Origin of the sequence: Vibrio nitrifigilis (assembly GCF_015686695.1) — a bacterium.
Classification (GTDB): Bacteria; Pseudomonadota; Gammaproteobacteria; order Enterobacterales; family Vibrionaceae; genus Vibrio; species Vibrio nitrifigilis.
The window spans coordinates 57,672-173,014 of record NZ_JADPMR010000003.1 but is presented as its reverse complement, the minus strand read 5'-3'; the positions used below and the strand labels follow the sequence as shown (position 1 = coordinate 173,014).

The 115,343-nt window shown below is 43.3% G+C and carries 112 protein-coding genes, 4 tRNA genes, 4 rRNA genes and 1 other RNA gene (1 of these 121 only partly in view); 70 read left to right on the top strand and 51 right to left on the bottom strand.

Annotation, left to right across the window (positions count from 1 at the left end; translation table 11 throughout):
- The first annotated feature begins 64 nt into the window (after positions 1-64).
- From rplN to rplQ, 17 genes are all read left to right on the top strand, one after another.
- Entirely contained in the window at positions 65-436 is a 372-nt protein-coding gene (gene rplN / locus I1A42_RS14725) for a 50S ribosomal protein L14 (RefSeq protein ID WP_123016978.1), read from the top strand.
- Between the two features lie 13 nt (positions 437-449).
- Positions 450-764, top strand: a complete 315-nt coding sequence (rplX, locus tag I1A42_RS14720) for a 50S ribosomal protein L24 (RefSeq protein WP_161153647.1) — start codon at positions 450-452, stop codon at positions 762-764.
- Positions 765-778: 14 nt separating this feature from the next.
- Entirely contained in the window at positions 779-1,318 is a 540-nt protein-coding gene (rplE, locus tag I1A42_RS14715; protein ID WP_161153648.1) for a 50S ribosomal protein L5, read from the top strand.
- Between the two features lie 17 nt (positions 1,319-1,335).
- Positions 1,336-1,641 carry a 30S ribosomal protein S14 gene (gene rpsN / locus I1A42_RS14710; protein WP_161153649.1) on the top strand — a complete coding sequence of 102 codons (306 nt, stop codon included), beginning with the start codon at positions 1,336-1,338 and terminating at the stop codon, positions 1,639-1,641.
- Positions 1,642-1,670: 29 nt separating this feature from the next.
- The gene (gene rpsH, locus I1A42_RS14705; protein ID WP_161153650.1) at positions 1,671-2,063 is read left to right on the top strand and encodes a 30S ribosomal protein S8; all 393 of its coding nucleotides are present in this window, start codon (positions 1,671-1,673) and stop codon (positions 2,061-2,063) included.
- A 15-nt stretch (positions 2,064-2,078) separates the two neighbouring features.
- Entirely contained in the window at positions 2,079-2,612 is a 534-nt protein-coding gene (gene rplF / locus I1A42_RS14700; RefSeq protein ID WP_161153651.1) for a 50S ribosomal protein L6, read from the top strand.
- 9 nt (positions 2,613-2,621) lie between these two features.
- Positions 2,622-2,975 (top strand): 50S ribosomal protein L18, encoded by a 354-nt coding sequence (gene rplR / locus I1A42_RS14695; RefSeq protein ID WP_161153652.1) that lies wholly within the window; start codon positions 2,622-2,624, stop codon positions 2,973-2,975.
- A 14-nt stretch (positions 2,976-2,989) separates the two neighbouring features.
- Positions 2,990-3,490, top strand: a complete 501-nt coding sequence (gene rpsE / locus I1A42_RS14690; protein WP_161153653.1) for a 30S ribosomal protein S5 — start codon at positions 2,990-2,992, stop codon at positions 3,488-3,490.
- A gap of 7 nt (positions 3,491-3,497) precedes the next feature.
- Entirely contained in the window at positions 3,498-3,674 is a 177-nt protein-coding gene (gene rpmD, locus I1A42_RS14685) for a 50S ribosomal protein L30 (protein WP_161153654.1), read from the top strand.
- A gap of 5 nt (positions 3,675-3,679) precedes the next feature.
- The gene (rplO, locus tag I1A42_RS14680; protein ID WP_161153655.1) at positions 3,680-4,114 is read left to right on the top strand and encodes a 50S ribosomal protein L15; all 435 of its coding nucleotides are present in this window, start codon (positions 3,680-3,682) and stop codon (positions 4,112-4,114) included.
- 20 nt (positions 4,115-4,134) lie between these two features.
- Positions 4,135-5,466 (top strand): preprotein translocase subunit SecY, encoded by a 1,332-nt coding sequence (secY, locus tag I1A42_RS14675; RefSeq protein ID WP_161153656.1) that lies wholly within the window; start codon positions 4,135-4,137, stop codon positions 5,464-5,466.
- A gap of 42 nt (positions 5,467-5,508) precedes the next feature.
- The gene (gene rpmJ / locus I1A42_RS14670) at positions 5,509-5,622 is read left to right on the top strand and encodes a 50S ribosomal protein L36 (protein ID WP_039969906.1); all 114 of its coding nucleotides are present in this window, start codon (positions 5,509-5,511) and stop codon (positions 5,620-5,622) included.
- 148 nt (positions 5,623-5,770) lie between these two features.
- Entirely contained in the window at positions 5,771-6,127 is a 357-nt protein-coding gene (gene rpsM / locus I1A42_RS14665) for a 30S ribosomal protein S13 (RefSeq protein WP_161153657.1), read from the top strand.
- Positions 6,128-6,146: 19 nt separating this feature from the next.
- Entirely contained in the window at positions 6,147-6,536 is a 390-nt protein-coding gene (gene rpsK, locus I1A42_RS14660; protein WP_161153658.1) for a 30S ribosomal protein S11, read from the top strand.
- Positions 6,537-6,563: 27 nt separating this feature from the next.
- Entirely contained in the window at positions 6,564-7,184 is a 621-nt protein-coding gene (gene rpsD / locus I1A42_RS14655) for a 30S ribosomal protein S4 (protein ID WP_161153659.1), read from the top strand.
- A 24-nt stretch (positions 7,185-7,208) separates the two neighbouring features.
- Complete coding sequence (locus tag I1A42_RS14650) at positions 7,209-8,201, top strand: DNA-directed RNA polymerase subunit alpha (RefSeq protein WP_161153660.1); 993 nt, start codon at positions 7,209-7,211, stop codon at positions 8,199-8,201.
- A gap of 26 nt (positions 8,202-8,227) precedes the next feature.
- The gene (gene rplQ / locus I1A42_RS14645) at positions 8,228-8,608 is read left to right on the top strand and encodes a 50S ribosomal protein L17 (RefSeq protein ID WP_068715278.1); all 381 of its coding nucleotides are present in this window, start codon (positions 8,228-8,230) and stop codon (positions 8,606-8,608) included.
- Positions 8,609-8,755: 147 nt separating this feature from the next.
- On the opposite strand, the gene I1A42_RS14640 is transcribed toward rplQ, so the two are convergent.
- Positions 8,756-9,782 (bottom strand): IS630 family transposase gene (locus I1A42_RS14640; protein ID WP_196122387.1). Its coding sequence is split into 2 segments (ribosomal slippage): positions 8,756-9,331 and positions 9,333-9,782, totalling 1,026 coding nucleotides; the frame shifts between segments, so codons are not numbered across the junction.
- Between the two features lie 181 nt (positions 9,783-9,963).
- Entirely contained in the window at positions 9,964-10,584 is a 621-nt protein-coding gene (locus I1A42_RS14635; protein ID WP_161153661.1) for an FKBP-type peptidyl-prolyl cis-trans isomerase, read from the bottom strand.
- Between the two features lie 329 nt (positions 10,585-10,913).
- Here I1A42_RS14635 and I1A42_RS14630 point away from each other — a divergent pair, with 329 nt between their 5' ends.
- Positions 10,914-11,474, top strand: a complete 561-nt coding sequence (locus I1A42_RS14630) for a LysM-like peptidoglycan-binding domain-containing protein (protein WP_196123911.1) — start codon at positions 10,914-10,916, stop codon at positions 11,472-11,474.
- 67 nt (positions 11,475-11,541) lie between these two features.
- On the opposite strand, the gene I1A42_RS14625 is transcribed toward I1A42_RS14630, so the two are convergent.
- Complete coding sequence (locus I1A42_RS14625; protein ID WP_196123910.1) at positions 11,542-11,997, bottom strand: GNAT family N-acetyltransferase; 456 nt, start codon at positions 11,995-11,997, stop codon at positions 11,542-11,544.
- A gap of 19 nt (positions 11,998-12,016) precedes the next feature.
- On the bottom strand, positions 12,017-12,601 hold the full coding sequence (locus tag I1A42_RS14620; RefSeq protein WP_161153664.1) for a Crp/Fnr family transcriptional regulator: 585 nt from the start codon (positions 12,599-12,601) through the stop codon (positions 12,017-12,019).
- Positions 12,602-12,991: 390 nt separating this feature from the next.
- Here I1A42_RS14620 and cobA point away from each other — a divergent pair, with 390 nt between their 5' ends.
- The 5 genes from cobA to cysC all read left to right on the top strand — a co-directional run bounded on the left by cobA (position 12,992) and on the right by cysC (position 18,693).
- Positions 12,992-13,819: a uroporphyrinogen-III C-methyltransferase gene (cobA, locus tag I1A42_RS14615; RefSeq protein ID WP_408063537.1), complete on the top strand. Its 828-nt coding sequence runs from the start codon at positions 12,992-12,994 to the stop codon at positions 13,817-13,819.
- Positions 13,820-13,898: 79 nt separating this feature from the next.
- The gene (gene cysD, locus I1A42_RS14610; protein ID WP_196123908.1) at positions 13,899-14,804 is read left to right on the top strand and encodes a sulfate adenylyltransferase subunit CysD; all 906 of its coding nucleotides are present in this window, start codon (positions 13,899-13,901) and stop codon (positions 14,802-14,804) included.
- Positions 14,805-14,821: 17 nt separating this feature from the next.
- Entirely contained in the window at positions 14,822-16,249 is a 1,428-nt protein-coding gene (cysN, locus tag I1A42_RS14605) for a sulfate adenylyltransferase subunit CysN (protein ID WP_161153667.1), read from the top strand.
- A 44-nt stretch (positions 16,250-16,293) separates the two neighbouring features.
- Entirely contained in the window at positions 16,294-18,021 is a 1,728-nt protein-coding gene (locus tag I1A42_RS14600; RefSeq protein WP_161153668.1) for an SLC13 family permease, read from the top strand.
- 54 nt (positions 18,022-18,075) lie between these two features.
- Entirely contained in the window at positions 18,076-18,693 is a 618-nt protein-coding gene (gene cysC / locus I1A42_RS14595; RefSeq protein WP_161153669.1) for an adenylyl-sulfate kinase, read from the top strand.
- Between the two features lie 54 nt (positions 18,694-18,747).
- Here cysC and I1A42_RS14590 read toward each other — a convergent pair whose 3' ends face one another.
- The 8 genes from I1A42_RS14590 to msrA all read right to left on the bottom strand — a co-directional run bounded on the left by I1A42_RS14590 (position 18,748) and on the right by msrA (position 25,039).
- Positions 18,748-19,650: a TIGR03899 family protein gene (locus I1A42_RS14590; protein WP_196123907.1), complete on the bottom strand. Its 903-nt coding sequence runs from the start codon at positions 19,648-19,650 to the stop codon at positions 18,748-18,750.
- Positions 19,651-20,017: 367 nt separating this feature from the next.
- Positions 20,018-20,536: a DUF3299 domain-containing protein gene (locus tag I1A42_RS14585; RefSeq protein ID WP_196123906.1), complete on the bottom strand. Its 519-nt coding sequence runs from the start codon at positions 20,534-20,536 to the stop codon at positions 20,018-20,020.
- Between the two features lie 8 nt (positions 20,537-20,544).
- The gene (locus I1A42_RS14580) at positions 20,545-21,804 is read right to left on the bottom strand and encodes an ABC transporter permease (RefSeq protein ID WP_196123905.1); all 1,260 of its coding nucleotides are present in this window, start codon (positions 21,802-21,804) and stop codon (positions 20,545-20,547) included.
- Entirely contained in the window at positions 21,801-22,517 is a 717-nt protein-coding gene (locus I1A42_RS14575) for an ABC transporter ATP-binding protein (protein ID WP_196124075.1), read from the bottom strand. Before I1A42_RS14575 ends, I1A42_RS14580 begins: the two co-directional genes overlap by 4 nt.
- Positions 22,518-22,570: 53 nt before the next feature.
- Complete coding sequence (zrgA, locus tag I1A42_RS14570; RefSeq protein WP_196123904.1) at positions 22,571-23,212, bottom strand: zinc uptake protein ZrgA; 642 nt, start codon at positions 23,210-23,212, stop codon at positions 22,571-22,573.
- 33 nt (positions 23,213-23,245) lie between these two features.
- On the bottom strand, positions 23,246-23,551 hold the full coding sequence (locus I1A42_RS14565; RefSeq protein WP_161153674.1) for a DUF2607 family protein: 306 nt from the start codon (positions 23,549-23,551) through the stop codon (positions 23,246-23,248).
- 96 nt (positions 23,552-23,647) lie between these two features.
- Entirely contained in the window at positions 23,648-24,205 is a 558-nt protein-coding gene (locus tag I1A42_RS14560; protein ID WP_161153675.1) for a YtfJ family protein, read from the bottom strand.
- A 195-nt stretch (positions 24,206-24,400) separates the two neighbouring features.
- Positions 24,401-25,039 carry a peptide-methionine (S)-S-oxide reductase MsrA gene (gene msrA / locus I1A42_RS14555; protein ID WP_196123903.1) on the bottom strand — a complete coding sequence of 213 codons (639 nt, stop codon included), beginning with the start codon at positions 25,037-25,039 and terminating at the stop codon, positions 24,401-24,403.
- 152 nt (positions 25,040-25,191) lie between these two features.
- On the opposite strand from msrA, the gene tamA reads away from it, so the two are divergent.
- From tamA to I1A42_RS14535, 4 genes are all read left to right on the top strand, one after another.
- A complete protein-coding gene (gene tamA / locus I1A42_RS14550; RefSeq protein WP_196123902.1) occupies positions 25,192-26,904 on the top strand; it encodes an autotransporter assembly complex protein TamA in 1,713 nt (570 codons plus the stop codon).
- Entirely contained in the window at positions 26,901-30,671 is a 3,771-nt protein-coding gene (gene tamB / locus I1A42_RS14545; RefSeq protein ID WP_196123901.1) for an autotransporter assembly complex protein TamB, read from the top strand. Before tamA ends, tamB begins: the two co-directional genes overlap by 4 nt.
- A gap of 10 nt (positions 30,672-30,681) precedes the next feature.
- Positions 30,682-31,029: a gamma-glutamylcyclotransferase family protein gene (locus I1A42_RS14540; protein ID WP_161153679.1), complete on the top strand. Its 348-nt coding sequence runs from the start codon at positions 30,682-30,684 to the stop codon at positions 31,027-31,029.
- An 88-nt stretch (positions 31,030-31,117) separates the two neighbouring features.
- Positions 31,118-31,471 (top strand): DUF2799 domain-containing protein, encoded by a 354-nt coding sequence (locus tag I1A42_RS14535; RefSeq protein WP_161153680.1) that lies wholly within the window; start codon positions 31,118-31,120, stop codon positions 31,469-31,471.
- 73 nt (positions 31,472-31,544) lie between these two features.
- On the opposite strand, the gene fbp is transcribed toward I1A42_RS14535, so the two are convergent.
- Positions 31,545-32,564 (bottom strand): class 1 fructose-bisphosphatase, encoded by a 1,020-nt coding sequence (gene fbp, locus I1A42_RS14530; RefSeq protein ID WP_161153681.1) that lies wholly within the window; start codon positions 32,562-32,564, stop codon positions 31,545-31,547.
- A 271-nt stretch (positions 32,565-32,835) separates the two neighbouring features.
- Here fbp and mpl point away from each other — a divergent pair, with 271 nt between their 5' ends.
- From mpl to thiQ, 4 genes are all read left to right on the top strand, one after another.
- Positions 32,836-34,188 carry a UDP-N-acetylmuramate:L-alanyl-gamma-D-glutamyl-meso-diaminopimelate ligase gene (gene mpl / locus I1A42_RS14525; protein WP_161153682.1) on the top strand — a complete coding sequence of 451 codons (1,353 nt, stop codon included), beginning with the start codon at positions 32,836-32,838 and terminating at the stop codon, positions 34,186-34,188.
- Positions 34,189-34,583: 395 nt separating this feature from the next.
- Complete coding sequence (thiB, locus tag I1A42_RS14520; RefSeq protein ID WP_161153732.1) at positions 34,584-35,540, top strand: thiamine ABC transporter substrate binding subunit; 957 nt, start codon at positions 34,584-34,586, stop codon at positions 35,538-35,540.
- A gap of 9 nt (positions 35,541-35,549) precedes the next feature.
- Positions 35,550-37,136 (top strand): thiamine/thiamine pyrophosphate ABC transporter permease ThiP, encoded by a 1,587-nt coding sequence (gene thiP, locus I1A42_RS14515; protein WP_196123900.1) that lies wholly within the window; start codon positions 35,550-35,552, stop codon positions 37,134-37,136.
- Positions 37,130-37,834: a thiamine ABC transporter ATP-binding protein gene (thiQ, locus tag I1A42_RS14510; RefSeq protein WP_161153684.1), complete on the top strand. Its 705-nt coding sequence runs from the start codon at positions 37,130-37,132 to the stop codon at positions 37,832-37,834. Before thiP ends, thiQ begins: the two co-directional genes overlap by 7 nt.
- 50 nt (positions 37,835-37,884) lie before the next feature.
- Here thiQ and yjgA read toward each other — a convergent pair whose 3' ends face one another.
- On the bottom strand, positions 37,885-38,412 hold the full coding sequence (yjgA, locus tag I1A42_RS14505; protein ID WP_161153685.1) for a ribosome biogenesis factor YjgA: 528 nt from the start codon (positions 38,410-38,412) through the stop codon (positions 37,885-37,887).
- 109 nt (positions 38,413-38,521) lie between these two features.
- Between yjgA and pmbA the strand changes: the two genes are divergently transcribed.
- Positions 38,522-39,865 (top strand): metalloprotease PmbA, encoded by a 1,344-nt coding sequence (gene pmbA, locus I1A42_RS14500; protein WP_161153686.1) that lies wholly within the window; start codon positions 38,522-38,524, stop codon positions 39,863-39,865.
- Between the two features lie 75 nt (positions 39,866-39,940).
- Here pmbA and mgtE read toward each other — a convergent pair whose 3' ends face one another.
- The 12 genes from mgtE to I1A42_RS14440 all read right to left on the bottom strand — a co-directional run bounded on the left by mgtE (position 39,941) and on the right by I1A42_RS14440 (position 49,249).
- Entirely contained in the window at positions 39,941-41,299 is a 1,359-nt protein-coding gene (mgtE, locus tag I1A42_RS14495) for a magnesium transporter (RefSeq protein WP_161153687.1), read from the bottom strand.
- 162 nt (positions 41,300-41,461) lie between these two features.
- Positions 41,462-41,740 carry an HPr family phosphocarrier protein gene (locus tag I1A42_RS14490; RefSeq protein ID WP_161153688.1) on the bottom strand — a complete coding sequence of 93 codons (279 nt, stop codon included), beginning with the start codon at positions 41,738-41,740 and terminating at the stop codon, positions 41,462-41,464.
- 15 nt (positions 41,741-41,755) lie between these two features.
- Positions 41,756-42,616: an RNase adapter RapZ gene (gene rapZ / locus I1A42_RS14485; protein WP_161153689.1), complete on the bottom strand. Its 861-nt coding sequence runs from the start codon at positions 42,614-42,616 to the stop codon at positions 41,756-41,758.
- A gap of 17 nt (positions 42,617-42,633) precedes the next feature.
- Positions 42,634-43,086 carry a PTS IIA-like nitrogen regulatory protein PtsN gene (ptsN, locus tag I1A42_RS14480; protein ID WP_196123899.1) on the bottom strand — a complete coding sequence of 151 codons (453 nt, stop codon included), beginning with the start codon at positions 43,084-43,086 and terminating at the stop codon, positions 42,634-42,636.
- Between the two features lie 2 nt (positions 43,087-43,088).
- Positions 43,089-43,376: a ribosome hibernation promoting factor gene (gene hpf, locus I1A42_RS14475; RefSeq protein WP_161153691.1), complete on the bottom strand. Its 288-nt coding sequence runs from the start codon at positions 43,374-43,376 to the stop codon at positions 43,089-43,091.
- A 23-nt stretch (positions 43,377-43,399) separates the two neighbouring features.
- On the bottom strand, positions 43,400-44,878 hold the full coding sequence (locus I1A42_RS14470) for an RNA polymerase factor sigma-54 (protein WP_196123898.1): 1,479 nt from the start codon (positions 44,876-44,878) through the stop codon (positions 43,400-43,402).
- A gap of 51 nt (positions 44,879-44,929) precedes the next feature.
- Positions 44,930-45,655 (bottom strand): LPS export ABC transporter ATP-binding protein, encoded by a 726-nt coding sequence (gene lptB, locus I1A42_RS14465; protein ID WP_196123897.1) that lies wholly within the window; start codon positions 45,653-45,655, stop codon positions 44,930-44,932.
- Positions 45,656-45,662: 7 nt separating this feature from the next.
- Positions 45,663-46,178, bottom strand: a complete 516-nt coding sequence (gene lptA / locus I1A42_RS14460) for a lipopolysaccharide transport periplasmic protein LptA (protein ID WP_161153694.1) — start codon at positions 46,176-46,178, stop codon at positions 45,663-45,665.
- The gene (gene lptC, locus I1A42_RS14455) at positions 46,159-46,722 is read right to left on the bottom strand and encodes an LPS export ABC transporter periplasmic protein LptC (RefSeq protein WP_161153695.1); all 564 of its coding nucleotides are present in this window, start codon (positions 46,720-46,722) and stop codon (positions 46,159-46,161) included. Before lptC ends, lptA begins: the two co-directional genes overlap by 20 nt.
- Positions 46,719-47,276 (bottom strand): 3-deoxy-manno-octulosonate-8-phosphatase KdsC, encoded by a 558-nt coding sequence (kdsC, locus tag I1A42_RS14450; RefSeq protein ID WP_161153696.1) that lies wholly within the window; start codon positions 47,274-47,276, stop codon positions 46,719-46,721. Before kdsC ends, lptC begins: the two co-directional genes overlap by 4 nt.
- The gene (gene kdsD / locus I1A42_RS14445; RefSeq protein WP_196123896.1) at positions 47,276-48,250 is read right to left on the bottom strand and encodes an arabinose-5-phosphate isomerase KdsD; all 975 of its coding nucleotides are present in this window, start codon (positions 48,248-48,250) and stop codon (positions 47,276-47,278) included. Before kdsD ends, kdsC begins: the two co-directional genes overlap by 1 nt.
- Before the next feature lie 33 nt (positions 48,251-48,283).
- The gene (locus tag I1A42_RS14440) at positions 48,284-49,249 is read right to left on the bottom strand and encodes a calcium/sodium antiporter (RefSeq protein WP_161153698.1); all 966 of its coding nucleotides are present in this window, start codon (positions 49,247-49,249) and stop codon (positions 48,284-48,286) included.
- Between the two features lie 336 nt (positions 49,250-49,585).
- Between I1A42_RS14440 and mlaF the strand changes: the two genes are divergently transcribed.
- From mlaF to I1A42_RS14400, 8 genes are all read left to right on the top strand, one after another.
- Positions 49,586-50,395, top strand: a complete 810-nt coding sequence (mlaF, locus tag I1A42_RS14435) for a phospholipid ABC transporter ATP-binding protein MlaF (protein ID WP_161153699.1) — start codon at positions 49,586-49,588, stop codon at positions 50,393-50,395.
- On the top strand, positions 50,379-51,167 hold the full coding sequence (mlaE, locus tag I1A42_RS14430; protein ID WP_196123895.1) for a lipid asymmetry maintenance ABC transporter permease subunit MlaE: 789 nt from the start codon (positions 50,379-50,381) through the stop codon (positions 51,165-51,167). The genes mlaF and mlaE overlap by 17 nt, the downstream gene beginning before the upstream one ends.
- A 2-nt stretch (positions 51,168-51,169) precedes the next feature.
- Positions 51,170-51,664, top strand: a complete 495-nt coding sequence (mlaD, locus tag I1A42_RS14425; RefSeq protein WP_161153701.1) for an outer membrane lipid asymmetry maintenance protein MlaD — start codon at positions 51,170-51,172, stop codon at positions 51,662-51,664.
- Positions 51,664-52,302: a phospholipid-binding protein MlaC gene (gene mlaC, locus I1A42_RS14420; protein WP_161153702.1), complete on the top strand. Its 639-nt coding sequence runs from the start codon at positions 51,664-51,666 to the stop codon at positions 52,300-52,302. The genes mlaD and mlaC overlap by 1 nt, the downstream gene beginning before the upstream one ends.
- Positions 52,299-52,628, top strand: a complete 330-nt coding sequence (locus tag I1A42_RS14415; RefSeq protein WP_196123894.1) for an STAS domain-containing protein — start codon at positions 52,299-52,301, stop codon at positions 52,626-52,628. Before mlaC ends, I1A42_RS14415 begins: the two co-directional genes overlap by 4 nt.
- Positions 52,621-52,875: a BolA family iron metabolism protein IbaG gene (ibaG, locus tag I1A42_RS14410; protein ID WP_161153704.1), complete on the top strand. Its 255-nt coding sequence runs from the start codon at positions 52,621-52,623 to the stop codon at positions 52,873-52,875. Before I1A42_RS14415 ends, ibaG begins: the two co-directional genes overlap by 8 nt.
- A 9-nt stretch (positions 52,876-52,884) precedes the next feature.
- Positions 52,885-54,150: a UDP-N-acetylglucosamine 1-carboxyvinyltransferase gene (gene murA, locus I1A42_RS14405; RefSeq protein ID WP_196123893.1), complete on the top strand. Its 1,266-nt coding sequence runs from the start codon at positions 52,885-52,887 to the stop codon at positions 54,148-54,150.
- A 69-nt stretch (positions 54,151-54,219) separates the two neighbouring features.
- Positions 54,220-54,945, top strand: a complete 726-nt coding sequence (locus I1A42_RS14400) for a 1-acylglycerol-3-phosphate O-acyltransferase (RefSeq protein ID WP_161153706.1) — start codon at positions 54,220-54,222, stop codon at positions 54,943-54,945.
- A 351-nt stretch (positions 54,946-55,296) separates the two neighbouring features.
- Here I1A42_RS14400 and I1A42_RS14395 read toward each other — a convergent pair whose 3' ends face one another.
- The 5 genes from I1A42_RS14395 to I1A42_RS14375 all read right to left on the bottom strand — a co-directional run bounded on the left by I1A42_RS14395 (position 55,297) and on the right by I1A42_RS14375 (position 59,959).
- Entirely contained in the window at positions 55,297-55,686 is a 390-nt protein-coding gene (locus tag I1A42_RS14395) for a RidA family protein (RefSeq protein ID WP_161153707.1), read from the bottom strand.
- An 87-nt stretch (positions 55,687-55,773) separates the two neighbouring features.
- Positions 55,774-56,235: an aspartate carbamoyltransferase regulatory subunit gene (pyrI, locus tag I1A42_RS14390; protein ID WP_161153708.1), complete on the bottom strand. Its 462-nt coding sequence runs from the start codon at positions 56,233-56,235 to the stop codon at positions 55,774-55,776.
- 14 nt (positions 56,236-56,249) lie between these two features.
- Positions 56,250-57,179 (bottom strand): aspartate carbamoyltransferase, encoded by a 930-nt coding sequence (pyrB, locus tag I1A42_RS14385; protein ID WP_161153709.1) that lies wholly within the window; start codon positions 57,177-57,179, stop codon positions 56,250-56,252.
- Between the two features lie 266 nt (positions 57,180-57,445).
- On the bottom strand, positions 57,446-58,450 hold the full coding sequence (gene argF, locus I1A42_RS14380; RefSeq protein ID WP_196123892.1) for an ornithine carbamoyltransferase: 1,005 nt from the start codon (positions 58,448-58,450) through the stop codon (positions 57,446-57,448).
- Between the two features lie 132 nt (positions 58,451-58,582).
- Positions 58,583-59,959, bottom strand: a complete 1,377-nt coding sequence (locus I1A42_RS14375; RefSeq protein ID WP_196123891.1) for a PhoH family protein — start codon at positions 59,957-59,959, stop codon at positions 58,583-58,585.
- Between the two features lie 534 nt (positions 59,960-60,493).
- Here I1A42_RS14375 and rapA point away from each other — a divergent pair.
- Positions 60,494-63,403: an RNA polymerase-associated protein RapA gene (gene rapA / locus I1A42_RS14370; protein ID WP_196123890.1), complete on the top strand. Its 2,910-nt coding sequence runs from the start codon at positions 60,494-60,496 to the stop codon at positions 63,401-63,403.
- A gap of 76 nt (positions 63,404-63,479) precedes the next feature.
- On the opposite strand, the gene I1A42_RS14365 is transcribed toward rapA, so the two are convergent.
- Positions 63,480-64,751: an NRAMP family divalent metal transporter gene (locus I1A42_RS14365; protein ID WP_161153713.1), complete on the bottom strand. Its 1,272-nt coding sequence runs from the start codon at positions 64,749-64,751 to the stop codon at positions 63,480-63,482.
- Positions 64,752-65,190: 439 nt separating this feature from the next.
- On the opposite strand from I1A42_RS14365, the gene rluA reads away from it, so the two are divergent.
- Positions 65,191-65,928 (top strand): bifunctional tRNA pseudouridine(32) synthase/23S rRNA pseudouridine(746) synthase RluA, encoded by a 738-nt coding sequence (gene rluA / locus I1A42_RS14360; RefSeq protein WP_196123889.1) that lies wholly within the window; start codon positions 65,191-65,193, stop codon positions 65,926-65,928.
- A 42-nt stretch (positions 65,929-65,970) separates the two neighbouring features.
- Positions 65,971-66,933 (top strand): D-2-hydroxyacid dehydrogenase, encoded by a 963-nt coding sequence (locus I1A42_RS14355; protein WP_196123888.1) that lies wholly within the window; start codon positions 65,971-65,973, stop codon positions 66,931-66,933.
- 81 nt (positions 66,934-67,014) lie between these two features.
- Here the strand turns inward: I1A42_RS14355 and I1A42_RS14350 are convergent, their stop codons facing one another.
- The 3 genes from I1A42_RS14350 to pepA all read right to left on the bottom strand — a co-directional run bounded on the left by I1A42_RS14350 (position 67,015) and on the right by pepA (position 71,985).
- Positions 67,015-69,876 (bottom strand): valine--tRNA ligase, encoded by a 2,862-nt coding sequence (locus I1A42_RS14350; RefSeq protein ID WP_196123887.1) that lies wholly within the window; start codon positions 69,874-69,876, stop codon positions 67,015-67,017.
- Between the two features lie 91 nt (positions 69,877-69,967).
- Positions 69,968-70,417, bottom strand: a complete 450-nt coding sequence (locus I1A42_RS14345) for a DNA polymerase III subunit chi (RefSeq protein WP_161153717.1) — start codon at positions 70,415-70,417, stop codon at positions 69,968-69,970.
- Between the two features lie 59 nt (positions 70,418-70,476).
- Positions 70,477-71,985, bottom strand: a complete 1,509-nt coding sequence (pepA, locus tag I1A42_RS14340; protein WP_161153718.1) for a leucyl aminopeptidase — start codon at positions 71,983-71,985, stop codon at positions 70,477-70,479.
- A gap of 191 nt (positions 71,986-72,176) precedes the next feature.
- Here pepA and lptF point away from each other — a divergent pair, with 191 nt between their 5' ends.
- The 3 genes from lptF (at position 72,177) to I1A42_RS14325 (ending at position 75,757) form a co-directional block, all read left to right on the top strand.
- Positions 72,177-73,280, top strand: coding sequence for an LPS export ABC transporter permease LptF (gene lptF, locus I1A42_RS14335; RefSeq protein ID WP_161153719.1), 1,104 nt, complete (start codon positions 72,177-72,179; stop codon positions 73,278-73,280).
- Between the two features lie 3 nt (positions 73,281-73,283).
- Entirely contained in the window at positions 73,284-74,354 is a 1,071-nt protein-coding gene (lptG, locus tag I1A42_RS14330) for an LPS export ABC transporter permease LptG (protein WP_161153720.1), read from the top strand.
- Between the two features lie 290 nt (positions 74,355-74,644).
- Positions 74,645-75,757, top strand: coding sequence for a glycerol dehydrogenase (locus I1A42_RS14325; protein WP_196123886.1), 1,113 nt, complete (start codon positions 74,645-74,647; stop codon positions 75,755-75,757).
- Between the two features lie 71 nt (positions 75,758-75,828).
- Here the strand turns inward: I1A42_RS14325 and I1A42_RS14320 are convergent, their stop codons facing one another.
- From I1A42_RS14320 to I1A42_RS14310, 3 genes are read right to left on the bottom strand one after another with little or no spacing between them, the layout of a single operon-like run.
- Positions 75,829-77,550 carry an ArnT family glycosyltransferase gene (locus I1A42_RS14320; protein WP_196123885.1) on the bottom strand — a complete coding sequence of 574 codons (1,722 nt, stop codon included), beginning with the start codon at positions 77,548-77,550 and terminating at the stop codon, positions 75,829-75,831.
- The gene (locus tag I1A42_RS14315; protein ID WP_196123884.1) at positions 77,543-78,217 is read right to left on the bottom strand and encodes a TVP38/TMEM64 family protein; all 675 of its coding nucleotides are present in this window, start codon (positions 78,215-78,217) and stop codon (positions 77,543-77,545) included. The genes I1A42_RS14320 and I1A42_RS14315 overlap by 8 nt, the downstream gene beginning before the upstream one ends.
- Positions 78,204-78,959, bottom strand: a complete 756-nt coding sequence (locus I1A42_RS14310) for a glycosyltransferase family 2 protein (protein ID WP_196123883.1) — start codon at positions 78,957-78,959, stop codon at positions 78,204-78,206. Before I1A42_RS14310 ends, I1A42_RS14315 begins: the two co-directional genes overlap by 14 nt.
- A 319-nt stretch (positions 78,960-79,278) precedes the next feature.
- Between I1A42_RS14310 and I1A42_RS14305 the strand changes: the two genes are divergently transcribed.
- The 9 genes from I1A42_RS14305 to rrf (I1A42_RS14265) all read left to right on the top strand — a co-directional run bounded on the left by I1A42_RS14305 (position 79,279) and on the right by rrf (I1A42_RS14265) (position 87,529).
- Positions 79,279-79,363 (top strand) — tRNA-Leu (locus tag I1A42_RS14305).
- An 817-nt stretch (positions 79,364-80,180) separates the two neighbouring features.
- Positions 80,181-81,446 carry an HD-GYP domain-containing protein gene (locus I1A42_RS14300; RefSeq protein ID WP_161153725.1) on the top strand — a complete coding sequence of 422 codons (1,266 nt, stop codon included), beginning with the start codon at positions 80,181-80,183 and terminating at the stop codon, positions 81,444-81,446.
- A 497-nt stretch (positions 81,447-81,943) separates the two neighbouring features.
- A 16S ribosomal RNA gene (locus tag I1A42_RS14295) occupies positions 81,944-83,496 on the top strand.
- A gap of 61 nt (positions 83,497-83,557) precedes the next feature.
- Positions 83,558-83,634, top strand: a tRNA-Ile gene (locus I1A42_RS14290).
- Between the two features lie 90 nt (positions 83,635-83,724).
- Positions 83,725-83,800 (top strand) — tRNA-Ala (locus I1A42_RS14285).
- Positions 83,801-84,108: 308 nt separating this feature from the next.
- A 23S ribosomal RNA gene (locus I1A42_RS14280) occupies positions 84,109-86,999 on the top strand.
- Positions 87,000-87,114: 115 nt separating this feature from the next.
- Positions 87,115-87,230: ribosomal RNA gene (gene rrf, locus I1A42_RS14275) — 5S ribosomal RNA — on the top strand.
- Positions 87,231-87,286: 56 nt separating this feature from the next.
- A tRNA-Thr gene (locus I1A42_RS14270) sits at positions 87,287-87,362 on the top strand.
- Positions 87,363-87,413: 51 nt separating this feature from the next.
- Positions 87,414-87,529: ribosomal RNA gene (gene rrf, locus I1A42_RS14265) — 5S ribosomal RNA — on the top strand.
- The 16S, 23S and 5S rRNA genes sit together here with 3 tRNA genes alongside, the layout of an rRNA operon.
- Before the next feature lie 150 nt (positions 87,530-87,679).
- On the opposite strand, the gene leuD is transcribed toward rrf (I1A42_RS14265), so the two are convergent.
- From leuD to leuA, 4 genes are read right to left on the bottom strand one after another with little or no spacing between them, the layout of a single operon-like run.
- Positions 87,680-88,282 carry a 3-isopropylmalate dehydratase small subunit gene (gene leuD, locus I1A42_RS14260; protein WP_196123882.1) on the bottom strand — a complete coding sequence of 201 codons (603 nt, stop codon included), beginning with the start codon at positions 88,280-88,282 and terminating at the stop codon, positions 87,680-87,682.
- Between the two features lie 17 nt (positions 88,283-88,299).
- Positions 88,300-89,706 carry a 3-isopropylmalate dehydratase large subunit gene (gene leuC, locus I1A42_RS14255; protein WP_196123881.1) on the bottom strand — a complete coding sequence of 469 codons (1,407 nt, stop codon included), beginning with the start codon at positions 89,704-89,706 and terminating at the stop codon, positions 88,300-88,302.
- Positions 89,707-89,765: 59 nt separating this feature from the next.
- Positions 89,766-90,857: a 3-isopropylmalate dehydrogenase gene (gene leuB / locus I1A42_RS14250; RefSeq protein ID WP_161153783.1), complete on the bottom strand. Its 1,092-nt coding sequence runs from the start codon at positions 90,855-90,857 to the stop codon at positions 89,766-89,768.
- Between the two features lie 51 nt (positions 90,858-90,908).
- Positions 90,909-92,459 carry a 2-isopropylmalate synthase gene (leuA, locus tag I1A42_RS14245; protein ID WP_161153784.1) on the bottom strand — a complete coding sequence of 517 codons (1,551 nt, stop codon included), beginning with the start codon at positions 92,457-92,459 and terminating at the stop codon, positions 90,909-90,911.
- A 483-nt stretch (positions 92,460-92,942) separates the two neighbouring features.
- Here leuA and I1A42_RS14240 point away from each other — a divergent pair, with 483 nt between their 5' ends.
- The 5 genes from I1A42_RS14240 (at position 92,943) to ilvN (ending at position 99,494) form a co-directional block, all read left to right on the top strand.
- A complete protein-coding gene (locus tag I1A42_RS14240) occupies positions 92,943-93,476 on the top strand; it encodes a phosphatase PAP2 family protein (protein WP_161153785.1) in 534 nt (177 codons plus the stop codon).
- A 489-nt stretch (positions 93,477-93,965) separates the two neighbouring features.
- A complete protein-coding gene (gene leuO / locus I1A42_RS14235) occupies positions 93,966-94,934 on the top strand; it encodes a transcriptional regulator LeuO (protein WP_161153786.1) in 969 nt (322 codons plus the stop codon).
- 185 nt (positions 94,935-95,119) lie between these two features.
- Positions 95,120-96,889, top strand: coding sequence for an AMP-dependent synthetase/ligase (locus I1A42_RS14230; RefSeq protein ID WP_196123880.1), 1,770 nt, complete (start codon positions 95,120-95,122; stop codon positions 96,887-96,889).
- A 387-nt stretch (positions 96,890-97,276) separates the two neighbouring features.
- Positions 97,277-98,998, top strand: a complete 1,722-nt coding sequence (locus I1A42_RS14225) for an acetolactate synthase 3 large subunit (protein WP_196123879.1) — start codon at positions 97,277-97,279, stop codon at positions 98,996-98,998.
- A gap of 1 nt (position 98,999) precedes the next feature.
- Positions 99,000-99,494: an acetolactate synthase small subunit gene (ilvN, locus tag I1A42_RS14220; protein WP_161153789.1), complete on the top strand. Its 495-nt coding sequence runs from the start codon at positions 99,000-99,002 to the stop codon at positions 99,492-99,494.
- A 73-nt stretch (positions 99,495-99,567) separates the two neighbouring features.
- On the opposite strand, the gene serA is transcribed toward ilvN, so the two are convergent.
- The 5 genes from serA to zapA form a co-directional block, all read right to left on the bottom strand.
- Positions 99,568-100,797: a phosphoglycerate dehydrogenase gene (gene serA / locus I1A42_RS14215; protein ID WP_161153790.1), complete on the bottom strand. Its 1,230-nt coding sequence runs from the start codon at positions 100,795-100,797 to the stop codon at positions 99,568-99,570.
- Between the two features lie 283 nt (positions 100,798-101,080).
- Positions 101,081-101,737: a ribose-5-phosphate isomerase RpiA gene (gene rpiA, locus I1A42_RS14210; protein WP_196123878.1), complete on the bottom strand. Its 657-nt coding sequence runs from the start codon at positions 101,735-101,737 to the stop codon at positions 101,081-101,083.
- Positions 101,738-101,851: 114 nt separating this feature from the next.
- Entirely contained in the window at positions 101,852-102,436 is a 585-nt protein-coding gene (locus tag I1A42_RS14205) for a 5-formyltetrahydrofolate cyclo-ligase (protein WP_196123877.1), read from the bottom strand.
- Positions 102,437-102,440: 4 nt separating this feature from the next.
- Positions 102,441-102,626, bottom strand: a non-coding RNA gene (ssrS, locus tag I1A42_RS14200) — 6S RNA.
- A gap of 12 nt (positions 102,627-102,638) precedes the next feature.
- The gene (zapA, locus tag I1A42_RS14195) at positions 102,639-102,950 is read right to left on the bottom strand and encodes a cell division protein ZapA (RefSeq protein ID WP_161153793.1); all 312 of its coding nucleotides are present in this window, start codon (positions 102,948-102,950) and stop codon (positions 102,639-102,641) included.
- 241 nt (positions 102,951-103,191) lie between these two features.
- Here zapA and I1A42_RS14190 point away from each other — a divergent pair, with 241 nt between their 5' ends.
- Genes I1A42_RS14190 through I1A42_RS14180 form a run of 3 tightly spaced genes read left to right on the top strand, consistent with a single transcriptional unit; the run spans position 103,192 to position 106,204 of the window.
- The gene (locus I1A42_RS14190; protein WP_196123876.1) at positions 103,192-103,767 is read left to right on the top strand and encodes a YecA/YgfB family protein; all 576 of its coding nucleotides are present in this window, start codon (positions 103,192-103,194) and stop codon (positions 103,765-103,767) included.
- 18 nt (positions 103,768-103,785) lie between these two features.
- The gene (gene ubiH / locus I1A42_RS14185) at positions 103,786-104,961 is read left to right on the top strand and encodes a 2-octaprenyl-6-methoxyphenyl hydroxylase (RefSeq protein WP_196123875.1); all 1,176 of its coding nucleotides are present in this window, start codon (positions 103,786-103,788) and stop codon (positions 104,959-104,961) included.
- Between the two features lie 13 nt (positions 104,962-104,974).
- Positions 104,975-106,204 (top strand): FAD-dependent 2-octaprenylphenol hydroxylase, encoded by a 1,230-nt coding sequence (locus I1A42_RS14180; protein ID WP_196123874.1) that lies wholly within the window; start codon positions 104,975-104,977, stop codon positions 106,202-106,204.
- A gap of 60 nt (positions 106,205-106,264) precedes the next feature.
- On the opposite strand, the gene I1A42_RS14175 is transcribed toward I1A42_RS14180, so the two are convergent.
- The 3 genes from I1A42_RS14175 to ygfZ all read right to left on the bottom strand — a co-directional run bounded on the left by I1A42_RS14175 (position 106,265) and on the right by ygfZ (position 108,489).
- Positions 106,265-106,471 carry a DUF1107 domain-containing protein gene (locus I1A42_RS14175; RefSeq protein WP_161153797.1) on the bottom strand — a complete coding sequence of 69 codons (207 nt, stop codon included), beginning with the start codon at positions 106,469-106,471 and terminating at the stop codon, positions 106,265-106,267.
- Positions 106,472-107,030: 559 nt separating this feature from the next.
- Positions 107,031-107,525 (bottom strand): aminoacyl-tRNA deacylase, encoded by a 495-nt coding sequence (locus I1A42_RS14170; RefSeq protein ID WP_161153908.1) that lies wholly within the window; start codon positions 107,523-107,525, stop codon positions 107,031-107,033.
- Positions 107,518-108,489, bottom strand: coding sequence for a tRNA-modifying protein YgfZ (gene ygfZ, locus I1A42_RS14165; protein WP_196123873.1), 972 nt, complete (start codon positions 108,487-108,489; stop codon positions 107,518-107,520). Before ygfZ ends, I1A42_RS14170 begins: the two co-directional genes overlap by 8 nt.
- A 150-nt stretch (positions 108,490-108,639) precedes the next feature.
- Between ygfZ and I1A42_RS14160 the strand changes: the two genes are divergently transcribed.
- Together I1A42_RS14160 and I1A42_RS14155 are read left to right on the top strand one after the other, a co-directional pair.
- The gene (locus I1A42_RS14160) at positions 108,640-108,900 is read left to right on the top strand and encodes an FAD assembly factor SdhE (RefSeq protein WP_161153799.1); all 261 of its coding nucleotides are present in this window, start codon (positions 108,640-108,642) and stop codon (positions 108,898-108,900) included.
- Between the two features lie 46 nt (positions 108,901-108,946).
- Entirely contained in the window at positions 108,947-109,267 is a 321-nt protein-coding gene (locus I1A42_RS14155) for a hypothetical protein (RefSeq protein ID WP_196123872.1), read from the top strand.
- A gap of 14 nt (positions 109,268-109,281) precedes the next feature.
- Here the strand turns inward: I1A42_RS14155 and nadB are convergent, their stop codons facing one another.
- Positions 109,282-110,895 (bottom strand): L-aspartate oxidase, encoded by a 1,614-nt coding sequence (nadB, locus tag I1A42_RS14150; RefSeq protein WP_161153801.1) that lies wholly within the window; start codon positions 110,893-110,895, stop codon positions 109,282-109,284.
- Between the two features lie 499 nt (positions 110,896-111,394).
- Between nadB and rpoE the strand changes: the two genes are divergently transcribed.
- The 5 genes from rpoE to lepA all read left to right on the top strand — a co-directional run.
- Positions 111,395-111,967, top strand: a complete 573-nt coding sequence (rpoE, locus tag I1A42_RS14145) for an RNA polymerase sigma factor RpoE (protein ID WP_161153802.1) — start codon at positions 111,395-111,397, stop codon at positions 111,965-111,967.
- 32 nt (positions 111,968-111,999) lie between these two features.
- Entirely contained in the window at positions 112,000-112,623 is a 624-nt protein-coding gene (locus I1A42_RS14140; protein WP_196123871.1) for a sigma-E factor negative regulatory protein, read from the top strand.
- Positions 112,624-112,634: 11 nt separating this feature from the next.
- Positions 112,635-113,597: a sigma-E factor regulatory protein RseB gene (rseB, locus tag I1A42_RS14135; RefSeq protein WP_196123870.1), complete on the top strand. Its 963-nt coding sequence runs from the start codon at positions 112,635-112,637 to the stop codon at positions 113,595-113,597.
- 2 nt (positions 113,598-113,599) lie between these two features.
- Positions 113,600-114,070 carry a SoxR reducing system RseC family protein gene (locus I1A42_RS14130; protein ID WP_161153805.1) on the top strand — a complete coding sequence of 157 codons (471 nt, stop codon included), beginning with the start codon at positions 113,600-113,602 and terminating at the stop codon, positions 114,068-114,070.
- 130 nt (positions 114,071-114,200) lie between these two features.
- Positions 114,201-115,343 carry the 5' portion of a translation elongation factor 4 gene (lepA, locus tag I1A42_RS14125; RefSeq protein ID WP_161153909.1) on the top strand. The gene runs 651 nt beyond the window's last position, so only the first 1,143 of its 1,794 coding nucleotides appear in the window; its start codon is at positions 114,201-114,203; the stop codon falls past the right edge of the window.

Sequence of the window (115,343 nt, the reverse complement as noted above, 5' to 3'; positions counted from 1 at the left end):
CCCTTTTAAAGAGGCAGCCCGACCCGAGAGGGTCTAGTTTTTTTATATTTAGCGGAGCACTAACATGATCCAAATGCAAAGTATGCTGGACGCAGCTGATAACTCAGGCGCTCGCAGCGTAATGTGTATTAAGGTTCTGGGTGGCTCTCACCGCCGTTACGCTCATGTGGGCGACATCATTAAAGTTACTGTTAAGGAAGCAATTCCTCGCGGTAAAGTTAAAAAAGGTGATGTAATGAAGGCGGTTGTAGTGCGCACCCGTAAAGGCGTACGTCGTCAGGACGGTTCTGTCATTCGCTTCGACCGTAATGCTTGCGTATTGTTGAATAACAACACTGAGCAACCAATCGGTACACGTATCTTTGGTCCAGTGACTCGTGAACTTCGTAATGCGAAATTCATGAAGATTGTATCACTGGCTCCAGAAGTTCTGTAAGGAGCGGCAAACAATGGCAGCTAAAATCCGTCGTAACGACGAAGTAATCGTTCTTGCTGGTAAAGACAAAGGCAAGAAAGGTAAAGTAACTAAGGTCCTAACAACTGGTAAAGTTATCGTTGAAGGTATCAACCTAGTTAAGAAACATCAAAAACCTGTTCCAGCTCTTGGTACTCAAGGTGGTATCGTTGAGCAAGAAGCAGCGATTGATGCATCTAACGTGGCTATCTTTAACGCAGCTACTGGTAAAGCGGACCGTATCGGTTTCCGTTTTGAAGAAGGCAAAAAAGTGCGTTTCTTCAAGTCAAACGGCGAAACAATTAAGTAATTTGGAGTTCTACTATGGCGAAACTGCATGATTACTACAAGTCGTCTGTAGTCGCTGATCTGACCAAACAGTTCAGCTACACAAGCGTCATGCAAGTCCCTAGAATTGAGAAAATCACCCTCAATATGGGCGTTGGTGAAGCAATCAACGATAAGAAACTATTAGAAAACGCAGCAGCTGATATGGCTACGATCTCTGGTCAAAAACCACTGATCACTAAAGCTCGTAAATCTGTTGCAGGTTTCAAAATTCGTGAAGGCTACCCAATTGGTTGTAAAGTAACCTTGCGTGGCGAACGCATGTGGGATTTCTTCGAGCGTTTAATCTCGATTGCACTTCCACGTGTACGTGACTTCCGCGGTGTTAGCGCAAAATCTTTTGATGGACGCGGTAACTACAGCATGGGCGTTCGCGAGCAAATCATCTTCCCGGAAATCGACTACGATAAAGTCGATCGCGTGCGCGGTCTTGATATCACTATCACGACTACTGCAAGCACCGATGAGGAAGGCCGTGCTCTGCTGGCTGCCTTTAACTTCCCATTCCGTAAGTAAGGTGAAGGGTTACTGTTATGGCTAAACAATCAATGAAGGCACGTGAAGATAAACGTGCGAAGCTAGTAGCTAAGTATGCTGAAAAGCGTGCAGCGCTAAAAGCAACAATCAGCGATGTAAACGCATCTGAAGAAGAACGTTGGGCAGCAGTTCTTAAACTGCAAGCTCTTCCACGTGATTCAAGTGCATCACGTCAGCGCAACCGTTGTAACCAAACTGGTCGTCCACACGGTTACCTACGTAAATTCGGTCTGAGCCGTATCAAAGTTCGTGAAGCTTGCATGAAAGGCGAGATTCCTGGACTTCGTAAGGCTAGCTGGTAATTGCCACTTAATCATTTGGAGTAAAGTTTATGAGCATGCAAGATCCGATTTCGGATATGCTGACCCGTATTCGTAACGGTCAGGCAGCAAACAAAGTTGCTGTTAAAATGCCTTCTTCAAAGCTTAAAGTTGCAATTGCTGCACTACTTAAAGCTGAAGGTTACATCGTTGACTTCGCTGTAAACAGCGAAGCAAAACCTGAGCTAGAAGTTACTCTTAAGTACTTCCAAGCGAAACCAGTAATCGAGCAAATCCAACGTGTTTCACGTCCTGGTCTGCGCGTCTACAAGAAAAAAGACGAGCTACCATCAGTGATGGGCGGTCTGGGTGTTGCTGTTGTTTCCACTTCCAAGGGTCTGATGTCAGACCGTGCAGCTCGCAAAGCGGGTCTTGGCGGTGAAATCATTTGCTACGTAGCTTAATTTAAGGAGTAGGATATGTCTCGTGTTGCTAAAGCACCTGTCGCTATTCCAGCTGGCGTAGAGGTGAAATTAAACGGCCAAGAGATCACTGTAAAAGGTGCTAAAGGTGAATTGACTCGTGCATTCAACAACGCTGTTGTTATTGCTCAAGAAGAAAACCACCTAACTTTCGGTCCACGCGAAGGTGTTGCAAACGCTTGGGCACAAGCAGGTACTGCTCGTGCACTAGTTAACAACATGGTTATCGGCGTTACTGAAGGCTTCTCTAAGAAATTAGTTCTTAAAGGTGTTGGTTACCGTGCTGCTGTTAAAGGCAACGCTGTAGCTCTAACTCTAGGCTTCTCGCACCCTGTTGAGCATGAATTGCCAGCAGGTATTAAGGCTGAGTGTCCAACTCAAACTGACATCGTAATTTCTGGTTGTTCTAAGGAATTAGTTGGTCAAGTTGCTTCGGATATTCGTTCTTACCGTGAACCTGAACCTTATAAAGGTAAAGGTGTTCGTTACGCAGATGAAAATGTGCGTACTAAAGAAGCTAAGAAGAAGTAAGGTAACGCTATGGATAAGAAAGCATCTCGCATCCGTCGTGCCACTCGCGCACGTCGTAAGATTGCAGAACTGGGTGCAACTCGCCTAGTAGTACACCGTACTCCTCGTCACGTGTACGCACAGGTGATTGCAGCTAATGGCTCTGAGGTTATCGCAGCAGCTTCTACTGTAGAAAAAGCGATCCGTGAGCAGGTTAAAAACACCGGTAACATCGATGCTGCTAAAGCAGTAGGTAAAGCTATTGCTGAGCGTGCGCTTGAAAAAGGCGTAACTGCAGTTGCATTTGATCGTTCTGGTTTCCAATACCACGGTCGAGTAGCGGCGCTAGCAGATACTGCTCGCGAAGCTGGTCTGAAATTCTAAGGTAGGGTTGGAAGATGGCTAAAGAACAACAACAAGCTAATGATTTGCAAGAAAAGCTAATCGCAGTTAACCGTGTTTCTAAGACGGTTAAAGGTGGTCGAATCATGAGCTTCACTGCACTAACAGTAGTTGGTGACGGTAACGGTCGTGTAGGTTTCGGTTACGGCAAAGCTCGTGAAGTACCTGCAGCGATTCAAAAAGCAATGGAAAAAGCGCGTCGTAACATGACTACTATCGCGCTTAACGAAGGCACTCTTCACCACGCAGTGAAAGGTCGCCATTCGGGCTCTAAAGTTTACATGCAGCCAGCATCAGAAGGTACAGGTGTTATCGCAGGTGGTGCGATGCGTGCAGTACTAGAAGTTGCCGGTGTACACAACGTACTATCTAAAGCATACGGTTCTACGAACCCTATCAACATCGTTCGTGCTACGATCGATGCACTAGGTAGCATGAAGTCACCAGAAATGGTTGCTGCTAAACGTGGTCTAACTGTTGAATCTATTTCGGAGTAAGAACACCATGGCAACTATTAAAGTAACTCAAACTAAAAGCTCAATTGGTCGCCTACCTAAGCATAAAGCTACTTTGCGTGGTCTAGGCCTTCGTCGCATCAACCATACAGTTGAACTTGAAGATACACCGTGTGTACGCGGTATGATCAACAAGGTTAACTACATGGTTAAAGTTGAGGAGTAATCAGAATGCGTTTGAATACTCTATCACCGGCTGCGGGTTCTAAACCTTCTAAGAAGCGTTTAGGTCGTGGTATCGGTTCTGGCCTTGGTAAAACAGGTGGCCGTGGTCACAAAGGTCAAAAGTCACGTTCTGGCGGTAAAGTTCGTCCAGGTTTCGAAGGCGGTCAAATGCCATTGAAACAACGTCTACCTAAATTCGGTTTCACTTCTCGTAAGAGCTTAGTGTCTGCTGAAGTTCGTCTAGGTGAGCTAGCGAAAGTGACTGGTGACGTAGTTGATCTAAACAGCCTTAAAGCAGCTAACGTTGTTGCTAAGAACATCGAAAATGTTAAAGTTGTTCTATCTGGCGAGATCAGCAAAGCTGTGACTGTTAAAGGTCTACGCGTGACTAAAGGCGCTAAAGCTGCAATCGAAGCTGCAGGCGGTAAAATCGAGGAATAATCTCGAGGATTGAGGTACAGATGGCTAAGAAACCAGGACAAGATTTTCGTAGTGCTCAGGGCGGCTTAAGTGAGCTGAAGTCGCGCTTATTATTCGTAGTGGGTGCACTTTTAGTATTCCGAGCTGGCTCTTTTGTGCCGATTCCTGGTATTGATGCTGCTGTACTCGCCGATTTGTTCGAACAGCAAAAAGGCACCATCATTGAGATGTTTAACATGTTCTCTGGTGGTGCACTTTCGCGTGCATCTATATTCGCATTGGGCATCATGCCGTATATTTCGGCGTCAATTGTTGTCCAATTGTTGACTGTAGTTCATCCAGCGTTAGCGGAACTCAAAAAAGAGGGTGAAGCAGGCCGTCGGAAGATCAGCCAATATACGCGTTACGGCACGCTTGTACTTGCAATTTTCCAAGCTATTGGTATCGCAACTGGCCTACCAAATATGGTCTCTAATCTGGTCGTTATCGACCAAACCATGTTTACGCTAATTGCCACCGTAAGTTTAGTAACTGGTACCATGTTCTTAATGTGGTTAGGTGAACAAATTACAGAGCGAGGAATAGGTAATGGTATTTCATTGCTTATTTTTGCAGGTATTGTTGCTGGGTTGCCTAAGGCAATCGGACAAACTATCGAGCAAGCGCGTCAAGGTGAACTGCATGTACTTCTTCTACTGCTAATTGCAGTAATTGCTTTTGCAGTTATTTACTTCGTTGTTTTCATGGAACGTGGTCAACGTCGAATCGTCGTTAACTATGCGAAACGTCAGCAAGGTCGTAAGGTTTTTGCAGCGCAGAGCACACACTTGCCATTAAAAGTAAATATGGCCGGTGTAATCCCTGCGATTTTTGCATCAAGTATTATCCTTTTCCCTGGGACTTTGGCTCAGTGGTTTGGTAAAAGCGGTAATCCGGCATTTAGCTGGTTAACAGATGTGTCTTTGGCGTTAAGCCCTGGCCAACCGCTTTATGTAATACTTTATGCAGTAGCAATTATTTTCTTCTGTTTCTTCTATACTGCGTTGGTGTTTAACCCACGTGAAACAGCGGATAACTTGAAGAAGTCCGGTGCGTTCGTACCCGGTATCCGCCCTGGTGAGCAGACAGCGAAATATATCGATAAAGTGATGACGCGCCTAACATTAGCTGGTGCACTGTACATTACCTTTATCTGTCTGATCCCTCAGTTCATGATGTCAGCGTGGAACGTACGTTTCTACTTTGGCGGTACGTCGCTACTTATCGTAGTGGTTGTGATCATGGACTTTATGGCACAGGTACAGACACATATGATGTCTCATCAATATGAGTCTGTGTTGAAAAAAGCTAATCTGAAAGGCTACGGTCGTTAATCGACTTTATTGCCCCCCAGATTACATTTACGGAGTTTAGCAATGAAAGTTCGTGCTTCCGTTAAAAAAATCTGCCGTAACTGTAAAATCATCAAGCGCAACGGTGTTGTGCGAGTAATTTGCAGTGAGCCTAAGCACAAGCAGCGCCAAGGCTAATTAGCAGAAATTTTTACTTGAAAAATAAGGTAGTGTCGAGTATAGTCCTCGGCCTACCTTTTGCGTGCAAAAGAAGTAGTATACCGCAGCGTATCCTCAACGGGCTCTGCTGCGGGTAATTCTTTATATAGAGTACTAGGAGTGAATAGTGGCCCGTATAGCAGGCATTAACATTCCTGATCAAAAACATGCTGTGATTGCATTAACTTCAATCTACGGCATCGGTAAGACTCGCTCTCAAGCTATCCTAGCTGAAGTGGGTGTTGCTGAAAATGTTAAGATCAGTGAACTAACTGAAGAGCAGATCAATCTACTGCGTGATGGTGTAGCTAAGTACACTGTAGAGGGTGATCTACGTCGTGAAGTTTCCATGAACATCAAGCGTCTTATGGACCTTGGCTGTTACCGTGGTCTTCGTCATCGTCGCAGTCTACCACTACGTGGACAGCGTACTAAAACCAACGCACGTACTCGTAAGGGTCCGCGCAAGCCGATCAAGAAATAGTCGGGAAGGGTAGAGTACAATGGCAAAACAACCAACTCGCGCACGTAAACGCGTTCGCAAGCAAATTGCTGATGGCGTAGCGCATATCCACGCATCTTTCAACAACACAATCGTAACCATTTCTGACCGTCAAGGTAACGCTCTTGCATGGGCAACTGCAGGTGGTTCAGGTTTCCGCGGTTCTCGTAAATCAACTCCGTTCGCTGCACAGGTTGCTGCAGAACGTTGTGCTGAAATGGCTAAAGAATACGGCCTGAAGAACTTGGAAGTTATGGTTAAGGGTCCTGGTCCAGGTCGTGAATCTACTGTTCGCGCACTGAACGCAGCTGGTTTCCGTATCACTAACATTGTTGATGCGACTCCAATCCCTCATAACGGTTGTCGTCCACCTAAGAAACGTCGCGTATAACGTTTTTTAGAATACTGGAGAAAGATCATGGCAAGATATTTGGGTCCTAAGCTTAAGCTTAGCCGTCGTGAAGGTACTGACTTGTTCCTTAAGTCAGGTATTCGCGCGGTAGATACCAAGTGTAAAATTGATAACGCACCAGGTGTACACGGCGCTCGTCGCGGTCGTCTATCTGAGTATGGCGTTCAGCTTCGTGAGAAGCAAAAAGTTCGTCGTATGTACGGCGTTCTGGAAAAACAATTCCGTAACTACTACAAAGAAGCAGCTCGCCTTAAAGGTAACACTGGTGAGAACCTACTTCAGCTTCTAGAAGGTCGTCTAGATAACGTAGTTTACCGCATGGGTTTTGGCGCAACTCGCGCAGAAGCTCGTCAGCTAGTTAGCCACAAAGCTATCCTAGTTAACGGTAAAGTTGTAAACGTTCCTTCTTTCAAAGTTGCGGCTAGCGACGTTGTTGCAATTCGCGAGAAAGCTCAAAAGCAAACTCGTATTAAAGCAGCTCTAGAAGTTGCAGAACAACGCGAAAAACCAACTTGGATTGAAGTAGATGCTGGCAAGATGGAAGGTACATTCAAGCGTTTGCCTGAACGTTCAGATCTATCAGCTGACATCAACGAACAATTGATCGTCGAGCTTTACTCTAAGTAAGGTTTAAACTAAAGAGAGGACACAATGCAGGGTTCTGTAACAGAATTTCTTAAGCCACGTCTTGTTGATATCGAACAGATCAGCACGACACACGCAAAAGTAACTCTTGAGCCGTTAGAGCGTGGTTTCGGCCATACTCTGGGTAATGCACTTCGCCGTATTCTTCTATCTTCTATGCCTGGCTGTGCAGTCACGGAAGTAGAGATTGAAGGCGTACTTCACGAATACAGCACCAAAGAGGGTGTACAAGAAGATATCCTTGAGATTCTTCTTAACCTGAAAGGCTTAGCAGTTCGCGTTGCTGACGGCAAAGATGAAGTGTTCATTACACTAAACAAATCAGGCTCGGGCCCTGTGGTTGCAGGTGACATCACCCATGACGGTGATGTGGAGATCGTAAACCCTGAGCACGTTATTTGTCATCTAACCGATGATAACGCTGAGATCGCTATGCGCATCAAAGTTCAACGTGGTCGCGGTTATGTTCCGGCATCCGCTCGTATCCATACTGAAGAAGATGAGCGTCCTATCGGTCGCCTGCTTGTAGATGCAATCTACAGCCCAGTAGACAAAATTGCCTACTCTGTGGCTGCAGCTCGTGTTGAGCAGCGTACTGACTTGGATAAGCTTGTTATCGATATGGAAACGAATGGTACTTTAGAACCAGAGGAAGCTATCCGTCGTGCAGCAACTATTCTTGCTGAACAATTGGATGCGTTCGTAGATCTTCGTGATGTACGTGTACCTGAGGAGAAAGAAGAGAAGCCTGAATTCGATCCTATCCTACTGCGTCCTGTAGACGATCTTGAACTAACAGTTCGCTCTGCTAACTGTCTAAAAGCAGAAGCGATTCACTACATCGGTGATCTTGTGCAACGTACCGAAGTTGAGCTTCTGAAAACGCCAAACTTAGGTAAAAAATCTCTTACCGAGATTAAAGACGTTCTTGCATCACGCGGTCTGTCTCTAGGCATGCGCCTAGAAAACTGGCCACCAGCGTCAATTGCAGAAGATTAATCGATACTAGTTAGAAGGATTAGGTCATGCGCCATCGTAAGAGTGGTCGTCAACTCAACCGCAACAGCTCACATCGTAAAGCGATGTTTAGCAACATGGCTAGCTCTCTGGTACGTCATGAAGTTATCAAGACAACTTTACCAAAAGCAAAAGAGCTACGTCGCGTCGTTGAGCCTTTGATTACACTAGCTAAGACTGACAGCGTTGCAAACCGTCGTCTAGCATTTGCTCGCACTCGTGATAACGAAGTTGTAGCAAAACTATTTAACGAACTAGGTCCACGTTTCGCAGCACGTCAAGGTGGCTACACTCGTATTCTTAAGTGTGGTTTCCGTGCAGGTGATAAAGCTCCAATGGCATACATTGAGCTTGTAGACCGCCCAGAAGCAGAAGCTGCTGCTGAGTAATATCAGTTCGTAGTTAAAAGAAGAGCCGAGCATTTATGCTCGGCTTTTTTATACCTAAAAACATTATTCCCTCCCAGTTATCTCTACAAATCTTTCTCTCTCATTTCTTCTTCTTTCTTTCTTTCTTTCTAATACCAATCACACTAATTAACTGGTCAATATGGTCCAATCTCTAAAGCAGAGCGAAATGACTCTGCTTTTGTCTGCACAAAAACGATTCCAAGCACTACACAGCTTGTCGACAATATCGTCGTAACATTCAAAACACCTATTGGCTATTTCTTTCTGACGCAACCAACTCCATACCTGCTCTATTGAGTTGAGTTCGGGTGAATAAGGAGGTAGATGAATGACAGTCAAGTTCTTGAATGAATCCGCTAGATAGCTTTGATGCCAACTGGCTTGATCCATGATGACGACAGCATGTTTGCCTGTGGGGGTTGATTGAGAAATGAGTCTGAGTTGTTCCTTCATTGCTTCCATGTTGCTCATAGGAACAACAATAGCTTCAGTTTCTCCGGTATTAACGCACACCGCTCCAAATAAGTACGCATACTCAAATTGCTGTTGTTGTACCGCCCTAGGACGAGTCCCTTTTTTTGCCCAGATTCGGGTTGTTGTGTTGCGCTGGCCAAATCTGGCTTCATCTTGAAACCAGATTTGAACATCTTTTAAAGCAACATGCCCAGGGATCTTAAGGATCGTTTCTATTGGGAATTTTTTTAAAAGCTTCTTGCGCTTCTACAGATTGCTTTGGGTGCTTTGAACGAGTGGTTATCCAAACTAAATTAAGCTTTCTCAATATCTTATAGATGCCTGATAAGCTGTAAGATAGGCCAAATTCCTCATGGATGAATTCAATAATATCAGTCCCTTGTAGTCTTCCACCTTCAGGTTTAATCGCATTGGAAGTGATGTACAGCTTTAACAGAGATAGCTGATCTTCAGTCAGTCGTGGAGGACGGCCTGTATGCTGCTTTTCTACTAAACCTTCAACACCATTCTTTAAATAAGTCGCAACCCAGTTATTGACACTGGTACGGCTGACTTTTAAATATTTGGCGATCTCAGTGCGGCTTTTTCCATCCACGAAATGAGATATAGCAAGAAGTCTCGTACGCATCCTCGCATCGGATGTTTCACGAATAAGTTTTGGGAAGTCAGGGGGGTTCATATCAGCTCCTATCGAAGCTGATATTAGATCATAAAATTAGTGCGATTGGTATAATTTCTCTACTTAGTCTCATATCAATTATTTCGCGTTTTACCTCCTGCTTATCGAAAAATAAAAAAACGGCACTCAAAGAGCGCCGTTGCTATTAATTGACTGTGTTCTTTATGAACAAGAAGTAGAATTACAGGATATCTAGTAGTTCAACTTCGAATACAAGTGCTGCAAATGGAGGGATTGCTGCACCAGCACCGCGCTCGCCGTAAGCAAGATCGTGTGGTACGTACAGTTTCCATTTAGAGCCTACAGGCATTTTTTGTAGAGCTTCAACCCAGCCTTTGATTACGCCAGTTACAGGGAACTCAGCTGGTTGACCGCGACGTACTGAGCTATCGAATACAGTACCGTCAACGAGTTCACCGTGGTAGTGAACACGTACAGATTTGTCTGAAGTTGGGATTTCGCCATTGCCTTCAGTTAGTACTTCATATTGAAGACCAGACTCAAGAACGGTCACTTCTGGACGTAGTGCGTTGTCTTTAAGGAAAGTTTCGCCTTCAGATGCTGCTACTTTAGCGGCTTCTTGACGAACTTCTTCTGCACGTTGGTGCATTGCTTGTAGCGCTTGGTTGATTTCATCGATTTCAACAGCTGGTACGTCACCTGCAAGTGCAGTTGCGATACCGGCAGCGATTGCGTCAACGTTTAGGCCTTCTAGACCACTACCTGCAAGTTGTTGGCCCATTTGGATACCAATACCGTAGCTTGCTTTTTGCTCTACAGTTTCAAATTTCACTTCAGACATACAAGTCACTCTTTGTCTTGATGGATAAAGGCGAAAGCATAACAGGTTAACTGGTTGGATTAAACGGTTGGAGACAAAAGAGCATAGAAACCATCAAAGGTGTGACTTGCTTCCTGATCTGAATGTTTAAAAATACAAGATTTTGTCAAGGTTCAGAAGAAACCCTTCTTAGCTCTATACTCTCGCTGAATGAGTTTTTATACTTATAGCGCAAGCCTCTGATATTTCATTAATGTTATTTTAGGCTTCCACCAAGGACTCGGGCATTTTGCTAGACAAGTTTGTAAAGTCCCTTGGATTACACTTACTTGATCAACAGGCGGAACACCATGAATCGTCGTAAGAAGAAAAAGCAGGAAACTGATTACGTTGCATTTGTCTCTAAATGGGTTGGTAGCATTCAGTGGCGTAATTTTCCCGCAGCTGGTAAGGCGTGTTGGATGTCATTGCCCAAGCGCCATCGATTGTGGCTTAAAATACTTATTCCAGTCGTGCTCGTTATTGCTTTTATTCCGCTACCTAAACTTAACTCTACGCAGCAACCGTCTCAAGAACAGCGAATCAGTATTGATGTGAATACGGTGGGCTTAAGTGAGCAACTGAGTAGTGAGAATAGCGCGCCGAAATCTAAGCAATGGCATCAATATATCGTGCAAAAAGGAGATACACTAGCCGCTGTGTTCCGTAATAACGATCTCTCGATGGCGGATCTTGGCGCATTGGTTAAGATTGAAGGAAGCGATAAGCCACTTAGCCACATTAAACGTGGTCAGTTAGTCAGATATAAATTGAATAAGCAGGGCGAACTCGACATCTTACAGTTGGAAAAAAATGATAAATCTGTGATGTTTTTCCGCATGTCGAATGGCAGCTTTGGCCGGAGCAAATAATAGGGTATCGCATAGCTGTAAATAGTTAACCCAAAGGAATCGCTTATCAATTCCTTTGGTTGTTTCTTTAGTTGGCTCTTTGCATTTCGATGTGGGGAATGCCATCGAGCATAAATGGTTCTGAATGTTTAACGAAGCCATGGTGCTCATAATATTTTTGTAAATGGGCCTGTGCTTCGATTTCTATGATTTGATTAGGCCAGTATTGGTTGCAGTGGTTAATTGCTTGCTCAAGTAGTTGGTTACCAAGGCCAGAACCTCTGGCGCTCTGCTTAGTGATGACGCGTCCTATGCTTAAGTGTTGAAGACTAACGCCAGCAGGCAGTAGTCGCGAGTATGCAACCAGTTCATCATTCAGGTAGCCTAGGAGATGTTTAACGCCTGGCTGATGGTCTTTATTATCCAATTCTTCATAGGGGCAATTTTGTTCCACGACAAAGACGTCGACACGCAGTTTTATGATTTCGTAGAGTTGGCGTGTTGATAGTTCATCAAAGCTGACACATTGCCAATTAATATCCATTTTTGCCTCTATTTAATTTTTATGATTTACGGTGAGAATCGTCAAGAAAAGCTTGTTTCATCTCTAATAGTGCTTGTTCATTTGTTCCTAAATAATCTGCCAGCCTTTTATTGCTGATCTGTTCTAGCAAATGAGGGAACTGTTGCTGGAATAGCTGATAGCGCTCTTGCGCACTATAAAAGAGTTGGAATCGTTCTTTCTGTTCTTTCAACAGCCATTCCATCTCCAATAAGCGCATGTATAGCGGGTTTGTTTGCTCACGCCACTCTTGTAGTAAGTCGAGAGGAATCTGTACTACGCTAACATCGGTTAATGACTCAAGCAAATAAGGATTAGGTGCCTGAGTAATAAGGCTTTCAAAGCCTATAATCCAATCTTCTTCCCAAAAGAAACTTTTTCCAATTTCTTCCCCTGCTGCAGTCAGATAGCTGGCATGACATAAACCCGATTGTAAAAAGTAAGCGTATTGCGGATTTTGTCCCTGATGGATAAAAACGTGACTAGTGGGCAACTCGATAAGAGAAGCATGTTCACACAGTAAGGCAATATCATTGGCTGAAAACTGGTGTTGGCTTAAATAGTTTTTGAAGATGTTCAGGGACATACAATCTCCTTACTGGCTCTCGTTGTTTGCAGATTTACGCATAGGTTTACAACTTTTCATAGCAAATCAACATCACTATTTTCGTCAATCTAAGGTAAAAATAATTTTATTGACTAGGTAACCTGAGAAAAGTGCGGCTGTTTATCATACCCACATTTTATGTCGTGTTTGCTTGTAACCCTTGTGTAACAAAGTATTGACTGTATTTTTGATTAATCAATGCTTCAATCATGCCAATGCTATATCAATTTTTCGAATAAAAAATGAAATTTTAGAATTTCAGGTAATAACTTCCTCTGCTCATAATGCAACCCATGAATTGAGTAAAGGATGACAAAGATGGCAGACGTGATAGACGTATCCTCAATAGCTCGTAAATCCCCAAATTTAATGTCAGTTGAAAAACAGGCACTGACTAATGCTGTGACTCAGCTTTCTCGCAGCCAATTGCCTGCTGGTGAAGTGGCATTAATTGGTGCTGGTCCTGGTGACCCAGAGCTGTTAACTGTGAAAGCGTTAAACTTTCTGCAGCAAGCAGATGTTGTGCTTTACGACTATCTCGTATCAGAAGAAATCATGGCTTTGGTTCCAAGTGATGTCATCTTAGTTTGCGTAGGTAAACGTGCTGGTCATCACAGTGTTCCTCAAGAAAAAACTAACCAACTGCTCGTTGATTTTGCCAAACAAGGTCATCGTGTCGTACGCATTAAAGGTGGCGATCCCTTTATGTTTGGTCGTGGTGGTGAAGAGCTAGAAATATTGTTCGATGAAGGGATTCGCTTTCATGTCGTCCCTGGAATTACTGCCGCTGCGGGTGCTACTGCATATGCAGGTATCCCCCTCACTCATCGTGATTTTGCTCAGTCAGCGTTGTTTGTGACCGGACACCGAAAACAAGATGCTGATGATCTGGATTGGTCAACGCTGGCTAGAGGTCATCAAACACTGGTTATTTATATGGGGTTGATGAAATCCCAATTTATTGCTCAACAGCTTATTTCCCATGGTCGTCAAGCATCAACACCGATTGCCATTATTGAACGCGGTACTCAGGCAACACAGAAAGTATTCCGTGGTCAGTTAAACCAGTTAGCTGAGTTGGCAAAAGAGGCGCAATCACCGGCATTGATTGTCGTAGGTGAAGTGGTCTCATTGGCCGATAAGCTGCAATGGTTTGGCAGTGAGCAACAACCACATACTCAATTCCAATACGCTTAATATTCATATTGCAGAGTCACAAAGCTCAGTTTGAGAGAAAGCAAGCTAGCTTGTCGGCAAACTAAAAGGAAGCAATAAGATGGATCAACAACGCTTAACTCATTTGAAAAAACTTGAGGCTGAAAGCATCCATATCATCCGTGAAGTGGCGGCTGAATTTTCCAATCCTGTCATGATGTATTCGATTGGTAAAGATTCATCGGTCATGCTGCACTTAGCGCGTAAAGCGTTTTATCCGGGCAAAATTCCTTTCCCGTTGCTGCATGTCGATACCAATTGGAAGTTTAAAGAGATGATCAAGTTTCGTGATGATACCGCGAAAAAATTCGATCTCGATTTAATCGTGCATAAGAACCCAGAAGGTTTAGCGATGAATATCAGTCCTTTTGAAAATAGTTCAAAACATACTGATGTGATGAAAACTCAGGCACTGAAACAGGCACTGAACAAATATGGTTTTGATGCCGCCTTTGGTGGCGCTCGTCGCGATGAAGAAAAATCACGTGCGAAAGAGCGTGTTTACTCATTCCGTGACAAAAACCATACTTGGGATCCTAAGAACCAACGTCCAGAGCTTTGGCATACCTATAACGGCCAAATCAACAAAGGCGAGAGTATTCGTGTGTTCCCGCTATCTAACTGGACTGAGCTAGATATCTGGCAATACATCTACCTAGAAGGGATTGAAATCGTTCCTCTTTACTACTCAGCGGTGCGCCCAGTGGTTGAGCGTGATGGCATGATCATTATGAAAGATGATGATCGTCTGGAACTGCTTCCTGGTGAAGAGCTGCAGCATAAAAGTATTCGATTCCGTACGTTAGGTTGTTACCCATTAACTGGTGCAGTGGAGTCTGAAGCGCAAACTCTGCCAGAAATCATCGAAGAGATGCTGGTGACGACCTCAAGTGAACGTCAAGGCCGTGCGATCGACCACGATCAGTCCGGATCGATGGAAATGAAAAAACGTCAAGGTTACTTCTAAGGATCTAAGGAAAGAGTATGAATAATGCAGTTCAAGCTCAACTTGCTGAGCTAGGTATTGAAGGTTACCTCAATCAACACCAACACAAATCACTACTGCGCTTCCTTACTTGTGGATCCGTAGATGATGGTAAAAGTACCTTAATCGGCCGTTTGCTACACGATTCAAAACAAATTTATGAAGATCAACTGGCGGCTGTTCGTTCTGATAGTCAACGTGTTGGTACTACTGGTGAACGCCCAGACTTGGCTTTGCTTGTGGATGGTCTTCAAGCAGAACGTGAACAAGGCATCACCATTGATGTTGCTTACCGTTATTTCTCAACCAAGAAACGTAAGTTCATCATTGCTGATACTCCAGGACATGAGCAATACACTCGTAATATGGCAACTGGTGCATCAACTTGTGAAGTGGCAGTAATCTTGGTCGATGGTCGTAAAGGTGTATTGGATCAAACACGTCGTCACTCGTTTATTTCGAATCTACTGGGTATTAAACACTTTGTCGTTGCCGTAAATAAAATGGACTTGGTCGATTACTCACAAGATCGTTTTGAAGAAATTAAACAGCAGTATTTAGATTTCTCAGAACACTTACGTGGGGAAACAGATATTAAGATCATTCCGATCTCGGCTTTAGAAGGCGATAACGTGGTAGATCAAAGTCTGAATATGACTTGGTATCAAGGTCCAACCCTGCTGGAACTTCTTGAAGACGTAGATATAGATGCACCAAAAGGTAATGAAGATTTTCGTTTCCCTGTGCAGTATGTTAACCGTCCGAACCTCGATTTCCGTGGTTTTGCGGGCACTATCTCTGCTGGCACAGTCCACGTTGGCGATAAAATTAAGGCGCTACCGTCAGGTAAAGAATCAACGATTGAACGTATTGTTACCTTCGATGGAGACTTGCAATCGGCTCAAGCTGGTCTAGCTGTCACATTGACGCTAACGGATGAGATTGATATCAGTCGTGGCGACCTGATTGTGCCACAAAGCTCTGATGTTGCGCATACCAACCACTTGTTAGCCGATGTCGTTTGGATGACTGATCAACCGTTGGAAGCCAATCGTGATTACGACATTAAGATCGCTGGCAAGAAAACAGTAGGGCATGTAGAGAGTATTCGTCATCAATACGACATCAATACCCTTGAAACATCACCAACTCAGCAACTGCCTCTCAATGGCATTGGTTTATGTGAATGGTCTTTCAATGAATCAGTTGCTCTTGATAAATACCAAGACTGTGCCGATACCGGTGGTTTTATCATTATTGACCGTCTGAGCAATGTGACCGTTGGTGCTGGGATGATTCGTGAAAGTCTACATAATGTGGCTGTTCAAGCAGATCAATTCAGCGCGTTTGAATTAGAACTTAATGCATTGGTTCGTAAGCATTTCCCTCATTGGGGTGCGAAAGATTTAAGCCAATTACTTAAGTAATCGTGTGAGGGAGGGAAGCTCTCCCTCCCTATTTAGGGATGATTATGTGGGAACAGGGGCTGGTATTAGCAATATTGCTTGCTGTTATAACGTGTTTATTGGTTACTCGACTCAAGCCTAGTATTGTGTTCGCTGGCGCTACTGTCATCGCCTATTTCTCCGGATTAATGGATGTTTCAGACTTAGCTGTCAATTTTACTAACTCGTCATTAGTCACGTTAGTGTTACTGATCTTAGTGTCTGCAGCACTAGAAAAAACGCGACTGATTAGTTGGGTAAGTCGGAACATTTCCACCGGACACCTAGGTACTGTCATTGCCAAACTGGGCCTTTCTACGGCCTTTTTGTCTTCATTTACCAATAATACTGCGGTCGTTGTGTCATTGATTGGGGCTATTAAGCGCAATCAACAGCATGCGCCTTCTAAGTTGCTGATTCCATTATCATATGCAGCAATATTTGGTGGCACATTAACGCTAATAGGCACCTCAACTAATCTGATTATTAATAGCTTTGTTGAGGATGCAGGATTACCTGCATTAACGTTTTTTGCGCCTACCACTATTGGCTTAGCGGTAATGATAGTTGGCGTATTAATTCTTATCCCTTTGAGTTATTTATTGCCCAATACAGATGAACAAACTCAAGGTGGAGATTTACCTTACTTTTTAGAAGCGATTGTAGAAGATGATTCACCACTCATCGGTAAAAGCATTGCGCAAAATAATCTTCGTGAATTGCGTAAGTTGTATCTAGCTGAAGTGATTCGATCAGGGCACAGTTTACCTTCTGTCACCCCAGATTTTGTTCTCGAAGCCAATGATCACTTACTATTTTGTGGCGATGTTGAAAGTGTTTCTACTTTACAAGAGATTTCCGGTTTAACCCTGTTTGGGCAGAAAGAACTTAATGGGCAAAACTTTGTTGAAGTTGTTGTGAGTTCTTCAGCCAGTGTTTGTAATAAGACATTAAAATCGTCTCGATTTAGGGAACGTTTTGATGCGGTTGTTGTTGCCATTCGTCGCGGGCATGAGCGTCTGGATGGTGGGCTAGGCAATATCGTTTTAACTGCTGGCGATACGTTAGTACTGGTGCCGGGTAAGCAATTTGAATCACAACGTGATGAGCACAGTCGTGAATTTGTATTGATTAACGATTTGGATACTAGCGCCAAACTGGATAGTCAGAAATCTTGGTTAGTATTGTTGGGATTTATAGCGGTGATTGCTGGTGCGTTACTTCATTTATGTCCAATAATTAAAGGCTTGGCGGGATACCTTATCCTGTTATTAGCCACAGGAATCTTGACGATTAGTGATTTGCGTCGCCGGTTTCCTGTCGACATTATTATGATTGTTGGTTCTGCACTCTCTATCGCTCAATTGATGATAAGTACTGGCTTGTCGCAAAAAATGGGGGCGATGTTTATCCATGCGTTTAATGGATGGGGGGCATTTGGAGCCATGGTCGCAACCTATTTGGTCACGTTAGTGCTCACCGAATTAGTTACCAATAATGCCGCCGCAGCACTGGCTTTTCCCATTGGATATAGCATGGCTGTCGGGTATGGGGTGGATCCCATGCCATTTATTATGGCTGTGCTGTTTGGGGCGAGCGCCAGTTTTATATCTCCTTATGGTTATCAAACTAATTTATTGGTCTATAACGTAGGGAATTACAAACTACGTGATTATGTACGCATTGGTATTCCGATTTCTTTGGTTTATTCGACCTTAGTTATCACATTAATTCCGGTATTTTTTCCATTTTAAGTTAATGAGCCAATGGTGTGGCTCATTAACAATAATCTGTAGAAGGATGAGACTATGAGCTCAGCACCTAAAGTGAAAGATGACAATATCGTGTGGCATCAACATGCGGTGGATAAGCACTTACGAGCCGAGTTAAAACAGCAAAAGCCTGCCGTACTGTGGTTTACTGGCCTATCCGGTGCAGGAAAATCGACGATTGCTGGCGCGTTAGAAACCCGTTTAGCTCAGTTAGGTTTTCACACCTATTTACTTGATGGCGATAACGTTCGCCATGGTTTATGCAGTGATTTGGGATTTTCTGAACAAGACCGCCGAGAAAACATTCGTCGTATTGGTGAGTTAGCAAAATTAATGGCAGATGCCGGGTTAATTGTTTTAACCGCTTTTATCTCACCGCATCGAGCTGAGCGTCAAATGGTTCGTGATCTATTGCCCGAAGGTGAGTTTATCGAAGTCTTTGTTAATACGTCACTTGATGTGTGTGAATCACGCGATCCAAAAGGTTTATACAAAAAGGCTCGTGCAGGTGAAATTGCTAATTTCACCGGAATCGATTCTACTTATGAAGCACCAGAGAGCCCTGAGATTGACTTACCCGCGGGTGAAGCATCCATTAATGAGCTAGTGGATTTGTGTCTTGAAGCGTTAAGGCAGAGAACAATTATCACCTAATCATAATATGTTACTGTTGTTGCAAAAATCAGGTAATCACCTGATTTTTGTTTTTTAGACTTCATGATGGAAAGTGCTGGTCACTTCACTCTGAATGGTAAATTTTTGACTAAGTAAAGCGACTAACTGGTCGTAATACGACATGTTCGGTTTATTACCTAATAGTCGACAAAGCTCATTCCCTGTAGGACTGAAACGATAATAAAGCAAGCGTATACCTTTTCCCGATGGCTGCAATGCGAGGTTCTTTCCTTGATAAGCCAAACTCAATGGGGGATCCATTTCTATTTCCCCTGATTCTAATTCTGTGGCGTGCAGTAGACCTAGTTCAATCAGGACCAATAGGCTTGAGTAAGGGATATTGAAGTTACCAATATTGACGGTTACGGTCGAATCCCGTTTACCTAACCGGAATATACTGCCATTTTGCGCTCGTACACCAAAAAGAAGTTTAAGGCTATGATCGCTGCCAAAACTACACGAAAGTGCTGCAGCGCGCTGAAGGATCTGTGCTTCTTTCGGCGTCATGTCCTGTAATATTTTCAGTGCCTTCATTGAAGTAAAGCCCGGATTAGTCACTTCTCGTTTCAATACCTGAGCCCACAGTCGTTGCATTGAGGAGTTGTGAATATCTTGGGCCATGTCAAAAAAGCGATGCAACCAATCTTGATCAGGATCGCCAGCCGTTTCGTTGTGACAAGAGACATGTGCCAATTTAATGATCTTTTCTAAATTACGCTGCCTTTCTTCACGGCGTTTTCTTTCCCGTTTTATCGCTCTTTCATAAGGCGTGTGTTTAGGCTTTTCGTCTTGTAATAGCGCGTCTAAGCCTTGCTGATGCGCAATATTCAGAATACGGCTTGCACTGTCTTTCACATAGGTACTTTTCTTTTCATTACCTGAGTGATTGGCGCTTTCCTCATGTTCGATAACGACTGGATTTTTCGGCGTTGACATGGTGTTCCTGAAACGGTGAAAAAAGGTTCATAGAGTAAAATGTACCCGTTTATTGCTAGATGAGCTAGTAAAAGTCTGGAGTAGAGTGCACAAATTTGCGCTACCTAATATGCTAATAATTTGTTAAAATTGTTGCCTATCTCAGAGGTGTGTAAATGAAAAACCAGAAAACATTGAGATTTAAGAGGCACCTAGTCATTGGCGTAATCATCGCAGCTTATGTTGCTCTTTTAATTTACTTATCCAGCTATCTCGATTAATACCAATCTTTTTTCTCCAGTAATTGCGCAATATTGGTTCACTAGTTTCACAGTCATTTTTACTGCGCTGATTGGTATTAATCGTAGGTTAAATCAAAATGCTAACTCTAGTTAATCGAGGTTTCTTCTTCGCCATCTTCATAAATAGAGATTGTTGTTCCTTCCAATGTATAACCTGTCTGGCCAAGTTCTAAGTCAGTCGATTCTGTTTTGAGTTTTCCCGTCACATAAACGACATCCCACAACTCTTGAACTGCTGCTCCTTGCGGAAATTTTACATAAATAATTTGGTTGGGCGGTGGTGGTGGCACATGGATACAAGCACCAAAGTAAGGCACCAGCAAAAACTCGGTAATTTGATTTTCATCTCCCTCTAACGGAATGACAAATCCGGGGATTTTCACCACGCTGCCATTTAATTCTTTGCGAACTCCGCCCAATTTAGATTGAGCCGCAGGCGCATTTCCGTTGTGGTTTGTTACTGGCATACCTTGTTTATCGAAGAGTGCTCGCTCACTTTGAGGAATTAAATCTATCCAATCTAGAGTAAGCGCATCTTCGGCATACGCACAGCTCGGAAGCCATATAAGGCAAAGTAAGGCGCGTATAAAAAGCGATTTGGTCATTCTGTTTCCTATAATCTGATGGTCATGCCATCACTGAGAGATTGACGATAAGCTCGCAGAGCTGGAATAACACCAATGATGATTCCTGCGAGTTGAATATAAGCGATAAGGTGCCACTCGTAGTTGCTGATGCCTGTAAAATCGATCACGATGCCGTAGCTTTGTTCTATGAGCGGACTGACGATGGTTAACAGTGCATAGAGGAGTAATAATCCCAGCAGAATTCCGGTAAAAGTGAGCAGGCTTGCTTCACTGATTAGCAGGGCAAAAATATGTTTTGGCCTTGCTCCCATCGCTCGCAGTATTGCCATCTCACGTCGTCTTTCTTGCAAGCTCGTCAGCAAGCTACTTAACATTCCGAGTAAGCCCGCAATAACGACAAAGGCGGATATTGTTGTTAGGGCTTGTTCTGCAACAGACATCATGCTCCATAGTTCGTGTAACGCAACGCCGGGCATGATTGCACTCAATGGTTCTTGTCGATAATTATTAACGGTTCTCTGTAAAGCGAAGGTCTGAATTTTTGATTTCAAACCGATTAGCATGGCTGTGATTTGTTGTGGTGCGAAACTATGCTGTTTGAGGGTATTTGCACTCGGTGTTGCGCCAATATGCGCTCCTGATTCCCACCCCACATGAATGGCTTCAATAGCAGGTAATGACACATGGACGGTTTTATCTACCGGAGTTCCGGTTGGCTTCAATATCCCGACCACAGTAAAAGGTAAGTTGTCGTGACGGCTAAAACCCACATCACTTATGCCATGCGCGATAATAATTTTACTGCCTATTTGATAGCCGAGCTTTTTAGCAACGTCTGAGCCGATAACTGTGTCAAATAGCCCTTTAAACGGTTTACCTGCTTGAAAAGTTAGTGGTTGCTTACGTCCATAGCGATAATACGCAAAATAATCTTGATTGGTTCCCATTACTCGGAAGCCTCGGTGAGAATCGCCCAAAGAGATAGGAATAGCCCAGCTTACCGCTTTGTGGTGAGCAAATTTTTGGAAGCTTTGCCAATCAATGTTATTGGTCGCATTACCGATACGAAAGACGGAGTAGAGCAGTAGATTGACCTGGCCTGAGCGAGCGCCGATGATAAGGTCTGTGCCTGAAATCGTATTTGCAAAACTCGCTTTAGCTTGAGTTCGTATTCGTTCTACTCCCAGCAATAAGACGACAGATATTGCGACCGTTAGAACAACAAGTAGTGCCGTCGTTTTGCGGTTTAAGACACTCTTCCACGCTAAATTAAAGATAACTTTCATTGTGTTCCTCCTGCTCGATTTAAATCAGGTAAGTACACACTTCGGTTAAATCGCTTTTCTAAAGTAGGATCATGACTGACAAAAATAAGTGTTGAGTTTACGCGGTCAGATTCATCTAGCAGGAGGTCAATAAAAGTACTGCGCGTATCGAAATCAAGAGCCGATGTCGGTTCATCAGCAATAATTAAACTAGGTTCTCCAATCAAGGCTCGCGCGGCAGCAACCCGTTGTTGTTGACCGATACTGAGCTCAATCACCGGTTTGTTTAATAATGATTCAGGTATTTTCAATCTAGAGAGTAGTTGGTATGCACTACGCTCTGGGGATTCTTTTAATCTGGCTTTGCGCTGTGATGACAATTGGCAAGGTAAGGTGACATTTTCGATCACGGAAAGATAAGGAAGTAAGTTAAATTGCTGAAAAATATACCCGATGTTATCGGCTCGAAATTTATCTCGTTGGCTGGCTCGTAGCTGTGTTAATTCCTGTTGTAACACGTTTACTGTTCCCTGAGTCGCTTGAGTAATTCCGGTCAGCAACCCAAGTAACGTTGATTTACCACAACCACTTGGCCCTTTTATAAATAAGTGCTCACCAGCTGCTACTGACAAAGTCTCAATCTCTAATGTATTACGGGAGGCTTTTGGCCATTGAAAATGAACGCTGTTAAGTTCAATTACTGCCGATGAGTTTACAGTTTGGTCGACGCTCATCATAAATCCTTCTATCCATAGGAGGTAAGTGGGCACTTACCTCCTAAAGTCACTTATAGAGATATAATGTGACGTTCTGGTGTGAGTTCTAGTGAGGTTTGGCGTTTGTCCGTGAACACGTTGACGTCCAACTCTTGAGTGTTGGAAAAGTGCTTAAACCAATGTGTTTCGAGTGTATTCAATTGTTCAATGTGGTCACAACGGAACTGATATTGTGCATTGAAAGCCCCATGTTCATGATGTTCTTCTTCGTGCTCATGGTGCTGGCTATGCTCTTCATGCTCATGCTCATGCTCATGCTCATGCTCATGCTCATGCTCATGCTCATGCTCATGCTCATGCTCATGCTCGTCATGGTCGTGATCTTCATCGCCAACACTGGTCGTGACCAATACGTCGATACTTTTACATCCGGCGGCATGGCTTAAGGAAAACAACTGCCCAGAGTCGTTTAATAGCGCTAGCGCTTGTTCAATCTTTTTATGTTGTTCTGCATTAGTCGGCTCATGTTCAAAGCCAACGACATCGACGCCAGGGGCATCGATTTCGATTAATAGGTCTTGACCATCCTGAGCAATATTTAATTCGACATGCCCATGTACATGCGCTTCATGTTGGGTAAATTCTTCATTTGCCATAGCGGTAGAGGCTAGGGCTGCAGATAGCGTTAAGCTTAATAGTGATTTGGTAAACATCGACAACTCCAAATAATAAAAATAGTAGTGAATTTAAATTGGAGAGTTGTAAGGTGGTGACCGAGCCTGACGAGTAATGGCGATAAAACGCAAGGGTAAGTCACGCTCTAAAGGTGAGTTTATCGTGTGAGGTTGCCAAATCGGCAGAGCTGGAACGTGGGGAAGTAGCGCAGTATTTACATGGTGGTAATGTTGACACATATGATGGTGATGTGACACATCATAATCTGTTTCATGGGCTACGAAAGCCACGCTCATCCATAGAACACAAATCGCCATTGCCAACGATGCTAATGACTTCAGACTTATTGTGGTGAATGGTGCAACAGTTAGCCTCATTGGTTACCAAAATTTAAACACTGCGAGTAAATATGTTATAGCATAACAAAGTGGCAATAAGGCTAGCTAAGATTAATTGATACTATTAATAAATTGTTACGAATGAAGCTCAACTTGGACTAAATGAAGAACATGCTCTATTTCATCTTGAGAGAGTTTGCCTTCGTGTGTGTATAAAATTTTGCCATTCTTATCTTGAACAATAATGGCAGAACTTTCGGGCTTTAAGTGCCATCGAGCGGCGACTTGACCATTTTCATCAAGCACGATTGATGACCATGGGTACTCTTTCTTCGCACTAATCGCTGAAGATTTTACAAAAGAGCCTGTTCCCCAAATCGAATCATCTTGATTAACGATCGTAGTCGTTTGATAACGGTTGGAGTCGAATTCTGCTTTAGTAATGGCCTGCATCAGTCGGGCATTCATTGCTTTGGCACTACTTCGCCCAGCAATTGCTTGGATGATACGAACTTTTCCTACCATTTGACTGCTCGACCAAGGTGCAAAGGTGATTTTATTATGATGCCAAAAAATCTCGCCTTGATGTTGCACTTTCACTGCAGGTACAGAGTGACCGATTTTTAAATTGTGTGCTTGCGAGGTAAAAGTAATCACGCTCAATAATAGAGCAATAGGAACAAATAGCTTCATAGCAATCCTTACATTTTAAGTCATTAGCGTGTTGCTAAATGGCGACGTTTAGCTGAGGCCGTTGATCAAACTGAGTACGGTGAAAGCGGTGCACCCTAACATATTTTTGGCATGAATGATCAAACTGAAAAATGGGATAGCCATAGTTGGAGTAGAGCCTGCTGGAGATCAATCTCCAGCAGGGAAAACGCGCGTTTAGCCTTGTAGACTAGGAGGGAAGCAAACACCTGTACCGCCTAATCCGCAGTAACCTTCTGGGTTCTTGGCGAGGTATTGTTGGTGGTAAGTTTCTGCATAGTAGTAAGGTTGTGCTGGTTCGATAATCGTGGTGATGTTGTTCATCTCATTATCAGACAGCAGTGCTTGATAAGCCTGTTTTGTTTCTTCAGCAGCCGCTTTTTGCTCTTCTGTGAAATAGTAAATAGCAGAACGGTATTGCGTACCTAAATCACCGCCTTGACGCATGCCTTGAGTAGGATCGTGTTTTTCCCAAAAGTAGGTCAATAGCTCTTTTATTGGTAGGGCGGCTTTGTCGTAAATAACGCGAACGACTTCGGCATGGCCGGTTTTACCGGTGCAGACTTCTTCATAGGTTGGATTTGGTGTAAAGCCACCTGAGTAACCTACTGAAGTAGAAATAACGCCATCAAGTTGCCAGAACAGACGTTCGACTCCCCAGAAGCAACCCATACCAATCAGAATTTGTTCCTGACCTTCCGTTGGTTCTGCCGTCATGCTGGTTTGATTGACGTAGTGAGTGCCTTCGATTGCCATTGGGGTTGAACGACCTGGTAATGCGGTTTCCGCAGTGATCATTTCTTGTTTATTGAGCATAGTGATTCCTTTGTTGTTGGCGCTGACCGAGACTCTCTTTTAGAGACTTATTCGATATTTGACTGTTTCCGTACAGACGAGGTTATCGTTTCACTGTATGATTATTAGCTAACGACATAGAACCTGCTGAACATGATTTCCCTTAATTAAGCATGAGACGAACATCTTTTCCAGCGTTTATCAGCGCAATGCTATTTTCTGCTTCTTCTTTCGCCAATGTCGATTTAGACATCCAGGGAATCGATGGTTCCCTTGAGAAGAATGTACAGGCGTATTTATCTTCTATTCCTAAAGAAGACTATTCCACTAAATTACGTTTTCAGTCTCAAGTTAAGCAAGACATCATTGAGGCCTTGAATGCACTTGGTTACTACCATCCTGCGGTCAGTTTTGAGGTGGAAGGTGACGATAAATTAATTGCGACGGTGAGTCCGGGCGTTGTCACTAAGATCGCCAAAGTGGATGTTGAAATCACGGGTGAAGCAGACAGCGATAAAGATTTTCAAAATCTTATTCGCCAGTCTGGATTGAAGGTGGGCGATCCTTTAGATCACAGCAAATACGACAAGCTAAAAAGTAATATCAGTAACTTAGCGTTACGCAAAGGTTACTTTAATGGCAAATTCACCAAAAATCAGTTAGGTGTTTCTCCCGAATTAAATCAAGCATTTATACAACTGCATTTTGCCAGTGGTATTCGTTATCAATTTGGCTCGACGACCATCACTGGTAACCAAATTGAAACGGACCGTGTCGCTTCGCTACAGCCATACAAAGAGGGTGACCCATACGATGTATCGAAAGTTGGGCAATTTAATCAGGCGCTTTCAACAACAGAATGGTTCTCATCGGTATTAGTTGAGCCGGACTTATCAAACCTAGATAAAAGCCGAAAATTACCAATGAATGTTTCTTTGGCTCCGCAGGCGCGTAATCAACTCGAAACTGGGATAGGTTATTCAACTGATGTCGGAGTGAAAGGGACGTTGACATGGAAAAAGCCTTGGGTAAACAAATACGGCCACAGTTTTAATAGTAGTTTTTCTATTTCAGAGCCTGAGCAGGTCATCACACTAAGTTATAAGATTCCTCTCGAAGATGTCTTACATCAGTACTATCGTATTGCATATGGTATGAAGCATGTCGATAGTCTCGACACCAAAAGCTTAGAATCTAATTTAGCTATAGAACGTCACTGGTTAATGGATGATGGCTGGCATCGAACTGTTTTTGCTCGTTATTTGGTTGAAAACTATGAACAGGGTGAATTAGATGATATTGGTCGCTTCGTGCTGCCAGGGGTGACTTATACTCGAACCCGAACGCGAATTAAAAACTCAGTCATTATGTGGGGTGATAAAGAATCGATCACTTTAGAATATGGCGATCCTTCTTTGTTCTCTGAGACCCAAGTTTTTCGAGTGCAGGCTGGAACCTCTTGGATTCGTAGTTATGGGCAAAACCATCGTGGGATCATTCGTCTTGATGGTGGAGCTAACCTTGCTCAAGATTTTGATAAAATTTCCCCTTCTTTACGTTTCTTTGCTGGTGGTGATAACAGCATTCGTGGTTACGAATATGAATCCATTTCTCCTGAAGACTCTAGTGGGTCACTAGCGGGAGCCAAATATCTAGCCACCGGATCGTTAGAGTATCAATATCGAATTACGGGAAATTGGTGGGGCGCTTTATTTGTTGATGGTGGTGATGCTTTTGACACCCTGCCAAATTGGAAAACAGGTACGGGATTTGGTGTTCGTTGGATCTCACCTGTTGGACCTTTACGTCTCGATTTTGCGTGGGGGCTTAATAAAGATCCTGGCGATCAATTCCGTATTCACTTTACGCTAGGCCCTGAATTATGATCCATATTGCGTTGAAATGGACCAAGTTGGTCTCGCTGTTTTTAACTGCATTACTGCTAATTACTGCCGTTTTTGTTGGTTCTTTACTGTTTAGTCATTCAGGCTTGAAAACGATTCTTGTTGCTGTTCAGAGCTGGGTTCCTCAATTAACAATTAAGGGCTCATCTGGCGCCTTATACCCCAGTTTTACCTTAAAAGGTGTGCGCTATAACAATCCTGATTTGGGGATAGATGTTACAGCTGATTCATTGAGTTTAGGCATCAAAGGCCACTGCTTACTTGAGCCCGCAATTTGCTTGCGTACAGTAAAAACGACTGGATTACATCTTACTCTTCGTTCGACAGAGCCATCAGCAGAGGATACTTCCGCTGATTCTGGTTCTGTCACTGGCATTGCTACGCCAATCCCTCTGTATATTCCGTTATTGATCGCAGATGATACCGAACTTGATATTCATGGAACCAAACTGAATTGGCAGCATCTTGAAACACGAGCTTCGATGCGAGGTAATCGAATTGAGTTGGGGAAAACATTGTGGCAGAGCGTGCAATTACAATTGGCTAAATCTGAGGCTAAGCCGCAAGGACAGGCTCCGAAAAAAGCGCAATCAAACAAGCAGGTTTCGCCAATCACATTGCCCGAGATAACCATACCGGTGGATATCGATGTTGAACAATTTGATGTGCATGATTTTACCTTGGTGCAAGATTCCCCCGTTATTGTTCGTCATCTTGGTTTAAAAGGTTCTGCGTATAACCATGATGTGACGATTAAGCAGTTGAATGTCAATATGCCGCAAGGCAAAGCCAATCTGTATGGGCAGGCGACATTAAGTGGTGGTTATCCTCTTAATTTAAACTTAGACACGACGCTTAATTTGAAAGAGTTTGCTGGGCAACGCATTCAATTAACAGCTAACGGCAGCGTGGCGAATCTAACCATGCAAGCTCAGTTGTCTGGACAAGCGAAAGCTCGATTACAGGGGCAGTTAAAAACCTTAGAGCCTAATATGCCATTTGCTCTTCATGTCACTCAGGTGGATGCACAATGGCCGCTTCGGGGAGAGGCAGACTACCAACTTAAGTCTCCTGATTTGGTTGCGCAAGGAAATCTGCAGCAATATCGTATTGCTCTGCAAGGGTCAGCTTCAGGCAAGGCGATCCCTACGACGCACTTTAATCTTCAAGGGAAAGGCTCATTGCATGATATCCAGCTTTCTTCCTTGGCTTTAGATACATTGGGCGGTCATATATCAGGTACTGCTGCGGCTAACTGGCAAGGTCTGGTGAATTGGCAAGCGAATGTCGATATGCAAGATATCCAGCCAGGCAAGCAATGGCCACAAGCCCAAGGAAATATCAGTGGTCATGTTGAAACTTCAGGGTCTTTAACTGAGCAAGGTGGTTGGCAAATTCAGTTACCGAAGTTAAGTGTTGATGGGGAAGTTCGAGATTATCCATTACACGTTGCTGGGCAGCTAACGGCCAGTGATGCTAGCGCGAGTAGTCAGGTTAAAGTTAAGACACAAGGCATAACACTTGCCCACGGGCTAAATAAAATTACAGCTCATGGCACGCTTGATGATGTGTGGAATTTGGATGTGGCCGTTCATGTTCCCGACTTAAGTAAATCTTTGCCCGATGCACAAGGCAATATTGAAGGAACGCTGCAATTTCGTGGTCAAGCAAAACAACCTGATATTCAATTATCGGTTGCTGGTAAGCAAATCCACTGGCAAAAGTTAGTCGATATTGATCAGGTTTCTCTTACAGGTTCTGTATCACCTTTGGTTGAGCCCACCTTAGATTTGGTGGTTCAAGGCGAGAATATTCGTTATCAACAAGAAAAAATCAGCCGAGTGACCATAAAAGCGCAAGGTTCAGAGCTCAAACATCATGTATCGCTAGATCTGACTGCACCTGACCCTAAATTGAGTACTCACTTGGCTGTCTCTGGTAAGTTGACGCAAAAACCAACCATTAAATGGCAAGGGCAAATTGACCAATGGAGTATCACTTCTCCGCAAGGGCGTTGGGCTATTAACAAAGCAACGGCGTTAAGCTTAGACGTCGCGCAGCAAACGGCACACATTGCAGCGCATTGCTGGCAGCAGGGAGACGCTTCGATTTGTCTTGATAAGGATGCGTCACTTGGAAAAAGCGGTGCTGTGAATGTATCGATTCATCAGCTTAACTTTGCTCAAATTGATGGTTTTTTACCCCAAGAGACTCGTGTTAAAGGTGTTGCCGATATGTCGGTCACCGCTAAATGGTCCAAAGATCACCCACCACAAGTGAAGGCAACTGCTACAGTAAGCAAAGGCCAATTGACTCAGGAGTTAACGAATCCACTTGTTATTCATTGGGATAAGGTCTCAGTGAATAGTGAATTACGTGGCAATAAATTAACTGCAGATTGGTCTATCGATGTGACGAATAATGGTGATCTGACTGGGAATATTATGATTCCAGATGTCACCCAAGCACAGAGACAGATGCAGGGACATCTTAAACTCACTCCGCTTAATATCGATTTCCTCGCGAATCAATTTGGTGACTACAGTAAAGTTGCCGCTCATATTGATACGGATTTATCCTTTAAAGGTGAAATGTTGCATCCTCAAGTTCAGGGGCAACTGAATGTGAAACAAATAGGCGTGAGTGGGGATGTGACGCCCGTTGAAGTAAAATCTGGCGATATTCAAATTGGTTTCTCAGGTTATCAAGCTCAATTGCGTTCAGATATAGAAACGCAGGATGGCAAGCTGCAATTAACCGGAAATGCGGATTGGGCCGATATGGACAAATGGGCAGTCAATGCCCACGTTGGTGCTCAATCTCTATTAGTTGATATGCCACCAATGGTTGAAGCGAAAGTCGTTCCAGATTTATCTTTATCTCTCAAACCCAAATTGGCCTCAATAACGGGGAATATAAAACTACCTTGGGGGCGTGTAACCGTTGAAGAATTACCACCAAGTGCTGTCAGTGTGTCGAAAGATCAAGTCATACTGAATAAAGATCTGAAACCGGTAGATAAGACCAATCGATTCCCATTTGAAATACAAACGGCAGTCTCAATTGATATTGGTGACGATTTTCTTTTGGATGCGTTTGGTTTGAAAGCCGGATTAATTGGTCACCTAAATGTCTCGCAAAAGGACAAAGGCCCGTTTGTGACCGGTGAAGTTAATTTAGAAGACGGTACTTACACCTCTTTTGGTCAAGATTTGATTATTAAAGAAGGTAAGATCTTGATGAATGGGCCGGTTGATCAGCCTTATTTATCGATCAATGCGATCCGTAATCCAGATAATACTGAAGATGATGTGACGGCGGGAATAAAAGTGACGGGTCCAGTCGATGAACCAAAAGTTAGCGTCTATTCTGATCCTAGTATGCCTCAAGCAAATGCCTTGTCTTATCTCTTAAGAGGTCAAGATATCGATGGAGAAGGTGGAGGAAACTCCATGACTACGACATTGATCGGTTTAAGTCTTGCACAAAGTGGTAAGCTGGTGGGTGAGCTTGGTGAAGCTGTAGGCGTTCAAGATTTGCAGCTCGATACGTCAGGATCGGGCGATGATTCTCAAGTGACCGTCAGTGGTTATATTTTACCTGGTCTACAGGTGAAATATGGTGTGGGAATCTTTAACTCTGTGGGCGAGTTTACAGTACGTTATCGGTTAATGAAGGATTTGTATGTCGAAGCGGTATCAGGGTTAACCAGCGCGGTTGATATTCTGTATCAGTTCGAATTTGACTAAGGAGAGCGCTGTGCAACATCTTGTTTTTGTTTATGGCACCCTACGCCAAGGGGAGTGTAATCACTCGTATTTGGTTAATAGCCAATTGCTTGGGCATTTTGAAACCAAAGCAGAGTTCGCCTTATACGATTTGGGTCCATATCCTGGGTTAGTCGAGGGACATCACACCATAAGAGGTGAAGTTTATATGGTTGATGATGCGACACTAGCTAAGCTAGATGAGCTGGAAGATGTTCCCGTAGAGTATCGACGTGAACTTATTGCGACCACGTTTGGTGATGCTTGGATTTATATCTATCAAGATAGTGATCATCTTGATACGTTAATTGAATCTGGTGATTGGTGTCAGCGCGTGTAAATTATCTGTAATTAATTGTGTCGTTAGTAAGAGTGATCTTGATTCCACTTCTATACTGAAGGCGGCGATTCAGGATAGGAGAACGCACGTGAAATACTACTTACTACTTGCAGGATTGTTGGCAGGATGTAGCTCGCAGGCACCAATGTCTGATGATTCAAACGCTTGGCAAAATTATGGGTTTGAACAAGGTAAGACGGGTCAAATCGAACTGACCATAGCAGAGTTAAAAGAGCAGAGTGAACATGCGATAACAGATACCTTATATACCTCATACCGAGATGGGTATGTTGCTGGTGTCCAACAATATTGTAGCCAAGACCCTTATGAGCTTGGTATTCGTCATCGTCCGTATCGTGGCGTTTGTGATGATATGAATCCTAATTTTGGTGACCGCTATCGTCAAGGTGATGCTTGGGATGACGGTATAATGATGGATTAACTCAGGTATTTAACAAGAAAAGCCAGCATCAGCTGGCTTTTTTATATTTGAGCGTGTGGTTCTCAAATCTGGATTAATAATCTGAATCTGGATATTTTTCTAAGAACTCATGAACCGTATTCATCATGTTGGTTGAGCCAATGAATAATGGTACACGTTGGTGTAGCTCAGTCGGTTTTAGATCTAAGATACGGGTTTTTCCATCGGTAGCTTGGCCGCCAGCTTGTTCGATCAAAAATGCCATTGGATTACATTCATACAACAAGCGGAGTTTACCTTGAGGATGGCTTTGTGTACTAGGGTAAAGATAGACGCCACCTTTGAGTAGGTTACGGTGGAAATCTGCTACAAGAGAACCAATATAACGTGAAGTGTATGGACGATTATCTTCTGGAACATTTTCTTGGCAATACTTGATGTATTTCTTCACACCTTGCGGGAAACGAATGTAGTTTCCTTCATTGATCGAATAAATCTTGCCATCTTTTGGAATCGTCATGTTTTCATGGGATAAACAGAACGTACCAATGGATGGATCATACGTAAAGCCATTGACACCGTTACCCGTGGTGTAGACCAGCATGGTTGAAGAACCATAGACAACATAGCCAGCAGCAACCTGTTTATTACCAGGTTGTAGGAAATCTTCCTGAGTAGGAGGTGAGCCAACTGGAGAAACACGGCGATAAATGGTAAATATGGTACCAACAGAGACATTGACATCAATGTTGCTTGAGCCATCGAGAGGATCCATTAACACAACGTATTTAGCATTACGGTTGAGTTCTTTGCTAAATACAATCGCTTCATCTTCTTCTTCACTACACACGCCGCAGACTTGGTCTCGCGCTTCTAGAGCCGCTTTAAATTTTTCATTCGCAAAAGCGTCGAGCTTTTGCTGCTCTTCACCTTGGACATTATCAACGCCTGTTGAACCTGTGATATCCACCAAACCGGCTTTGTTAATTTCACGGTTAACAATTTTTGCCGCGAGACGGATGGAGGCTAACAGTGAAGACAATTCTCCACTTGCGTGAGGAAAGTCATGTTGCTTTTCAACAATGAATTCCCCGAGTGTACGCAATTCAGACATGTCTTTTCCTTATTTTGTCTTTTTAGAGTTTTCCATGCTTGATTTAGTGACTGACAACTTAATAACACAAGCACTTACTGCGATTTTAGAGTGCTTTACTTATTACGAGTACTGAAGTAATTGCTTTAGGTCTCAAATTAGCAATGGTAACGAGGAAAATGACATTGTCCTGATAAAGCTTGACTCGCTTTTACGGATTGAATGAGGATAATGGGCGAGCAAGACGTTACCTCTTAATAAACAACATACTCTTTTTGTAAGGCACATATCTATGCATATTCATATCTTGGGCATCTGCGGCACCTTTATGGGAGGGATGGCAATGTTAGCGCGCCAGTCAGGACATAAGGTGACGGGTAGTGATGCCAATGTATATCCGCCGATGAGTACGATGCTTGAATCTCAAGGTATTGAAATAATAGAAGGTTTCGATCCAAAACAATTAGAGCCACAACCTGATTTGGTAGTAATTGGTAATGCAATGAGTCGTGGTAATCCCTGCGTTGAATATGTACTGAATCACAATCTACGTTATACCTCTGGACCGCAATGGTTACAGGAACACTTACTGTATGACCGTTGGGTATTAGCTGTGGCTGGTACACATGGTAAAACAACGACTTCTAGCATGTTAGCTTGGATTCTCGAAGATTGTGGTTATCAGCCAGGATTTTTGGTTGGAGGTGTGCTGGGGAACTTTGGTGTCTCGGCTCGTATGGGTGAAAGCATGTTTTTTGTGGTTGAAGCCGACGAATATGACAGTGCTTTTTTCGATAAGCGTTCTAAGTTTGTCCACTATCATCCTCGCACATTGGTCATGAATAATCTTGAGTTTGATCATGCCGATATTTTTGATGATCTGGAAGCGATCAAGCGCCAATTTCACCATTTAGTCCGTACTGTTCCTGGCAATGGTCGTATTTTTACACCACGCCAAGATGAAGCATTACATGATGTATTAGAGCGTGGTTGTTGGAGTGAAACGGAGTTTCTGGGTGATAACGATCAGTGGAATGGCGTAAAACAGACCGCGGATGCCAGTCAGTTCGATGTTCTATTCGAAGGCCAAGTTGTCGGGCATGTGAAATGGGATTTGGTCGGCGATCATAATATGCATAACGCGCTAATGGCGATAGCGGCAGCGCGGCATGTGGGAGTGACTCCTGACTTAGCGTGTGAGTCTTTGGCTAAATTTGTAAATACCAAACGTCGCTTAGAGCTAAAAGGCGAGGTTAGAGGTATCACTGTTTATGATGATTTTGCTCATCACCCAACTGCGATAGCGCTGACTTTAGGCGGTTTACGTAACAAAGTTGGCCAACAGCGTATTTTGGCTGTACTTGAGCCCCGTTCTGCGACCATGAAGTTAGGTGTTCATAAAGAAACTTTAGCTCGTTCGTTATCGGTCGCTGATGAAGTGTTTTTATTCCAACCCAATAACATTCCTTGGTCGGTGCAAGACGTTGCCGATCACTGTGATCAAAAAGCGATCGTAAAAGACGATATTGATAGTTTAGTTGCGGCGATCGTACAAGAAGCTCAACCGGGTGACCAGATTTTGGTGATGAGTAATGGTGGTTTTGGTGGTATTCACGACAAGCTACTTAAGGCATTAGCTAAGTAACTCTTTCACTGGATGTTGATGGTGATTCATCGCCATGGTCAACCCCACAAAAATCGCGTTTATCATTCACAACATTGTAGCTTCTTTAGCTAATTCGCTTTACAATTTGCGGCACTCATCGGGGAGCCAACCGCGTTAGCGGCGCTGAGATCGGAAGATATCCGGGACCCGTTAATCACATCTTAGTGATTAAACACCTGAACCAGATAATGCTGGCGTAGGAATTGAGTGCGGCTGTCAAAATCGAACTTCTGATTCTTCTCATCCACCTCAAGCCTGTGCCGCTCATCATACTAGGAGAGCGAGCCTTGAAATTACTATCTAAAACAAAACGACTAAACCCACCTTCTGTTTCTTTATCTCACTTACTGTCTCTGACCGTTTTAAGTTCCGCAATGCTGTCTAGCTCTGTATGGGCAAAAACAGAGACACTCACTGTATATACCTATGATTCATTTACATCAGAGTGGGGGCCAGGCCCAGCGATGAAAAAAGGGTTTGAGAGTCAATGTGGGTGTGAGCTGAAATTTGTCCCCTTAGAAGATGGCGTCTCGATTCTTAACCGATTGCGTCTAGAAGGCTCACATAGCAAAGCCGATGTGGTTTTAGGATTGGATAATAATCTGATTACTGAAGCACAAAAAACCGGCTTATTTACTTCATCTAACGTTGATGTAACCAAATTGCAAGTGCCCAACGGATGGACAAATACCACTTTCGTTCCTTACGATTACGGCTATTTTGCCTTTGTCTATAACAAGAAAAAACTTACCAATCCTCCACACTCTTTACGTGAAATGGTAGATAAAAGTAACGATCTTACTATTATCTATCAAGATCCTCGCACATCGACTCCCGGTCAAGGTTTATTGCTGTGGGTAAAATCGGTCTATGGCGATAAGGCACCACAAGCATGGCAACGTTTGGCGAAAAAAACCGTTACTGTGACAAAAGGGTGGTCAGAAGCTTATTCGATGTTCTTAAAAGGGGAGTCGGATATGGTGTTGTCATACACAACGTCTCCGGCTTACCACGTGATTGCTGAAAACAATCATGATTACGCAACGGCAGATTTTGCCGAAGGAAATTACTTACAAGTGGAAGTGGCTGCGAAGGTGAAAGGATCACCGCACTCTCAATTAGCCGATCAATTCTTATCTTATATGGTTAGCCATTCATTCCAAAAAGAGATTCCAACAACGAACTGGATGTATCCAGTGGTGGCAACTCAGTTACCTCAAGGCTTCCAACAACTAGATAAACCGAAACACGCATTGGAATTTTCTCCTGAGCAAGTGGCCGCACATCGCAAAGCTTGGATTCGAGAATGGCAACATGCGGTTGCATTTTAAGGAGCCGTGTTGAATAAAATTCCCAAATTAGGCCTCATTGTTGGGGCTTTTGTGGTGCTATTTGTGTTGTCTGCCGTGGTCTCGTTACTGCGGCAAGCACCTCTGGGTTATACCAGTGATGCAATTTGGCATGATTCCTACTATTTGTATGTGACTTGGTTTAGTTTCTATCAAGCGTGCTTATCGACAGCAATTAGCTTAGTACTCGCTATTCCCGTAGCGTTAGCATTATATCGTCGCCAGTTTTGGGGGCGAAATGTCCTGTTAAAGCTCTTTAGTATGACACTAGTCTTACCCGTGCTCGTTGCTGTTTTTGGTTTACTCGCCATCTACGGACGGAGTGGATGGTTGACTGAATTAGGCATCACGATGCCATTTCAAATCTACGGGTTGGGTGGGATTTTGTTGGCCCACGTGTTTTTTAACTTACCCTATTCCAGCCGATTAATTTTGCAAAGCTTGCAAGAGATACCTGAGGATCAGCATAAGTTATGTGCTCACCTTGGTATGTCGCATTGGCAGAAGTTTCGTTGGGTAGAATGGCATCGGGTTCGCCAGCAATTGCCTCATATCGGTGGGTTAGTCTTTATGCTTTGCTTTACCAGCTTTGCTGCGGTAATGGCATTGGGAGGTGGCCCTAAATCCACCACGATTGAACTCGCTATCTATCAGGCAATTAAATATGATTTTGACCTGCAAACTGGTGCCTTATTAGCCATTTGGCAGATGATACTCTGCTCTTCACTGTACTTTTTACTCCATTACTTTGCTCGTTTGGAGCCTGTTGCAAATGGCGCTATTCACTCCAGTATGCAGTGGTTGCGAGATGGCTGGAGAATGAAAGTTTGGGATGGTGTGTGGATTGTCCTTGTCGCATTATTGGTGATGCCACCTTTAGTGATGGTGGTTGTGAGTGGCATAAATGATCAACTATTTTCAGTGCTGACAACCTCAGCGTATTGGCAAGCTCTTGGGACATCAGTTCGTGTCGCTTTATTGGCAAGTATCACTGCTTGTATCTCTGGATTGGCGATTTTACTTTCCAGTCGGGCGCTACGCTTACAAGCAAAAAATGGTCAAGCCAATGGGTTGGAATTAATCGGTACTATCATTCTCGTGACTCCAGGGTTGGTGATCAGTACTGGGTTATTTTTGTTACTGCGTCAATGGATAGATGTTTTTAGTCATGCCTATTGGGTGGTTGTGTTGGTTAATGCACTGATGGCTTTACCTTATGTCATTAAGAGTTTAAGTCAGCCGTTACTGCATATTGAGCAACAATATCGCTTTTTATGTGCGAGTTTGGGAATGAAAGGTTGGCAGCGTTTACGTATGGTAGAGATGAAAGCATTGAAAGTGCCGCTGGCCCAAGCGTTTAGTTTGAGCTTTCTACTTTCAATGGGCGATCTCAGTGCTATTGCTCTGTTTGGTAATGAAGACTTTCGTACCTTGCCTTTGTATTTGTATCAGTTGCTGGGCTCTTATCAGATGAAAGCGGCTGCGGTAGTTTCTTTAACCCTTCTGCTATTTAGTGTAGGGGTGTTTTACTTAGTCGAAAAACTATTTACGTGGAAAAAACGGAGTCGAGCATGTTAGTCCTTGATGGTGTGAAATATGAGTACCAACAAGAGTGGTTCGAATTTGATTTAACAATGCAGCAAGGCAGTATTCTTGCGCTTATGGGACCAAGTGGTTCTGGAAAGTCGACCTTACTTAGTCTTGTCGCAGGATTTATTGACCCGAACTTTGGTTCGATTTCGTTTCAAGGAGAAGAATTAGTCGGGCTTGCTCCTTATCAACGGCCTTTTGCAATGCTGTTTCAAGAACACAATTTATTTGCACACCTAACCATTCGGCAAAATATTGGTTTGGGATTACATCCTGGGCTGAAATTGAATGCAAAGCAGCAACAGCAAGTGGAAGAAGCGGCTGAGCAAGTGGGGCTAGCTCATGTGCTTGATCGTATGCCTGAGCATTTATCTGGTGGCCAACGGCAGAGAGTAGGGTTGGCAAGATGTTTTGTTCAGTCGCATCCCGTATGGTTATTAGATGAACCGTTTTCAGCATTAGACCCAGTACTTCGCGAAGAGATGTTGGGATTAGTTCATCGTTTAGCGAGAGAGCGTGGTGCGAGTGTATTGATGGTGACGCATCATGTATCAGATGCGCAGACTATTGCGACTGATTTTGCCTATATGGCAGAAGGCAGTGTAAAAATCACAGCGCCAATCGACCAATTGAATAGCCAGCATCCCAATACAGAATTAGCGGCATTTGTTCGTGCAGGCAGTTGAGGTCTGAGGGGAACATAAAAAAGCCAGATAATGATATCTGGCTTTGTGATTTAAAACTCTTCGTCGTTCAAATCTTTTAAGGTTTGAAAGATTTCACGAGCTGCTTTTGGTGTCTTTGACTGCTCTTTTTCTTTACGTGCTTGACGAGCAAGTTGGCGTAAACGTTGACGATCGGCAGCAGGATACATCTCCAATACATCAGCAATAGCATCATCACCATCCGCAATAACACGATCACGTAGCTCTTCGAGCTTATGCAATACGGCGGTATTTTGAGAGTGTTTATTACGGAATTTATCCAAAGCTGCTTGAATTGGCTCTGGATCGATATTGCGCATTACTTTCCCAACATACTGAAGTTGACGGCGGCGCGCTTCGTTTTTAAAACGCTGCGCATCACGGATCGCTTCAGCAAGTTCGTCTGGTAGAGGAAATTTTTCAAGTACGCTTGGTTTTAATGCAACGAGCTCTTCACCAAGTTCTTGCAGTTCAAGCATGTCATTTTTCATCTCGGTTTTACTTACCCAGATGATCTCTTCTTCCTCTTCCCAAGGAGCTTTTTGGTTTTTACGGGCCATTTTCATCACTATATGAGTTAGCTATGTCAGCTATTTTAGCAAGAATCATGGGGAGAAAGCGAAATTCTTGTTATCCTATCGTTACGATGCCTAAAAGTTTGGGAAAAATATGGATGTAAAACAGCAAGTCGCTGCGCAGCGTGTGGAACTCGAAGCCGCTGTTGCTAAAGCGTTAGATATGGCCTCACAGAGTGCTGATGCCGCTGAAGTTGCCATTTCAAAAAGTACAGGCCTAAGCGTTTCTACCCGTATGTGTGAGGTAGAAAATGTGGAGTTTAATAGCGATGGTGCTCTTGGCATTACCGTATATCGTGGTCAGCGGAAGGGGAGTGCATCGACTTCAGATTTAAGTGAGAAGGCGATTCAACAAACGGTTCAAGCCGCCTTGGACATTGCTCATTTCACTTCTGAAGATCCATGTGCTGGCCCTGCACCAAAAGAATTTATGGTCAAAGATATTCCTGATTTGGACTTGTTCCACCCGGATATCCCTGACCCAGATAAAGCGGCACAAATCGCTATTGAAGCGGAAAAAGTGGCGTTGGATTACAGTGACAAAATTAAGCAAAGTGATGGAGCGAGTTATGATAGCCATTATGGTATCCGTGTTTACGGTAATAGCCATGGTTTGTTAGCTAGCTATCCATCAAGTCGTCATAGCACCAGCTGTTGCGTGATAGGCCAAGGTCAAAATGGCGAGATGGAACGTGATTACAGCTATACTGTTGCGCGTCACAAAGATGACCTTTGGGCACCAAGTCTTGTTGGTGAAAAAGCTGCGGAAAAAACTGTAAGTCGCCTTGATGCTCAGAAGGTCAAAACGGGCCATTATCCAGTGCTGTTTGCCAACGATGTTGCAACAGGTTTGATGGGGCATTTGGTCATGGCCATCAGTGGTGGCAATCTATACCGTAAGTCATCATTCTTAGTCGATCATCTAGGAAAACAAGTGCTACCGGATTGGTTTAATGTGCAAGAGCGCCCACATATTCTGCGTGGTTTAGCATCGAGCCCATTTGACAGTGAAGGCGTGGCAACGCAAGATCTAGACATCATTACTGACGGTACTTTGGCTACTTATCTTCTTACAAGCTATGCGGCGCGGAAGATGAATATGTCTCCGACTGGTCACGCTGGTGGTATTCACAATTGGTTTGTAAAATCGACGGGTCAAAACTTTGAGCAACTGCTTAAAGAGCTTGGTACGGGGCTACTTGTAACTGAGGTGATGGGGCAAGGCGTCAACATCGTTACTGGTGATTATTCACGCGGTGCCGCAGGGTTCTGGGTCGAAAATGGTGAAATTCAATATCCTGTTTCTGGTTTTACGGTAGCAAGTAACCTTAAAGATATGTTTAAAGGATTTGTTGCTGTGGGTTCTGATATTGAAATGCGTTCACAGATTCAAACGGGTTCAATCTTGATTGATAAGATGAAGATTGCCGGTGAGTAATTTGTGTTGAACTCATGAAAATGCCGAACCAGAGGTTCGGCATTTTTGTTTTGAGTCGTTAAGCAACGAAAGGCTTTAATGAATCATAAATGTGGCTAGACCAAGGAATGCTGAGAGTCCCACAACATCTGTAACGGTCGTTAACGCCATTCCTCCTGCCAGTGCAGGATCGATATTGATTTTCTTCAGCACCATAGGAATGACTACCCCAGCAATACCTGCCACAAACAGGTTAGTTAACATCGCTACTGAAATAATAATGCCTAGTTCGACCTCACCTTTCCATATCACAATGATTAAACCAATTAACACTGCCCACAATACGCCGTTGAGTAAGCCGATAGCCGCTTCTTTTAGCAGTAATTCCCGTTTGTTACTTTGACCGATATGACCTAGAGCTAAACCGCGAATAACGAGAGCAACTGTTTGGTTACCAGCAACCCCACCCATTGATGGTACGATTGTCATTAACACTGCCACTGATGCCATCGCTTGTAGAGTCCCTTCAAACATATTCGAGACGGAAGCTGCAGCTAATGCAGCTAATACATTCGCACCCAGCCAGATACTCCGCTTACGAGCGGATTGAAAAACGGGGGCAAAGGTATCTTCATCGTCATCCAAACCCGCCATACTCATCATAGAGTGCTCAGCATCTTCACGAATAACGTCAACAACGTCATCGATAGTGATACGACCGACCAGAATTTGGTGTTCATCGACGACAGGGGCTGAGACCCAATTACGCCGCTCAAACAAGCTAGCGACATCGGAATCTTTCGTATCGACTTTGATTGCTTCGTCGGCATCATCCATGACTTCACTGACCGGGGTATCAGGTTGGGTCGTTAAAAGGGTTGTCAGTGATAAATGGCCAATTAGCTTGTTTTCATTGTCGACCACATATAGCGCATCCGTGGCTTCAGGCAATTCCCCCCGCATACGCAAATAACGTAAGACAACATCAACATCGACGTCACCACGAATGGTAATTACGTCGGTGTTCATTAAGCCACCAGCAGTGTCTTCAGGATAGGATAGGGCGGTTTCAACTCTTAGCCTATCCGCGGTATCCATTTGTGCTAAAACTTCACGAGAGAGATCATCTGGCAAACTACGTAATACGTAGGCCACATCATCGGTATCCATCCCTTCGGTTGCTTCGGCCAATTTCTCCGGAGCCATTTTAGAGACTAAGGCGTCTTTTACATCCTCTGCTAGCTCATCGAGGATTTCACCATAATCTTCAGGGTCAGTTAATTGCCATAAAACTTCACGGGCTTTACGTGGCGACGCTTCTAAGAGGACTGCAATATCCTCAGGTTCCATGTCCTGCAATTGGCGACGAACATGAACAAAACGACCGTTGTCTAAAGCCTGAGTAATTTCATGGAGGGTTTGGTGAGCTTGATCAAATTCTATTTGCTCTGCCATTGGTGCCCCCTAACGCTCTAAAAGTGATAACTTGCAGAATAGTAACTTAATTTTTCTTGTTCTTTTAATATTATCTTAGTTTGGTGAATTGTTTATATTCACTCACAACATCTTAATATTAATACTTTGCAAGTTGGATTGATTTGGATTTTTCGGACGCACTTATTCCGCTTCGTCAAACTTACCTTCGATAAGATGACAAGCAGCATCCAGTGCTTGTTCGGCTTGCGAGCCAGAAGACGATATTGTGATATGTTGCCCTTGAGCAGACTCCAGCATCAATAAACCTATTACTGTATCAGCGGTTGCTTCTTTACCATCTTGCCCTTGTATTGTTAATACGGCATCAAAGGATTGTGCGAGTTCTACGAGTTTTACTGCAGCACGGGCATGAAGGCCAAGCTTATTCTGAATTAATACAGTACGGCTCAGTTCTGGCATAGAGTTTTCCTTGGCTTAAGAGTGGGATTGCTCAAGAGTATTATGATGAATTTGTACTTGGTTGCCTAGTTCAGCAAAGTATTCCCCGAGCTGTTGGGCAATATACACTGAACGATGCTTTCCTCCAGTACAACCAATGGCAACGGTTAAGTAGCTACGATTACTTTTTTCTAGCATAGGTAACCAATATTCAATAAATTTTTGAATCTGAAGTTTGAGTTCAATAACTTCAGGATGACCTTCAAGAAATGATTTAATCGGAGCTTCTAGTCCGGTGAGAGGACGTAAATCAGGTTCCCAATGCGGGTTAGGTAGAAAGCGAACATCAAAAACATAGTCAGCATCGGTTGGTAAACCATATTTAAAACCAAACGATTGGAAAACCATCACCAGCTTTTTACGCTCATGGCCTTCGACATAAGTTCGTACTAATTCGCTGAGTTCATGGATCGATTTTTTTGAGCTATCGATAACATGATCTGACTGTTCTTTCAGTGGGCCAAGAATTTTACGTTCTGTTTCAATGGCTAATGCCAGAGAAGGTTTCTCTTTGGAGAGAGATAGAGGATGGATACGACGAGTTTCGCTATAGCGTTTTAATAAGGTATCAGCCGACGCATCGAGGAATAAAACGCTGACTTCATTGTTGCGTTTGAGATCCTCTAAGACTGGCTCAATCGTCCCTGGGTCTTTGGGTAAGTTACGAATATCGATGCTAACAGCGACATTTTGGCTGCCGCCTTGCACGGATTTTATGAAAGCATCGAGGAGGTTGAGTGGTAAGTTATCAACACAGTAATAACCGAGATCTTCCAGCACACGTAGGGCGACACTTTTGCCTGCTCCTGATTGTCCACTGACCACTATTAACCGCATAACGCTACCTGTCCTGCTTAGTGTTGCTGATTGATCATAATGTCATAGAGCTCTTGATCACTGTGTGCATTTCTTAGCTGTTTAAGCGTTTGTTTGTCGTTTAAACGCTCAGCCATGCAAGACAGAGTTTTCAAGTGTTCTTTGCATTGGGCTTCTGGGACCAATAGCGCAAATAAAAGATCAACCGGTCGATTGTCTATCGCATCAAACTCAATGGGCTCTTCACACTGAACGAGAACCGCGACGGCATCTTCACTTTCAGTCATTCGAGCATGAGGAATCGCAATACCGTTACCGATACCTGTACTACCCATTTTTTCACGACTTAGCATGCACTCGAACAGGTCGGTTGCATTAAGGCCGGTATGCTGGGCGGCAATTTCACTGATAATTTCCAGTGCTCTTTTTTTACTAGAACATTGGACTGCACTTTTCGTGCAGTCCAAGGTTAATACTTCGCTTAATTGCATGATTAATGGCTACTTAGCTTTTCTTTATGCTTGTTAAGTTGTCGTACGAGTTTATCCACCAGCTCGTCGATTGCGGCGTACATATTGTCACTTTCCGCGGTCGCATGAAGCTCAGCTTGACTCACATGGAGCGTAGCTTCTGCGATCTGACGAAGTTTTTCAACACGTAATATCACTTGAACGTTGTTTATTTGGTCAAAAAAGCGTTCAAGCTTCTGAAATTTCGAATTAACGTAGTCCTGCATTGAATCAGTAAGATCAACGTGGTGGCCATTAATATTGATTTGCATAGACTTTCCTTCTCGGTTAGGCCTTAAAGTAGGCGTTTGCGCTGACTTGAAGGGGCTATTCCCAAAGATTCTCGGTACTTAGCTATCGTACGTCGTGCGACTTGTATCCCTTGGTCAGCAAGTAATGCCGCAATTTTGCTGTCACTGAGGGGTTTCGCTGGGTTTTCTGCCGAAACCAATTTCTTAATCAGTGCGCGAATTGCGGTTGATGAACACTCTCCACCGTTATCGGTGCTAACGTGACTTGAGAAAAAGTATTTCAATTCAAATATACCGCGAGGGGTATGCATAAATTTCTGAGTGGTCACCCGAGAAATGGTTGATTCATGCATGTCCACCGCGAGAGCAACGTCATTCAGCACCATCGGCTTCATGGCTTCCTCACCATATTCGAAAAAATCTCGTTGATGTTCAACGATGCATTTAGCAACTTTGAGTAAAGTCTCATTACGACTTTCCAAGCTTTTGATTAACCATTTCGCCTCCTGAAGATTTGAGCGAATATAGTTGCTTTCCGCATTATTCCCTCGAACTAGATCGGCGTATTGCTGATTGACTTTGAGCTTGGGCACGCTATCTGGATTGATGGCCACAATCCATTTACCGTGCTCTTTGTATACCGAAACGTCGGGAATGACGTATTCCGCATGCTCCTCAGCAATACGGCTGCCTGGTCTAGGGTCCAACTGTTGTATTAGTTGGAGTGCTTCACGCAACTCATCTTCTTTGAGTTTAGTCTCTTTTAATATGAGTTTGTAATCGCGGTTACCGAGCTGGTCAATATACTGAGAAAGGAGTAGTTTGGCCTCATCTAACCATGGTGTGTCTTTAGGATAGGTAGCCAGTTGTAATAGAAGGCAATCTTGTAAATTGAGAGATGCGACACCAAGGGGATCAAATTGTTGAATTCTTTTACGAACTGCTTCAATTTCATCAATCTCAATTTCTTCGTTATCGAAATTTTCAAGAATGTCCTCTAACGACAACGTTAAGTAACCGTAATCATCGATAGCATCAATTAATGCGACTGCGATGGTGCGGTCTGTTTCTGTAAATGGGGTAAGCTCTAACTGCCACAATAAGTAATCTTGTAGCGATTGCGTAGTTTCCCCTTGATAGATAGGTGTATCGTCATCCATTGCCAAACCAGTGCTACCGGTATTGGCGCTATAGACATCATCCCATGTTGTATCAATTTCTAAATCGGTGCTGATTTCTGATTTTTCAAACACATCGGAGCTATCTTGAGGCTCTGGTTCTGAAACAACATCTGCACTAGGCTCTTTCTCCTCGCGTTCGCTTACAGAGTTTTTATCGTTATCTGCAGCATTAGCAATGTCGTCGTTGCCTTCCTCTACATCCAACAGAGGATTGGAATCCAATGCTTCTTGGATCTCTTGTTGTAAATCGAGCGTAGACAACTGCAGCAAACGAATAGCTTGCTGTAACTGCGGCGTCATTGCCAGTTGTTGACCTAGTTTGAGCTGTAGCGACGGTTTCATTCAGTATCCAACTACCTTATCTTTTTATCTTGGTCTGTATCTGTCCATCCATCATAGACGGAATTGTTCCCCAAGATAAACCTGTTTAACCTGCTCGTGGTTTAACACCTCTTCAGGTGTACCTTCAGCGATTAGATGTCCTTGGCTTACAATATATGCTTTTTCACACACATCCAATGTTTCACGCACATTATGGTCCGTGATCAAAACACCAAGGCCTCGGTCGCGCAGGTGTTCAATAATCTTTTTAATATCGATAACTGAGATTGGGTCAACCCCAGCAAACGGTTCATCCAGCAAAATAAATTGTGGGTTAGCGGCCAAAGCTCGGGCGATTTCAACACGGCGTCGTTCACCACCAGATAAGGCCATACCTGCACTTTTACGAATATGCTGGATATGAAATTCTTCTAGTAAGTCTTCCAGTTTATCCTGACGTTGCTCTCGAGTCATTTCATCACGAGTTTGTAGCACTGCCATAATATTATCTTCTACTGATAATTTACGGAAGATCGATGCTTCTTGTGGTAAATAACCGATTCCCATACGAGAGCGACTGTGCATAGGTAACACACTTATGTCCTTGTCGTCTATGGAGATTTTACCTTCATCACGCGCAACAAGGCCGACAATCATGTAAAAAGATGTCGTTTTACCAGCACCATTAGGACCAAGAAGTCCTACAATTTGGCCGGCTTGTACCTCTAGACTCACGTCTGAGACAACTTTGCGTTTTTTGTAGCTTTTCGCTAAATGTTCCGCTTTAAGTACTGGCATAGTTTAGTTACTTATCTTTTTCTTCATCTTGCTGTTGTATCGCCTGTGGTTGTAGCACAGTTGATACTCGTCCATCACCATTACTATCTGCAATCAGTTTTTGTAATGAGATTTTGTAACGAATTTTTTTACCACGGATTTCGCTGTCATCTTGAGCCAACATGGCTTTATTAATCATGATCAGTTCATCATCCGCCATTTTGTAATAAAGCTGCTCAGCTTCACCGTAAAGGGTTTTCCCTTCATCGGTCAATTGCGAAAAGGTGGCTAACTTGCCATATCCTTCAATATCTTGAATTTTCCCAGACTGTTCGTTACGAATCACGATCAGTTTATCCGCATTGATGTTAATACTACCTTGCTTAAGTTTAACGTCACCAATAAAAGTCACGCGGTTACTTTTCATATCTAACTGCTGACTGTCTGAGTCAATATAAACGGGCTGCTTGCTATCCGTCGATAGCGCAAATGTCTGGCTACTAATGAGTAAGCAGGCCAACAGACTAAGGTGTGAAATTCTCATATCTACCTTGAACATGTTTATATAGGAGAGCCGAATTATCAGCAAAATTGCCTTTCATCGCCTGACCATTATTTTCAAATTGAGGCCCTGTTAGCTTAACTGGGTTATCGGCCCAGAAGTCTCGGGTATCAAGCTTAATACTGAGCTCTTTTGTCGTCATTTTGTCAAAACCAGAATCTTTAAATAGGTTTTTGGCTACGACATCATCATAAAGCGTCAGTACTTGTTTTTTGGATAGTACTGCTCGTTTCGCAGTGACTTGCCACTCTTGGTCGGTGCCGTTTTGATACACCTTCAAAATTGGGCTTTGGAAAATCGTGTCACCGCTTTTTGCGTAATATTCTAAGTGAGTCGATTGAATCACATAGCTACGCACGCCCTGTTCGTTATACGAGATATTGTTCAGTTGGTTACCAGTAAACATCGGTAGCTCCGAATTAGGAGCTACCTGAATGTCCGGTTTGCTTTCTGAACTCATCATATAATAGATGGACCAAGAAGCGATAAATATCAGAATCACATAAATGATTCGGGATATACTCATATACTTAGACCTTTGTGCACGTCAAGCTCATCCCGTGCTTGTAAGATCAAATCACATACCTCTCGCACTGCGCCATGACCACCTTTGGTCTTAGTGACGTAGTTAGCACGTTTCGCTAGCAGTGGGTGGCCATCTGCTACACAAACTTGCAACGCAACTTTTTCCATGACTGGCCAGTCAATCAGATCATCACCGATATAACCAGTATGTTGTGGGGCAATGGATAGTTTCTCACAAATATCTTGATAAGCTTTTACTTTGTCATCTTGTCCTTGATAGACAAGAGAAACACCAAGAGCGTTCATTCGGTTGGTGACGATCTGTGATTCACGGCCGGTAATGATAGCAATCTCAATGCCTGCATTCATAAGGCTTTTGACGCCATAACCATCGCGAGTGTGGAAGGTTTTTAGCTCTTCGCCTTGGTTACCCATGTAAACTAAGCCATCAGAGAATACGCCATCAACGTCACAGATTAATAGCTTAATGGATTTTGCTATTTCAATTAGCTCGGCATCGACGTTGCCGTACAATGTTTCAACCTGTTGGGCCATTACATTACTCCCGCTTTTAATAAATCATGCATGTTTAATGCGCCCACTAATTTGTGGTTTTCAACCAACATCAGACCATTAATGCGTTTCTCTTGCATTAAATTCACCCCTTCAACCGCCAGGATGTTTGGTGTAGCAGTGGTTGGGTACTGTGTCATAACCGTATCGATTGTCGCGCTGTGAATATCGACACGTTTGTCTAAAATGCGACGTAAGTCGCCGTCAGTAAAGATACCGATTAACTGGTCGTTGTCATCCACAATTGCGGTCATTCCCAGACCTTTTTGACTAATTTCTAGCAATGCTTCACGAATCAGTGCGCTAGGTTTGACTTTAGGTAACTCGTCACCAGTGTGCATGATATCACTTAACTTCAACAGCAACTTACGACCTAATGCACCACCTGGATGGGATAGAGCAAAATCTTCGGAAGTAAATCCTCGAGCCTGCAGTAATGCTATGGCGAGGGCATCGCCCATGACCAATGTAGCAGTGGTGCTTGACGTTGGGGCTAGTCCTAGAGGACAAGCTTCTTGAGGAACACTGATTTGCAAGTGAATATTGGCTAGTTTGGCCATATTCGAGTCAGGATTACCCGTCATGCTAATGATTTTGACATTCAAACGTTTAAGAACGGGAAATAGCGATACGATTTCCGATGATTCGCCGGAATTAGAAATGGCTAGTACGATATCTTGCGCGGTCACCATACCCAAATCGCCGTGCGCTGCTTCTCCAGGATGAACGAAGAAAGCGGATGTCCCTGTACTTGCAAGCGTTGCCGCTATTTTTCGCCCAATATGACCTGATTTGCCCATACCCATCACAATGACTTTGCCATTAGTGTTGTTTAAGAGCAGTTTACAAGCCCGAGAAAAATCCTCGTTAAAATATTGGTCAAGTTGCTGTAAGCCTTCAATTTCAGTGGCTAATACATTCTTGGCTGCTTGTTGGTAATCAAAGCCAGAAGACATGGTTTCCCCCACTTAATGCCTATGCTTTTTGCATTAGGCACTCATGTTTAAAAATAGATAACTCTGGTACGCAATAAAGACAATAAACAATATTGCACCTTCAATTCGATTGATACTGCGCGATCTACCTAATGCCATGATGACTAATAAAATGGATACCCCGAGTAGTACCCAGAAATCGCGGCCCATTGCATGTTCACTGACAATCGAGGGATTCAGTATGCCCGGTAACCCCATGACGGCTAGGATATTAAATACGTTAGAACCGATGATATTACCAACGGCCATATCGTCTTCACCTTTGAGAACACCAGCTAAAGAGGCGGCAAGCTCGGGTAGGCTAGTGCCGATAGCGATGATAGTGAGGCCGATGACAAGATCGCTCATCCCAAAGTATTTAGCAATAATAACTGCGTTATCAACCAGCAGGTTAGCTGCTATAGGAAGGAGTATTAAGCCAAATAAGACCCACATGAGCGCTTTTGCGTTAGGCACATCATCAGGGATCTCTGATTCGTGTTCATCGAATAGGGAATCACCACGTTTTTTCTCGTTGCGGCTAATCTGTAACATGCCAAGAATAAAGGTGATAAAGAGTACGAATAATAAAATACCTTCGCCAAAGCCAAGATGATTATCACGTAGTAAGATGCCGGCGAGGATCGTCACACCCATCATAAGTGGCAATTCACGGCGGATAACGCTAGAACTAATGGATAGTGGTTTGATAATGGCGGTAATGCCAAGTATCAGCGCAATATTTGCGATATTTGAACCCAGAACGTTTCCGACGGCTGTGTCGGTTTTGTCGCTAAGGGCGGCGGTCGCAGACACCATCATTTCTGGTGCTGATGAACCCATCGCCAATATGGTCATACCGATAACTAACGGAGATATGCCAAAATTTCGGGCGACAGCTGCTGCCCCAAAGACTAGTTTGTCTGCACTCCATACAAGGAGAACGAGACCGACAATGAGCAATCCAACCGCTTCAAACATGAATAATCCTGATAGTGTTGATAATCGTGGAACATAAAATGGGTAATTTTGACGTGTTGGTCAATAAAAGTGAAGACGATTATCTCATTAATTATTCCATTTTAAGAGAGAATTCTCCATCGTGGATCAATTTATGCTTGCCGCCCATAATCTTAGCATGAGATCATGGTGCATATAAGCGTATTTGTTACAACACTTTATACAATAAAATTTGAACCTTTTTGACAAAAATGCATTCTATCTTTGTTGTAATTGCACAGTGCTTTATATTTTACATTAATCTGCTTATGATTGCTCATTCTAATGGATGAGTAAGCCAAAGGGCGAAAAAATAACATGTCTGATAATGACTTAGTCACCATCAAAAATCTGACTTTTTCCCGTGCCGGGCGTAAGATTTTCGACAATATCAGTTTACGAGTACCTAAAGGGAAAGTAACGGCCATTATGGGGCCATCGGGAATCGGGAAAACCACTTTGTTAAGGCTGATTGGCGGTCAGTTAATGCCTGAACAAGGAGAGATTTGGTTTGATGGCGAAAACATACCAGCGCTGACTCGTAGCCAGTTATATCAAGCTCGTAAGAAAATGAGCATGCTATTTCAATCGGGAGCGCTATTTACTGATCTCAACGTCTTTGACAACGTAGCCTTTCCTCTACGTGAGCACACTAATTTAGATGAATCTTTGTTACGTACACTTGTCTTACTAAAATTAGAAGCGGTGGGTCTTCGTGGCGCGGCTAATTTAATGCCAAGTGAGCTTTCTGGTGGGATGGCGCGGCGTGCGGCATTAGCTCGCTCTATTGCTCTTGACCCAGAATTAATTCTTTATGATGAACCTTTTGTTGGGCAAGACCCTATTACTATGGGCGTTCTGGTGCAACTGATTCATGATCTAAACGAAGCTCTAGGATTAACATCGGTTGTGGTTTCGCATGATGTACCTGAAGTGATGAGCATTGCTGACTGGGTATATATACTTGCTGATGGCAAAGTGATTGCAGAAGGCACGCCGAAGAAGTTGTCTTTAGAGCGCGATCCACGAGTGCAGCAATTCTTACAAGGTAATGCAGATGGCCCTGTGCCATTTCGTTTCCCTGCCCAACCGATCGAGAAGGACTTATTTAATGTTAGCGAATCTTGAACAGTGGGTGAGTGGTATCGGGCGACGTTCTCTCGCTGTTTGCCAATCGGCTGGCCGCGCGACACTGATGATGTATGGTGCATTAAGTGGTCGGCCACAACTAAAACATTTTCCTTTACTCATTAAACAACTCTATAGCGTTGGTGTTCAATCTCTCGCCATTATTGTTGTTTCCGGTTTATTTATCGGGATGGTACTTAGCCTACAAGGTTACGTCATCTTGGTGGACTATGGTGCTGAAACCAGTTTAGGGCAGATGGTTGCTCTATCGTTACTCAGAGAGTTAGGACCAGTGGTAACCGCTTTGCTATTTGCAGGTCGAGCCGGTTCTGCATTAACGGCTGAAATTGGTTTAATGAGAGCAACCGAGCAACTTTCTAGTTTAGAAATGATGGCGGTTGATCCACTAAAACGAGTGGTTGCCCCCCGTTTTTATGCTGGCCTTATCTCGTTACCTTTGTTGGCGATGATCTTTATGGCTGTCGGTATCTGGGGTGGTCAATTAGTCGGTGTGGATTGGAAAGGAATTGATGGCGGTAGCTTTTGGTCTACGATGCAGTCATCAGTTGAATTTGGAAAAGATATTGGTAACAGTGCCATCAAGTGCGTAATCTTTGCTATTACTTGTACTTGGATCGCATTGTTTAACGGTTATGACGCGGTTCCAACTTCGGAAGGAATTAGCCGAGCCACAACGAAAACTGTAGTGCATTCTTCTCTTGCTGTTCTTGGCCTGGATTTTGTACTTACTGCATTGATGTTTGGGAATTAATCATGCAACAAACGCGAAAACTAGAATTATGGGTTGGCGGTTTTGTCTTGGCAGGAATTTGCGCAATCCTAGTAATGATTTTTCAAGTCGCTGACGTGAAAGGACTTGGAAGTAATGATACTTACACCTTAACGGCGGAGTTTGACAATATCGGAACACTAAAAGTCCGTTCACCAGTTAAAGTGGGTGGCGTTGTTGTGGGACGAGTTGCTGCGATTTCGTTGGATAAAAAGTCGATGTTGCCTCTGGTGACAATGGATATTGACGAGCAGTACAATCAATTCCCTGATAATTCGAGCGCAAAAATTCTGACATCAGGATTGATTGGTGAACAATACATAGGTCTAGTTCCTGGTTTTGTTTACGAAGATGAAGGCACTATGCTGAAAGATGGCGATCGCATAGAAGACACCAAATCAGCTTTGGTTCTTGAAGATCTCATTGGCCAGTTCTTATATAGCGCTGGTGATAAAGACAATAAAGACGGGGATAAATAATGTTGAAACGATACTTCGTTCTCATGTTGAGTTTGGTTCTTTCTTGGGCGGTACATTCGCAAGAGGTCGACCAAACGCATCCTTATACCATGATGAAGCAAGTCGCTACTCAAGCGTTTGCACGTTTGAAAAATGAGCAGACTAAAATTCACCAAGATCCTCAGTATCTAAAACAGATTGTTGAAGAAGAACTGATGCCTTATGTGAATGCTAAATATGCGGCGTTAAAGTTATTGGGCCCTAATTTACGCGGAGCTAAACATGATGATGTTGAAGCCTTTATTACTGCATTTCGTGCTTATCTCGTAACAAATTATGCTCAAGTACTGACACAATATACGGATCAAACGATTCAATTTGGCCCTGAGTCTGAAGTGCCAGATGATCGTCGTATTACCAGTGTTAAATTAAATATTGTTGATACACCTCGTCCTGATATCCATTTACAGTTTCAACTTCGCAAAGAAAAGTCGGGAGAATGGAAAGCGTATGACATGATCGCTGAAGGCGTAAGTTTGCTTTCAAGTAAGCGCTCTGAGTGGAGTAGTAAAATCCGCCGTGAAGGCATTGCGTCCGTTGCGAAAGATCTACAACACTTGGCAGATCAACCGATTCATTTTGAGAGTAAGTCCAAATGAGTCACCCTCAATGGCAAATAGCAAACGCTCAGCAAGTATTGCTGAGCGGTGATTTAGATCGCGATACTGTGCCAGAGTTATGGCGTGAATTAAGCGGTTGGACACCTAGTTCTAAGCAACTAGATGTATCACTAGAATCCGTTTCACGTATCGATTCTGCAGGTATGGTAATGCTAATTCACTTAATAGAGCATGCAAAACAGAAAAACTGTCATATAATGTTGAGTTCTGTGCCAGAACAACTGAGCACTTTGTTCCAACTGAGTAACATCGAACCAATGATGGCTCAACACATCGAGAATTCAGCAGGGGTGAATTGTGGATAGCTCACAAGTAAAACAGATATTAGAACAAGCACTCAATCTTCAAGAGATTCACGTGAAGGGAGAAGGCAGTCACTACGAAGTGGTTGCTGTAGATATGTGTTTTGATGGTATGAGCCGTGTGAAAAAACAGCAACTGATTTATGCTCCATTAATGGAGTACATTCAACGTAATGATATTCACGCAGTATCCATCAAAGCGTTTACCCCAGACGAGTGGGCTCGCGATAAGAAATTGATGTCGCTGTAAGGTTTGTTAATGGAAAAGTTTCGAGTTATTGGTTCTACCGCTCCACTGCAAGGTGAAGTGACCATTTCTGGTGCAAAAAATGCTGCACTACCGATTTTGTTTGCGTCTATCTTGGCTGAAGAGCCAGTAGAGGTTGCTAACGTACCTCATTTACGCGACATCGACACCACTATGGAGTTGCTTAAGCGCCTTGGTGCGAAAGTGACACGTAATGGTTCTGTGCATGTTGATGCAAGCGGCATTGATCAGTTATGTGCGCCTTATGATTTAGTCAAAACGATGCGTGCGTCTATTTGGGCCTTAGGTCCTCTTGTAGCGCGTTTCGGTGAAGGTCAGGTGTCTTTACCTGGTGGCTGTGCTATCGGAGCCCGACCTGTCGATTTACACATCCATGGTTTAGAGCAGCTAGGTGCCACGATCACACTCGAAGATGGCTATGTCAAAGCTGAAGTAGATGGTCGTCTAAAAGGCGCTCATATTGTGATGGATAAAGTCTCAGTCGGCGCTACGATCACCATTATGTGTGCGGCAACTCTGGCTGAAGGCAAAACGGTATTAGACAATGCGGCTCGTGAGCCTGAAATCGTTGATACAGCAGAATTTTTAAACCAGCTTGGAGCTAAAGTTTCAGGAGCTGGGACTGATACAATCACCATTGAAGGGGTTGAACGTCTTGGTGGTGGTAAACACGAAGTAGTGCCTGATCGTATTGAAACTGGTACATTCCTCGTGGCGGCTGCTGTGTCAAAAGGTAAAATTGTATGCCGTAATACCGATGCACACCTTCTTGAAGCTGTGCTGTCTAAGCTAGAGGAAGCGGGCGCTAACATCGAAACGGGTGACCGTTGGATTAGCTTAGACATGACCGAACGAGAGCTAAAGGCTGTGACTGTCCGTACTGCGCCGCATCCTGGCTTTCCAACTGATATGCAAGCACAATTTACGCTACTTAATATGATTGCAAAAGGTAGTGGCGTTATTACCGAAACCATTTTTGAAAATCGTTTTATGCATGTTCCTGAACTGATGCGTATGGGCGCTAAAGCAGAAATTGAAGGTAATACTGTTATTTGTGGTGATGTTGAGCGTTTAAGCGGAGCTCAAGTCATGGCGACAGATTTGCGTGCGTCAGCGAGTTTAGTGATTGCTGGGTGTATTGCTAAGGGTGAAACTATCGTCGATCGTATTTATCATATCGATCGAGGATACGAAAAAATCGAGGATAAACTGTCGGCATTGGGCGCAAATATTGAGCGTATCAGTGAAGCAAGTTAGAATCTCACTATTCTACGGGCCGAAACCGAGTGTTTCGGCTTTTTTATTTTAGCTCCTTTGGAGATTTCGATGATCGCACTCATTCGTGTAATAGTCGTAGCGTTATTTGCTATCGTCATGTTTATCTTTGGCTGTGCCTATTGCTTGCTTAGCCCTCGTAATCCAAAACATGTATTCACCTTCGGCCGGCTATTCTCTGCAATGGCTCCCGTTTTTGGTATTAAAATTATTTTCCGCGCGCCAGACGATATTTATCAACGTGGTCAACATATCTATATTGCTAACCACCAAAGTAACTGGGATATGTTTACTGTATCTAGAGCAGTAACGCCTAATGTCGTTACTGTTGGTAAAAAAAGCCTTGCTTACCTGCCATTATTTGGCCAATTGTATTGGTTGTCTGGCAACATATTGATTGACCGTGCAAATAAAGCCAAGGCAAAAGGCACCATTGATCAAGTTGTTAAAAGTATTAAAAATAGCAAAGTATCGGTGTGGATGTTCCCTGAAGGTACTCGCTCACGTGGTCGAGGCTTATTACCATTTAAAACCGGCGCTTTTCATGCGGCAATTGGAGCAGGTGTACCGATCGCGCCAATTGTGTGCAGTTCAACGAATAAGTTGAAATTGAATCGTTGGAACAATGGCCATGTCATCATTGAAATGTTGCCGCCGATTAGCACTGAAAATTGTGGCAAAGAAGATGTGCGTAAATTAGCAAATCAATGTCATGATCTGATGAAGCAAAAATTGGCTGAGTTAGATGCAGAAGTGGAAGAGCTCAATCGCAAATAATATTGTTGCTATGTTTCTAGAAAGTATTGTTATAAGAAAGGGTTGCATAAGCAACCCTTTCTTTTATTTGGTATACGTAACTATACCCAAGTAACCTCAAGATGTTGTTTCAGCGAGAATGTATTCGCTCTTAGGCAAGGCACTGATTTGAAGACATAGTGATTCTACGTTGAAAATCAGTAACACCGCCTAGGAGCGAATAAAACTCGCCCTCTGGGAGCTCATCAACAAACCTATTTCTGCGCCCAATCACGTTGAAAGGGAATGACCATTCCTGCCGTGATTGAGCTTGACCTAGGCTCGTTGATGAAGCTCTGAATCCTGCATCTTGAGGTCATTTGGGTATATTGATTATTTACGTACTGCAATCGCTTCAATTTCGATACCCACATCTTTTGGTAGGCGAGCAACCTCAACACAAGAGCGAGCAGGGTAGTTCGCTACATCGTGCTCATCGAAAAACTTACCGTAGACTTCGTTAACTGTACCAAAGTCACCCAAATCTTTAACGAATACAGTCATTTTAACGATATCACTAACAGTCAGACCAGAAGCTTCTACTACTGCTTTAACGTTATCAAGAGATTGACGAGCTTGCGTTGCAATATCAGCTGCGACTTCACCCGTTGCTGGGTTAACTGGAATTTGTCCAGAAGTCATTACCATATTACCTAAATCAACGCCTTGAACGTATGGGCCAATTGCTGCTGGTGCAGAATCCGTATGTAGTACTTTAGTCATTGTTACTGTTCCATTAGTTACTGAAAAATCTATGTTCAGTTTGCCCTGTCTTCCGGTGAAGGTAAAGAGGGAAGAACATATTTAGCGTTAACGATCTGCGACTATGTCGCGGTCGAAAACTTTCTCACAGTATTTACATTTAAGGCGAATATCGTGGCCTTTTTCTTGTACTGAAAAGCTGCTTTCTACCGGTTCATTATGAGAAATACAGTTACTGTTTGGACAAGCAAATACATCATTAATATGTTCTGGTAGTTCGAGAGGAAGTTTTTTCACTACTTCGTAATTTTCGATGCGGTTTACGGTTGCGTGAGGTGCGTATAGCGCCAGTTTGCTCGCTTGCTCTTCCGTGATAAACACATTTTCAATTTTAAGGAGGTCTTTACTCCCTAATGCAGAAGACGGTAGATTTAAACCAATCGTTACCTTCTGATTAGAGTTATGCATATCAAATAGCTTCAGCACTTTGATCCCAACTTTTGCTGGAATATGGTCGATAACGGTACCATTTTTAATGGCTTCTACTTGTAGTTGGTTTTGTTTAATCATGATTCCAGTGCTCCTTAAAGTGACTCATTAAGAACAAGTGCAAGTAATGCTTCGCGTGCAAATACACCATTACCTGCTTGTTGGAAGAAGTAAGCATGTGGTGTTTTATCTACGTCTGTCGTGATTTCATCAACACGTGGTAGTGGGTGAAGTACTTTCATGTTCTCGCGAGCATTTTCTAGGTGCGCTGCTGTCAGTACATAAGCAGATTTGATATGAGCATATTCTGATTCATCAAAGCGTTCTTTTTGCACGCGAGTCATGTACAAAATATCTAAGTCAGGAATCACGCTCTCCATATCGGTATGTAGGCTGTATTGAATACCGGCTTCATCCAATTCTTCACAAATGTAATCAGGCATCGCGAGTGCCTCTGGTGCGATGAAATAAAAGCGGATATTGTTGAATTTAGATAGGGCTTGAGTCAGTGAGTGCACTGTACGGCCATATTTTAGATCGCCGACAAAGGCCACATTCAAATCATCTAAGCGACCTTGAGTCTCATAGATGGTAAATAAGTCTAATAGCGTTTGAGATGGGTGTTGGTTTGAACCGTCACCGGCATTAATTACAGGAACGCCATGTGAAAATTCTGATGCAAGACGTGCCGCACCTTCTTGAGGATGGCGCATGACAAAGGCATCAACATAGTTAGAAATCACTTGTACGGAATCAGAAAGTGTTTCCCCTTTCTTTGCTAGCGATGTATTACCACCGTTATCAAATCCTATGACATTTCCGCCGATACGTTGAATCGCAGTCTCAAAAGATAAGCGCGTACGAGTGGATGGTTCAAAGAAGCAGCTTGCCACTACCTTATTTTTAATCAATTCAGGATTTGGCTGAGCTTTCAATTTTCCAGCGGTATTTACGATCAATTCCAGCTCTGCACGCGACAGCTCAGAAATGGAGATGATGTGTTTTTTATACAGCGAGTTCGCCATGATCTTTATCCCTATCTTTTCCAACAGCCATAAAAAAGCCCCCCGATCTGGGAGGCTTAATAATTAATGATCATCAAGAGGAAAAATAACGCCACGTAAGCAATGATGCTTACGGAAATTTACGGGTGCATTGAGCACTGTAACGGTGAATTTCATTGGCTACCCCTTAGACAAATTGCTCGGCATTATACCCCTAAGTTTGATGAGTGCAAGCGATTACATCACATCATTTTTGGGGAAAATTGTGCAACTTGTTGTGGCGTAAATCAGAGACCTAGTGTTGCAACCATCACGGCTTTAATCGTGTGCATACGGTTCTCTGCTTCATCAAACACGATAGAATAATCAGATTCGAAAACATCATCTGTTACTTCTAACCCATTCATTCCATATTTTTCAGCGACTTGTTTGCCAATTGTCGTTTGATCATCATGGAATGCAGGTAAGCAGTGCATAAATTTCACATTAGGGTTACCTGTGGCTTTAATCACATCCATATTAATCTGATACGGTTTCATGACAGCAACACGTTCGTCCCATGCTTCTGGAGCTTCTCCCATCGAAACCCAAACATCGGTATAAAGAAAATCACAACCGAGCACACCGTCTTTTACATCTTCAGTTAAGGTGATTTTTGCCCCAGTCTTTTGTGCGATTTCTAGGCACTCTTGCACCAAATGCTCTTCAGGCCAGTACGCTTTTGGTGCAACTAAGCGGATGTCCATCCCCATTTGGGCTGCGCCAACCATCAGTGAGTTACCCATGTTATTGCGCGCATCGCCAAGGTAAGCAAACTTAATTTGATGTAAGTGTTTACCTCGGCTGTGTTCTTGCATCGTCAAGAAATCAGCCAAAATTTGCGTTGGGTGAAACTCATCAGTTAAGCCGTTCCAAACGGGAACGCCAGCATGAGCGCCAAGCTCTTCGACAATGTCCTGTCCATAACCGCGGTATTGAATGCCATCATACATACGACCAAGAACACGAGCCGTGTCTTTCATTGATTCTTTATGGCCAATTTGCGAGCCAGATGGGCCAAGGTAAGAGACTTGTGCACCTTGGTCGTGTGCAGCAACTTCAAAAGCGCATCGTGTTCGGGTAGAGGACTTTTCAAAGATAAGGGCAATATTTTTACCCAAGAGATTTTTTTGCTCTGTGCCAGTGTATTTTGCTTGTTTTAATTGGGCAGAGAGATCGAGCAAGAATTGAATTTCTTTTGCAGAGAAATCCAATAACTTAAGGAAATTGCGATTACGTAAATTGAAAGCCATATCCCAGTCCTTAGATGCAAGGTAAATCGTTACGAGAAAAGAATATGGCTAGTAAAACATATAAATGCTGCAAAAGTGAATATTTATTTTAAATAAAGGCGAGATATTTCGAGTGTATCTCGCCTTTGATGCTTATAAATTCTCTTCAGCAAACTCAGCTAGGCGACTGCGTACAACTCCATTGAGGTGGATGTTGGCACTACCTTCGAAGTTTTTGAAGCGTTCAACCATGTAAGTTAGCCCTGACGTAACAGGGGTTAGATAGTGGGAGTCTATTTGGGCAAGGTTACCCGAACAGACAATTTTGGTGCCTTCACCACAACGCGTGATGATGGTTTTGATTTGTGAAGCAGTTAAATTCTGGCATTCATCGAGAAGTACAAACGCATCTTGAATTGAACGACCTCGCATAAAGTTGACGGATTTAAATTGAATATTGGCTTTATCGCAAATGTATTTGAGTGATCCCTCTGTACAGTGATCGTGCTTGTGGAGCGCCTCTAATGTATCGGTCACAGATGCTAACCACGGCAGCATTTTCTCTTCCTCTGTGCCTGGTAAGAAACCGATAGATTCACCGATGTCTGGGGTATTACGTGTGACAATGATTTTATCGAAACGGTTTTTTTCAACCGTCTGTTCGAGTGCTGCTGCCATAGCAAGCAGAGTTTTACCGCTGCCAGCCGCTCCCGTTAAGATGACTAAATCGATGTCAGGGTCAAGCAGTGCATCTAACGCCATCGCTTGATAGATGTTTTTCGGGGTGATGTCCCAAGCTTTGCGATGCATCATTCGTTCACGACTCATGTCGCGTAAGGTGAGTTTATCATCGTGAATTCTTTCTACCCTCGCTGCAAAGTCACTGTCTTCATCAATCACATATTGATTGATGTATGTAGGGTCAAAAGGTTCACGGTCTAAAGTATGGAAGGTATGGCCATCGAGTGTATGGCTATTAACGTCATTCACGCTATCCCAAAAAGCTCCTGGGCGTGTCTGAAATCCCTTGGTTAGGTATTGAACGTCATCAATCAGTTGGTCAGTGCGGTAGTCCTCAACAAACAGGACTCCTGCACCTTTGGCCCGTAAGCGCATGTTTATGTCTTTGGTGACCAAAACAACGGGGCGAGGGGCGCGTTTATTTTGCAAATATAAAACAGCATTTAAAATACGATTATCGCCTTCTTTATCGGTAAAGGCTTTAAAGGTATCAACCAGTTCATAATCGGCAAGAATCGATATCGATCCGGTGGTGTTACTCTGTTTGTTTAAGGGAATGCCCTCGGTAATTTCATCCGGTGTGGCATCGTGGAATAAATTTTCTAAAGAACGAATCGCAACTCGGGCGTCCCTTGCAACGTCACGTTTACTGTCTTTGATTCGGTCTAGTTCTTCGAGGACGGTCATGGGTATGACCACATCATGTTCTTGGAAGGAGTAAATAGCTTGAGGTTCATGGAGCAGGATATTGGTATCCAGTACAAACAGTTTCCGATCGGTATCGCCCATAAGCGTCTCCTTGCTACTAATGTAGCCTTGCTATGCAAAGGTTGTTTGCATGACAGTCGCTAAGTGCTCTTGCGCATAGGGTAGGCTCTCGATCACTTGACGACTTACTGCAAACCCAATTTGATACTTCACTGTTTAGATAAGCAGACACTGTGCCAACTTTCCTGTTGAATGGTCGCCATCTAAAAATCAGTATAGCAACAATGTTAGAAATGCCATCAAAGTTTTACAGTTTTATGTCAAGCATCAAAAGTTGAAAAAACTTAAGGATTATGATGGTTTGCTCGTGACCTGTATCACGCCTTCGAGTAAGATTAGCGGCCTTTTCTACACAGCTCTTCGGGACACGTCATAATTAGCATTCTTTAGATGTGGTTCGAACAGCAGAATAATATAATCGTATACCCAAGTGACTTTTTAGGTGAGATTCAATCTCTCATTCAATCGGTTTAACGAGAACCAACGGCCTTCGAAATAGAACGGTTATAGGTTACTTAGGTATATCCAATCCAAAATTAATGAGGTAGTCGATTCATGACTTTTGCTTTAGGGCAACGCTGGATAAGCGATACGGAAAGCGATTTAGGTTTAGGGACAGTGGTAGCGATGGATGCTCGAACGGTAACATTGATGTTTGCTGCATCAGAAGAAAACCGAGTTTATGCGCGTAACGATTCCCCAGTAACACGTGTTGCCTTTAATGTAGGTGATGTCGTAGACAGTCAAGAAGGCTGGTCTCTTGAAGTAAAAGAAGTCAATGAAGATCAAGGTGTAATCACTTACGTCGGTGTTCGCCAAGATACGCAAGAAGAGAATGTTGCGTTACGTGAAATCTTTTTGAGTCATCAAATTCGTTTTAATAAACCGCAAGATAAGTTGTTCGCCGGTCAGATCGATCGTATGGATAACTTCGTTCTGCGTTATCACGCGCTAAATAATCAGTATCAGCAACAAAAAAGCCCAATGCGTGGTTTGTGCGGCATGCGTGCTGGTTTGATTCCTCATCAGCTTTATATTGCTCATGAAGTAGGACGTCGCCATGCGCCGCGCGTTTTATTAGCCGATGAAGTGGGATTAGGTAAAACGATTGAAGCGGGGATGATCATCCACCAACAAGTATTAGCGGGTCGTGCTGAACGAATTTTGATCGTAGTGCCTGAAACTCTGCAGCATCAGTGGCTCGTAGAAATGATGCGCCGTTTTAATCTTCATTTCTCTATTTTTGATGAAGAGCGTTGTGTTGAAGCGTTCGCTGAAGCGGATAATCCATTTGATACCCAACAATATGTGCTGTGTTCTTTAGATTTTCTTCGTAAAAGTCGCCGTCGTCTTGAGCAAGCATTAGATGCTGATTGGGACCTATTGGTGGTGGATGAGGCTCATCACTTAGAGTGGAGCCAAGATAAGCCAAGTCGAGAATACCAAGTGGTTGAAGCGCTGGCTGAGAAAACGCCCGGAGTACTACTTTTAACCGCAACGCCTGAACAGTTAGGGCGTGAGAGTCACTTTGCACGTTTACGTATTCTAGATCCAGACCGTTTTTATGACTACGACGCCTTTGTTGAAGAGGAAGAAAAATACGCACCAGTGGCTAATGCGGTAACCGCGCTGTTATCTGGTAATACACTATCGATAGAAGAAAAAGATCAAATAAGTGGCCTTTTACGAGATAAAGATCTAGCTCCTATTTTTAGCGTGTTAGAAAGTCATGCCAGCGAAGAAGAAAAAGCAACTGCTCGTCAGGATCTGATTGATAACCTCATGGATCGTCACGGGACTGGACGTGTTTTATTCCGTAATACACGCTCAGGAGTGAAAGGGTTCCCACAGCGTAATCTACATTTGTTACCGATGGATATTCCTACGCAATACTCTACTGCCATGCGTGTGGCGGGTATGTTGGGTGGTAAAATGGCACCGGAAGCTCGGGCTATAAAAATGCTTTATCCAGAGGAGATCTTCCAAGAATTTGAAGGGGAAGATTCTAGCTGGTGGCAGTTCGATTCACGAGTGAACTGGTTACTTGAGAAGATTAAAGAAAAACGCAGTGATAAGATTCTTGTCATCGCCTCTCGAGCAAGCACTGCGCTGCAATTAGAGCAAGCTCTACGTGAACGTGAAGGTATCCGAGCCACTGTCTTCCATGAAGGCATGTCTATTCTAGAGCGTGATAAAGCCGCCGCTTATTTTGCTCAGGAAGAGGGCGGTGCTCAAGTTCTAATTTGTAGTGAAATCGGTTCAGAAGGTCGCAACTTCCAGTTCGCTAACCAATTGGTCATGTTCGATTTACCGTTTAACCCTGATCTTTTAGAGCAACGTATTGGCCGTTTAGACCGTATTGGTCAAACGCAAGACATTGATATTTATGTCCCTTACTTAAAAGGCACTGCGCAAGAAATTTTAGCGCGCTGGTTTGATGAGGGGCTGAATGCCTTTTCTGAAACCTGTCCTACCGGACGTATGGTTTATGATAAGTTCAGCGAGCAATTAATTGAGTTATTGGCTGCGGTAAGTACAGATGGGCTTGATGAAATCATTGAGCAATCCGCTGAAATGAATCAAGGCTTGAAAGCTGCGATGGAGCAAGGTCGTGATCGTCTATTAGAAATGCACTCTAATGGCGGTGAAAAAGCGCAACGTATCGCTCAGCAAATTGCTCAAACCGATGGTGATACTAACCTAGTCACGTTTGCGATTAGCCTGTTTGATACCGTAGGAATTAACCAAGATGATCGTGGCGATAACGCGATTGTGCTGCATCCAACAGAGCACATGATGGTATCGAGTTATCCTGGGTTACCAACCGAGGGAGCAACGGTGACATTTGATCGTGAAACTGCGCTTGCTCGTGAAGATGTGCAGCTAATTAGCTGGGAACACCCAATGATCTTAGGTGGTATTGATCTGCTTATGAGTGAAGGGGTGGGTACATCTGCAGTATCGCTCTTGAAAAACAAAGCATTACCTGTTGGTACTATCTTGCTCGAGTTAATGTATGTGGTTGATGCTCAAGCACCAAAACGCAGTGGTATCGGTCGATTCTTACCACCAACACCAATTCGTGTGCTATTGGATGGCAAAGGTAATAACTTGTCATCTCAAGTGGAGTTTGAAGGTTTCAATCGACAATTGAGCCCAGTGAATCGTCATTTAGCAAGTAAACTAGTGTCTTCTGTTCAAACACAAGTTCACGATTTGATTGAGTGTGGTACGCCAGTAGTTGAAGCTCAAATTGGTGCAATTCGTGAACAAGCTCAACAAGAAATGGAATCACAACTTCGCGGTGAATTGGAGCGCATGGTCGCATTGAAAGCGGTTAATCCTAATATTCGTGATGAAGAAGTGTCTGCATTGCAAGAGCAAATTAATGAGTTAACAGGTTTTATTGCACGTGCTCAATACCAATTAGATTCACTCCGTTTGATTGTGGTTTCGCATAATTAATCTTTAAGTGATGATAAAAGAAAGGCCTTCGTTTTTAAGCGAAGGCCTTTTTTGTTGGTTGTTATTTTTTGAGGGTTTATAGGAACCACTTCCACCAAATAAACACGGCAAGAAAACCAAATAGATAGACCAGACCCAGTATAGAAAGTGATTTTAATTTAGGTCCGACTGCGAGCGCTTTTGGTAACTCTGTTCGAGTCACTAAAATGTAGTTCAACAGAGCAAAGATTGGCGTTGTCATGAATGCTAAAATCATTGCGAAATTAAGCATTGGTAGTAGTGCTGACGTGAAGAACAATACGATGGCGACAGCAAGTACTGACACGAGTAGCATCCAACCTTGGAATGCTTTCTGAGAAGACGTTTCTTTTTTTGTTAGCAATCGTTGTGATTCGTTGAGAACACGGGAGTAACCATCAATAACAGTAATGGTGCTACCGAAGATACAGAAAAATGCGATAACAGCGATTAAGTAGCGTGACCATTCACCAATGGTTGATGCATATAGGCCAACTAACTGGTGGGTAAAACCAACCCCCGATTTCGCTAACGGCACTCCATTTCCGTGTAATACGATGGCTCCGAGGGCTAAAAAGACTAGGGCCAGTAACGCAGTACTAATGTAGCCGACGTTAAAATCAAACAATGCGGATTTTGGGGTCACCTCGGTTTCTTTAGATTGGTTTTTTAACCACATCGAAGTAATACTCGTTACTTCAATTGGGGCTGGCATCCATCCCATTGTCACGACTAAGAATCCGATTGCCGCCATTGTCCACGGTGATGGTGTATCCGTAACAACATGAGCCGGTTCTGGACTACCTACCGCACAGACTAGTGCCAGTAAGGTACTGATAGTTAATACCGCCATGATGATTTTTGAGAGTGCATCAAGCGCCTTGTAATGGCCTGCAAATAGAATGACTAAGCAGGTGATCAAAATAATGATGCTGAGTGTGCCCATGGAAAGCTGAAAAGGGATGAAGTAGCTCAACAAGCTGGCAGTAAATAGCAGTAATGCTGCTGTGTTAACGACAGCGGACACTGCACTTAATACGAAAAATAGCCATAAATATGGACGACCCATATTGGCGTACCCTTCAACCAAACTTTTGTTGGTGCCCATCGTGAATTGAACGCCAGCACGGAAAAATGGATATTTAAATAGGTTTACCAGCAAGATAAGAATGGCAAGTTGCCAACCATAAATAGCACCAGCTTTGGTTGAGGCAACAAGGTGTGAGCCCCCAACAGCCGCGGCTGCCATCATAATACCAGGCCCTAAAGATTGAACAGTTTTGGCAATAGCCCCGCGCTTTTGCGTGGAGTATGGAACAGCATTCTCCATGTGGATTCCTTTACATTCTTTGCATGACTCAAGAGCTTTTGAAAGAGCTTCTTTTCTATCTTGATGCGAACGATTGAAACATATTCAGCTAAAGTGTCAATCAATATGTACACTTGGGCTAAAATAAATTTTTTATTAGTATTTAATGTTAAAAAATATCTATATTTGGTGTTATAAACTACTTTTTCGAGCCGTTTCACACTGGTATGGAAGGCTTAAGTTGAGTTGGTAACCTTTTATGCGAGGTTTTATATGATGATTGTAAATTATATTTTACAGTGGTGGGGATGCTTTCACGGTGGGAGATGTTTGAGGTTGGGGGATTCTCTGGTGTTGAAATAGCGCTAATAAGGCGAGGGTTACCTAGTGTATTGGTCAGGTAGATAAGTATATAATGCGGCGTTTTTATTTCCTTAACCTGTAATAAGAGTAAACAGCCATGGCTATGACTGAGTATCATCCACCGACCGATCCTTGGATTGATGTGGTATACGAAGATAAGTACATTCTTGCAGTAAACAAGCCATCGGGGTTATTGTCTGTACCTGGTCGATTAGAAGAACACTATGACAGTATGTGGAGTCGATTAGTGGCTGAGTATCCAGAGATTCAAGTGGTACATCGGTTGGACATGTCTACGTCAGGATTAATGGTCTTTGCCAAAGATAAACATTCTGAATCTGCATTGAAGAAGCAGTTTCAGTATCGTCTGACTCATAAAATCTACTATGCGCGCGTTTGGGGACATCCTGAACAAGATGAAGGAGAGATCGACCTCCCTTTGATTTGTGATTGGCCTAATCGACCAAAACAAAAAGTATGTTTTGAAGACGGTAAACCGTCTAAGACGATTTACCAAGTAGTAAAAAAAGAAGCGCAAACCTCTGTCGTACGTCTATTGCCGGTAACAGGACGTTCTCATCAACTGCGTGTCCACATGCTGGCGATCGGCCATCCTATTGTTGGTGATGAGTTTTACGCCCACCAAGAAGCGATCGATTTTACCCATCGGCTGGAATTACATGCTGCAGAGCTGAGTTTTTACCATCCACACAGTCATTGGTTGCGTTCCATATTCGTTCCATGTGATTTCTATCCAGAGGCACGAGAAGAAATCTTCGAGCATTTTGATGCTGAGAGACAATTACCCGATTATAAAACGCTCCCTCGCCCGTAATGAATGACAATCGGTGGGGAGTGAATAAGCAAGGAGCTATTGATGTCACAACCTACCGTGGTTTTTTTAGATAGAGCGACGATTCCAGAGCAGATTATTCTCCCTCAACTAAAAATGGATCATATTTGGCGAGAATATGATTTTACGAGTCCAGAATTAACCTTAGAGCGCAGCCTAGGTGCACAGGTCTTAATTTCCAATAAAGTGGTTCTTAATGCCGATATCTTGTCCCAACTCCCAGATCTCAAATTAATCGCGGTGTGTGCGACGGGAGTAAATAATGTCGATCTCGACTATTGTGCTGCTCAAGGTATCGCTGTAACCAATATTCAAGGTTATGCGACTCAGTGTGTTCCTGAACATGTTGTTGCGATGATGTTTGCTTTGAGGCGTAACCTGAAAGGGTACCATCAAGATATTGAGGCTGGCGAGTGGCAACGTAATAAGCAGTTTTGTTTCTTCACTCACCCCATTGGTGATATTGCAGGCTCAACACTAGGTATTATTGGTGGCGGCGTGCTAGGACAAGCCATGGCTCAGCTTGCTAAAGCATTGGGGATGAAGGTTATCTTTGCTGAACATAAAGATTCGTCAACATGTCGTTCTGGCTACATGCCATTTCAGGATGTTCTTCAGCAAGCTGATATTCTTACCCTACATTGCCCGTTAACGGAGCAGACGCGTAATTTGATTGGTAGAGATGAATTCACGCAGATGAAGTCCAGTGCCATTTTAATCAATACCGGGCGTGGTGGGCTAGTGGATGAGAGTGCTCTTGTTGAGGCACTAGAACAGGGATATATTGCTGGAGCTGGGGTGGATGTCTTTAGTCAAGAACCTGCGGATGAGGGTAATCCGCTCATAGCGAATGCGCAGTTACCTAATCTATTATTGACGCCTCATGTGGCATGGGGCAGTGATTCCGCTATCACCAAGCTTGTTGGTATTTTAATCGATAATATTGATGGTTATTTCTCAGGACATGAACAGAATCGCGTTATCTAATTACCGATTAATTCACCTCAAGAGCTAGACAATTTAAAAAAGGCAGCCGAAGCTGCCTTTTTTCATTTCTAAACAAGAAGATTACAGTGCTGCGATAGTCACTTTCTGTTCTTCAAGTTTTGCCAAGGTATCTTTGTAGCCTTGCAGTTTTTCACGCTCTTTTGCTACAACCGCTTCAGGTGCTTTTGCAACGAAACCTTCGTTACCTAGTTTACCTTCGATACGTTTGATTTCACCTTGAGTCTTAGCAATTTCTTTTGCTAGACGATCCAGCTCAGCGTCTTTGTCAATCAGTCCAGCCATCGGGATAAGCAGCTCTGATTTTCCAACTAGCGCTGTTGCACATGCTGGTAATGTTTCATTATCAGCAATCACGCGTACGCTTTCTAGTTTCGCAAGAGACACTAGAACTTGTGTGCACGTTTCTAGGCGGTTTACATCTACGTCGTTAGCTGCTTTCAACATCACTTCTAGCGGTTTACCAGGGTTAATGTCGTATTCTGCACGTAGGTTACGAATACTAGTGATGAATGATTTAACCCATTCAATATCGTCTAGCGCTTCTTGGTGGAAGTTTGCTTCGTTGTACTGTGGTAGCGCTTGAAGCATGATGGTTTCACCAGATACGCCTTCAACAAGAGGTTTTACACTTTGCCAAATGGTTTCAGTGATGTATGGAATCACTGGGTGCGCTAGGCGAAGCGTTTTCTCTAGAACGGTAATCAGTGTACGACGAGTTGCGCGTTGCTGAGCTTCTGTACCTTTCCATAGAACCGGTTTAGTTAGCTCTAGGTACCAGTCACAGAATTGGTTCCAAATAAATTCGTACAGCGTGTTCGCTGCCATATCAAGACGGTAGTTATCGATATGCTCATTGAATGCTTTTGCAGCCAATTCAAATTGAGATTCGATCCATTTGTCTGCTAGTGAGTACTCAAGCTCAGCGCCTGCAGCAAAGCCACAATCTTGCTCTTGAGTATTCATCAATACGTAACGGCTGGCGTTCCACAGCTTGTTACAGAAGTTACGGTAACCTTCTAGGCGCTTCATATCCCAGTTGATATCACGACCTGTCGATGCCATTGCTGCAAGGGTAAAGCGCAGCGCATCTGTACCGTATGGTTCAATACCGTTTTCAAACGTCTTACGAGTATTTTTCTCAATCTTCGCTGCCAATTGAGGCTGCATCATGTTGCCAGTACGCTTAGTCACTAGAGACTCAAGATCGATACCGTCAATCATGTCGATTGGGTCAAGTACGTTACCTTTCGATTTCGACATTTTGTCGCCGTTTTCGTCACGGATTAAACCAGTTACGTAAACGGTTTTGAAAGGTACTTGTGGTTTGTCGTTTTCATCTTTGATGAAGTGCATGGTCATCATGATCATGCGAGCAACCCAGAAGAAGATAATATCGAAACCGGTTACTAGCACTTCCGTTGGATGGAAGGTGGTAAGATCTGGCGTTTGTTCTGGCCAACCTTGAGTACCGAAAGTCCATAGTGCTGAAGAGAACCAAGTATCAAGTACATCATCATCTTGACGCAGAGCAACATCTGCAGCGATGTTATTCTCTTGACGAACTTCTTCTACGTTACGACCAACGTACACGTTTCCTTGGTCGTCATACCATGCAGGGATACGGTGACCCCACCATAGCTGACGAGAGATACACCAATCTTGAATGTCGCGCATCCAAGAGAAGTACATGTTCTCGTATTGTTGTGGTACAAATTGGATGTCACCATCTTCAACGGCTTTGATCGCTGGTTCTGCGAGAGGAGCAGTGCGAACATACCATTGGTCAGTCAGCATTGGTTCAATAACCACACCGCCACGATCGCCGTAAGGGATCGTTAGGTCATGATCTTTAATTTCAACCAGAAGACCAAGCTGTTCGAACTCAGCGACAATCGCTTTACGTGCAGCAAAACGTTCAACACCTTGATAACGCTCAGGGATCTCAGTCGAGTAAGCATCACTTGCTTCACCTTTAGCAGTGAACACTTCAGCAGCGTCACGTACGTTCGCATCTAAAGTGAAGATATTGATCATTGGCAGATTATGACGTTTACCCACTTCGTAGTCGTTAAAGTCATGAGCTGGTGTGATTTTTACACAGCCTGTGCCTTTTTCCATATCGGCGTGTTCGTCACCTACGATTGGGATGCGACGATCAACGATAGGAAGTAAGATTTCTTTACCAATGAGATCTTTGTAACGTGGATCTTCTGGGTTAACAGCAACACCAGTATCCCCAAGCATGGTTTCTGGACGAGTTGTTGCAACGACGATGTAGTCTTTACCTTCCGCAGTTTTTGCCCCATCAGCAAGAGGGTAGCGGAAGTGCCACATGTGACCTTTTTTGTCTTTGTTTTCAACTTCAAGATCAGAAATCGCAGTGTGCAGTTTTGGATCCCAGTTAACGAGGCGTTTACCACGGTAGATAAGGTCTTCTTTAAATAGGCGTACAAACACTTCTTGTACCGCATTAGAGAAGCCTTCATCCATAGTGAAGCGTTCACGATCCCAGTCAACAGAAGCACCTAGACGACGAAGCTGGCGAGTGATGTTACCACCGGATTCGCCTTTCCATTCCCAAATTTTGTCGATGAATGCTTCGCGACCGTAGTCGTGCTTGGTTTTCTCTTCTTCTGCGGCAATTTTACGTTCCACAACCATTTGAGTTGCGATACCAGCATGGTCTGTACCGACTTGCCACAAAGTGTTGTTGCCTTTCATACGCTGACAACGAATCAGAGTATCCATAATGGTGTCTTGGAATGCGTGACCCATATGCAGGCTACCAGTGACATTCGGTGGCGGAATGACGATGCTGTAAGCAGGTTTTGAGGTGTCACCGTGAGGCTTAAAGTAGCCTTGTTCTTCCCAAGTCTTATACAGATCTTGTTCGATAGATGTTGGGTTATATGTCTTTTCCATAGTGCTCTTAAATGGATACTTTAATGGTTAATCAGTTAATCTTTATAAGTGAGTTCTCTGGTGAAGAGAGCTTAACTATAAGGATGAACTGCTACGGATATTGGATCTCGATAGTCTGCAGTTGGTATCCTGCTTGTCGATAGAGTTTATATCGTTCACGAGCCCGTTGTTTGGCATTTTCTTCACAAGGGACGAAGTCTATCACTTCAGCGAAGTTCTGCGCAAAGGTTGTCTGATTATCAGCCAAATTTATTATGAGTTGGCGATGGTAAGACGGCTTTACTTTTTGATGACCAATTTCAATATGAGTGCCATATTTCGGGCCTTCCCCCACTAAATTATGTGCAATAAAATCATGTGGTTCGGTTTGCCAAAATCTCTCTGCATAATGTTCTGCTTGGTCTTTATCGTGGCATTGTAGGTACACTTTGGCCCCTTGATGAGCAAAATGACGCGTCAGAAACAGCACGTAGTCTTCAAAGCCTAGTTGCTCGGCTTGAGGAGTATCTTGTTGTACGATGTAAAACGTCGCCATTGCCATTGGGAATACCTTAAAAGAACGATACAAAAAAGGGCCTGACGGCCCTTTATAAAACGTTGTTACTCTTCGTTTTCTTGGCCACTACGGTTAAGTAGGAATTGGACAAGTAAAGAGACGGGACGTCCCGTTGAGCCTTTAGCTGCACCAGATTTCCATGCGGTACCCGCAATGTCAATGTGTGCCCAGTTATATTTCTTAGCAAATTTTGATAAGAAACAGCCTGCGGTGATAGCACCCGCTGGGCGGCCACCAATATTAGCCATGTCCGCAAATGGACTCTTGAGCTGTTCTTGGTATTCATCCGTAATTGGTAAGCGCCATGCACGGTCACTTGCCTGTTCTGATGCACTAATGATCTCGTGTGCTAATGGGTTATGGTTACTCATTACACCACTTAAGTGATGGCCCAGTGCCATCACGCACGCACCCGTTAGAGTGGCTACATCAACGACACAATCAGGTTCATAACGCTCAACGTAAGTTAGCGCATCACACAATACTAAACGACCTTCAGCATCAGTGTTTAGTACTTCAACGGTTTGACCTGACATAGTGGTTAATATGTCACCCGGACGATAGGCGTTGCTGCCTGGCATGTTCTCACAACCTGCAAGCACACCAATAACGTTGATGGGTAGATTCATTTGTGCCAGCGCTTTCATCGCGCCAAAGACTGAGGCTGCACCACACATGTCATATTTCATTTCATCCATAGCAGCGCCAGGTTTAATAGAAATACCGCCTGAATCGAAAGTTAGGCCTTTACCAACCAGTACAATAGGTTTGGCATCCTTATCAGGATTACCTTTGTATTCGATCACTGACATCATAGATTCATTTTTTGAACCACGACCGACAGCTAGGTAAGAATACATCCCCAGTTTATCCATTTCAGCTTCGCCAATGATCTTCGTGGTGATCGTTTCGTAATCATCAGCAAGACGGCGAGCCTGCGAAGCAAGATAAGCCGGGTTGGCTACGTTTGGTGGCATATTGCCAAGATCTTTACACGATTTAACACCAGAAGCGATCGCCAGACCGTGAGATATGGCTTTTTCACCGAGGTTTAATTCACGGCGAGTCGGCACATTGAATACGAGTTTACGTAGCGGACGACGGGTTTCTGGTTTAACCGTTTTAAATTGATCGAAGGTATATAAACCATCTTTGGTCGCTTCAACTGCTTGGCGTACTTTCCAATAGGTATCACGACCTTTAACGTGCAGTTCCGTTAGGAAGCAGACGGCTTCCATTGAACCCGTTTCGTTAAGGGTGCTGATGGTTTTTTGAATGATTTCTTTATATTGACGCTCACCCAGTTCGCGCTCTTTACCACAACCTACGAGTAAAACGCGTTCGGACAGAACACCTGGAACTTGATGCAGCAGTAGCATCTGACCTGGCTTACCTTCTAAATCACCGCGACGAAGCAATGAACTCAGGTAACCATCACTGATTTTATCAAGTTGTTCTGCAACTGGAGAAAGGCGACGTGGTTCGAATACACCCACAACGATACAAGCGCTACGTTGTTTCTCCGGGCTGCCACTTTTTACACTGAACTCCATGCGTACTCCTACATCCTAAAGACAAATAGAACTAAATGTTGGATAATGCACTCTTACTTGTTGAATCCCTATAGGGAACTACCTTTAAATATGGAGTGCTAACAAATAGTGAAAATTTCAAAAATAAAAGGTTCAACGAGAAATTATAGTGATTCAACCAAAAAAACAAGTTTTGTATAGGTAATTTCAGCGTGATTATTGTCCGATATTTGATCCGCGAGACACTAAAGAGTCAATTTGCCATCTTTTTTGTGCTCTTTTTAGTGTTTCTGAGCCAGAAGTTTATTCGAGTTTTGGCTGATGCTTCAGATGGTGAAATTCCTGCACGAATGATTTTATCGATCGTGGGTTTGAATATGCCATCGATGGGGCTTTTAATGCTTCCATTGAGCTTGTACATAGGTATTTTGCTGACCTTCGGTCGTTTATATGCGGAAAGTGAAATTACCGTCATGAACGCGACCGGGATCGGTAACAAATTTCTGATCCGTGCTGCTTTGTCGTTAGCATTAATTACATCGACAGCTGCTGCGTTTAACTCATGGTGGCTTTCTCCATGGTGCCAAGACAAAGTTGCGCAATTGATGGAGCAACTCTCTTCAGAAAACAGCGTCGATTTGCTACAGAAAGGGCAATTCCAACGTTCACCTGATGGTTCATCTGTCGTATTTATCGACGACATTGATAATAAGAAATTATCCAATGTCTTTGTGGCACAGCTTGCTCCACGCGACTCTATTTTACCGAGCGTGATGTTCTCAGATTCAGGTGAAGTAAAAGAGTTAAGTGATGGTCGCCAAGTAATCAACATGTATAACGGGACTCGTTATGAAGGGGTTCCGACACAACTGAACTACATGATTACTACGTTTGATCAATACCAAGGTTTAATTGGTCAACGAGAAGTGAAACATGAGGATCGCGATTGGGAAGCAATTCCAACCATGCAGTTGCTCCATGACTCCAATCCAAAAGCACAGGCTGAACTGCAATGGCGTATTTCGCTGGTGGTGTGTATTCCCATTTTAACCATGCTTGTCGTCCCTTTATCGGCAGTTAACCCTCGCCAAGGTCGTTTTGCGAAAATGGGGCCGGCAATCTTTATTTATCTGGTGTATTTCCTTGCGATTAGTGCCACGAAGTCAGCGTTAGAAGATGGCGCGATACCTGCAATTGTGGGAATGTGGCCAATTAATGCTGGCTTATTGGTTGCAGCATTGATCGTGAACTCACTAGATAGTCTTGCAGTGAGAAAGTTCAAAGATAAACTCCGACAAAAGAAAAAGGTAGCGTAAGTCGTGTTTAAAATTTTAGATGTTTATATAGGCCGAACTATCATTTCAACATCCATGATGGTTTTGATGACCTTTGTCGGGCTGTCTGGAATTATCAAATACGTTGATCAATTGCGCAAAGTCGGCAAGGGGACGTATGACTTACTCGGTGCTCTATATTTTGTGATTTTGAGTATCCCGCGTGACATCGAAATGTTCTTTCCAATGGCTGCTTTACTCGGAGCATTGATTGGTTTGGGGATGTTGGCTTCCAGCTCTGAATTAGTCGTTATGCAAGCCGCGGGTTATTCCAAACTGCAAATTGGTGTCTCTGTACTTAAAACGGCAGTGCCTTTGATGATCATCATTACGCTGTTGGGGGAATGGGGGGCTCCTCAAGCTCAAAAATTGGCTCGAGATATGCGCGCATTTGAAACGTCTGGCGGTAAAATTCTATCAGTACAAACAGGGGTTTGGGCTAGAGATGCCAATGATTTTATTTTCATTACTAAGATTAATGACGATAAATTATATGGTGTGAATATGTGGCGTTTTAATGATGATAAAAAATTAACGGAAGTGATTTTTGCCAAAGAGGTCGATTACGTCAAAGGCAAACATTGGTTAATGAAAAATGCCACCTTAACTGATATGCGTGACAAGGTAGTTATCTCGAAAAAAACAGTACCTGAATACCCATGGCATACTTCGTTAGAGCCAGATAAATTACAGGTAGTGACGGTTAAACCAGAAGAACTGTCGCTCAGCGGTTTGTATAGTTATGTACATTATCTCAAAGCATCTGAGCAAGATGCATCTCGTTACGATTTAGCGTTTTGGCGTAAAGTGACTCAGCCATTTTCTATTGCAGTTATGATGTTGATGGCGTTGTCATTTATCTTTGGTCCATTACGCTCTGTGACGATGGGGGCGAGAATTTTATCTGGTGTTATCGCTGGGTTTACTTTCTATATCTCTTCAGAGTTTTTCGGCCCGTTAAGTTTAGTGTACGGGTTTCCTCCGGTTATCGGTGCTGTTGCCCCTAGCTTAGTTTTCTTAATGGTTGCGGTAGTGTTGATGAGACGAAAAGCTTAGTTCGTAGATGTCATTATGAGAAAAAGGAAGCGTCGGCTTCCTTTTTCTTTTTAATAAAATGACTACACCTAAGTAACCTCAAGATGCTGTTTCATCGCCCAATCACGTTCAAAGGGAATGACCATTCCTGCCGTTATTGAGCTTGACCTAGGCTCGTTGATGAAGCTCTGAACGCTGTATCTTGAGGTTACTTGGAAATATAAACGTGATTTACGTGCCTGACTTCAAAAATTCAGAATATACCTTTGTTAAAATATGCATGTGCTTTTATAAAAACAAAGGAGTAAGTCGTGAATATCACACCACGCACAGTAACATCCCCTAAAAAATTCTATATAGGGGCAGGATTACTTGCTCAACTTCCTGACTATATTAAAGACTTTGGTAACAACGCCTATATCATTTGTGATGAATTTATTCTGCCGAAAGTAAAAGAAGACGCTATTGCTGCGATAGAAAAAGATAGCGCACTGACTGCAACTGCAGAAAAATTTAATTACGAATGTACCCAAGAAGAAATTAATCGTAATGAAAAGCTCGCTATCGATACCCATGCCAATGTGATTGTTGGTATCGGTGGTGGTAAAACCTTAGACTGCGCCAAAGCGGTAGGTTATCAACAAAAGCTACCCGTTATTTTATACCCAACCATCGCATCCACGGATGCTCCTTGTACAGCTCTCGCGGTTATCTATAAAAACAATGGTGAGTTTGACCATTATCTATTCTTACCGCAAAACCCTGATGCGGTTATTGCCGATACAAATATTATTGCGGGGGCTCCAGCTCGCTTCTTTACTGCGGGAGTGGGGGATGCGTTAGCCACTTATTTTGAAGCTCGCAGTTGTTATGCTTGCGATGGTGTCAATCTAGTATTGAAAAAACCATCACGAACAGGTCTTGGCTTAGCCAAATTATGTTATGAGCTGTTAAGTGAAAATGTCGAAGCGGCAATGGATGCGTTGAAAAACAAAATCACGACTCCAGCTTTGGAACAAACTATTGAAGCGACAATTTACTTAAGTGGTGTTGGTGCTGAAGCGGGTGGTTTAGCAGCTGCGCATGCGGTGAATAATGGGATGTCTGCGGTACCAGATTTACACAAGGCTCAACATGGTGAGAAAGTGGTGTTTGGCCTGCTGACTCAACTCGTGTTAGAAAATGCCCCTAAAGCTGAAATTGATGAAGTGGTTCGAATTGTGAAAACAGTCGGTTTGCCTTTAACTCTCGAAGATATGGGGTTAACTAAATTCGTTGAAGCGGAATGGCGTAAAGTTGCAGCTATCGCCTGTGATAAAGATGACACCATGGGCAATATGCAAAAACCTGTGTCAGAAGATGAGTTATATAATGCTATGATTGCAGCTAACAATATGGCTCATCGTTATAAAGAAAGCGCATAAATCATTCATTGCATGATTGATAAAACTAACCCCAGCTTTGGCTGGGGTTAGTTATTTTTTGATCTGGATAATTAGTCAGTGACGGCATGTTTTGCAAAAGGCATCACATATCGTTTTACTTTGGTCGGTTCATCACAGTTCGGTAGAATACTATCTCGATCAAATAGATACCAATCACGGCGGTGAGCTTCACCAATGTATTTGGCTTTGTCGGCATCAAAGCAAACAAGACCTTCATTATCTCTACCTATGACATAGCGATTAGGATGCTCCTGAATCCAACGCCATGCATTTCGATATTGATCTTCTACTGAAGCTAAATAGCTAAACTGAGTTAATTCTACGGGTGAGTACAACAAGAATTGCTCACGGTAATTAACGATGGCAAGCTGGCCATTAGGGCCGATGGCTTTGGCGGCATTTTCCATTACGTCTTTAGCAGGGGTTCGGATGGGATCCAAAAGTACGTATCCCCAAGAGCTGTATAATATCCAAGTTGCAGCCATTAAAGCACCGAACTGACAGATAGCTTGCTTGTGATGCATGAACCAATTGATGGCAAACCAAATCACACCTGCCGCAATAAAGAATATTGCGAATCCAGTAATGTTAGGGTTGTCACCAAGATTTTTTATCAGCCCTTTGTTGTGGTTAAGAAGCAAAATGGCAATAACAAAGAAAGCCAGATTAAAAATCCAACACACGCCTTTGATCAATCGTTGTATCCAACGTTCAACAGATTGTTCGCTAATCCATTGTGAGAAACAAAGGGCGAGCATTGGCACGGCTGGTAAAATATAAACTCCACGCTTACCTGGACTCATACTAAAGAAAAAGACGACCAGTACTACCCAAATGAGCAGTGAGCGAACGACCTTATCATCATGGTATTTCTTCCAGAAACTTTTACTAAATAGGAAAAGGGACATAGGAAACCAAAAGCCCGGAATGACTTCAAGAATGAAGTGATACCAAGGTTTTAGATGTGTCCATGAATCTGCATAACGCTCTGCCGTTTGTTTAAACAAAATATTGTCGCGGTAAGCTATGTAATCAGGGTTATGGCTGACTTCAACCCAATGAAGCATGGGAAAAAACCAAGCAGATAGCACTAATAGCATACAGATGATGCCGAATAGAATTTCTCCAACAGCTCGTTTTGCCGAAGTTTGACCACCGCGAATACTGTAAGTGAGTGCAGGGATTAAAAAGAAGATAGGTAAGAAACCGACTCCTTTCGTGATGATACCCAGCCCCATGAATGCCCAACTAATGCCGTACCAAAACCAACTTTGTTTGATAAAGTAGTGGCGGATAAAACCATACATGGCCACTGTGATCCAGCAAGTAACCATGGCATCGATTTGAGCACTTTTCGCTTGCAAGACAAATTGTGGGATCGTCAGTAGTAATAAAAACGCATTACGGGCAACTCGAACATTCCATAGTTTTGCTGCAATGTCGTAAACACATACTAGGGTGAGTAATCCAGCTAAAGCATTGGGAATAAGGAACGACCAATAAATACTTTTGGTTAGCCAGTAAAAAAAAGCAATCGCCCACATAAAAATAGGCGGTTTATCGGGGTAGAGTTCCCCCCCTCGAAGCGGAAAAAACCAATTGCCCGACACAACCATTTCTTTGGCCGCTTCAGCAAAACGAGGTTCATCTGCAGGCCAAGGTCCTCTGAGCCCGATCCCCATTGCAATAATAATAAAGGCCAAAATGAGTAGCAGAGAAAGGACTTTATGATAGTCGTCGCTATAGAAACGGTCCGATAAGGATTTAAACATTGGAGTGGTCTCCTAAACGATCGGAAGATTTTGTCGATTGTTTATAATTTCGATATAGACGGTGTGTTAATAACATACTGACAATACCTAATAAAATACTCACAATTAATTGCCATTCAGAGGCGGAACCGACCCCAGAACCAGCGAGAGCAAAGATAAAAGTTTGCGGAAAATATCCAAGTAATGAAGCAAGCATAAATGATAAAAGTCGAATACCCGTTACCCCTGAAAGTAAATTGGTAAACAAATTACTCCCAATAGGGAAGGTTCTAAGGAGTAACACTTTTGTGAATGGTTGAACTTCTATAAAGCGTTTGAACTTTTCATAACGCCTTCCCATTTTCTTGATCAATACTTGTCTAAACACCCAAGAGGCCAAAGTATAGGTGCATACAGCTCCAGCAAGAGTGCTCAATAGGCAAAGTAAGGTGCCTGATACACTGCCGAATGCGAAACCAAACGTAAACGCAATGAGCTGCCTTGGACCGCCACAAGCAGTAAATACTGCCCCGAAAGACAAGAGAAGTATTAATCCAGAAAAACCAGTTTGATGAACATAATTGGCAATCCAGTTTTTATCCGCTATATGTTGCCAGATATCACTATCTGAAGCTGCGTAAACAGCGATACATAAAAGCAATAAAAAGAGAATTTTAAATATCTTCATTCTGTTGTTCGCTGTGACTACTGTGCTTTACTTCAATGGTTGGCCACTTTGTTCGTTTACGCAGCCACATTACGCCAATCATATCGGCAATGCCGACCCATAGTCGGTTCCAAACATTATATTTGGATTCACCTACGGTTCTTTCTCTGTGGTTGACTGGGTGAACGATAATTTCTCCATTCATTCTTCTTATCAACGCAGGCAAAAAACGGTGCATATGGTCAAAATAAGGAAGTAGCAAGAAGGTGTTACGAGGAAATACTTTAAGACCACATCCTGAATCAGGAACACCGTCTCTTAAAAAAAATTGGCGTACAGCATTCGCCACACGTGATTGAAAGTGCACCCAAGCAGTATCTTTACGCTTATTGCGATACCCAGCGATACAAAAATGTTCACTATGAAGAGATGAGGCTTTATCTAGCATTGCTAATAGATCAGCTGGGTCGTTTTGACCGTCAGCGTCAAGCGTTGCAATCCATTCGCCTTTAGCATGTCTTACAGCTGAATGGACGGCAGTACTCTGCCCACAACTTTTGGGGTGATGTAAAAGAGTTAATGCGCAATTGAGGCGTGCAGCTGTTTCGATCGCTTCTTGAGCTGTATTGTCGGTGCTCCCGTCATCGGTAAGCACAACTTCAAAAGAGTGATGATTGACGAGTGCGGTATGAATTTCTTCGATTAAGCGTCCTATATTGCCTTGTTCATTTTTGGCAGGTAATACAACAGAAAGTTTAAGCATATATAAAAGCCGATATCCGATTGATATTTAAAGTGTAGTGTATGACGTACTGATGAAGTTAATGTGAAAGTCATACAACCTGACTCATGAATGGGGAGGTATTGTTTATAGTTTTGTTCATCTATAGTAAGGCGATTATGGAAAATGTTGAATGGGAGCGCTTAAATAAATGGGGGATAGATCGCCAAAAAGTAAGAAAAAGAATCGCTTTGGTGAAAATATCGTCAAACGGTAAGTAAATCAGAAAATTACTATTGCACCCGTCAGTTTCTTAGTTATAATGCCAACCATTCGAAAGGGAGTTATCCTTTTCACTGATGCCACTGTGATGGAATTGGTAGACATGACGGATTCAAAATCCGTTGCCTTCGGGCGTGGCGGTTCAAGTCCGCCCAGTGGTACCAAATTAGAAGAAGCTGCTATTTATAGCGGCTTTTTTTACGCCTAAAATCTGTATCGAATAGAGCGTTGCCTTCGGTGTGGCGGCAGGAATGCCTGTCCAATCAGTCCGCCTAGTGGTATCAAATTAGAAGAAGCTGCTATTTATAGCGGCTTTTTACGCCCAAAATCTGGAGCGAATAGAACGTTGCCTTCGGTGTGGCGGCAGGAGTGCCTGTCCAATCAGTTCGCCCAGTGGTACCAAATTAGAAGAAGCTGCTATTTATAGCGGCTTTTTACGCCCAAAATCTGGAGCGAATAGAACGTTGCCTTCGGTGTGGCGGCAGGAGTGCCTGTCCAATCAGTCCGCCCAGTGGTACCAAATTAGAAGAAGCTGCTATTTATAGCGGCTTTTTTTACGCCTAAAATCTGTATCGAATAGAGCGTTGCCTTCGGTGTGGCGGCAGGAATGCCTGTCCAATCAGTCCGCCCAGTGGTACCAAATTATAAAAGAAGCTGCTATTTATAGCGGCTTTTTTTACGCCTAAAATCTGGAGCGAATAGAACGTTGCCTTCGGTGTGGCGGCAGGAATGCCTGTCCAATCAGTCCTCCCAGTGGTACCAAATTATAAAAGAAGCTGCTATTTATAGCGGCTTTTTTACTGCTAACTCCATAGAGAATAAAACGTTACTCATCTAGTATGTCGCTTTGAGCTTGTATTCCTTCTCACTCTGAATAATTTATAAAGTGATCTATAGAGATAAATTATCGTAACCCATTACTCCATATTTCATTTCTTATCCTAGACTTACAGCAGTGTTGTTTGAGTTGGGAAAGTAAATGTGGCGAGTATCAAAATAACAGTAGATCGACTACAACCGGGTTTACATATTCGACTACCTGTTAAGTGGAATGATCATCCCTTTTTATTTAATAGCTTTAAAATAAAGTCACAAGATCAGATCACTATGATTCGTCATTTGGGGATCCAGCACGTATTTTTGAATACAAACCAAAGTGATGTTGAACCGCTACCGCCTAAAGCTGAAGAAAATGAAAATGAAGAAAAAGATGTAGAGCAGGAAGCTATATTAGCCGAAGAAGCAGATAAACTTTGGCAAGAAAAGCAAAAACGAATAGAAAGACTGAGTGCTTATCGACGTAAAGTTAGTGCGGTAGAAAAAGAGTTTGAACGTTCATTGTCGCGTATGCGAGCTGTGATGAACAAAATACGTAGTCGCCCAGTTGACGCTGTTAATGAAGCTAGCGTTTTGGTCGAAGATATTGTTGATACTTTATTGAGTGAAGACAATGTGACTTTACATTTAATGAATGGCAAAAGTGAATTCGAGGATATCTATTTTCATTCATTAAACGTTGCCGTCATTTCTATGATGATTGGTAAGGTAAAAGAGTACCCACCAGAAAAGATAAAGCAGTTAGCTTTCGCCGCATTATTTCATGATATGGGAAAAGTCCGAGTCCCAGCTGCTATCGTTAGAAAACAGACGCAATTGACCGCTCCAGAATTGAACTACTTAAAGTTACACACTAAGTATGGACTTGAGCTTGCTGCGAATATAGATAGTTTTCCGGAAACAACGAAAAGAGTGATTGAGCAACACCATGAACTCAATGATGGTTCTGGTTACCCTAACGGTCTAAAAGGAGCAGAGATTGATGAACTAGCACAAATTGTTGCGGTAGCGAATGCTTTCGACAATCTATGTCATCCCAATATTCCGAGTGAACAAAAGATACCCTATATTGCTCTTTCTTATATGTTTAAGAACTGTAAGCATCTTTATGATCCAGAGAACCTAAGTATCTTAGTGAAGTTTATGGGGGTTTTCCCTCCTGGCACTGTCGTCCAGCTCTCTAATGAGATGGTAGGGTTAGTCATTTCTGTTAATGCCAATAACCTGCTATTTCCCAATGTACTTATTTATGATCCCTCAGTACCAAGAAACCAAGCGCCAATAATTGACTTAGCTGATAAGGATATAAAGATAGTGAATGCCATCCTCCCGAATAAACTGCCCGATAAAATTCGTGAATACCTAAACCCACGGGCAAGGGTGTCCTATTTCTTCGAAGGAAATGAGTAGTTATCCACAGCAATCTGTGGGTAAATTGTTTCTTTTGTGAGGGTAAATGGGTATAAAATCCGTTCTGTTGAAACTTTGTTCGAACGCTTTTTTTTTCGATAAAAAAAGCGATTTTCCGCTTGCCAACTTAAAAGAACTCCCTATAATGCGCCCTCACTGACACGGCAGACGCCACAAGGCTTCAGCGGTTCAGTAAGAGGATAAGACGCTCGAATGAGAAAGTTGAAAAAAGTGTTTGACACTGACAACGAAATCGCTAGAATGCACCTCCGCTTTGAGAGAAAAGTTCTTGAAAAGCAAGCTCTTTAACAATTTAAACCTATCAATCTGTGTGGGCACTCGTTGATGATAATCAAATGAGAAACTTCGGTTTCCAATTGGTTTCAATGAACTGAGTGACCAATCAAGATGTCTTTTGGAAACATTAGGGGTCTTGGCACAGTCAATTCAACATTACTTAGTAATGTATTCAGTATTCATTGAGCCACAAAAAACTTTAATTGAAGAGTTTGATCATGGCTCAGATTGAACGCTGGCGGCAGGCCTAACACATGCAAGTCGAGCGGCAGTGACATAAACAAACCTTCGGGGGCGCTTATGGGCGGCGAGCGGCGGACGGGTGAGTAATGCCTGGGAAATTGCCCTGATGTGGGGGATAACCATTGGAAACGATGGCTAATACCGCATAATAGCTTCGGCTCAAAGAGGGGGACCTTCGGGCCTCTCGCGTCAGGATATGCCCAGGTGAGATTAGCTAGTTGGTGAGGTAAGAGCTCACCAAGGCGACGATCTCTAGCTGGTCTGAGAGGATGATCAGCCACACTGGAACTGAGACACGGTCCAGACTCCTACGGGAGGCAGCAGTGGGGAATATTGCACAATGGGCGCAAGCCTGATGCAGCCATGCCGCGTGTATGAAGAAGGCCTTCGGGTTGTAAAGTACTTTCAGCAGTGAGGAAGGTGGTGAGATTAATAGTCTCATCATTTGACGTTAGCTGCAGAAGAAGCACCGGCTAACTCCGTGCCAGCAGCCGCGGTAATACGGAGGGTGCGAGCGTTAATCGGAATTACTGGGCGTAAAGCGCATGCAGGTGGTCTGTTAAGTCAGATGTGAAAGCCCGGGGCTTAACCTCGGAATAGCATTTGAAACTGGCAGGCTAGAGTACTGTAGAGGGGGGTAGAATTTCAGGTGTAGCGGTGAAATGCGTAGAGATCTGAAGGAATACCAGTGGCGAAGGCGGCCCCCTGGACAGATACTGACACTCAGATGCGAAAGCGTGGGGAGCAAACAGGATTAGATACCCTGGTAGTCCACGCCGTAAACGATGTCTACTTGGAGGTTGTGGCCTTGAGCCGTGGCTTTCGGAGCTAACGCGTTAAGTAGACCGCCTGGGGAGTACGGTCGCAAGATTAAAACTCAAATGAATTGACGGGGGCCCGCACAAGCGGTGGAGCATGTGGTTTAATTCGATGCAACGCGAAGAACCTTACCTACTCTTGACATCCAGAGAACTTAGCAGAGATGCTTTGGTGCCTTCGGGAACTCTGAGACAGGTGCTGCATGGCTGTCGTCAGCTCGTGTTGTGAAATGTTGGGTTAAGTCCCGCAACGAGCGCAACCCTTATCCTTGTTTGCCAGCGAGTCATGTCGGGAACTCCAGGGAGACTGCCGGTGATAAACCGGAGGAAGGTGGGGACGACGTCAAGTCATCATGGCCCTTACGAGTAGGGCTACACACGTGCTACAATGGCGCATACAGAGGGCGGCCAACTTGCGAAAGTGAGCGAATCCCAAAAAGTGCGTCGTAGTCCGGATTGGAGTCTGCAACTCGACTCCATGAAGTCGGAATCGCTAGTAATCGTAGATCAGAATGCTACGGTGAATACGTTCCCGGGCCTTGTACACACCGCCCGTCACACCATGGGAGTGGGCTGCAAAAGAAGCAGGTAGTTTAACCTTCGGGGGGACGCTTGCCACTTTGTGGTTCATGACTGGGGTGAAGTCGTAACAAGGTAGCGCTAGGGGAACCTGGCGCTGGATCACCTCCTTAACGATAAGATTATTGCGATGAGTGTTCACACAGATTGATACGGTTTAATAGAGCACCTAGTGGGTCTGTAGCTCAGGTGGTTAGAGCGTTCGCCTGATAAGCGAGAGGTCGGTGGTTCGAGTCCACTCAGACCCACCAAAATTTCCAGTAACTGCGTTAGTTATTTCGTCGTGTAGCGAACTACACGTCCTCAATAACGGCCTTGTTTCTGAAAATTTTAACCAAGATGGGGCTATAGCTCAGCTGGGAGAGCGCCTGCCTTGCACGCAGGAGGTCTGCGGTTCGATCCCGCATAGCTCCACCATCTTTAAGCACATTTGCTTAAGTGTTCTTAAAAATGGTGATTTTCGTAAGAAAACACATTGCTCTTTAACAATTTGGAAAGCTGACAAAGTAATCTTTTATTTCAATGAAATAGAAAATTACTTGTAAAAGTTCTCAATTATTTTCTTTATGAAAATAACCAACACACATTCAAGTGTTCTTGGGAAGCTTACTTTAAGTAGTAAGTATTCAAAATTGAGTCCGGCAATATCGAGTCTGCAACATGTATAAAAATGCAGACAAACCTTGGTGACTTGTTCATCAACTCAAAACTTTTTTGGGTTGTATGGTTAAGTGACTAAGCGTACACGGTGGATGCCTTGGCAGTCAGAGGCGATGAAGGACGTACTAACTTGCGATAAGCGTAGATGAGGCAGTAAGAGCCACTTGAGTCTACGATGTCCGAATGGGGAAACCCAACTGCATAAGCAGTTATCTTTAACTGAATACATAGGTTAAAGAGGCGAACCGGGAGAACTGAAACATCTAAGTACCCCGAGGAAAAGAAATCAACCGAGATTCTGGTAGTAGCGGCGAGCGAAACCGGATTAGCCCTTAAGCCATTTATGCGTCAGGTGAAGTGTCTGGAAAGGCACGCGATACCGGGTGATAGCCCCGTAACCGTTAACGTATTTGTGGTGAAATCGAGTAAGGCGGGACACGTGATATCCTGTCTGAATATGGGGGGACCATCCTCCAAGGCTAAATACTCCTGACTGACCGATAGTGAACCAGTACCGTGAGGGAAAGGCGAAAAGAACCCCTGTGAGGGGAGTGAAATAGAACCTGAAACCGTGTACGTACAAGCAGTAGGAGCCTCTTTTATGGGGTGACTGCGTACCTTTTGTATAATGGGTCAGCGACTTATATTCAGTGGCAAGGTTAACCGTTTAGGGGAGCCGTAGCGAAAGCGAGTCTTAACTGGGCGCCCAGTCTCTGGATATAGACCCGAAACCGAGTGATCTAGCCATGGGCAGGTTGAAGGTTGAGTAACATCAACTGGAGGACCGAACCGACTAATGTTGAAAAATTAGCGGATGACCTGTGGCTAGGGGTGAAAGGCCAATCAAACTCGGAGATAGCTGGTTCTCCCCGAAAGCTATTTAGGTAGCGCCTCGGACGAATACTACTGGGGGTAGAGCACTGTTAAGGCTAGGGGGTCATCCCGACTTACCAACCCTTTGCAAACTCCGAATACCAGTAAGTACTATCCGGGAGACACACGGCGGGTGCTAACGTCCGTCGTGGAGAGGGAAACAACCCAGACCGCCAGCTAAGGTCCCAAATTACAGCTAAGTGGGAAACGATGTGGGAAGGCTTAGACAGCTAGGATGTTGGCTTAGAAGCAGCCATCATTTAAAGAAAGCGTAATAGCTCACTAGTCGAGTCGGCCTGCGCGGAAGATGTAACGGGGCTAAGTTGTAAACCGAAGCTGCGGCAATGCCTTTTTAGGTATTGGGTAGGGGAGCGTTCTGTAAGCCGTTGAAGGTAGATTGCAAAGTCTGCTGGAGGTATCAGAAGTGCGAATGCTGACATGAGTAACGATAATGGGGGTGAAAAACCTCCACGCCGGAAGACCAAGGGTTCCTGTCCAACGTTAATCGGGGCAGGGTAAGTCGACCCCTAAGGCGAGGCTGAAAAGCGTAGTCGATGGGAAACGGGTTAATATTCCCGTACTTCTTACAATTGCGATGGGGGGACGGAGAAGGCTAGATGGGCCTGGCGACGGTCGTCCAGGTTCAAGTGCGTAGGCTTGGAAATTAGGTAAATCCGGTTTCCTCTAAGGCCGAGACACGATGTCGAGTCACTAAGGTGATGAAGTCATTGATGCCATGCTTCCAGGAAAAGCCTCTAAGCTTCAGATTGTAAGGAATCGTACCCCAAACCGACACAGGTGGTCGGGTAGAGAATACCAAGGCGCTTGAGAGAACTCGGGTGAAGGAACTAGGCAAAATGGTACCGTAACTTCGGGAGAAGGTACGCTCTTGACGGTGAAGAGATTAACTCTTGGAGCTATTGAGAGTCGCAGATACCAGGTGGCTGCAACTGTTTATTAAAAACACAGCACTGTGCAAAATCGTAAGATGACGTATACGGTGTGACGCCTGCCCGGTGCCGGAAGGTTAATTGATGCTGTTAGAGGTAACTCGAAGCGGTTGATCGAAGCCCCGGTAAACGGCGGCCGTAACTATAACGGTCCTAAGGTAGCGAAATTCCTTGTCGGGTAAGTTCCGACCTGCACGAATGGCGTAATGATGGCCACGCTGTCTCCACCCGAGACTCAGTGAAATTGAAATCGCTGTGAAGATGCAGTGTACCCGCGGCTAGACGGAAAGACCCCGTGAACCTTTACTACAGCTTGGCACTGAACATTGAGCCTACATGTGTAGGATAGGTGGGAGGCTATGAAACAGTCACGCTAGTGATTGTGGAGCCGACCTTGAAATACCACCCTTGTATGTTTGATGTTCTAACTTGGCCCCATTATCTGGGGTGAGGACAGTGCCTGGTGGGTAGTTTGACTGGGGCGGTCTCCTCCCAAAGAGTAACGGAGGAGCACGAAGGTGGGCTAATCACGGTTGGACATCGTGAGGTTAGTGCAATGGCATAAGCCCGCTTGACTGCGAGAATGACAATTCGAGCAGGTGCGAAAGCAGGTCATAGTGATCCGGTGGTTCTGAATGGAAGGGCCATCGCTCAACGGATAAAAGGTACTCCGGGGATAACAGGCTGATACCGCCCAAGAGTTCATATCGACGGCGGTGTTTGGCACCTCGATGTCGGCTCATCACATCCTGGGGCTGAAGTCGGTCCCAAGGGTATGGCTGTTCGCCATTTAAAGTGGTACGCGAGCTGGGTTTAGAACGTCGTGAGACAGTTCGGTCCCTATCTGCCGTGGGCGTTGGAAGATTGAAGGGGGCTGCTCCTAGTACGAGAGGACCGGAGTGGACGAACCTCTGGTGTTCGGGTTGTGTCGCCAGACGCATTGCCCGGTAGCTAAGTTCGGAATCGATAACCGCTGAAAGCATCTAAGCGGGAAGCGAGCCCTGAGATGAGTCTTCCCTGGCGCTATAAGCGTCCTAAAGGGTTGTTCGAGACTAGAACGTTGATAGGCAGGGTGTGTAAGCGTTGTGAGGCGTTGAGCTAACCTGTACTAATGGCCCGTGAGACTTAACCATACAACACCAAAAAGGTTTTGTATCGGACTCGATATAAGAGACACACTTGATTGTGTAGAGAACGACAGCTTTCTGAATTAATTGTTGCTGCGTAGCGGTAACAACAAAGAATTTGCTTGGCGACCATAGCATTTTGGACCCACCTGATCCCATGCCGAACTCAGAAGTGAAACGAAATCGCGCCGATGGTAGTGTGGGGCTTCCCCATGTGAGAGTAGGTCATCGCCAGGCTTTAATTTAAAGAGGCCCGTGTTATCACGGGCCTTTTAGTCTGAACAGACGCTTTAGCTGATATGGCTCAGTCGGTAGAGCGCATCCTTGGTAAGGATGAGGTCCCCAGTTCGATTCTGGGTATCAGCACCATTTATTACAATTTGTTGAGTGCCTTCTTTTTACTCAATAATACAGAATTTGCTTGGCGACCATAGCATTTTGGACCCACCTGATTCCATGCCGAACTCAGAAGTGAAACAAAATTGCGCCGATGGTAGTGTGGGGCTTCCCCATGTGAGAGTAGGTCATCGCCAGGCTTTATTTCAAAACCCCAGCCCACTCGGCTGGGGTTTTCTCGTTTTATACCTACTGTATATATTCATATTTCCTCAGGAACTTTTGTTTGTGGTTATCGGATATAAAAAAAGCTGCCATATCGGCAGCTTTTGTTCATAAAGAATGGCTCTTTATTGCAAGAAATTAGGTATGTTTGCTTCGAACTCGGCAATTTTATCTGCGTGTTGAAGTGTTAGGCCAATATTATCTAATCCATTGAGTAAGCAGTGACGACGGAATTCATCAATCTCAAATGAATAATTTTTGCCATTTGCTGTTACTGTCATTGATTCTAGATCAACAGTGACTTCTGCACCTTCAGTTGCTTGTACGAAATGGAAGATTTCATCGACTTCCTCTTCTGTCAAACGTACTGGAACCATTTGGTTGTTGATTGAGTTGCCGTAGAAAATATCAGCAAAACTTGGTGCAATCATTACTTGAATACCGTAGTCAGCAAGTGCCCAAGGTGCATGTTCACGAGAAGAACCACAACCAAAGTTTTCGCGAGCGAGTAAGATACTTGCTCCTTTGTATTGTGATTTATTTAATACGAACTCAGGGTTTGGTTGTTCACCTGCATCATCAAGAAAGCGCCAGTCATGGAATAGGTGCTTACCAAAACCAGTTCGTGTTACTTTTTGTAGAAACTGTTTTGGGATAATCGCATCGGTATCGACGTTGGCTGCATCCAATGGGACAACTAAACCAGTATGTTGTTTAAATCCTGCCATGATAGTGTCCTTTCTAATTAGTTGATTTCTCGGATGTCGACAAAGTGCCCTGCGATTGCAGCTGCTGCGGCCATTGCTGGGCTAACTAGGTGTGTACGACCATCACGACCTTGGCGGCCTTCGAAGTTACGGTTAGACGTTGATGCACAGCGCTCTCCAGGACCTAAGCGGTCATTGTTCATTGCCAAACACATGGAGCAGCCAGGTAAACGCCATTCAAATCCTGCTTCGATAAAGATTTTATCTAAGCCTTCTTCTTCTGCTTGCGCTTTAACTTGTTCAGAGCCAGGTACGATCAAGGCCTGTACGTGTGACGCGACTTTTTTGCCTTTAGCAACTTCAGCAGCAGCTCGCATATCTTCGATACGTGAGTTAGTACAAGAGCCAACGAATACTTTATTAATTTTATATTCAGCTAGTTTAGTACCACCTTTTAATCCCATATATGCAAGAGCTTTTGTTGCTGAGGCTTTTTCTACAGGATCAGAGAAATCTTCTGGTGAAGGAATGATACCGTCTACCGCCATTACTTGACCTGGGTTAGTGCCCCAAGTGACTTGTGGGCGAATATCTGCAGCATTTAAAGTCACTACAGCATCGAATTCTGCATCTTCATCAGTTTTTAATGAAGACCAATATTCCACTGCTGCATTCCAATCTTCAGCTGAAGGGGCGTAACGACGATTTTTAATGTAATCGAATGTCGTTTCATCAGGGGCGATAAGACCTGCTTTAGCACCTAACTCAATGGCCATATTACATACCGTCATACGGCCTTCCATGGAGAGATCTCGAATGGCTTCACCACAAAATTCAACCACATAACCGGTGCCGCCGGCTGATGTTGTTTTACCGATAATGGCCAAAACAATATCCTTGGCGGTAATTCCAGGAGCCACCTTGCCTTTTACTTCAATTTTCATGGTCTTAGCACGGGCTTGTTTTAGTGTTTGAGTTGCTAAAACATGCTCAACTTCAGAAGTACCGATACCAAATGCTAGGGAGCCGAAGGCACCGTGAGTTGCAGTGTGAGAGTCGCCACAGACGATGGTCATACCTGGTAGAGTAATACCTAACTCAGGCCCCATAACATGCACAATACCCTGATATTTATGGTTAATATCAAACAGAGTGACACCAAACTCTTTACAGTTTTTTGATAGTGTTTCCATTTGTATACGAGCCATCTCACCAGATGCGTTAATGTCTTTGGTGGTGGTCGATACGTTATGATCCATCGTAGCAAATGTTTTGCTGACTTGGCGTACTGGACGCCCTTTTTCACGCAGTCCATCAAACGCTTGAGGTGAGGTTACTTCGTGTACTAAATGGCGGTCGATGTACAAAATTGGGTTTTCGCCTTCGGCTTCAACCGCAATATGAGCATCGTAAATCTTTTCGTATAAGGTTTTTGCTTTTGACATTGCTTTGTTCCTTGCAGCTCGCAGAGCGAGAAGGATCGCCTATGCGATCCCTCCTAATATTATGAGTTTGAGATATATTGAGCGATAACATCACCCATTTCACTAGTGCTTAAAGCAGGATTGTTACCGGCCAAGTCACCAGTTAATTGGCCGGCAGCAAGCGCTTTACTCACTGCAGCTTCAATATCTTTAGCTGCATCTTCTTCGCCTAAGCTGTAACGTAGCATTAGAGCTGCAGAAAGAATTTGCGCTACTGGGTTCGCAATATTTTTACCTGCGATATCGGGTGCACTGCCGCCCGCCGGTTCATACAAACCAAACTTACTTTCGTTCATACTTGCTGAAGGTAACATGCCCATTGAGCCTGTGATCATCGCACATTCATCAGACAAAATGTCACCAAAGATATTTGAGCACAGTACAACATCGAACTGAGATGGGTCTTTAATTAACTGCATAGTCGCATTATCAATATACATATGAGTTAATTCGACATCTGGATAGTCTTTAGCAATTTCAGTCACAATTTCACGCCACATGATAGAGCTTTGTAATACGTTAGCTTTATCTATAGAGCATACTTTCTTATCACGTAGCCTTGCTGATTCAAAAGCAATCTTGGCAATACGTTCAATCTCATAGCGGTGGTAAACTTCTGTATCAAAGGCTTTTTCGTTAGGGCCTTCACCTTCACGACCTTTTGGTTGACCAAAGTATATGCCACCTGTTAATTCACGAACCACTACAATATCAAAACCACGAGCTGAGATATCGGCGCGTAGAGGTGAAAAGTCCTCTAAACCATTATGGATCTGAGCTGGACGCAAATTACAGAATAGTTGGAAGTGTTTACGAAGAGGTAATAAGGCACCACGCTCCGGCTGTTCATTTGCCGGAAGGTGTTCCCATTTTGGGCCACCAACAGAACCAAACAGAACGGCATCTGATTCTTCACAAGCAGCCAAAGTAGTATCTGGTAATGGTTTACCATGGTTGTCTATTGCGATACCGCCGATGTCGTGTTCTTCACGGGCAAAGGTCAAATTATATTTAGTTTCGATGGCATCAAGCACTTTGTTTGCTTGCACCATTACTTCTGGGCCGATGCCATCGCCAGGTAAAACCGCGATTTTGTATGTTGTGTTTGTCATGCGAATCCTATTCGTCTTAATGAGTTATAAATTTATTCTGGTCTGCAGTTCTTATACTGTGGCGATTTTTTTGCGTTGTTTAATCTCTTCAATTTCATCTGCACGATGGATGCTATTGATAACATGCAAAAGCGCTTCACCTGATGCTTCAACAATATCTGTTGAGACGCCAGTGCCGTGATATTTACGGCCCTTGTAATTAGCAATGATATCGGCTTGTCCTAAACCGTCTTCGCCTTCTCCCTTGGCGGTCAAATCAAACTTATCTAAAACAATGTCATAACCTGTAACTCGGTAAATGCATTGGTACAACGCATCGACAGGGCCATTGCCTACCGCCGCTTCACATTTTTCTTCATCACCACATTGTAGTTTGATACTGGTGGTAGCCATTACACTGCCAGACTGCACACTTAAATAATTCAATTTGAAGTAATCGTCTTCATCACGCAGGTTTGAAAAGTACATCAATGCTTCTAAGTCATAATCGAAGACTTGGCCTTTTTTATCTGCAAGTTTCAAGAAGTTTTCGTACAACACATCCAGGTTGTAGTCAGTATCACTATATCCTAATGATTGCATGTGGCTCTTAACGGCTGCTCGGCCACTGCGACTCGTTAGGTTCAACCCTTGGTTTTTTAGTCCAATGGATTCAGGAGTCATAATTTCGTAAGTGTTCTTATTTTTCAGCATGCCATCTTGGTGAATACCAGAAGAGTGGCTAAATGCATTAGCACCTACAATAGCTTTATTGCTCTGAATAGGCATGTTACATAACTGACTAACTAGTTTACTTGTACGGCTGATTTCTTCGTGTTGAATTCCGGTTGTAACGCCTAGTATATTTTGACGGGTTTTCAAAATCATAGCGACTTCTTCTAACGCCGTATTACCAGCTCGTTCACCGATTCCGTTGATAGTTCCTTCAATTTGGCGAGCGCCATGTTGTACTGCTGTGATCGAGTTTGCCACGGACATGCCTAAATCATCATGGCAGTGAACAGAAATGATCGCTTGGTCAATATTAGGAACTCGGTTGAATAACGATTCAATAATACCACCAAATTCACTTGGAACGGTATAACCAACTGTGTCAGGGATGTTAATTGTCTTAGCGCCTGCACTAATTGCTGCCTCAACCATACGACAAAGATTATCGATTGGCGTACGTCCAGCATCTTCGCAAGAAAATTCGACGTCATCGGTAAATTTACGTGCGTGTTTAACGGCTTTAACACCCATTTCGATAACATCTTCATAGCTTCGACGTAGTTTGTCTTGAACATGAACAGTTGAAGTTGAAATAAAGGTATGAATACGGAATGCTTCAGCAACTTTTAATGCTTCAGCTGCTGCGTCGATATCTTTCTCTACGGCACGAGCAAGAGCACAAACGCGGCTATTTTTAATATTTTTTGCAATGGTTTGTACCGATTCAAAATCACCAGGCGATGAAACCGGAAATCCTGCTTCAATAACATCGATACCTAGACGTTCTAGTGCATATGCTATTTGCAGTTTTTCTTTTACGGTTAAACTGGCAGATAGAGCTTGTTCACCATCACGCAATGTCGTATCGAATAATATGACCTGGTCGTTCATGTTTGCTTCCTCATTTCGAGAGTTAATCGTTTTCTTCCTGGATTTAGTTATAAAAAAACCCGCTAAAAGCGGGTTTTCGTTATTCTGCATTGTGGAGTTTTTCGTCCACAGCTCACCCGCGCGATTGTTTCACGATAAGGAGGAGGCTGAGAAGGAGTGAAAAACGAATTGTCATTAATATAAACATCCACAAATTAAGTTGGTAAATTAGTACCGCACTCAAGTGATGACGTCAACCAAAAAGTTGATTTTTTATGCAAATAAGTGGGCTGGAGAATAATAGCACTTCATACCATAATCGGTTTGAGATACTGAACGTGTTTATTTTATTCTTATTTTTCAAATTGTTGCTGTTTATTTTTTGCGTTCCGTTGTAAGTTTCATGGCATTTAAAAGAAAACATCACGGATTCGTCACATCTCGCTCCTAATTTTAATAATGTCAAAAAGGACATGTCTGTAGGGATAAATAGGAAGACGGAGCATGAGAACAATAGAACCAATTGTTAAACTCGACTTTGCAGTGTCGTTATATTGTTTACAACATCGTTATAGTGGCTTTGCGGCTCGAGTAAGTAAGGCAATATCTCATACAGGAGATGGGCATCTTTATGTTATTTTTGCGTTACTTGCTTGGGGAATTAAAGGGCAGGTTGGACAAGGATTTGTTATCGCAGGATTACTGGCTTTCTTGCTTGAATTACCTTGTTATTGGTTACTAAAAAACAGTTTTCAACGTCGTCGACCACAGGAATTTTCTCCTTTATTACCGGCTTTTATTACCCCCTCTGATAGATACAGTTTACCTTCTGGACATACTGCTGCTGCATTTGTTGTTGCATGCATTATTGGCCACTTTTTCCCTCAACTCTATGGTATGGCTCTGATCTGGGCATGTTTGATTGGCTGTGCACGGGTTTTATTAGGAGTACACTTTGTCAGTGATGTAATTATTGGTGCTGTTCTTGGGTGTTGCTGCGCCACTGCCGCATTGTTCTACTTGGGGCATTATGCGTGAGCATTCTTTATGGAATAGAGTCGATTTTCCTACCTATATGTCTATCAGCTAATGTTATGGTTTTCTATTTTATTGTTAATAAAATAGTTAGTAATATCATTACGCAACCGTTTCCTTAACAAGAAACACACCTCACGCAATAGCATATATTTATGCTGTGAATGGGACTTTACTAGCCTTTTGTGCAATAAATACCTTTATCAATTAGTTTAATATTTGTTCTTTATCACGTTTTTATGTTTTTTTATGTTTTTATAAGACACTGATAATTATTGTTTTTATTTAGTTCACTTATAAAAAGAAATGACTTTTTATCAATCGGGTTGCCATTCGTGTACGAATTAGTTGATAGTAGGTGTCGCGGTGGAATTATCCGAGTGGTAAATAATAAAAGCCTAGGTTATCTATCTTCATCAAATGTTCGCCATTTTAATTCTATCGCTCACATGATTAATAACAAAAAAACGAACCCAAGAGGCGTTGCACAGTATGTTAGATAAAGTAGAAAGGAAAGACGCGATGAGTGCCATCGCAAGCTATCGAATGGAAAGTACATTACGCAGTGTGGACTTAAACCTCCTCACTGTATTTGATGCCGTTATGCAGGAGCAAAACATTACTCGTGCTGCGCATAATCTAGGTATGTCTCAACCAGCAGTAAGTAATGCCGTTGCTCGCTTGAAGGTTATGTTTAATGACGAGCTATTTATGCGTCAAGGTCGTGGTATCCAACCAACACAACGTGCTCGTCAACTGTTTGGGCCGATCCGTCAAGCTTTACAATTAATTCGTAACGAATTACCAAGTTCAGTTTTCTCCCCTGAAACTTCAACTCGTTTATTCAAATTGGCCATTTGTAGCCCATGTGATATTCGTTTTGCGCCAAACATCATGCAGTCAATTCAAACTCAAGCTCCAAATGTAAAATTGCATTTAGATGCAGAATTTGATCGTCTTCTCGCAGAGCGCATGCGTTATCAAGAAATTGATTTTGTTATCGATTACGCTCGATTTGATGAGCAAGGCTTCTCAAGCACTGAAATCTTTCAAGATGAATTAGTGGTTGTTGCCGCGAAAAATCACCCACGTATTCAAGGTAGTGTTACTCGTGATGAATTATCTCAAGAACATCATGCGAAGCTATCTAAAATTCATGGGCAACGTAGCTTCTCTGAACAGGCTTACCGCGAGCTTGATTGCCATTCTAGCTATGAAGGAACAAGTCTGAGCAATGTTCTCTATGTTGTAGGTCAGTCTGAACTTGTCACTATTGCTCCTCGCTGGATGGTCGAAAATGCGGCTAATCGTGATCAGCTACAGATTATCTCCTGCCCATTTGATAATGTGAAAATTCACGGTTACTTAAGCTGGCATGAATCGAGTGAGAAAGACAAAGGTCACATTTGGTTACGTGATCAGTTAATGATGATCTGCGGTGAAGTAATCGCCGATAAATAATAACTGTTAGTAGTTAGTTAGCCTCTTTTAGCCTCAAATCTATACCGGTTTGAGGCTTTTTTGTATCTGTTCAGTTTATCCCTTCTATATGTCCCTAACTTTGATCTTGGTGAGTTGCCTTTTATCTGCGCGTCTGTAAACTGTGCCGCTTCCCGCCCTGTAGAGGGTATATTCTAGGTACAAAAATGGCCATATTAGACTTTCATATTGTAGATAAGCTTCGCGATAGGATGACCGAAGGAGGTGAGCGAGTAGCTATGAGATTTTATGCTGATAATGATTGGCATGATATTTCTTGGAGTGAGTTTGATCAACATACTCGTGCGCTTTCGTTAGCTATGTTAGCGTGCGGTCTGGATGTACAAGAAAAAGTCGGTATTTTTGCTACCAATATGCCGCGTTGGACGATTTGTGATGTGGCTGCTCAGCAGATACGAGTCGTCACTGTGCCTATTTATCCTACAAGTACACCAAATCAGACCAAATACATTACTGAAAATGCTGATGTTCGTATTTTATTTGTCAGTGGCCAACAGCAACTGGACATAGCCATTTCAATTTTTAATCAGTGTGAACGCTTAGAACGTATCGTGATCATGGATGAACATATTGAAATGCCTGATGTTGATTTTGTTTTATCGTTTAATGAATTTATTTCTTTAGGAACAAGTGATTACCTAGAATCGCTCTATCAGCGTTTAAATACGTTGAACCTTGATGATCTGTTTACTCTTATTTATACCTCGGGAACAACCGGACAACCTAAGGGGGTAATGTTATCTCACCGCAATTTATCCGCTCAGATGACTGGGCATGATTCTCGGCTAAATTTGACGCCTGATGATATATCTCTCTGCTTTTTACCTTTGTCGCATGTGTTTGAGAGAGCATGGTGCTTTTACGTTTTATATAAGGGGGCGACTAACTGTTATCTCCATGACGTTAAAGTGGTTAGAGAAGCATTACAGCAAGTTTCTCCAACCGTGATGTGTGCGGTTCCCCGCTTCTATGAAAAAATTTATGCAGCAGTGCATGACAAAGTTTCTCATGCTTCATGGTTTAGAAAGACTTTATTTTCATGGGCTTTGTCCGTGGGCGAGCGTTATGTGTCTTCAGGTAAAGGGGCATGGCGTTTTAGGATTGCCGATAAATTAGTATTAAGCAAATTGAGAGCGTTACTTGGTGGTCGTTTGAAAATGATGCCATGTGGTGGTGCGAAGCTTGAACCTTCTATTGGTCGCTTCTTCCATGCTTTAGGTATTAATGTCAAAGTGGGTTATGGGATGACTGAAACCACGGCAACGGTGTCTTGTTGGCCTGATAGCCATTTTGACGCCAATTCAATTGGACTTGCTATGCCTGATGTTGATATCCGTATCGGTGTTAATAATGAAATTTTGGTGAAAGGCCCAATGGTCATGCAGGGTTATTATAAAAATGAAAGCGATACTCTTGCTGCATTTGACCAAGATGGCTATTTGAAAACAGGGGATGCAGGGTATATCGATGAACATGGGCAGTTGTTTATCACTGAGCGTATTAAAGAGCTCATGAAAACATCGGGTGGAAAATACATCGCACCACAGATGATTGAAGGTACGTTAGGTAAAGATCATTATATCGAGCAGATTGCTGTTATAGCTGATGCGCGCCAATTTGTTTCGGCATTGATCGTTCCTTGCTACGACACGGTAGAAAAATACGCTCGGGAATTGAATATTAAGTATCATGATCGTATCGATCTACTCAAACATGCGCAGATCATAGAGATGTTTGAAAAAAGAATTCATGAACTTCAGCTACATCTTGCCCATTTTGAGCAGGTAAAAAAATTCACGTTACTGCCGAATGCCTTCTCTTTGGAAGATGGGGAGTTAACTCCAACTCTAAAACTACGTCGTAAAGTGATTCACACTCGATATGAAGGTGAAATTAAAGCAATGTACGGTAAATAGCTTTTATGGTGATAGGTTCTCTGGTATTGAGGGCCTATTATAGAGTATTTAATGACCGTAGTTGCATAAGTTTTTATTCGTTATAATATATTTTCTCACATTTTTTCTTCATTAACTTATCGATAACTCTGATTTTTAATTTTTTAACAGAGTTAATGACTTTATTTATACTTTTTCACCACATCTTATTAAAACTGTGCGCCAATCCACGTTAGACCGTTAGGTCATTAGCAGGTACAGTATTGCCCGTTTACCCGTGACTTGTTATGACAGGCTCGGGACATAGCCGAAAGCGGAAGGTTTTCGAATTAGGCTACGAATAAGCCCTAACTATGTAAACCAGCCTCAATAACAACCACGTTGTTGTAGGTTTGGTAAGGAGAAAAAATGGCAATGTTATCCGGCGCAGAGATGGTGGTGCAATCTCTGATCGAAGAAGGCGTAGAACAGATATTTGGTTACCCTGGTGGGTCAGTATTGGACATCTACGACGCTCTCCACGAAAAAACCGATAAAATTAAGCACGTCCTTGTTCGTCATGAACAAGCTGCGACTCATATGGCTGATGGATATGCACGTTCTACAGGCAAGCCAGGAGTCGTCCTCGTCTGCTCTGGTCCAGGAGCAACAAACACGGTAACAGGTATTGCGACTGCCTATATGGACTCAGTCCCTATGGTGGTTATCTCTGGTAACGTGGCAACTAATTTAATTGGTAATGATGCGTTTCAAGAGTGCGATATTGTGGGCGTATCTCGTCCTATCGTGAAACATAGCTTTTTAGTGAAGAAAGCAGAAGATATTCCAGAGACAATTAAAAAAGCATTCTATATCGCATCGACAGGACGACCTGGTCCTGTGGTTATTGATCTACCAAAAGATGTAATGAATCCTCAGGTTAAGCTGCCTTATAGCTATCCTGAAAGCGTTAAAATGCGTTCTTATAACCCGACAACGACAGGGCATAAAGGGCAAATTAAAAAAGCGCTTAAAGCACTATTAGAAGCCAAAAAGCCAGTGTTATATATTGGTGGTGGGGCAATTATTTCTGGTGCACATAAACAGATTTTAAAATTGGCTAACTCGTTAAACCTTCCGGTTGTGAGTACGCTAATGGGATTAGGGGCCTTCCCAGGAACCCATAAAAATTTCCTTGGTATGCTTGGCATGCACGGTGTATATGAAGCCAATATGGCAATGCACAATTCTGATCTTATTTTTGGTATTGGCGTACGTTTCGATGATCGAACTACCAATAATTTAGAAAAATATTGTCCGAATGCCAAAGTCATGCACATTGACATTGATCCTTCTTCGATCTCTAAAAATGTTCCAGTTGATCTCCCAATTGTGGGTTCTGCCGATCAAGTTCTCGACACCATGCTTAAGTTGTTGGGGGATAAAACGGATCAAAACGATCAACAAGCGATTGCTCAATGGTGGCAACACATTGAAGGTTGGAGAGAGCGTCAATGCCTTTCTTATACGAAGAACCCTGAACGTATTAAACCACAGCAAGTGATAGAAACTCTTTATCGTTTAACTAAAGGTAAAGCTTACGTCGCATCTGATGTTGGTCAGCACCAAATGTTTGCCGCTTTATATTACCCATTTGATAAACCAAGACAGTGGATTAACTCAGGCGGTTTAGGCACGATGGGCTTTGGTTTGCCTGCTGGGATGGGGGTTAAATTTTCACATCCTGATGAAGAAGTTGTTGTTGTGACTGGGGATGGTAGTATCCAAATGAATATTCAGGAGCTTTCAACCGCTCTTCAATATGATATTCCAGTTAAAATTATTAACTTAAATAACCGTTTCTTAGGAATGGTAAAACAGTGGCAAGACATTATTTACCATGGTCGCCACTCCAACTCTTACATGAGTTCAGTGCCAAACTTTGTCGCCATTGCCGAAGCCTATGGCCACGCCGGTATTCGCATTTCAACACCAGATGAATTAGAGGCGGGTTTACAGAAAGCGCTTGATATGAAAGATCGTCTGGTATTTGTTGATATTAGTGTGGATGAAACCGAGCATGTTTACCCGATGCAAATCAAGGGTGAAGGTATGGATAAAATGTGGCTGAGCAAAACGGAGAGAACCTAAGATGAGACGTGTTATTTCTTTACTACTAGAAAACCAACCTGGAGCATTATCTCGTGTGGTCGGTTTATTCTCTCAGCGTGGCTACAACATTGAAAGTCTGAATGTATCACCAACTGATGATGAAACGCTTTCACGTTTAAATATCACCACCGATTCTGATGGTATGCAGCTTGAACAGATACAAAAACAATTGCACAAATTGATAGATGTATTGAAAGTTCAAGATGTAACGGAATTTGAGCACATTGAACGCGAGCTGATGTTAGTTAAAGTAAAAGCATCGGGTTCTGCTCGTGAAGAAGTAAAAAGTATGGTCGATATTTTCCGTGGTCAGATCGTTGATGTCAATCCAACGCATTACACCGTACAACTGACCGGTGATACAGATAAACTGGATGCGTTTATTCAGTCTGTCGCCCAGTTTACTGATGTGGTTGAAGTCGCTCGCAGTGGGATTGTTGGAATTGCTCGTGGTGAACGCGCTTTAAGAAGCTAGCACTTTCTACCTCACGATATAGATAATAAAAAACCCAGCGATGATCGCTGGGTTTTTTGTATTAATGAGCAAATTAGAACAGGATGCGAGTACGAATTGTACCTTCGATCTCTTTCAGTTTTTCTAATGCTTCTTCAGAGCGAGCTGCTTGAACATCGACAACAACGTAACCCATTTTAGGTGTTGTTTGCAGGTATTGAGCTGCGATATTGATATCTTCTTCAGCAAAGATATTGTTGATCTTATTCAAGATACCAGGGCGGTTTTCATGAATATGTAGTAGGCGAGAACAATTGCGTTGTTCTGGTAGTGATACTTCTGGGAAGTTCACACTTGATAGTGTTGAACCGTTATCAGAGTATTTCGCTAGTTTACCCGCGACTTCAATACCAATGTTTTCTTGCGCTTCCTGAGTTGAACCACCTACGTGTGGAGTCAAGATAACGTTATCAAACTCAATTAGTGGCGATTCAAATGGTTGAGCATTTGAACCTGGCTCTGTTGGGAATACGTCAACGGCTGCACCAGCAAGGTGTTTTGATTCTAGTGCCGCACATAGTGCTGGGATATCAACAACCGTTCCGCGAGAAGCGTTGATGAAGATTGAACCTGGTTTCATGCGGTCAAATTCTTCTTTGCCCATCATGTTTTTGGTTTCTGGAGTTTCAGGTACGTGCAGGCTGATAACATCACATTTGTTCAGTAGCTCCGTTAAGGTATGAACTTGATGAGCATTACCTAGTGATAGCTTGTTTTCAATATCGTAGTAGTAGACGTACATACCAAGACTTTCAGCTAGAATACTAAGTTGAGTACCGATATGGCCATAACCGATAATGCCTAATTTTTTACCACGAGCTTCAAAGGAATGGTCTGCACTTTTTTTCCAAATACCACGGTGAGCAAGAGCGTTTTTCTCAGCAACACCACGGAAAAGAATGATCATTTCAGCCAATACCAATTCTGCCACACTGCGTGTGTTAGAGAATGGTGCGTTAAACACTGGAATACCGCGCTCAGCAGCAGCATCAAGATCAACTTGGTTAGTACCAATACAAAAACAACCAATACCCACTAATTTATCGGCAGCGTTGATCACTTTTTCTGTTAAGTGAGTACGTGAGCGTAGACCAACAAAGTGAGCATCTTTAATGGATTCAAGTAGCTTTTCTTCTGGAAGCGAACCTTTGTGGTATTCAATATTGGTATAGCCTGAAGCCTGTAGCACCTCAACAGCAGATGGGTGTACACCTTCTAGTAAAAGAATTTTGATCTTATCTTTTTCCAATGAAACTTTGGCCATTATTCTCGTCCTTAAATATGGAAAGGGGGAAATTCAGATACACTGAGCCCACATAAGTTAGTGAGTCTTGTTATGAAAAGCAAACGTTTTCGTCGTGCATCTTCTGCCCATTAAACTAACAAACTTTTCTGTCTTTGGGTAAGAAAATTACGGAATAAGAGATAATTTATTTACCAATGGAAACAAAAAAGGCACCCGCATGGTGCCTCTTGTAATCAGATAACGTCAAATGAAAAATATTAAGCAACTAGTTGATCTTAGTTCAGCTCTTTATTCTCGAACATTATTCTTCTATTTTTGCACCTTCGGCGGTACCTGTTATTACTACATCAGCGCCACGATGGGCAAATAGACCATTAGTGACGACACCTGCTAGGCTGTTTAGTTGGTCTTCCAATTCTTTTGGATTGGTAATCTTCATGTTATAAACATCTAAAATCACGTTACCATTATCTGTTACCACGCCTTCGCGATAAACAGGATCGCCGCCTAACTTAACAATTTCTCGAGCCACATAGGAGCGAGCCATAGGAATGACTTCGACTGGAAGAGGGAATTGACCCAATACATCAACGGCTTTCGTACCATCAACAATACAGACGAATTTTTCTGAAATAGCGGCAACGATTTTTTCACGAGTTAATGCTGCACCGCCGCCTTTAATCATGTCTTTACTTGGGTTGATTTCATCCGCACCATCAACATACACATCAAGTTTTATCACATCATTACAATCAAAGACTTCAATACCTAAACCTTTTAGCTTTTCGGTTGAAGCAACAGAACTTGAAACAGCACCTTTGATATCGTCTTTTATTGAGCCTAATGCATCGATGAAGTGATTGACAGTTGAGCCTGTACCCACGCCGACAATACTGCCTTTTTCTACATATTTAAGAGCAGCCCAACCTGCGGCTTTTTTCATTTCATCTTGAGTCATGATGCCAATCTCCTGATAGCGAGTAGTAACGAAAGCGATTTGTGGGCGCGATTATATACTGAAGGCTCAAGGATACCAATTACCTAACCATCGAAATGCTAAGTCAAAGGTTGATTAGCGTTGCCACACTTTACTTGGTGTCACAATCATAGGTAATGGAATGTCCCATGCGGCGGTAGGTATTTGATCAATCTGTTGGCAATCGTGTGCTAGGCCGATAGGTTTGGCCCCAACGCCAGTTTTAAACCAAGGAGCGAGTGTTCTATCGTAGTAACCGCCTCCCATACCTAAACGTTGGCATTGATCATCAAAGGCGACTAATGGCGTGCAAATAATATCTAACTGGTGGGCTGGAATGATGTGGCGTTGATCTAATTTCGGCTCCGAAATACCGTATTTGTTTTTCACCATTTTACTGGATTTTTGATAGTGGAGAAAAAGCAGGTGGCCGGGCGAAAATGGATGAAGAACGGGAATATAAATCGATTTATTCTTGTGCCATAAAGCATCGATAAGTGGGGCAGTATTGAGCTCACCATCGGTCGATAAATATAGCGCGATATTCTGGCTTGATTGAAATGCTTCTAATCGTAAACATTGCTCAACAAGCTGAGTTGCAGCTACCTGTTGAGTATGAAAATCAAGTTGATTACGTCTGTCACGAACTTGTTTACGAATATGTTGGCGAGCATCTTTCATGGTAGGGAACCCCAAGGTGCCGTTTAGGATTTGGACCCTTGAACCAGCTGGTTCAAGGCGGATTGGCAATGATAACCGTAGGCTTCTCGGTACAAGCCGAGCCTGCTCAATAGCTACCAAGTACTAACCCTTTTGTATTGCTTATCGGCTCAGGGACTTCAATCCTGAATCACGAACACCCCAGGGTAAATTCTCTATGTAGTTAAGGCTGAAGCTGTCCTGGCTTTACCTTACTCAATGCTTCTTCGAGTGATGCGGTGAGCTTTTCCATTCGTTCGCGCATCTTATCTTTATCACTTTGGATTTGTTGAGCTTCATGAAGCTCATAACAGATATTCAAAGCGGCAATCGTGAGTAGTTTAACCTCATTGGTTACCTTAGTACGCTCAGCCATATCTTTCAATCGTTGATCAAGATCTTTGGCGGCATAAATCAAAGACTCTTCCTGTCCAGGTGGACAGTTTACTCGAGTTACTTTTCCTAAAATTTCGACGTCAACCGCTTGATTACTCATGATTAATGAACTCTATTAGCGTACCTAAAGATCTTACACCCTTGTGTAATATCGAGGGGCAACTATAGGAAAAGCTGGAGTAAGATTCAAGCTTTTCACATCTCTTCGTCTTAAAAGGCGAAGCAAAAACTCAGTTATTAGGCAATTTGAGTAAAAGCTGCGCACAATTGATCACTTGGGCGTTTGCGCATGATCGTCGAAGTGATAGGATTGGAATTATTTTGTTAACACAGAGCCCATTATGAGCGAGATTACCTTTCCTGACTACGATGAATTAGCGCTAGAACTAAAACAAGCTGCGTTAAATATCACTCCGGCTGAATTGCACGGCCTACTTTCTGGAATGTTAGCTGGTGGACTAAGCTTAAAAGATAAAAGCTGGCAGCCACTTGTTTTTGATTACACGAATGATGGTATGGGGTGGCCAACCAAGCCATTGAATGCAGCGGAAACAATGTTGCAATCCACCAATAGTCAATTAACTCGCTTAAGTATGGAATTTACTCTGATGTTACCTGAATCGACAGGTGAGCAGGCAGTATTTGATTTGGCTGACTCAGTTGCTGAATGGGTCAACCATTTTATTTCCGGAGTTGGACTTGCTGGGGCGAAGGTTAAAAAAGCATCGCCAACAGCGAAAGAAGCACTCGAAGACTTAGAGGAAATCGCTAAGTTAGGCATTGACGCAGAAGATGACCTAGAAGAACAGGCCGAACTTCTTGAGCAGGTTATTGAGCATGTTAAAGCCTGTGTACTCGCACTTCATGCTGATTTCGGTGTCAGACCTGAACAGGACAAAAAGCCAACCCTGCATTAAGGGAAGCGGGAGCAAAAGGTGAAATCATTTGATGTGATCATTGCTGGTGGAGCAATGGCCGGTGGAACATTGGCATTGGCATTAAACCAGCTTAGTCAACAAGGGTTATCTATCGCGGTTATCGAAGCATTTCAATCAGATAACCGGCAACATCCAGGATTTGATTCTCGTGCGATTGCTTTATCGTACGGAACAGTACAAATTTTAGAGCAATTTGATCTATGGCGTGATTTACGAGCAGTAGCAACGCCTATCACTCATATTCACGTGTCAGACCGTTCCCACTATGGGATGACAGAAATTGACCACAACGAAGCCGATCTCAATGCGCTAGGATACGTTATAGAGCTTGCTAATGTGGGCAAAATCTATGATGACAAATTACATCAGTGTCCGAACATTGAAATGTATTGCCCAATGAGTGTTGCTGATATTAAACGTGAGCAACAGCAAGTGATTGTGTCGTTGTCAGACGGTTCTGCTATCTCAGGTAAATTACTGGTGGCAGCCGACGGCGCGGTATCAACGTGTAGCCAGAAACTCGATATGACATCGACATTACACGACTTTGGTCAATGTGCCATTGTGGCTAATGTCGTGAGTAGTGAAGCACACAATGGTCGTGCTTTTGAGCGTTTTACTCATCATGGTCCAATTGCTCTCTTACCGATGGGTGAACGGCGTTTATCTCTTGTTTGGTGTATTGAACCTGAGAAAGTGTCTGATCTTATGACATGTTCTGATGATGAGTTTTTACAGCAACTGCAGCAAGATTTTGGTTGGCGGTTAGGCCGTTTTACTCGAGTAGGAAAACGAGCCTCATATCCCTTACAATTAAGTCATAGAGAAAAAAATGTTTCTCATCGTTTTGCTATTGTTGGTAATGCTGCACAGACATTACATCCGATAGCAGGACAAGGGTTTAATTTGGGAATTCGCGATGTCGCAAGTTTAGCGGAAGAAGTGACCAAAGGTGATGATATTGGTTGTTATCGTCAACTGGCTCGTTTTCAGCAGCGAAGAGAATGTGATCGTCAAGCGACAATCACATTAACGTCTTCTCTGGTTCATCTGTTTTCAAATGATTTGCTGACGCTTCAAGTAGGACGAAATCTCGGACTAGCGGTGCTTGATAATATTACTCCGCTAAAAGCGCCTCTTTTAAAACGAACCTTAGGGATCGTGAATCGATAGAAGGTATTCAAATATGATGCAAAGTGTGGATATTGCGATAGTGGGTGGTGGTATGGTCGGCCTCGCGTTGGCTGCTGCTTTCAAAGACACAGACCTACGAATCGCAGTCATTGAAGGGAAAATTCCTGACGACACCTTAGATGAACTACCGGATGTGCGCGTATCAGCTTTAAGCCGATCTACAGAAATGATTTTGCGTAATCTCAACGCGTGGGATGGTGTGATGTCTCGTCGAGCTGCACCATATTCAGCGATGGAAGTATGGGAGCAAGATAGTTTTGCTCGCATTGAATTCAGTGCTAATCAAATGACCCAGCCTAATTTGGGTCATATTGTTGAGAACCGAGTTATTCAACTGGCGTTACTTGACCAAGTGAAGAAGCAGATAAATGTCTCTTTACACATGCCTGTCACCATACAGAATATTGCGGTTGGTGAAAGTGAAGCTTGGTTAACGCTGAGTGATGGACAAGCGGTGACTGCAAAATTGGTTGTTGGTGCTGATGGGGCTAACTCATGGGTTCGTAAACAGTTTGATATTCCATTGACTCATTGGGATTATGGTCACAGCGCTATTGTTGCTAACGTACGCACTGCTGAGTCTCATGAAAGTATTGCTCGACAAATTTTTACACCACTAGGTCCGTTGGCGTTTTTGCCAATGCAAGATCCTAACCTTTCTTCAATTGTTTGGTCTACGGATCCTAATCGTGCTGAGCGTTTGTTGGAAATGCCGGATGATAAATTTAATCAGGCACTCACCACTGAGTTTGATGGTCGTTTAGGATTATGTGAATTGCAGGGGGAACGCCAAGCCTTTCCTTTGAAGATGCGCTATGCTCGCGATTTTGTACTAGACCGTGTTGCGTTAGTGGGTGATGCAGCTCATACCATTCATCCATTAGCTGGCCAAGGTGTTAACTTGGGGTTATTGGATGCAGCAGCTCTTGCACAAGAAGTGATCGCTCAGTGGCAAAATGGGGAAGATATTGGTGCAAAACGCAATTTACGTGGTTATGAACGTTGGCGTAAAGCTGAAGCTGCTAAAATGATTGCTGCGATGCAAGGGTTTAAAGACCTGTTTGAAGGCAATAACCCAGCGAAAAAATTAGTTCGTGGTATCGGCATGAAGCTGGTAGGGCAACTGCCAGGCGCTAAAGATGAGATAATGAAACGTGCTTTAGGGCTGAAAGGTGACTTACCAGATTTAGCTAAGATGGCTCGTGGAGTACACGAATCATAATGAGTAAAGGGTTGGCTTCTGCCAACCCTTTTTAAATCTTTTCTTCTGCGTTAAGCACTCTCAGACATGGGCGCAGCGCAACTTCATGACTTCTTGGTTCACTTCTTTGACCGTCTGAAAATGACGAACTTCAGCCTTGTCTGGCACAATGAGCTTACCATTATCAAATTCAAATTTACCAATACCAGAGATATAGATTCTTCCTTTGAACAACCGGCTTATATGCTTAGCAATCATACTTGGCGTATAGCGCTTGAAGAGTCTCATGTTTGGATCCTTTTATTTTTTTGAAAGCCGTACAAGCATATCTGATCAATGTTAGAACTTGTGTGACAAGTGCATATATATAACCATATGAATGCAATTTTTTAGCAAAATGTGCTGATATAGACACTTTTACCTGTAATTATTCTGTTGGTCGATAACTTGCTTCATTCGTTATATGCAATTTTGTTGCCAACTCATCCGAATTAATAGTATTAGGTGTGACTAAATTAATTGGTCTCAATAAAACAATAGCCTATAGATGTTGTAAACGTAGAAGAGTTTTGTCGATGTGTCGGGTACGTGGCAAAAAAATGCCCGCAAAATCTTTGCGGGCCAATAGTCACAGATGCATTACACAAAAAGTGGATGTACTGAAACAATCAGTGGATTCACTTTTTCGTTAGTTACGTTAAAGCATCATTTTTATACTTCAACATTAACCAACGGTACCGAGAGTACTCTAAAAATAATCTGATGACTATTTATGTTTTGCTATTGATTTAATATTCATGACGAAATATTGCATAATGTGAGCAATATCACGCATGCATGTAATGCTTTACATAGTGGGCTTGGGATCTCTTTGAATGTTACTAATCAAAGGCTTGACTAGGTTTTCCAAGTCGACACGTTTTAGGCAGATTCCTGCCATTTTTGAGCCGCTACTGATAGTGACATCATTTTGCGTTAATATGCTTTTATCGAATAAGATAGGCATTTCAGTTTTAAGATTTATAGGTGTTACAGTGCCTATAATATAACCAGTTATTGGCTCTACCTTATCTATTTCGGCACAGGTCATCCTACGCCAACCTAAAATGGCGCGAACTTTTTTCGGATCAACGCTTGTATTCCCAGCGGTACAGGCAAGAGCGTAACGATTAGACATATCTCTCAGTAATATGCATTTCACCATTTGTTCAGTCTGGATACCACGTTGTTTAGCGGCATCTTCTACGGTTTTAGCTGGCGATTGGTGAGGCAGCAGGCGATATTTCACCTGCTGTTGATCAAGATACTGAGTGATCTTAGTTTTGAACTCGGGATTATTCATCATCAAGAGAGTAGGGTAGTGGCTCCATTTTCCAGCGTGTTTCTGGTTGGTTAGCTAACCGGAATTGGGTATCCGCTTCCAAATTATTAGGCAATACGGCTAACGCAATCGCGTGCTTGTCTGCAAATTGATAGTACGCCATCAGTTGGCCTGCTTTACGCCAGTTGTCACCCACTGCTCGCTCAAGTTCAATCACTTCGCCTTGGGGTAATGGTGTCGTTATATTGCCGCTAATGGGATACATAGCGCGTTTGTTGATGCCGCGATACTTTGCTCGAGCGACAGTCTCTTGGCCGGTATAACAGCCTTTGGTAAAACAAATGCCATCGAGAGCTTGTAAGTTCAATGCTTGTGGAATGTGCACGTTCTGCTCAGACGAAGTGATAACAGGCAGAGCGTCCTCAATATCGAAGCGGGTCCAAAGTTCTTCTGTGACTTTTGTTCCAGAAAAATCGTTAATGAGTGTTTCGGCTGCTGAGTTTGAAACGAGTAATAGCCAGCGCTGCTGAGAAATTTTCACGGCAGTTCCATCGATTAACGGGCGCACATCACCTTGAGATTCAGTATTCTCATCTATCCACTGTTGTGCTTTAGGCCCCATCATTCCCAAGGCGATGTCATCAGTCTCCGTGATGTCAACTTTGGAAAATACGGCGTATTTTTTTATCTCAGCAAGCTCTATTTCCAACGCTGATTTAGGTTGGAATAGTGCATATCCATCGCGATGATGGAAGAGTCGAAAAACAGACCATACCTTACCTTTTGCATCACAATGTGCGCCAAAAGTGGATTGATCGGCTGCCAAAGTCACGACATTACAAGTCACTTGGCCTTGTAAGTAACTTTTCTTGTCATCACCAACCATGGAGATTGCACTCCATGAATTTAAATGTGTGAGCGCTAGCTCAGGAATAGCATCTGCCGCTGTGATGTCGAGCGGAGAAAATTGATTTTTCCAGTCCATACTGTTCACCTAAGTGAAGAATTTCCTTTATGGTAATCTGGTTGATGTTTTTTGTCAGCTTCAACTGACTCTTTGATTTTGGTCACTGGTTGTCGGCAACATGTGTTGTTACACTGACAGTAGAAAATAAAAGAATAAGTGAGGAAAAACATGTACTCCGCAGAAGAAAAAGCTCGTATCAAATGGGCATGCCGCCGAGGCATGTTGGAGCTTGATGTTGTGATCATGCCATTTTACGAAGAATGTTTTGAAGACTTAACACCAGTAGAGCAACAAAATTTTGTGTCACTTTTAGAATGCGATGACCCAGATTTATTTAAATGGATCATGGGACACGGACGTTCTGAAAACCTCAACAATGCGGCTATGGTTGATAAAATTGTCGCCTATAACCTCAGCAAAGCGCGTTAAGCTTTATCTGAATCCTTCTTTTCATTCCCTCATCGTCAATCAACTAATGCTACAGCTGTTGATGTGGGGGATTGTCGCTTTTGATTGGCCATTAGTTGCCAGTGCTGGTCTGCTTGCCCTGCTTATCTCCTATAGCCGAAGTGTTTCACTACTTCATCCACATTTATCTGGTGATATAGAAATTGATTTTGAGTGTTCTCGGATTTACAGCATTCAAGAGTGCTCGTATCAATCAGTAAATACTTTATTGGCGCAATGGTTTATTGGTTTTAAAACGGAGCAAAAGCATTGGGTACTGCTTTGGAGAGATAGTTGTTCTGATGAAGTGTACCGCCATTTACTTGTTGCACTGAAAAGGGAGCGCTGAGCGCTCCCATTGAACTATTGATTTGGTGTGAGTATCGTTGGGCCACTTGGCTCTTTAGGTTCGGGATAGTCTAAGGTGTAATGCAACCCTCGGCTCTCCTTACGCTGCATGGCGCATCTCACCATAAGCTCAGCAACTTGCAGTAAATTACGTAACTCCAATAAGTTATTCGATACTCTAAAATTACTGTAATACTCATGTGTTTCTTGTTGCAGTAACTGAATTCTTCTTAAAGCTCGTTCTAACCGTTTATCTGTGCGAACAATACCCATGTAATCCCACATAAAAAGGCGTAACTCATGCCAGTTGTGCTGGATCACCACTTCTTCATCTGAGCAACTCACTTGGCTTTCATCCCATATGGGCAATTCAGAGCATAAATGAATTTGCGGCAACTCTTGCAAGATAGCTTGTGCTGCAGACCATGCATATACCACGCATTCGAGTAGAGAGTTTGATGCCATTCGATTGGCACCGTGTAAACCGGTGTAACTCACTTCCCCAATTGCATATAAGTGGTTTAGGTCGGTTTTCCCTTGTTGATCGACCATCACACCACCACAGGTATAATGAGCTGCGGGGACGATAGGAATGGGCTCTTTGGTCATATCAATACCCAACTCCATGAGACGGCTATAAATCATGGGAAAGTGTTGCTGAATAAACTCTGCACGTTTATGCGTAATATCGAGATACATACAATCTGCGCCCAAACGTTTCATTTCATAATCGATTGCTCGAGCCACTACATCTCGCGGCGCTAATTCTGCTCTTTCATCGAAATCTAACATGAAGCGTGAGCCGTCAGGTCGGCGCAGATAAGCGCCTTCCCCACGCAGAGCTTCGGTTAACAAAAAATTACGCGCTTCTGGGTGATATAGGCAAGTGGGGTGGAATTGGTTGAATTCCAAATTAGCGACACGACAGCCCGCACGCCATGCCATGGCAATACCATCACCAGAAGAGATATCTGGATTGGATGTGTATTGGTACACTTTTGAAGAACCGCCAGTAGCCAAAACCACACATTTAGCGCGAATCGTTTCAACATGCTCATCATGTCGATTCCAGACGTAAGCACCAACGACGGTTTGTTGGCTCCCGCCGACTTTATCTTCAGTGATAAGGTCTAACGCATTATGACGTTCAAAGATCTGTATATTAGGATGTTTTTTTACATTTTCTTGTAGTGAAGTTTGCATTGCCATGCCGGTTGCGTCGGCAGCATGAAGAATACGGCGGTGGCTATGTCCGCCCTCTCTAGTGAGATGATAACGAGGAGTCTCATCCTCAGTGTTGGGGTCGTTCAGCTTGTCAAAAGGGACGCCACCATCGATAAGCCACTGTACGCAAGGTTTTGCATGTTCTGCAATAAAGCGAACTGTTTGCTCATCACATATACCTGCGCCTGCAATCAAGGTATCTTGAACGTGTGAGTCAATACTGTCCGTTTCATCAAATACTGCTGCAATTCCTCCTTGTGCATAGTAGGTTGATCCTTCGCTGCGCGGGCCTTTACTGAGCACAATGACTTGGCAATGGTCGGCGACATGTAATGCAAGTGATAAGCCAGCAGCACCGCTACCGACAATCAGTACATCACACGTGTGTTCCTTATGGGTGTTCATAACGCATTGAAATCCTTTAACGATATTAGGTTACGACAAATGGACTGATATCGAGGTGGTCATGTACAGGCCAAACTTCCATTCTTAACTCAACGCTAATCTCATTAGCGAATCATTGAGATCAGTAACAATTGCCACTATTTCTAGTATGATGGGACCTAGTTATTTTTACTTTTGGTGTTGTTGTTAACCTTAAAAATGCCAATATCCAATAGTGTCCTTTTCTGAAATAGATTTGAAAAGGAAAAGCATTTATATCGTCAATGCTATTGTGTTTCGGTAATGAAATCTTCAATATCTTATAGAGTGTTTTCGCAAACCTAGATTGCATCACATTGCGAATTAACTATGGTAAAAATTTCACAGAGAATTGAACTTTATCTAAACCACTGAGTCACAATAGGTGCTCATGTAAGTAGTGGTGCCAATACACATTCTGCACAATTAATGCCCATATCTGAGAAGGTAAGGGGATATAACAATAGGAGTAACCGCTCGAATGAACGAGCAGCTGACCGATCAGGTATTGATTGAGCGAGTTCAGAACGGAGATAAGCAAGCTTTTAATCTTTTGGTACTTCGTTATCAAAACAAGGTCTGCAACCTTATTTCTAGGTATGTGAGCAATTCTGGTGATGTAGCTGATGTTGCGCAGGAAGCTTTTATTAAAGCATACCGCGCCATCCCAACGTTTCGTGGTGATAGCGCATTTTATACCTGGCTGTATCGCATAGCTGTCAATACTGCAAAAAACCACATCGTGGCTCAGGGGCGTAGACCTCCCGCTACTGATGTCGACGCTGAAGAAGCGGAATTTTATGAAACGGGTAGTGCATTGAAAGAAATTTCGAACCCTGAAAATCTGACGTTGTCCAAGGAATTGAAAGGGGCAGTGTTTAGTGCGATCGAAGCGCTACCTGAAGATTTGAAAACTGCGATGACGTTACGAGAGCTCGATGGCTTGAGTTACGAGGACATCGCGCAAGTAATGGATTGTCCCGTTGGAACGGTGCGTTCTCGTATCTTCCGTGCTCGTGAGGCAGTAGAGAAAAGAATTCGACCTTTGCTCTAAGGCTGATGTTAGTAACTACTATGGTGAAAAGAATGGCTGACAAAGAAAAACTTTCAGCTCTCATGGATGGAGAAACGATTGACAAGTCCTTTATACAGGAATTGGTCAACGATCAGGAGGGGCTGGATGCGTGGAAAAATTACCATTTAATTGGTGATGTCATGCGTGGTGAGGCTCCCGAAAAACCAGAATGGAATATTGCTGAGAGTGTGTCTCTGGCGTTGGAAAATGAACCTGCGCACAATGCTCGTTACACACAAAGTGCAAATGTGGTGGATGACACACCATTGCCTATCGAGGCTCAACCTAAGCCAACGAAAGCTCGTCGTCAGTTGCCAGCTTGGTTGTCTCAGTTTGGACAAGTTGCGGTTGCTGCTTGTGTTTCGTTAGTTGTCATTGTTGGTGTTCAGCAATACGGCTCGAGTGACCAAACCGTTGCATCTCAGTCTAGCGATGACCAGATCCCAGTTTTGCAAACCATACCTTTATCTGGAAAGGCTGAACCCGTAAGTCTTGTCACTCATGAAGCGAATGATGATCGTGGTGAGTCGAATATTCAAGAGCAACGTCGTCGTGTGAACGCCTTTTTGCAAGACTACGAGTTGCAATTAAGACTGAATAGTGAGAGCGGTGTGGCCTCACAACCATCAAAATAATTGGTAGTTGAATGAAGAAATTTCTGATCAGTGTGCTGACGCTGTTCAGTTTGAGCTCGACAAATTATGCCTTTGCAGAAGATTCTTCTGCGGAGGCTTTGTTGCATCAAATGAACAGAGCAAGTCAGCAACTCAATTATGAGCTGTCTTATATCCTGATTAAGAAAAACGGCTTGGAGCCGATTTTATATCGTCATGCTCGAGAAAAATCCCAGCAGTTTGCCCATTTGGTTTATTTAAGTGGGCCGGTTCGAGAAGTGATTCGCCGCGGTGATGAGGTCAGTTATATTGAACCCGGTGTTGATCCCTTCACTATCGAGTCGAGTAATATGGTTGCTCCTTTGATGCCAATGCTTAATAGCAACGTTGATCAATTGGGTAAGTACTATGACTTTGTCAAAGTGGGTCGAGCTCGTGAAGCGGGCAGTCCTTGTCAGGTACTACGCATCGTTCCGAAAGATGGTTTGCGTTATTCTTACATTTTGTGGGTAGATGAACACAGCGATCTTCCGCTGCGAGCTGATCTGGTGGATCGTAATGGCGAAGTCCTCGAGCAGTATCGTACGATCTCATATTCGATCAACGATAAAATCGCTAAGATGATGTCTGGTTTAAACAGTGTTAAACTGCCCGAAGTGCTCTCCATTCCTAAAGGGAATATTAAGAAAGCCAAGTGGGCAGTCGAATGGGTACCTGATGGCTTTAAGGCAATGGAGATTAATCGTTACCGAATGGCGATTACTGATCGTTTAGTGGAAAGCCAAATGTTTTCTGATGGGTTGTTTAGTTTTTCTGTCTATGTGTCAGAACGAGATAATCACTCATTGAAAAATCAGTTGTTCCGCCAAGGGCGTCGAACTCTGCAAACTTATGTCCAGGGTGATAATGAGATCTCTGTGATTGGCGATATTCCTCCTGCAACGGCTCAGAAAGTTGCCCAGTCGGTGCAATTTAATCGTCAGGGAGTTAATTAATTATGATGACCGCGTTAGCCACAGTGATGGCCGTTCAACAGCAAAAGCAAGGGTATCAAATCCAACTGAGTTGTGAACAAAAAACCAGCTGCAGTAGTTGTTCTTCCGCAAAAAGCTGTGGTACGGGGTTAGTCTCTAAAGCGATAGGTAGCAAAGCGCTGCTTTGGACGCTTAAAACCGACCAAACCGTTCGGCAAGGTCAAGTAGTAGAAATAGGCTTCCCAGAAAAGAGCTTATTGCAGTCTGCAGCCTTAGTTTACCTTGTGCCACTCTTTATGATGATTATTGGTGCATGGCTTGGCGATAGTTTTTTTGCGCCAGAGATGGGCGGTGGAGAAGGTACCGTTATTCTGTCTTCATTTCTTTTTATTGCGCTAGGTATTGGATTAGCAAAATATTGTTCACCGCGCTTAGAACAACGCTCTCAAAACGAAGTTGTTTTGCTAAGAGTGCTTGGAGAGCCTATTGTTTAAAGAATCATCAATCGTTTAAATAAGGTGCGAACCAAAGCGAAATTGGTTAGAATCGCCCAACTTGAATGAAATACCGCCACTGGCGGTATTCTATTTTCCTAATTTACAAGAGTTTAGTCATCCCAAACCTATGAAGCACATTCGTAACTTTTCGATCATCGCCCACATCGACCATGGTAAGTCGACTCTATCTGACCGCTTAATTCAAGTCTGTGGTGGATTGACTGACCGTGAAATGGCGGCACAAGTTCTAGATTCGATGGATCTAGAGCGTGAACGTGGTATCACCATTAAATCTCAGAGTGTGACGCTGGATTACAAAGCTAAAGATGGCGAAACCTATCAGCTAAACTTTATCGATACTCCAGGACACGTTGACTTCTCATACGAAGTGTCGCGTTCCCTTGCTGCTTGTGAAGGGGCGTTATTGGTGGTCGATGCAGGTCAAGGCGTAGAGGCTCAAACTCTAGCAAACTGTTATACCGCGATTGAAATGGACCTAGAAGTGGTTCCGGTATTAAACAAAATCGACTTGCCAGCTGCTGACCCAGAACGCGTTGCTGAAGAAATCGAAGACATCGTTGGTATCGATGCCATGGAAGCTGTACGTTGTTCAGCAAAAACCGGTATTGGTGTTGATGATGTTTTAGAAAACATTGTTAAATCTATTCCGGCACCAACGGGCGATCCTGATGCACCTCTACAAGCGCTTATCATTGATTCATGGTTTGATAACTACTTAGGTGTTGTTTCTTTGGTCTGCATTAAAAATGGTAGTTTGAAGAAAAACGACAAAATCAAAGTGATGAGTACTGGTCAAACTTGGGGTATTGATGGTATTGGTATTTTCACACCAAAACGCGTCCCAACCGATGGCCTTGAAACGGGCGAAGTTGGCTGGGTTGTTTGTGGTATCAAAGACATTCTTGGCGCACCTGTTGGTGATACGCTTACTCTCGCGAAAAACGGGTGTGAAAAAGCGTTACCTGGTTTTAAAAAGGTTCGCCCACAAGTTTATGCTGGTCTGTTCCCTGTATCATCAGATGATTACGAAAACTTCCGTGATGCACTGGGTAAACTGTCACTAAATGATGCTTCGTTATTTTACGAGCCAGAAACATCAGCAGCGTTAGGCTTTGGTTTCCGTTGTGGTTTCCTTGGGATGCTGCACATGGAAATTATCCAAGAACGTCTAGAGCGTGAATATAACCTAGACCTTATCACTACAGCGCCGACAGTAGTTTACGAAGTAGTGAAAACGGATCAAGAAATT

What these genes read in the sequence shown, in the direction of transcription:
- rplN (WP_123016978.1), top strand. Translation starts at nt 65, where the DNA reads ATGATCCAAATGCAAAGTATGCTGGACGCAGCTGATAACTCAGGCGCT.
- rplX (WP_161153647.1), top strand. Translation starts at nt 450, where the DNA reads ATGGCAGCTAAAATCCGTCGTAACGACGAAGTAATCGTTCTTGCTGGT.
- rplE (WP_161153648.1), top strand. Translation starts at nt 779, where the DNA reads ATGGCGAAACTGCATGATTACTACAAGTCGTCTGTAGTCGCTGATCTG.
- rpsN (WP_161153649.1), top strand. Translation starts at nt 1,336, where the DNA reads ATGGCTAAACAATCAATGAAGGCACGTGAAGATAAACGTGCGAAGCTA.
- rpsH (WP_161153650.1), top strand. Translation starts at nt 1,671, where the DNA reads ATGAGCATGCAAGATCCGATTTCGGATATGCTGACCCGTATTCGTAAC.
- rplF (WP_161153651.1), top strand. Translation starts at nt 2,079, where the DNA reads ATGTCTCGTGTTGCTAAAGCACCTGTCGCTATTCCAGCTGGCGTAGAG.
- rplR (WP_161153652.1), top strand. Translation starts at nt 2,622, where the DNA reads ATGGATAAGAAAGCATCTCGCATCCGTCGTGCCACTCGCGCACGTCGT.
- rpsE (WP_161153653.1), top strand. Translation starts at nt 2,990, where the DNA reads ATGGCTAAAGAACAACAACAAGCTAATGATTTGCAAGAAAAGCTAATC.
- rpmD (WP_161153654.1), top strand. Translation starts at nt 3,498, where the DNA reads ATGGCAACTATTAAAGTAACTCAAACTAAAAGCTCAATTGGTCGCCTA.
- rplO (WP_161153655.1), top strand. Translation starts at nt 3,680, where the DNA reads ATGCGTTTGAATACTCTATCACCGGCTGCGGGTTCTAAACCTTCTAAG.
- secY (WP_161153656.1), top strand. Translation starts at nt 4,135, where the DNA reads ATGGCTAAGAAACCAGGACAAGATTTTCGTAGTGCTCAGGGCGGCTTA.
- rpmJ (WP_039969906.1), top strand. Translation starts at nt 5,509, where the DNA reads ATGAAAGTTCGTGCTTCCGTTAAAAAAATCTGCCGTAACTGTAAAATC.
- rpsK (WP_161153658.1), top strand. Translation starts at nt 6,147, where the DNA reads ATGGCAAAACAACCAACTCGCGCACGTAAACGCGTTCGCAAGCAAATT.
- rpsD (WP_161153659.1), top strand. Translation starts at nt 6,564, where the DNA reads ATGGCAAGATATTTGGGTCCTAAGCTTAAGCTTAGCCGTCGTGAAGGT.
- I1A42_RS14650 (WP_161153660.1), top strand. Translation starts at nt 7,209, where the DNA reads ATGCAGGGTTCTGTAACAGAATTTCTTAAGCCACGTCTTGTTGATATC.
- rplQ (WP_068715278.1), top strand. Translation starts at nt 8,228, where the DNA reads ATGCGCCATCGTAAGAGTGGTCGTCAACTCAACCGCAACAGCTCACAT.
- I1A42_RS14635 (WP_161153661.1), bottom strand. Translation starts at nt 10,584, where the DNA reads ATGTCTGAAGTGAAATTTGAAACTGTAGAGCAAAAAGCAAGCTACGGT.
- I1A42_RS14630 (WP_196123911.1), top strand. Translation starts at nt 10,914, where the DNA reads ATGAATCGTCGTAAGAAGAAAAAGCAGGAAACTGATTACGTTGCATTT.
- I1A42_RS14625 (WP_196123910.1), bottom strand. Translation starts at nt 11,997, where the DNA reads ATGGATATTAATTGGCAATGTGTCAGCTTTGATGAACTATCAACACGC.
- I1A42_RS14620 (WP_161153664.1), bottom strand. Translation starts at nt 12,601, where the DNA reads ATGTCCCTGAACATCTTCAAAAACTATTTAAGCCAACACCAGTTTTCA.
- cobA (WP_408063537.1), top strand. Translation starts at nt 12,992, where the DNA reads ATGTCAGTTGAAAAACAGGCACTGACTAATGCTGTGACTCAGCTTTCT.
- cysD (WP_196123908.1), top strand. Translation starts at nt 13,899, where the DNA reads ATGGATCAACAACGCTTAACTCATTTGAAAAAACTTGAGGCTGAAAGC.
- cysN (WP_161153667.1), top strand. Translation starts at nt 14,822, where the DNA reads ATGAATAATGCAGTTCAAGCTCAACTTGCTGAGCTAGGTATTGAAGGT.
- I1A42_RS14600 (WP_161153668.1), top strand. Translation starts at nt 16,294, where the DNA reads ATGTGGGAACAGGGGCTGGTATTAGCAATATTGCTTGCTGTTATAACG.
- cysC (WP_161153669.1), top strand. Translation starts at nt 18,076, where the DNA reads ATGAGCTCAGCACCTAAAGTGAAAGATGACAATATCGTGTGGCATCAA.
- I1A42_RS14590 (WP_196123907.1), bottom strand. Translation starts at nt 19,650, where the DNA reads ATGTCAACGCCGAAAAATCCAGTCGTTATCGAACATGAGGAAAGCGCC.
- I1A42_RS14585 (WP_196123906.1), bottom strand. Translation starts at nt 20,536, where the DNA reads ATGACCAAATCGCTTTTTATACGCGCCTTACTTTGCCTTATATGGCTT.
- I1A42_RS14580 (WP_196123905.1), bottom strand. Translation starts at nt 21,804, where the DNA reads ATGAAAGTTATCTTTAATTTAGCGTGGAAGAGTGTCTTAAACCGCAAA.
- I1A42_RS14575 (WP_196124075.1), bottom strand. Translation starts at nt 22,517, where the DNA reads ATGAGCGTCGACCAAACTGTAAACTCATCGGCAGTAATTGAACTTAAC.
- zrgA (WP_196123904.1), bottom strand. Translation starts at nt 23,212, where the DNA reads ATGTTTACCAAATCACTATTAAGCTTAACGCTATCTGCAGCCCTAGCC.
- I1A42_RS14565 (WP_161153674.1), bottom strand. Translation starts at nt 23,551, where the DNA reads ATGAGGCTAACTGTTGCACCATTCACCACAATAAGTCTGAAGTCATTA.
- I1A42_RS14560 (WP_161153675.1), bottom strand. Translation starts at nt 24,205, where the DNA reads ATGAAGCTATTTGTTCCTATTGCTCTATTATTGAGCGTGATTACTTTT.
- msrA (WP_196123903.1), bottom strand. Translation starts at nt 25,039, where the DNA reads ATGCTCAATAAACAAGAAATGATCACTGCGGAAACCGCATTACCAGGT.
- tamA (WP_196123902.1), top strand. Translation starts at nt 25,192, where the DNA reads ATGAGACGAACATCTTTTCCAGCGTTTATCAGCGCAATGCTATTTTCT.
- tamB (WP_196123901.1), top strand. Translation starts at nt 26,901, where the DNA reads ATGATCCATATTGCGTTGAAATGGACCAAGTTGGTCTCGCTGTTTTTA.
- fbp (WP_161153681.1), bottom strand. Translation starts at nt 32,564, where the DNA reads ATGTCTGAATTGCGTACACTCGGGGAATTCATTGTTGAAAAGCAACAT.
- mpl (WP_161153682.1), top strand. Translation starts at nt 32,836, where the DNA reads ATGCATATTCATATCTTGGGCATCTGCGGCACCTTTATGGGAGGGATG.
- thiB (WP_161153732.1), top strand. Translation starts at nt 34,584, where the DNA reads ATGCTGTCTAGCTCTGTATGGGCAAAAACAGAGACACTCACTGTATAT.
- thiQ (WP_161153684.1), top strand. Translation starts at nt 37,130, where the DNA reads ATGTTAGTCCTTGATGGTGTGAAATATGAGTACCAACAAGAGTGGTTC.
- yjgA (WP_161153685.1), bottom strand. Translation starts at nt 38,412, where the DNA reads ATGGCCCGTAAAAACCAAAAAGCTCCTTGGGAAGAGGAAGAAGAGATC.
- pmbA (WP_161153686.1), top strand. Translation starts at nt 38,522, where the DNA reads ATGGATGTAAAACAGCAAGTCGCTGCGCAGCGTGTGGAACTCGAAGCC.
- mgtE (WP_161153687.1), bottom strand. Translation starts at nt 41,299, where the DNA reads ATGGCAGAGCAAATAGAATTTGATCAAGCTCACCAAACCCTCCATGAA.
- I1A42_RS14490 (WP_161153688.1), bottom strand. Translation starts at nt 41,740, where the DNA reads ATGCCAGAACTGAGCCGTACTGTATTAATTCAGAATAAGCTTGGCCTT.
- rapZ (WP_161153689.1), bottom strand. Translation starts at nt 42,616, where the DNA reads ATGCGGTTAATAGTGGTCAGTGGACAATCAGGAGCAGGCAAAAGTGTC.
- ptsN (WP_196123899.1), bottom strand. Translation starts at nt 43,086, where the DNA reads ATGCAATTAAGCGAAGTATTAACCTTGGACTGCACGAAAAGTGCAGTC.
- hpf (WP_161153691.1), bottom strand. Translation starts at nt 43,376, where the DNA reads ATGCAAATCAATATTAATGGCCACCACGTTGATCTTACTGATTCAATG.
- I1A42_RS14470 (WP_196123898.1), bottom strand. Translation starts at nt 44,878, where the DNA reads ATGAAACCGTCGCTACAGCTCAAACTAGGTCAACAACTGGCAATGACG.
- lptB (WP_196123897.1), bottom strand. Translation starts at nt 45,655, where the DNA reads ATGCCAGTACTTAAAGCGGAACATTTAGCGAAAAGCTACAAAAAACGC.
- lptA (WP_161153694.1), bottom strand. Translation starts at nt 46,178, where the DNA reads ATGAGAATTTCACACCTTAGTCTGTTGGCCTGCTTACTCATTAGTAGC.
- lptC (WP_161153695.1), bottom strand. Translation starts at nt 46,722, where the DNA reads ATGAGTATATCCCGAATCATTTATGTGATTCTGATATTTATCGCTTCT.
- kdsC (WP_161153696.1), bottom strand. Translation starts at nt 47,276, where the DNA reads ATGGCCCAACAGGTTGAAACATTGTACGGCAACGTCGATGCCGAGCTA.
- kdsD (WP_196123896.1), bottom strand. Translation starts at nt 48,250, where the DNA reads ATGTCTTCTGGCTTTGATTACCAACAAGCAGCCAAGAATGTATTAGCC.
- I1A42_RS14440 (WP_161153698.1), bottom strand. Translation starts at nt 49,249, where the DNA reads ATGTTTGAAGCGGTTGGATTGCTCATTGTCGGTCTCGTTCTCCTTGTA.
- mlaF (WP_161153699.1), top strand. Translation starts at nt 49,586, where the DNA reads ATGTCTGATAATGACTTAGTCACCATCAAAAATCTGACTTTTTCCCGT.
- mlaE (WP_196123895.1), top strand. Translation starts at nt 50,379, where the DNA reads ATGTTAGCGAATCTTGAACAGTGGGTGAGTGGTATCGGGCGACGTTCT.
- mlaD (WP_161153701.1), top strand. Translation starts at nt 51,170, where the DNA reads ATGCAACAAACGCGAAAACTAGAATTATGGGTTGGCGGTTTTGTCTTG.
- mlaC (WP_161153702.1), top strand. Translation starts at nt 51,664, where the DNA reads ATGTTGAAACGATACTTCGTTCTCATGTTGAGTTTGGTTCTTTCTTGG.
- I1A42_RS14415 (WP_196123894.1), top strand. Translation starts at nt 52,299, where the DNA reads ATGAGTCACCCTCAATGGCAAATAGCAAACGCTCAGCAAGTATTGCTG.
- murA (WP_196123893.1), top strand. Translation starts at nt 52,885, where the DNA reads ATGGAAAAGTTTCGAGTTATTGGTTCTACCGCTCCACTGCAAGGTGAA.
- I1A42_RS14400 (WP_161153706.1), top strand. Translation starts at nt 54,220, where the DNA reads ATGATCGCACTCATTCGTGTAATAGTCGTAGCGTTATTTGCTATCGTC.
- I1A42_RS14395 (WP_161153707.1), bottom strand. Translation starts at nt 55,686, where the DNA reads ATGACTAAAGTACTACATACGGATTCTGCACCAGCAGCAATTGGCCCA.
- pyrI (WP_161153708.1), bottom strand. Translation starts at nt 56,235, where the DNA reads ATGATTAAACAAAACCAACTACAAGTAGAAGCCATTAAAAATGGTACC.
- pyrB (WP_161153709.1), bottom strand. Translation starts at nt 57,179, where the DNA reads ATGGCGAACTCGCTGTATAAAAAACACATCATCTCCATTTCTGAGCTG.
- argF (WP_196123892.1), bottom strand. Translation starts at nt 58,450, where the DNA reads ATGGCTTTCAATTTACGTAATCGCAATTTCCTTAAGTTATTGGATTTC.
- I1A42_RS14375 (WP_196123891.1), bottom strand. Translation starts at nt 59,959, where the DNA reads ATGGGCGATACCGATCGGAAACTGTTTGTACTGGATACCAATATCCTG.
- rapA (WP_196123890.1), top strand. Translation starts at nt 60,494, where the DNA reads ATGACTTTTGCTTTAGGGCAACGCTGGATAAGCGATACGGAAAGCGAT.
- I1A42_RS14365 (WP_161153713.1), bottom strand. Translation starts at nt 64,751, where the DNA reads ATGGAGAATGCTGTTCCATACTCCACGCAAAAGCGCGGGGCTATTGCC.
- rluA (WP_196123889.1), top strand. Translation starts at nt 65,191, where the DNA reads ATGGCTATGACTGAGTATCATCCACCGACCGATCCTTGGATTGATGTG.
- I1A42_RS14355 (WP_196123888.1), top strand. Translation starts at nt 65,971, where the DNA reads ATGTCACAACCTACCGTGGTTTTTTTAGATAGAGCGACGATTCCAGAG.
- I1A42_RS14350 (WP_196123887.1), bottom strand. Translation starts at nt 69,876, where the DNA reads ATGGAAAAGACATATAACCCAACATCTATCGAACAAGATCTGTATAAG.
- I1A42_RS14345 (WP_161153717.1), bottom strand. Translation starts at nt 70,417, where the DNA reads ATGGCAATGGCGACGTTTTACATCGTACAACAAGATACTCCTCAAGCC.
- pepA (WP_161153718.1), bottom strand. Translation starts at nt 71,985, where the DNA reads ATGGAGTTCAGTGTAAAAAGTGGCAGCCCGGAGAAACAACGTAGCGCT.
- I1A42_RS14320 (WP_196123885.1), bottom strand. Translation starts at nt 77,550, where the DNA reads ATGTTTAAATCCTTATCGGACCGTTTCTATAGCGACGACTATCATAAA.
- I1A42_RS14315 (WP_196123884.1), bottom strand. Translation starts at nt 78,217, where the DNA reads ATGAAGATATTTAAAATTCTCTTTTTATTGCTTTTATGTATCGCTGTT.
- I1A42_RS14310 (WP_196123883.1), bottom strand. Translation starts at nt 78,959, where the DNA reads ATGCTTAAACTTTCTGTTGTATTACCTGCCAAAAATGAACAAGGCAAT.
- leuD (WP_196123882.1), bottom strand. Translation starts at nt 88,282, where the DNA reads ATGGCAGGATTTAAACAACATACTGGTTTAGTTGTCCCATTGGATGCA.
- leuC (WP_196123881.1), bottom strand. Translation starts at nt 89,706, where the DNA reads ATGTCAAAAGCAAAAACCTTATACGAAAAGATTTACGATGCTCATATT.
- leuB (WP_161153783.1), bottom strand. Translation starts at nt 90,857, where the DNA reads ATGACAAACACAACATACAAAATCGCGGTTTTACCTGGCGATGGCATC.
- leuA (WP_161153784.1), bottom strand. Translation starts at nt 92,459, where the DNA reads ATGAACGACCAGGTCATATTATTCGATACGACATTGCGTGATGGTGAA.
- I1A42_RS14240 (WP_161153785.1), top strand. Translation starts at nt 92,943, where the DNA reads ATGAGAACAATAGAACCAATTGTTAAACTCGACTTTGCAGTGTCGTTA.
- leuO (WP_161153786.1), top strand. Translation starts at nt 93,966, where the DNA reads ATGTTAGATAAAGTAGAAAGGAAAGACGCGATGAGTGCCATCGCAAGC.
- I1A42_RS14230 (WP_196123880.1), top strand. Translation starts at nt 95,120, where the DNA reads ATGGCCATATTAGACTTTCATATTGTAGATAAGCTTCGCGATAGGATG.
- I1A42_RS14225 (WP_196123879.1), top strand. Translation starts at nt 97,277, where the DNA reads ATGGCAATGTTATCCGGCGCAGAGATGGTGGTGCAATCTCTGATCGAA.
- ilvN (WP_161153789.1), top strand. Translation starts at nt 99,000, where the DNA reads ATGAGACGTGTTATTTCTTTACTACTAGAAAACCAACCTGGAGCATTA.
- serA (WP_161153790.1), bottom strand. Translation starts at nt 100,797, where the DNA reads ATGGCCAAAGTTTCATTGGAAAAAGATAAGATCAAAATTCTTTTACTA.
- rpiA (WP_196123878.1), bottom strand. Translation starts at nt 101,737, where the DNA reads ATGACTCAAGATGAAATGAAAAAAGCCGCAGGTTGGGCTGCTCTTAAA.
- I1A42_RS14205 (WP_196123877.1), bottom strand. Translation starts at nt 102,436, where the DNA reads ATGAAAGATGCTCGCCAACATATTCGTAAACAAGTTCGTGACAGACGT.
- zapA (WP_161153793.1), bottom strand. Translation starts at nt 102,950, where the DNA reads ATGAGTAATCAAGCGGTTGACGTCGAAATTTTAGGAAAAGTAACTCGA.
- I1A42_RS14190 (WP_196123876.1), top strand. Translation starts at nt 103,192, where the DNA reads ATGAGCGAGATTACCTTTCCTGACTACGATGAATTAGCGCTAGAACTA.
- I1A42_RS14180 (WP_196123874.1), top strand. Translation starts at nt 104,975, where the DNA reads ATGATGCAAAGTGTGGATATTGCGATAGTGGGTGGTGGTATGGTCGGC.
- I1A42_RS14175 (WP_161153797.1), bottom strand. Translation starts at nt 106,471, where the DNA reads ATGAGACTCTTCAAGCGCTATACGCCAAGTATGATTGCTAAGCATATA.
- I1A42_RS14170 (WP_161153908.1), bottom strand. Translation starts at nt 107,525, where the DNA reads ATGAATAATCCCGAGTTCAAAACTAAGATCACTCAGTATCTTGATCAA.
- ygfZ (WP_196123873.1), bottom strand. Translation starts at nt 108,489, where the DNA reads ATGGACTGGAAAAATCAATTTTCTCCGCTCGACATCACAGCGGCAGAT.
- I1A42_RS14160 (WP_161153799.1), top strand. Translation starts at nt 108,640, where the DNA reads ATGTACTCCGCAGAAGAAAAAGCTCGTATCAAATGGGCATGCCGCCGA.
- I1A42_RS14155 (WP_196123872.1), top strand. Translation starts at nt 108,947, where the DNA reads ATGCTACAGCTGTTGATGTGGGGGATTGTCGCTTTTGATTGGCCATTA.
- nadB (WP_161153801.1), bottom strand. Translation starts at nt 110,895, where the DNA reads ATGAACACCCATAAGGAACACACGTGTGATGTACTGATTGTCGGTAGC.
- rpoE (WP_161153802.1), top strand. Translation starts at nt 111,395, where the DNA reads ATGAACGAGCAGCTGACCGATCAGGTATTGATTGAGCGAGTTCAGAAC.
- I1A42_RS14140 (WP_196123871.1), top strand. Translation starts at nt 112,000, where the DNA reads ATGGCTGACAAAGAAAAACTTTCAGCTCTCATGGATGGAGAAACGATT.
- rseB (WP_196123870.1), top strand. Translation starts at nt 112,635, where the DNA reads ATGAAGAAATTTCTGATCAGTGTGCTGACGCTGTTCAGTTTGAGCTCG.
- I1A42_RS14130 (WP_161153805.1), top strand. Translation starts at nt 113,600, where the DNA reads ATGATGACCGCGTTAGCCACAGTGATGGCCGTTCAACAGCAAAAGCAA.